The following is a 115,343-nucleotide window of genomic DNA, read 5'->3' as shown; positions in this document are numbered from 1 at the left end:
AGAATCTCTCCTTTGATGTGAATGATGAAAAAGGAGAAATAGGTATCATCAAAGATATAAGCTTTACAGTGGACGACGGTAAGTTTGTGGTCATAACAGGCCCCAACGGCGGCGGAAAGTCCACCACGGCTAAACTAATCATGGGAATTGAGCGGCCCACAGGAGGACGCATCCTCTTTGACGGGCAGGATATAACAGATATGAGTATTACAGACAGGGCCAACCTGGGAATCAGCTTTGCGTTCCAGCAGCCTGTCCGCTTTAAGGGCGTGCAGGTTATTGATTTGCTCCGCCTGGCCGCCAGGAAGAAGCTGACGGTATCGGAAGCCTGTCAATACCTGGCAGAGGTGGGGCTTTGCGCCAAGGACTACATCAACCGCGAGGTCAACGCCAGCCTGTCCGGCGGTGAGCTCAAGAGAATCGAGATTGCCACTGTTATTGCCAGGGCTTCCAAGCTTTCCGTGTTTGACGAGCCTGAGGCAGGCATTGATCTGTGGAGCTTCCAGAACCTGATTCAGGTGTTTGAGCGCATGAGGCAGAACACCAACGGTTCCATCCTGATCATATCCCATCAGGAGCGGATCCTCAACATTGCGGATGAGATTGTGGTGATTGCGGACGGAAAGGTAGTGAACCAGGGCACCAGGGATGAAATCATGCCCCAGATCATGGGCACTGCGTCCGCAGTGGACGCCTGCAGTAAATTTTATGAGACAGCGCAGTGAGGGGAGGAGTGAGCGATATGGCAGACAGCATCCAGGAGAGAATATTAGAGGAAGTGGCCGACCTTCACGGTGTTCCGGCAGGGGCCTATAATATAAGGGCCAACGGCCAGACAGCCGGCCGCAATACCACGGCCAATATAGACATTGCCACAAAGACAGACAAACCGGGAATCGACATCCGCATCAAGCCCGGCACCAGGAACGAAAGCGTACACATTCCCGTGGTGGTCAGTGCCAGCGGATTAAAGGAGATGGTCTATAACGATTTCTTTATCGGTGAGGACTCGGATGTGGTCATCGTGGCAGGCTGCGGTATTCATAACTGCGGAGACCAGGATTCGGAGCATGACGGAATCCACCGTTTCTTTGTGGGAAAGAATGCCAAAGTAAAATATGTAGAGAAGCATTACGGGGAGGGCGACGGCAACGGAAAGCGTATCCTGAATCCGGGCACGGAAGTCTACATGGAGGAAAACAGCTACATGGAGATGGAGATGGTTCAGATTGAGGGAGTGGATTCCACCAACAGGACCAACTGCGCAGAGCTGGCCGCAGGAGCCAAGCTGATAGTGAGGGAACGTCTGCTGACCCACGGCAGCCAGAATGCGGAGAGTACTTACATTGTGAATCTGAACGGAGAGGATTCCAGCGCGGATGTGGTGTCACGCTCCGTTGCCAAGGATACATCAAAGCAGACCTTCAATTCCAAGATCGTGGGCAATGCAAAGTGCAGCGGCCACACGGAATGTGACGCTATCATCATGGACGATGCCAAGATTTTTGCCATTCCGGGACTGATAGCCAACAACATTGACGCGGCCCTGATTCATGAGGCAGCCATAGGCAAGATTGCTGGAGAGCAGATCGTGAAGCTCATGACCCTGGGTCTTACAGAGGAAGAGGCGGAAGCCCAGATTGTCAACGGCTTCTTAAAATAGTATATGGAACAATTGAACAAGGATAAAGCTGCTGCGGCCCTACAGGCCGCAGCTTGCGTATGTACCGGGGGATATGATACGGGAGATACGCCAGCATTTGATACAGGGGGACAAAAACATGGGGGAAAATCGTGAGGGAAGGGCAGCGGCCCTTCTTCCTATTCTGATATTTCTGCTGATTTTTTTGGGATCCGGGTTCATTACCGGGGATTTTTACAGTATGCCGGCCATTGTGGCCTTTTTGATTGCGCTTCTGGCTGCCTTTGTGCAGAACAGGGAGCTGGGCTTTGCGGAAAAGATTAAGCTGGCCGCACAAGGCGTGGGGGATGAAAACATCATCACCATGTGTCTTATATTTCTGGCAGCAGGCGCCTTTACAGGCGCTGTGAAGGCTGCCGGAGGCGTGGATTCCACGGTCAATCTGGGGCTGTCCATCCTGCCCTCCAACGTGGCTGTGGCAGGACTGTTTCTCATTGGGTGTTTCATATCCATATCCATGGGAACCTCGGTGGGTACCATCACGGCCCTGGCGCCCATTGCGGTGGGAATCAGCCAGAAAACCGGGTTTTCCATGGCGGTCTGCGCAGGCGCCGTGGTGGGAGGCGCCATGTTCGGGGACAACCTGTCCATGATATCCGACACAACCATAGCTGCGGTAAAGACACAGGGCTGCGAGATGAAGGATAAGTTCAGAGAGAACTTTCTCATCGTATTGCCGGCAGCTATTGTCACAATCCTTTTGTTTCTGGTCCTGGGAAAGGACGCTTCGTTCCGTATACAGGGCAGCCTTGACTACAGCCTGCTGCGGGTGGTGCCTTATATGGTGGTGCTTGCAGGTGCCCTGGCAGGTGTGAACGTATTTCTGGTTCTCATGACCGGCACTGTGCTGAGCCTGATAGCCGGAGTGGCCACAGGTGCCTTTGGGGTGGGGGAAATGTTCACCCATGTGGGAGCGGGAATCACGGGGATGTATGATATCACAGTGATATCCGTGATTGTGGCCTGCATCGTTGCCCTGGTAAAGGAGTACGGAGGGATTGCCTTCATTCTTTCCTTCATCAAAAAGAGAATTAACGGGGAACGGGGAGGAGAGCTTGGAATCGCTGCCCTGGCTCTGCTGGTAGACATGTGTACGGCCAATAACACGGTGGCCATCGTCATGGCTGGTCCTATCGCAAAGGAGATCAGCGATGACTTCGGCGTGACGTCCAGGCGCTCCGCGTCCCTTTTGGACATGTTCAGCTCCATGGGACAGGGATTGATTCCCTACGGGGCCCAGCTTCTGGCGGCAGCCAGCCTGACAGGCCTGACTCCCTTTGAAATCATTCCCTACTGCTTTTATCCCATCCTCATGGGAGTCAGCGGACTGTTATTCATATTCATTAAAAAGAGACACGGAAAGGTACTGGTATGAAGACTAAGAATCAATGGGCGAGTAAACTTGGATTTATCATGGCAACCGCAGGGGCTGCCATAGGACTGGGAAACCTGTGGAAGTTTCCTTACCTCATGGGACGAAACGGCGGGGCGTCCTTCCTGGTGGTATATTTATTCTTTATCTGCATTCTGGGTGTACCGGTGATGATGCTGGAGATGTCGCTGGGCAGAAAGACACGCCACGATCCCGTACAGGCATACGGGGATATCCACCCCAATGCCAGGATTGCTGGAGTATTCGGAGTGGCGGCGGCATTCCTGATTCTGTCCTACTACAGTGTCATTGGAGGCTGGATCATCAAGTATATTGTAAGCTATGGAACCACCTTCCACGCACCGGAGGATTTTGAGGCATTTATCAGCGCGCCGGCGGAGCCGGTGTTCTGGCATTTCCTGTTCCTCTTTATGACTACGGCTGTCTGTTATCACGGTATCAGCGGTATCGAGAATGTCAGCAGGATCATGATGCCCCTGCTTTTTGTGCTGCTGATTGTAATTATCGTGAGAAGCGTGACCCTGCCGGACGCGGTTCTGGGCCTTAAATTCATCTTTATTCCCAGCAGCGCAGCCTTTAATATGAAGGCGGTCAGCGCAGCCCTGGGACAGGTATTTTATTCGCTGAGCCTCTGTATGGGAATTACCATCACCTACGGAAGTTATCTGGGAGATAAGGAAAATATACCCAGAAGCTGTGCCAGCGTGGCGGGACTGGATACCATCATTGCAGTGATGGCAGGTATCGCCATCTTTCCGGCAGTGTTTTCCTTTGGGCTGGAGCCGGGACAGGGACCGGGGCTTATATTCGGCACCCTGCCAAAGGTGTTTGCCTCCATTAAAGGAGGGTCGGTCTTTGCAATCCTGTTTTTTGCGCTGGTGCTGTTTGCTGCTGTGACCAGTGCCATTGCCCTGTTAGAGGTGGTGGTCTCCTTTGCAGTGGACAGCCTTAAGTGGACCAGGAAAAAGGCTACGGTCATCCTGGGACTCCTGATTTTCCTGACAGGAGTTCCCAGCGCCCTGTCCTTCGGCACCCTGGGGAATGTGACTATCCTCAATTACAGCGTCTTTGACTTTGTGGGAATGGTGACAGACAACATCCTCCTTCCATTTGGCGGCCTGGCCATGTGCTATTTTATCGGCTGGAAATGGAATCCCCGGTATCTGGTGGACGAGGTGGAGAAAAACGGCGTCACCTTCAGGCTTAAAAAGCTGTGGATATTCTGTATCCGTTTTCTCACCCCGATTCTGGTGGCGGCAGTTACATTGACGGGATTTGCCAGTATTTATTCTATTGTGCGGGGATAGGAATACACATATGGGTAGAGGAGGTGCGCCCATATGGATAATCAGAAACGGGAAAATCTGCTGAACCTGGCCCTGGATGCCACGGAGGAGGAACGGCTGAAATCAGTAAACCTGAATGTGGGGTATGACCCCGGGGAAAAGACCTGGGAGCTTATAGTCAGGTACAACGGATCACTCGAATCCCTTCGTGATGAAGGCATCCGGGTGGATGAGCTGGCAGCCGGATATGCGGTTCTGGTGGTGCCGGAGAGCCGGATAGAACAGGTCAGCGCCATGGAGCAAATTGTATACATCGAGAAACCAAAGAGGCTGTTCTTTGCCAGCAACATGGCAAGGGCAGCCTCCTGTCTAAGCACGATTCAAACCAGCAGCGGGGCAGGGGCCGGAGGCGCGGGTACAGGGGGAGCGGGGGCCGGCGTCATAAGCAGCCTGGAATCCGGTCTCACGGGAAAGGGCGTTCTGGTGGCTGTCATTGACTCAGGCATTGACTACTTTCATCCGGATTTCAGAAATCCCGACGGAACCACCCGCATCGGGCTGCTGGCAGACCAGGACAGGGACCGGATTTATACCAGGGAGGAGATCAACGCCGCCCTGGAAACCGGAAGCCGGACATCGGCCCTGGCCCTGGTTCCTTCCACCGACCCCAGCGGACACGGGACAGCGGTGGCTGCCATTGCAGCCGGCAACGGCAGGGAGGGAAACGGTGTTTACCGCGGTGTTGCCTATGAGAGCGAGCTTATGGTGGTAAAGCTGGGGACACCCCTGACGGACAGCTTTCCGCGTACCACCCAGCTGATGAAGGCCCTGGACCTGGTGGTCCGGCGGGCACAGGATATGAACCGGCCCCTGGCTGTGAACATAAGCTTTGGAAATACCTACGGCTCCCATGACGGGACCAGTCTGCTGGAAACCTTCATCAATGACATGTCAGGCATTGGGAGGAATGTCATCGTGGCCGGCACGGGCAACGAGGGAACCGGGGCCGGACACAGGGCAGGAAGCCTGGTCATGGGACAGGAGGAAAATGCGCAGCTGTCCATTGCGCCTTATGAGACAGGGATGGGAGTACAGCTGTGGAAGTCCTATGTGGACCAGTTTTCCATCCGCCTGGTTACGCCGTCAGGGGAGATTATCGGGCCCATCGACAGCAGGCTGGGTCCCCAGACCCTGCGATACGGGGGAACGCAGATCCTGATTTATTACGGCAAGCCCAGTCCCTTCAGCAGGGCCCAGGAGGTATATTTTGACTTTCTGCCTGTGAGGGATTATCTGGACAGCGGTATCTGGACCTTCCGTCTGACGCCGGAGCGGATTGTGACCGGCCGGTACGATATGTGGCTGCCGTCCAGGGGGATTTTAAACCCGTCCACCCGCTTTTTAAGGCCGGTTCCGGAGACCACCCTGACCATTCCCTCCACGGCTGCCAATGTGATATCCGTGGGAGCTTACGATGACTCTTACCGCGCTTACGCGGATTTTTCCGGCCGCGGTTTCACACGCCAGACAGGCCAGGTAAAACCGGATCTGGCAGCTCCCGGGGTGGATATTGTCACAGCCAGGCGGGGAGGCGGATACGAGGCAGTGACGGGAACCTCCTTTGCAGCCCCCTTTGTCACAGGCAGCGCAGCCCTGCTGATGCAGTGGGGAATATTACAGGGAAACGATCCCTTTCTTTACGGCGAGAAGGTAAAGGCGTATTTTACCAGAGGGGCCAGGCACCTGCCGGGGTATGATGTGTGGCCCAATGAGAGGCTGGGGTATGGAACCCTTTGTGTGAGGGACAGTCTGCCTCTAGGAAATAGTTAGAATTTATGATATAATGTGAGCATTAGGCAGCTGTTTACCGGCCTGATGCTCTTTTGCTTACGCAATATTTGAAATTTTTGTAGTAAAAACAGGAATCCGACAATATAATAATAGAGATAGGGAGTGGATGGATGAATATCAGGGAGTCACTGGAAGCATTGGAAGAATCGTACATGAGCCCCTATGCGTCCCTTAGCAGCAGGACCAGGGGACGGGACAAGCCGGAGCAGCTGTGCGATATGCGGCCTGAGTACCAGCGGGACAGGGACCGCATCCTTCACTCCAAGGCATTTAGACGGCTGAAGCACAAGACACAGGTGTTTCTGGCGCCTGAGGGGGACCATTACAGGACCAGGCTCACCCATACCCTGGAGGTATCCCAGATAGCCCGCACCATAGCCAAGACCCTGCGGCTCAATGAGAGCCTGACAGAGGCCATTGCGCTGGGCCATGATCTGGGGCACACGCCCTTCGGCCATTCCGGCGAATACATACTGAATAAGATATGCGAGGACGGATTCACCCACTATGAGCAGAGCGTGCGCATTGTGGAAGTGCTGGAAAAGGACGGGAGAGGATTGAACCTGACCTGGGAGGTGCGGGACGGCATACGCAACCACAGGACCTCCGGTCATCCCTCCACCCTGGAGGGCGCCATTGTCCGTCTGTCAGATAAGATAGCCTATATCAACCACGATATAGACGACGCCATCCGGGCCAGGATGTTCACGGAGCATGAGCTGCCCAGGGGTTATACCGATGTGCTGGGCCACAGTGTCCGGGAACGCCTCAACAACATGATTCACGACATCATACTAAACAGCATGGACAAACCTGCCATTACCATGTCGGAGGGGATGGAGGAGGCCATGCAGGGCCTGCGCAAATGGATGTTTGATAATGTATACAAGAACGATATACCCAAGGCGGAGGAGGGAAAGGCCCAGAACATGATTACCCAGCTCTATGAGTATTATATGGGGCATGTGGATAAGCTGCCGGTGGAGTATGTGCTTCTTATGGTCAACAAGGGGGAGAAGAAGTCCCGGGTGGTGTGCGACTACATTGCCGGCATGAGCGATATCTATGCCATTGACCAGTTTGAGGAATTATTCGTTCCAAAGCGGTGGAACGTGTACTGACAATCCGGCTGTATATAGACAGCCGGCATTAAAAGATACAGAAGGGAGATTATTGCATGTACTATCCCGATGAAGTCATAGAAGAAGTGAGAATGAAGAATGACATCGTGGACGTGATTTCAGGATATGTGAAACTGCAGAAAAAGGGGGCCAACTATTTCGGCCTGTGCCCCTTCCACAATGAGAAATCCCCGTCCTTTTCCGTATCGCCGGGGAAGCAGATGTATTATTGCTTTGGCTGCGGGGCAGGGGGTAACGTCATCACCTTTCTGATGGAATATGAAAATTATACCTTCCAGGAGGCCCTTTCATCCCTGGCTGACAGGGCCGGCGTGAACCTGCCGAAAATGGAGTACAGCCGCGAGGCCAGGGAGCAGGCGGATCTGAGGGCCAGGCTTCTGGAAGTGAACAAGCTGGCGGCCAACTATTTCTATTATCAGATGAAGCAGCCCCAGGGCAAGGCAGCCTATGATTATTTCCATCTTAAGAGGGGGCTGGCGGATGAGACCATCGTCCATTTCGGACTGGGGTATTCCAATAAGACCAGTGATGATTTGTACCGCTACCTGAAGGGAAAGGGGTATGAGGACAGCTTTCTTAAGGATACAGGCCTGGTGACGCTGGAGGAACGGGGCGGAAGGGACAAGTTCTGGAACCGCGTCATGTTCCCCATCATGGATGTGAACAACCGTGTCATTGGTTTCGGCGGCCGTGTTATGGGGGACGGGGAGCCGAAATACCTGAATTCCCCGGAAACAAAACTTTTTGACAAGAGCCGCAATCTCTACGGCCTGAATTATGCCAGGCTTTCCAGGGAAGGATATCTACTGATTTGTGAAGGGTACCTGGACGTCATATCCCTGCACCAGGCAGGTTTTACCAACGCAGTGGCGTCCTTAGGCACTGCCTTTACCAGCCAGCACGCCAATGTGCTGAAACGGTACACGGATCAGGTAATCCTTACCTATGACAGCGACGGGGCCGGGGTGAAGGCAGCGCTGAGGGCCATTCCCATTTTAAAGGAAGTGGGTATGTCCATCAAGGTACTGAACATGAAGCCCTATAAGGACCCGGACGAGTTCATCAAGAACATGGGGGCAGAGGCTTTCCGGCAGCGGATCAAGGAAGCCAAAAACAGCTTTCTCTTTGAAGTGGATGTACTGCGGCGGGGATATGAGATGGATGATCCGGAGCAGAAGACCAGGTTCTACCAGGAGACGGCCAGGAAGCTTCTCCAGTTTGGAGAGGCCCTGGAGCGTGAGAATTACCTCCAGGCAGTGGCCAGGGAGCAGATGATTCCGGCCGAGGAGCTGAGAGGCCTGGTAAACCGCATGGGCATGTCCATGGGGCTTAAGGCAGGTGAAAGCCTGAACCATTCCGGCCGTGTGGTGCCCCAGGAGACACAGGAGGAGGAATCTGGCGGCAGCGGACTTTCCGGCAGCCGTAAACCCAGGCGGCCGGATAAGGAGGATGGAATCCGCCGTTCCCAGAGACTGCTTCTCACCTGGCTCATAGAGACCCCGGCCCTGTTTGAGAAGATAGAGGGCATCATAACAGCAGATGATTTTGTGGAGAATTTGTATCATCAGGTGGCGCAGATGGTATTTGACGGACACAGGGAGGGTAATTTAAACCCAGCAGCCATACTCAGCCGGTTTATCAATGATGAGGACCAGTACAAGGAGGTGGCGGCCCTGTTTAACGCCAGTTTAAAGGAATCCCTGAACAATGAAGAACAAAAGAAGGCATTTTCGGAGACTGTGATGAAGGTCAGAAAGAACAGCCTGGATGTGGCCAGCCGCAATGCAAAGGATATAACCCAGTTACAGGAGATTATCAGGCAGCAGGCAGCCTTAAAGCAGCTGCACATCTCCCTGGATTGACAGCATTTCATAGGAAGGATGGACCAAGTTATGGAAGGGACGGACGTGTTTGAGGAGAAACTGGCAGGACTTCTGGAGGAAGCCAAGAAAAAGAAAAATGTATTGGAATACCAGGAGGTCATGAACTATTTCGGTCAGGAGCCCCCTGTCTCCAACCAGTTGGACAGGCTGTTTGAGTTCCTGGACCAGAATAAGGTGGATGTCATCCGCATGGGAACAGAGGATGAGCTGGACCCGGACCTTTTCATCGAGGAGGAAATGGAACTGGATGAAGAGGAAGAAATTGATGTGGAACACCTGGACCTGTCGGTTCCCGAAGGCGTCAGCCTGGAGGACCCTGTGCGCATGTATCTGAAGGAGATTGGAAAGATTCCTCTCCTGGGCATGGAGGACGAGGTGGAGCTGGCCAAGAAGATGGAGCTGGGCGACCCGGAAGCCAGGAAACGGCTGGCAGAGTCCAACCTGCGCCTGGTGGTCAGCATTGCCAAGCGGTATGTGGGCAGGGGGATGCAGTTTTTAGACCTGATCCAGGAAGGAAACCTGGGGCTTATCAAGGCAGTGGAGAAATTTGATTATACCAAGGGGTATAAGTTCAGCACCTATGCCACATGGTGGATCCGCCAGGCCATTACCAGGGCTATTGCGGACCAGGCCAGGACCATACGGATTCCGGTCCATATGGTGGAAACCATCAACCGCCTGGTGCGCACCTCCCGCCAGCTTTTGCAGGAGTTGGGCAGGGAGCCAACCACGGAGGAGATTGCAGCCAGGCTGGACCTGCCGGTGGAGCGGGTATCTGAAATCATGAAGATGTCCCAGGAGCCGGTGTCCCTGGAGACCCCCATCGGGGAAGAGGAGGACAGCCACCTGGGAGACTTCATACAGGACGACAATGTGCTGGTGCCCCAGGACGCGGCAGCCTTTACCCTTCTTCATGAACAGCTGATGGAAGTGCTGCTGACCCTGACAGAGCGGGAACAAAAGGTGCTGCGCCTGCGGTTCGGCCTGGACGACGGACGTCCCAGGACCCTGGAGGAAGTGGGAAAGCAGTTTAATGTGACAAGGGAGAGGATACGCCAGATTGAGGCAAAGGCCCTGCGCAAGCTGCGCCATCCCAGCAGAAGTAAAAAGTTAAAGGATTATCTGGATGAATAGTGACAAGTTAGAGACAAGAGATAAAAGAAAACAGGCGGGGACCATAAAACTGTCAGCCCGCCTTTTGACCGTAGCCGGTTTTGTAAGGCAGGGAAGCCGTATTGCCGATGTGGGTACGGACCACGGTTATATACCCGTATACCTGGCCCAGACAGGGCGTATTGCCTCTGCCCTGGCCATGGACGTAAGATCCGGCCCCCTGGAGAGGGCTCAGGCCCATGTAAGGGAATATGAGGAGCGGGAGAGGGCGCGCAGGCAGGATGTTTGGGCGGTTCCCATTCATTTAAGGCTCAGTGACGGTTTAAAGGAGCTTAAACCGGGTGAGGCGGACACGGTTATCATTGCAGGCATGGGCGGTGAGCTGATTATAAAAATCCTGGATGAGGGCCGCCATGTGTGGGACAGCGTAAAACAGTTTGTCCTGTCGCCGCAGTCGGACTTGGATAAGGTAAGGCGTTATCTGGCCGCCCATGGTTTTGCCATTGAGGATGAAGCCATGGTAAAGGACGAGGGAAAATATTATACGGTGATGAGCGTGAAAAGGGGCTTCATGGAGTATGAGAGCCAGGCCCATTACCTTTACGGAAAGATTCTGATTGATAAAAAGGATGTGATCCTGAGGGAATATCTGGGCAGGGAGATGCTCAGAATTGAGAAAATCCTGGTTAGCCTTCAGGAGAAAGATGGGATTACCGACACAGAGACCAGGGCAGAGGCCAGAATAAGCAGGCAGAAGGAACTGTCCTGGATTAAGGAGGCACAAGATGAAATGCAGTGAGATTATGGACGTATGCAGGAAACTGGCGCCGGAGGACTGCGCCTGTGACTGGGATAATCCCGGCCTTCTGGCGGGCAGAAGCGACAAGGAAGTAAAAAAGATATACATTGCCCTGGATGCCACGGACAAGGTGGTGGAGGCTGCACAGGCTTTGGGGGCGGATATGCTTTTGACCCACCATCCCCTGATATTCAAGGCCATCAAGAAGGTAAATGACCAGAACTTCATTACCAGAAGGCTGGTGAAACTGATACAGGCAGACATTTCCTATTATGCCATGCACACCAACTTTGATGCCGCCCCGGGCTGTATGGCTGATTTGGCCGCAGAACGGCTGGGCCTGGCTGGCTGCGTTCCTCTGGAGGCACTGGGGGAGATGAGCGGCCCGGAGGGTGCTGTTTCCTACGGCATCGGCAAAAGCGGATTCTTAAAGGAGGAAATGACTGTAAGGGAGCTGGCGGTCCGTGTAAAGGATGTATTCGGCCTTCCCTTTGCCCTTGTATACGGGGACGAACTTATGGATCAGAAGGTTTCCCGTATATCCGTATGCCCAGGAGCAGGGGGAAGCGAAATAGAGGGAGCTCTGGCCTGGGGGGCCCAGGTCCTTGTGACAGGGGATATCAGCCACCATCAGGGGATAGACGCGGCAGCCAGGGGCATGGCCATCATCGACGGAGGCCACTATGGCCTGGAGCATATCTTCATCCCCTATATGGCTGAGTTTCTCAGGAAGAATCTGGGAAGCCAGGTTGAGCTGGAGCAGGCGCCGCCCCAGTGGCCAGCCATGATTGTGTGACAGGAAAACCGGTTTCAGTAAAATGAGGGAGGTAAGTGGAATGGCACTGGTTAAGATACACGGCATCACAAAGGAATACCCTGAGGGCACCACATGGATGGAGGTGGCCCGTGAGCACCAGAAGGAGTATGAATATGACATTCTGTTGGTACGGGTAAATGGAAAGCTCCAGGAGCTGCATAAACAGGTAAAGGACTGCGAGCTGTCCTTTGTCACGGCAAAGGATAAGCCGGGAATGTCCGCCTATCAGAGGAGTGCGTCCCTTATGATGCTGAAGGCATTCTACAGCGTGGCGGGAGCCGGCAATGTGGAAAAGCTGATGATTGATTTTTCCATCGGCCGGGGATTCTTTGTGGAGGCCAGGGGTAATTTTGTCCTGAACCAGGAATTCCTGGACGCGGTAAAGGCTAAGATGAGGGAGTATGTGGAGCGGAAGATTCCCATTATGAAGCGCAGCGTATCCACGGACGATGCCATCGAGCTCTTTGAGAAGCTGGGGATGTATGACAAGGCCAGGCTGTTCCGGTACCGCATGGTGTCCAGGGTCAACATTTACAGCATTGACGGCTTTGAGGACTATTATTACGGGTATATGGTGCAGAATACAGGCTACATCAAGCATTTTGACCTGATTCCCTACCACTACGGGTTTGTGATGGTGATGCCTGACAGGAAAACGCCGGACGTCCTCCACCGGTTTACGCCCAGCGATAAGCTGTTCGCCACCCTGTCTGAATCCACGGAGTGGGGAAGGCGGATGGATCTGGAGACAGTGGGCGCCCTGAATGACAGGATTGCAAAGGGGGATATGTCCCACCTGATTTTGATACAGGAAGCCCTTCAGGAAAAGAAGATTGCTGAGATAGCGGCTCAGATAGCAGCCAGGAAGAACGCCCGCTTTGTCATGATCGCGGGTCCGTCCTCATCGGGCAAGACCACATTTTCCCATCGTCTGTCGGTCCAGCTGGAGGCCATCGGTTTAAAGCCCCATCCCATTGCAGTGGACAATTATTTTGTAAACCGTGTGGACAGCCCCAGGGATGAACACGGCAATTACAATTATGAGATTCTGGAATGCCTGGATGTGGAGCTGTTTAACCGTGACATGACAGGCCTTTTGGAGGGAAAGCAGGTGGAGCTTCCCTATTATAACTTTAAAAAGGGAGTCAGGGAGTACAAGGGGAATTTTCTCCAGCTGGGAGAGGGGGATATCCTGGTCATAGAGGGGATCCACTGTCTGAACGACAGGCTTTCCTACACCCTTCCGGCAGACAGCAAATTTAAAATTTACATCAGCGCCCTGACCCAGCTCAACATCGACGAGCACAACCGCATTCCCACCACGGACGGGCGGCTTCTGAGAAGAATGGTGCGGGATGCCAGGACAAGAGGCTCCTCGGCCCGGGAGACCATCCGCATGTGGCCTTCTGTGCGCAGGGGTGAGGAGGAGAATATCTTCCCCTTCCAGGAGGAGGCGGACGCCATGTTCAATTCTGCCCTGGTCTATGAGCTGGCAGTGCTGAAGCAGTACGCCCAGCCCCTGCTCTTTGCCATTCCAAAGGACAGTGAGGAGTGGCTGGAGGCCAAACGGCTCCTTAAATTCCTGGACTACTTTATCGGCGTCAGCAGCGAGGATATTCCAAAAAATTCCATTCTCAGGGAGTTTATCGGCGGGAGCTGCCTGAACGTGTGATGTCCGCGGACAAGCACTGAGATAAGACAGACCGTTTCCTTACAATCACGGTACAGGAGACGGTCTTTTTTTGCGCCTGTTTTGTGCTTATTTTAGTTTTAAGTCTGTGAGGGAAAGATTTTAAAAGAAAAAGGAATGAGAGTGAATGTACAAAACACCTGTCCCAACGATATAATAAGGGCATTAAAGACGAGGAAACATAAATCCGGCGGCCCGGCCGCGGGGAATAAGAATTCAGGAGGGGAAGTAATGAAGAAGGTACTGGCATTACTGGTAAGCTGCACATTGGCCTTATCCCTGGCAGGATGCAGCAGCCAGACGGACAGCGGTCAGACAGCAGAGGGCAGCGGTAAGAAAGTCCGCATCATGATTGGCTATGAAAACAATCCGGGGGAACCCATTGACCTGGCCTGCCATGAATGGAAGAGACTGGTGGAGGAGAAAAGCGGAGGCACCATGAGAGTGGACCTGTATCCTTCCAGCCAGCTGGGAAGCAAGGACAATATCATCGACCAGGCTGTGAACGGGGACTGCGTGGTCACCCTGGCCAACGGCCCTTTTTTCCAGGACAGGGGAATCCAGGACTTTGGCGTTCTCTTTGCCCCGTATCTGTTTGAGGGATGGGAGGACCTGGAAAAGGTGGTGGACAGCGATTGGTTTGAGGGCAAGGCAGAGGAGCTGGAACAGAATGTGGGACTGAAGATACTGACCACATGGAGATACGGAATCCGCCACACCATCACTAAAAAGCCGGTGAATGGGGTCAGCGACTTAAAGGGCAAAAAAATCCGTGTTCCCAACCAGACCATACTGATTAAAGTGTTTGAGTCCCTGGGAGCAACGCCCACACCGATGGCTATGAGCGATATCTACACGGCCCTGCAGCAGGGAACCATAGACGGGGCAGAGAACCCTCTCCCGGTTATCTTAAACGGCGCATACCAGGAGGTGGCCAAAAACCTGGTGCTGGATGCCCATACATATGATATGACCTGCTGGATTATGGGGGCGGATTACTTCCATACACTGACAGAGGAGCAGCAGAATATTCTGATGGAGTGCGGAGATCAGGCCGGCGTATTCAACAGCCAGCAGCTGGAAAAGGCGGATGAGGAAGCGCTGGAAGCTTTAAAGGATGCGGGTGTGACGGTAAGCGAACTGACGCCGGAAGATTTCAAGGCGGCAGGCCAGGCATTTTACGAGGATCCGCAGATTAAGGCCATGTGGTCCGAGGGACTTATTGAAGAGATGAAGACCATCATCGGCAGACAGGATTAAGGTACCGGGAAAGGGGTAAATATTTATGAAATCAGATAACAAGATTGGGAATCTGCTCCGCAACGCGGATGTGCTGGCAGCCTGCGGGGCCCTGGTGCTTCTGGTGGGAGTCACATTCTTCGGGGTCATCATGCGCTATTGCCTGGGAGATCCCTTTGTATGGCAGGAGGAAGTGCAGCTGGCCCTTATCATATGGGTGGTATTTCTGGGGGGCAGGTATGCATTTGTGTGCGGGAACCATGCGGCTATCGACGTGATTGTTGAGATGTTCCCGGAAAAGCTTCAGAAAATACTGAGCGTGCTGATTGCAGCTGCGGCAGTCATCATCCTCTGCTATGTGGGATATCAGGGAGTCCGGTATATCATGCAGATGGTGCGCTACGACCGTGTGACAAACATTCTTAAGATTCCCTACAGCCTTATCTACGCGCCGCTGCCCATAGGATGTCTTACCATGGCGGTACAGGTATGTCTGAATACATACAGGGATTTAACAGGAAAAGGGGAGGAAGTGTAAATAATGGAGACAAGTATTATTTTGATATCGACGGTGGTTCTTCTGGTGCTGCTGTTCCTGAAGGTTCCGGTGTTCATCTCCATTCTTTCCGGTTCCATGGCATATTTTTACCTGACAGGAGGTCCCTTTACAAAGATATTGGGCCAGAGAGTTCTGGCAGGCGTAGAGAGCATACCTCTGCTGGCGATTCCGTTTTTTATCTGTGCAGGCGTGTTTATGAATTATTCAGGCGTAACCAAGCGGGTTATGGGATTCTGTAATGTGATGACCGGGCGCATGACCGGCGGCCTGGCCCAGGTAAATGTGCTGTTGTCCACTCTGATGGGCGGTCTGTCGGGAAGCAATCTGGCTGACGCTGCCATGGAGGCAAAAATGCTGGTGCCTGAGATGGAGCGCCACGGCTATTCCAAGCAGTTCTCCACTGTGGTCACAGCCATGTCATCCATGATTACACCCCTGATACCTCCGGGGATTGCCATGATTCTTTACGGCTCCATTGCCAATATTTCCATCGGAAAGCTGTTTATAGCAGGCATCGGACCGGGCGTGCTTCTGTGCGTTGCCATGATGATACTGGTGCACTTTATCTCCAAAAAAAGAGGATATAAGCCCATGCGCACAGAGCGTCTGACCATGAAACAGGCTGCTCCTGAGATTGCCAGCGCCTTCCTTCCTCTGTGCCTTCCTGTCATCATCATCGGCGGTATCCGTTTGGGAATCTTTACCCCCACGGAGGCAGGGGCGGTGGCCATTGTCTATTCCCTGGTGCTGGGCATAGTATATAAGGAACTGAAGCTTAAGGACATCGGCACGGGTCTTAAGGAGACCGTGGCTACCACGGCATCCATCATGCTGATTGTTGGCGGCGCCTCTGCCTTTGCCTGGATTCTGACCAGGGAGCAGATTCCACAGCAGTTTACGGCGCTGGTGCTGGGAACCATCCACAATAAATACCTGTTCCTCTTTGTCATTATCCTGTTCCTCATTGTGGTGGGCATGTTCATTGAGGGAAATGCAGCCCTTATTGTTCTGGTTCCCCTTCTGGCTCCGGTGGCTGAGGCTTACGGCATCGACCCCATCCACTTTGCCATGGTATATATATTCACAATGGCCTGCGGCGGCGTGACGCCTCCCATGGGTGCCCTGATATTTGTCACCTGCGGCATCACCAGGTGTAAGATAAAGGCGTTTATCAAGGAATCCATTCCGTTCTATGTCATGCTGTTTATCTGTATGCTGCTGATGGCTTATGTTCCGTTGTTCTCCACCGGACTGGTGAACCTGTTCTATTAAAAGCAAGAGAATATGCAAAAGGAAGGCTGCCGGAGGGGTTATTCTCCGGCAGCCCTCCTTTTATCTTGTCTGTCTATTTGCGTGCTTTTCTGGTATAATAGGATTCAAAATAGGATTCAATTGAGACAGGGGCATTGACATATGAGAAAGAAAATCATTGCGGTATGCCTTGCAGTGATGCTTGCATGCCTTTTATGGCTGGTAAAGGACAGATGGTCCCTTCCGGCCGCACAGGAGACAGAGCATGAGGGACTGAGAGTGGGGTTATCCCAGGCGGAACCTCTGACGCCCTGGAAAACAGCTCAGATTAAGAGCTTTAAGGAGGCGGCCAGAAGAAGAGGGGCGCAGCTGATTTACCATGCGCCAGAGGAGGAGAGCCTGGAGTGGCAGATTGAGGATATATATGGTCTTCTGGATGCGGATATTGATTATCTTATCCTGATTCCCAGCGCCAGAAACGGCTATGACCAGGTACTTCTGGAGGCCAGGCAGAGGGGAGTGCCGGTGATACTGGCAGAACAGGATGTGGAGATGGAGCCGGAGTATGACCGGGAGGATTACATACTGGGCTATGTTGCCTCGGACTATTATGCGGAGGGAGAGCTGTGTGCGGACATCCTTGCCCGTCATTTCGGCATTGAGCCCTGCCATACCATGGTGATACAGGGGGAAAAGTCCTCGGCCATGGATTGGGAGCGGTACATGGGATTCATGCACGGCGTAAGGGAGCACTCCAACCTATATGTTTCCAAGCGTGTGGAGAGCAGCGGAAACCGGCTCACGGCCCAGAAGGTGACAGAGTCCGTGATTGCGGACCAGGATATTGATTTTAACGCGGTATTTGCCCAAAGCGACGAGGATGGGCTGGGGGTCCTCCAGGCCCTTAAGCTGGCGGGTATGGAACCGGGTGAGGATGTGGTTATTGTGTCCATAGGCGGCATACAGGATGTGTTTAAGGCCATCATTGCCCGGGAGTATCTGGCCACGGTAAAGAGCAGTCCGGAATACGGGGATGCGGTATTTGATATCATAAACAGGCACCAGAGGGGGGAAAACCCGGACCGGCAGACCATGGTGAAACATCGGGAATATACCATGGATAACGCGGAGGAGTTGTTTGAAGATGCATATTAAGGAAATCATGAAGGCGTATCTGAATAAGCGGACATGCTTTAAGGCCTGCCGGAACCTGGGTGCGCGCCTTATGCTAAAGGAAAAGATGATTCTTTCCTTTGCTGCCGCATCAACCGGCATTGTGGTGCTGACCGGCGCCCTCCACTATTATATGACCGCATCCAGAATCCTTGAGGAAGCGGAGGCCACCACCGTCCAGATGGTGGGCAATGCATGCCAGGATATCAATGAACTGTTTCTCCAGACCTTTCAGGTATGTTCCGCCATGAATGACAATATCAGCATGCAGAAGCTCATAAGACGTCAGTTTAGCTCCATAAAGGAGATGTATTCCCATGATTTGGAGGGAAGCATGGAGATGATGGTGCTTCCCTCCTATAACCGGGACATCTTTGGTGTATATGTGCTGGGGGATAATGGGGGGCGCTATAAGAGCAATTCCTCATCCTTTCTGGTGTCGGATCCCAGGGACACGGACTGGTACCGAATCATCCACGCCACGGGACAGGCCCAATGGTTTCCGCCCCATGAGAATTCCTATGTGGTCAGCACCCCCTATACCTCTTATGTATCCATGGGAATTCCTTTTATTGATAAGGCCACGGGCCGGACCAAGGGGGTGGTCCTGGCGGATATTGATTCCGATAAGCTGTCTGACATTGCGGCCAGGGCGGTCAGCGGCGCAGGGGACGTGTTTCTGATGGATGAACGGAACCGGATCATGAATCTGACAGCGGGAGAAGGACCATGGAAGGACAGGGATGGGGTTGAGAAGGCGCGCCGCATGGTAGAGGAAAATTTAAGTGAAATACCGGAATACGGCGTATCCCATGTGCTAAAGGACAAAGGACAGCTGGTGGTCTACCAGACCCTGAATCAGACGGACTGGAAAATCGTGGGCGTCATACCCAAGGCATCCATTACCCGGTCCGTGGAGTATATCAAGGTGCTCATGATTATGCTCCTGGCGCTGGCCGTGGTCATATCCATGATACTGTCCGAAATAGTGGCTGACTCCGTTACCAGGCCCTTATTTACTCTGGTAAAGGCAATGGAGCAGGTCTGCGCCGGCAATCTGGAAACATCGGTTGAAACAGAGCGCGGGGACGAAATAGGGGTGCTGTATGATTCCTTCAACCATATGACAGGAGAGATGAGAAACCTGATTGACACCATATACCGGGAACAGGAGAAGTTGCGGAGGGAGGAATTAAAAGCCCTGCAGGCCCAGATTAATCCCCATTTCCTGTACAATACCCTGGACTCCATCATCTGGTCGCTGAGAATGCGTCAGGTGGAGGAGAGCATAGAGATGCTGACAGCCCTGACAGACTTTTTCAAGATAAGTCTCAGCAAGGGACGGGATATCATCACCATAGAGGAAGAGGTAAAGCACATCAAAAGCTATCTGAGCATCCAGCACCGGCGTTACCAGGAGAAATTTGACTATGACATCCATGTGGATCCGTCCATTTTATCATGCAGGACGCCCAAACTCATATTACAGCCGGTGGTGGAGAATGCCATCTATCACGGAATCAAGCCCATGGAGGAGAAGGGATATATTTATATCCATATCTTTCCCCAGGAAGGCGATGTCATTCTGCAGGTGCAGGATACAGGCATGGGGATGGATGAGGACACATGCAGGCGCTTAAACAGGGAGCTGGATACCATATCCTCGGACCAGCAGGGCACCGGTTACGGGGTGCGCAATGTAAACGACAAGATAAAAATTGTATATGGCAGCAGGTATGGGGTGACCATAGAGTCCGCCATGGGTGAGGGGACCGTGGTGACCCTGCGGATAGGAAAAAAGGGGGAGGCATCCGATGAGAGCGATTATCTGTGATGACGATGAGATAATTTTAAAGGGGCTGTGCAGCGTCATTGACTGGGCATCCCTGGGCATAGAGCTGGTGGGAACAGCCGGAAACGGAAAGGAAGGCCTGGCGCTCTTAAAGGAACAGCGGCCGGAGCTTCTCATGACAGACATCCGTATGCCCCATGTGGATGGACTGCAGCTCATAGAGGAGGGAAAGAAGCTGAATCCGGGGCTTATGGCCATTGTGTTCAGCGGTTATGATGATTTTGAATATGCCAGAAGGGCCCTTAAGCTGGGGGTTCAGGATTATCTCACCAAACCCATTAACATGGATGAGCTGACCTATCTGGCTTCAGACTGCGTCAGGCGGTTCGACGAGGCCAGAAAGGACTCCTTTGAGGACAGGGAGGATTTGCTGCGCAAGCTTCTCATGTATGAGGTAAACGACAGCGGCCTGATAACGGAGATGGAGCATGACTACTGTATGGTCCTTATCTTTGAATCCGCTGACAGCGGCCGGCTCATGGCGGAAGCCGCCGGCCATATGAGGGAACAGGGGGCCTATGTGCTGGTGCAGAGGGAGGACCTCTGTGAGATTGCAGTCATTGCGCCCACCAGGATGACAGTGGAAATGCGCGCAAGCCTTTTTTTAAGCCATACCAGGCAGTTGTTCTCAGAACAGGGGATGAGCCTGACCTGCGCGCAGAGCAATGTGCAGTGGGGCATCCGGCTGCTGGACCAGTGTTACCAGGAGGCACATGAGGCCCTTAAATTAAAATACATCAGAGGCGACAACCAGAATCTGCGTTTCCAGGATATCAAGGGGGATGAAAAGGAGAGCGATCCGTCTCCCATACTGGATATCGACCTTATCACCCCGGTGAAAAGCGGCAATGTCCAGCTTCTCAAAAAGCGCATGGGAGAGCTGGAGAAGCTGCTTAAGCAGGCTGGGATGGATTCTTATATCTATATGCAGTTCATGGTCGGCAGCCTTTACAGCACGGTCCTTAAGGAGCTGGGAGATGCGGGAATATGCGCGGATCTGGTGTTTGAGAATCCGGTGGAAGAATATAAGAAGCTGATTGGATGCGAGACCATTGGAAAGGCCATCGGCGTGCTGGGGGAAAACCTGAAGCGTATCTGCGAGTATGTGGGCAGCCAGAAATCCGGCGTTTATTCCAGGCCGGTGGTGAAGGCACTTGCCTATATGGAGGAAAATTACAGCAGCCCTGACCTGTCCATGGAGGACACGGCTGTTGCCGCGGGACTCAGCAGTGCCAGGTTCAGCACATCCTTTAAGAGTGAGACCGGGGTGACCTTTACCGATTATCTTCTGAAGCTGCGCATGGAAAAGGCGAAGGATCTGATGCGCGATCCCAACCGTAAGATTTACGAGATTGCCATGATGACCGGTTACAGCAACATTCCTTATTTCAGTACTGCCTTTAAGAAATACACAGGCTGTCCGCCGTCGGAATACAGGGAAAAGCAGCATGGTTTGCAGGGAAAGGTGTAGGGAAAAGCAACATGGTTTCTCTGGACAAACCCATGATTCTGTGATAGACTAATACACGTTGTGAGTAGGACAGGTGGCCGCTGCCGCGATACCGCAAGGCCGCGGGAGAGGAAAGTCCGGGCTTCACAGGGCAGGGTGCCAGATAACGTCTGGCGGAGGCGACTCCAGGGACAGTGCAACAGAAATGTACCGCCTTTTTGGCTGCGGCCTTAAAGGTAAGGGTGGAAGGGCAGTGTAAGAGACTACCGCCCGTCTGGTAACAGGCGGGGCACATGTAAACCCCACTCGAAGCAAGACCGAACAGGAAGCATATGGCTGCCCGTCAGCTTCCGGGTAGGTTGCTTGAGGCTGCCGGCGACGGCAGTCCTAGATAGATGGCCATTCAACGACATAACCCGGCTTATCGTCCTGCTCACATACATTTTTTGATATGATATAAGGAAAGAGAAGATTATGGGATGAATCCTGTAATCTTTTTTGCGTTTCGGGTGCCCATGGGCCGGACTGTACCGGAAAGCGGCGTAGGCAGTTTCCGGGAGAAATAGTATTCGGAAAAACACTTAAATTGATAGTTAATTGACAAACAATATTGATAATTTTCTGATTATATTGACATTCCTCTCAGCAGGCTTTATGATTAAGGTGAAACATATTAAGAATGATTTTTGAAAAGGGGGTATTTACATGGCACAGACGGATCCTTTGCTGTTACTGGATAATGGTACGCTGGCCTATATCATCGGTAATGGGGATTACCGTTTTACGAACATCAAATTTGAGGAAGCCAGGGCAATCATCGACATGAAAGGAGAAGCAGATGTGGTGCGGGTGTACGCCAATCCTGATTTGGAGCACAGCATGTATGAATATCTGGGAATCCAACAGGGCAATTTTCAGTACGCGCCGGTAAGGTCCATGAAGATTGGGCAGGATGCCATCGCCTTTAAGCTCTACATAACCCCTACGGGAACACAGCCCATCGTGCTGGGAGACGACGGACAGCAGGCCAAAAAAATCAAGAATATGTACATATACTGCCAGCATGTGGTGCGCCTCAAATAGAGGATGGGCAGTCTGGACCACAGCGGCAGGGCCGCTGCGCAGGAGGAGACGAATCCTGATTGCGCGGCGGCTTTTTTTGATCTCTGACCATCAGAACGTGATAAAAAATACAAAAACATTCAGAAAATAATCATAAGTTTTTAAGAAATGGACGGTATAATAGACACAGCTTAAACAGAGAACAGGCAGGGAAAGGGGGCGAAAGAGATGAAACAGAAAAAGATGAACTGGAAGGAGATGTCCATTGGGCTCTGCCTGGTGGCTTTGCTGGCCTGGTTCACATTCCATGTGCTTTTGGGCAGCCATTCCGCCCAGACCCTGGGCAGTACCTTTATGAGGGCGGATATCAGGTTTGTAGCCATAGGGTTTGCCTGCATGTTTCTGTTCGTCAACTGCGAGGCGGCCAATATCAGGCTTTTGATGGGGACCTTTGGCAAAAAGGTACCCTACTGGCGCTCTCTTTCCTATGCGTTCACGGATTTTTATTTCAGCGCCATCACTCCTTCCGCCACGGGAGGGCAGCCCATGCAGCTTTATTATATGGTCAGGGACGGCTTTGGGGCAGCCCACAGTTCATTTTCCCTTCTGGCCACAGCCGCGGTGTATCAGATGACGGTGCTGGTTTACGGGTGCGTTATGGTGGGCGCCAATCTGTCCTTTGTCATGGGGCAGGGCAGAATCATACGGCTGCTCCTGGTATTCGGAGTACTGGTAAATGGATTCTGTTCCGGCCTTATCCTGTTAATCATCTTCCATGGTCTTTTGGCGGAGAAAATAATGCTGTGCATTGCAGGCGGACTGAGCAGGGCCGGAATCATAAAAAACAGGAAACGCGCCATCCGGAAGGTGGAGGGACTGATTAATGAGTACAGCAGGGGAGGAGCCTATCTGAGGCAGTATCCCCTGGCGGCGGTGAGAATCTTCATCCATAGTGCTGTTCAGCTGACTGCTCTCTATCTGGTTCCTTACTGGGCCTGCCGTGCCCTGGGCATATCCGCATCGGCAAAAGATTTCCTGGCCCTTCAGGCCATTTTGAGTCTGGCAGTCACCGCAGTACCCCTTCCCGGTTCCGTGGGAGCCTCAGAGGGAAGCTTTCTCGTGCTGTACCGCACCCTTTTAGGGGCAGGCCAGAGCTTTTCCGTGATGCTTTTAAGCAGGGGAATCAGCTTTTACGCAATGCTTTGCATAAGCGGGCTGGCAACCGCCTTCCTGCAGTTTGCGAGAAGGGGAAAACCCGCCTCCCCGGTGTGAACGTGAGGACAATAGAGGTATAGAGCAAAAAAGGGGATTGCCTAATCAGGCAGTCCCCTTGTGCTGTTTCAGTTTACTTTACTTCATCCAGCTTAAATCCAAAGTATTTCACAGAGTTATTGTAGCAGATACCCTTTACGATTTCCTCCAGTGCCTTCATATCGGCCGGATACTCGCCGTTCTCTACCCAGCCGCCAATCAGATTGCAGAGGATGCGGCGGAAGTACTCATGTCTGGTGTAGGACAGAAAGCTTCTGGAGTCTGTCAGCATGCCGATGAAGTTGCCCAGGCATCCTAAGTTGGCCAGGGATGTCATCTGCTCAGTCATGCCGGTCTTGTGGTCGTTGAACCACCATGCGGAGCCCTGCTGGATCTTACCGGGGAACTTCTCCTGGAAACAGCCGATGATGGTTCCGATGGAAGCATTATCATTTGGATTCAGGGAGTACAGGATGGTCTTTGGAATCTCGTTATTGGTGCTCAGGGCATTTAAAAAGTCAGCCATCTGCGCGCTTGGAGCATAGTTATTGATGCAGTCAAATCCGGTATCGGCACCCAGCTTCTCGAACATGTAGCCGTTGTTGTCCCTCTTGCAGCCGTAGTGAATCTGCATAATCCATCCCATGGCATTATACTCCCGGGCCACAAACAGCATGAAGGCTGTCTTGAACTTCAGCTCCTCTTCCTTGGATACCGCCTCGCCCTTTAAGCCCTTGGCAAGTATGGCATCTACCTCGGAGTCAGCAGCAGGCGCATACATTACATACTCCAGGGCATGGTCGGATACACAGCATCCCATGGATGCGAAGAATGCCATACGCTTTTTGAGCGCTTCCTTTAAGGATGCAAAATCCGTAATCTGTACACCGCTGACCTGGGAAAGCTGAGCCATATAAGCGCCGAAGGTTGGCTTTTCAACGTTCATGGCCTTGTCCGGTCTCCATGCCGGAAGTACCTGTACATCAAAGGTGTCGTCCTCTGCAATCTTCTTATGCCATTCCAGGGAGTCTACCGGGTCGTCGGTGGTGCAGATCAGTGTCACGCCTGACTGTTTAATCAGGTTGCGGACCGTCATGGAGTCCTCCTGGAGCCTCATATTACACAGGTTCCATACCTCCTCGGCGGTATCGCCGTTTAAATAGCCCTGGTATCCGAAGTACTTCCTCAGCTCCAGGTGGCTCCAGTGGTACAGCGGGTTGCCGATGAGCTTTGGCATGGTCTCTGCCCAGGCCTGGAACTTCTCCCTGTCCGTGCTGTCGCCGGTCACATACTTCTCGTCCACGCCGTTGGAACGCATCTGGCGCCACTTGTAATGGTCGCCGCCCAGCCATACCTGTGTGATGGTGTCAAACTTGCGGTCCTCATAGATTTCCTGAGGATTGATGTGGCAGTGATAGTCAAGTATCGGCATATTCTCTGCAAAATCATGATACAGCGTCTTGGCCATATCAGTTGATAATAAGAAATCCTTGTCCATAAATTGTTTCATGTGTGATATTCCTCCTTAAGAATTAAAAATTTGTGGTTTTCCTTTTTATTAAATCAGAAGCGATTGTGGTCCTGCTGGGCACATTCACGCCGCTGAAAACCCCCATTAGAGTGTTGATCGTGGTGGTGCAGAGCGCTTCCACCTTACTGTCAATGGATGTAATCTCCGGGTCCGTACACCGGGCCAGCAGGGAATTGTTATAGCCGATGATGCTCAGATCGCGGGGAATGGAGATATCCGCTATATGGGCATACTTCACAGCTCCCACGGCCAGTGAGTCGTCGGAGGTGATGACAGCGTCAAATTCCAATCCTTCCCTGTGAAGGGACAGCAGCAGCTCCCTGGCAGCCTCTATGTCCTTGGGACACTGGCGGATGAGTTCGTCGGATGGCGTGATGCCCTTTGCCTTGAGGGCGTCTTTGTATCCTTCCAGCTTATTGACCCCGCTGTAGGAATAGCTGGTGTATACATACAGGATGCGCCTGCGTCCGGAGGAGAGCAGCTGGCTGGCGGCGCCGTACACCGCCGCGTGATCGTCGCAGACAGTGCTGTATATATTCTCGCCTTCCAGGAAGCCGTTGACCAGCATGATGGGAAGGTCGGAAGCAGCCTCGATGATATAGGCATTATCCTTGGCACGCATCTCCACGAACTTGGAACCGGCCAGTATGATGGCATCCACCCGTTTGGAACGAAGCAAATCAAAATACTTCTGTTTGGCGTCCAGGTCATAGCCGGTGCAGCAGAGAATGGCGTCATAGCCGTGGGCGCGCAGTCCCCGCTCCAGATAGTAGATGGCGCCTGCCAGATACGGATCGGACGAATCGGAACACATGATTCCGATGGTTTTCATGGTATTTAACCCCAGGCCTCTGGCGAACACATTAGGAGTATAACCCAACTCGTCCATAACTTTCAAGACCTTTTCTCTGGTCTTTTCACTGACATTGGGATTTCCGTTAAGTACCCTGGATACGGTGGCGATGGACACCCCCGCATGTTCAGAAACATCATATATATTCATAAACTAACCTCACATTCTGTAAGCGCTTACAAGCTAAGTATATTATACATATTCCCAGTAAGTAATGCAATACTTTTCTATTTTTTTATTGACTTCTGACCTGATAATGAGTAGAATAATTGTAAGCACTTACAAAAATAAGTCATGAAACAGCAAACAAGGAACAGGCACACAAAATCAAAGAAAACAAGATGATAGGAGAATGAATGGCCATGCAGGATATTGTAAAAATTCATGAAAATGACAATGTGGCGGTTGCGCTGCGTCCCCTTGCAAAGGGTGAGACCCTGGATGTGGCAGGCGTAAAGGTCAGCCTTTTAGAGGACATACCCCAGGGACACAAGTTTGCCTTAAGGTTCATAAAAGCCGCAGAGGAAGTGGTGAAATACGGCTTCAGGATTGGATATGCAAAGGAGGACATAGAGGCGGGGGCGTGGGTCCATGTGCACAATGTGAGGACTGCCCTGGGCGATGTGCTTACCTATGACTATGTTCCCCAGGAAAACGATGTGGCCCCTACAGAGCATGTGTATTTTGAGGGATACCGCAGGCCGGACGGCAAGGCGGGAATCCGCAACGAGATATGGATTATCCCCACGGTAGGCTGTGTCAACTCCATTGCCAAGGCCCTTGAGAACCAGGCAAAGTCACTGGCTGTTGGAAATGTGGAGGACGTGATTGCATTTCCCCACCCTTACGGATGTTCCCAGATGGGTGATGACCAGGAGAATACCAGAAAGGTGCTGGCAGATATGATCCGCCACCCCAATGCGGGAGGTGTTCTGGTGCTGGGACTGGGGTGTGAGAACAGCAACATTCCCGTGCTCATGGACTATATCGGAGCGTACGACGAGGATCGCGTGAAGTTCCTTCAGTGCCAGGATGTGGAGGATGAGATGGAGACTGCCATGGGGCTTCTTAAGGAGCTGGCAGCTTACGCAGGCGCATTTTCCAGGGAGAAGATAGATGCCGCCGAGCTGGTCATCGGCATGAAGTGCGGCGGATCTGACGGACTGTCCGGCATCACGGCCAATCCGGTGGTGGGCGCGTTTTCCGATCTGCTGGTGAGCAAGGGCGGAACCACCATCCTTACGGAAGTGCCTGAAATGTTCGGGGCAGAGACACTTCTCATGAACCGCTGCGCCTCTCCGGAGCTGTTTGACAAGACCGTGGACCTGATCAATCATTTCAAGAACTATTTTACCAGCCACAACCAGACCATCTACGAGAACCCGTCCCCAGGCAATAAAAAGGGCGGCATTTCCACCCTGGAGGACAAGTCCTTAGGGTGTACCCAGAAATCGGGAAGCGCTCTTGTAAGGGGTGTGCTGGAATACGGCGAACCGGTGAAGGTGAAGGGTCTGAACCTGTTAAGCGCTCCCGGCAATGACCTGGTGGCCTCCACGGCCCTGGCTGTATCCGGCGCCCATATGGTGCTCTTTACAACGGGAAGAGGAACCCCGTTTGCCTCCCCGGTCCCAACGGTCAAGATATCCAGCAACTCCAGGCTGGCAGGCCATAAGGACAACTGGATAGACTTTAACGCAGGCCGCATGGTGGAGGACATGACAAAGGAAGAACTGGCAAAGGAGCTGCTGAATTACGTCCTGGCTGTTGCATCCGGCAGGAAGGTCAAGTCAGAGGAAGCAGGATTCCATGATATGGCTATCTTTAAACAGGGAGTGACCCTGTAGAAAAAACGGTTTTTATGGCAGTATTATTTATGGCAGTATTAATTGTAATTTCTTCTTGCATCTCCTGGCGGACTGAGGTATACTGAATAACAGATATCGTATATACGGATAAAAGATGTATATACGAATAATTGAGCGGGAGGTGTCCATGAAACTAAACAGAACCACGCTGCGCACCGTAGAAATATTAAAGCTGGTGTCAAAAAAAACGGACGGCATTACCCTGGATGAGATATGTGCAAAGCTGGACATGCCTAAGACCAGCGCTTACGATATCGTGACCACACTGGTGCAGACCGGTATGATTCATGTGGCAAGGGAACAGAAGCAGAGATATACCATCGGCCTGACAGCCTACCGGATTGGAATTAACTATACAAATAATCTGGACTTTATAAGCACCATTGACCCGGTGCTCAAGGCCTTTTCCAGGGAGGTGGGGAAAACCGTGTTCTTCGGGATACGCTCAGATGATTCCATTGTGTATATCTGCAAGTTTGAACCAGAGAATCCCATCATCACCACGGCCACTGTGGGAACAAAAAATCCCATTTACTGCACATCCCTCGGCAAGGCAATCATGGCCTACACGGAGGATGAGGACCGGGACGGCGTATTATCACGTATCAGCTTTAAGAAGCACACGGATAGAACCATCTGCACCAGGGAAGAATTTGAGAGGGAACTTAAATCGGTGCGTGAAAAGGGATATGCCTTTGACGCCAGGGAGCTGGAAGAGCACATGGAATGCGTAGGAGCTCCCGTATTTGGGCAGGATGGTAATGTGATGGGAGCCATCAGCGTCTCCAGCCTGTATAAACCCACCGAGGATTATGACGCCCTGGGACGCCTGGTAAGCGATAAGGGAGCCCAGCTGTCACGGCTGTTGGGTTACATCGGGTATGCATAGGAAAATAAACTTATATTTTTACCTGTTTTGCTGTTGACAAATCATGTGACAGCGATTAGAATTTAGGTATACAAATCGTAATTGTGAAAGGGATTCGCATATGCGAATTTAAAGAGAAGGAGAATGAAGATGAAGAAAGAACAAGTTTTAGCAAGAATGAAAGAAGACTGTCTGGTTGCTGTTGTTCGCGCAAAGAACTATGAGCAGGGTGAGAAGGTAGTTGACGCCATTATTGCAGGCGGCATCAATTTCATCGAGCTTACCATGACCATGGATGACGGAGATCCGGTTGGCTTCATCAAACTGATGGCTGAGAAGTATAAAGGCAATGACAAGATTGTAATTGGCGCGGGTACCGTACTGGATCCTGAGACCGCAAGGGCCTGCATCCTGGCCGGAGCTAACTACATCGTAAGCCCGGGCCTGAACGTGGACACCATCCGTCTGTGCAACCGTTACAGAGTGCCCATGCTGCCAGGCGTTATGACTCCATCCGAGGCCATTACCGCTATGGAAGCCGGCTGTGATATCATTAAGATTTTCCCAGGCAACATCGTGGGACCAGCAGCCATCAGCTCCTTCAAGGGCCCCCTTCCACAGGGCGAGTTCATGCCGTCCGGCGGCGTAGACGTGGATAATGTTGACAAGTGGATCAAGGCCGGCGCTTACGCAGTGGGAACAGGAAGCAGCCTGACAAAGGGCGCCAAGACAGGCGACTTCGCAGCCGTTACAGCTAAGGCTCAGGAGTTCGTGGCAGCTGTTGCAGCGGCAAGGGCATAGATGATACCTTACAGTAAGCATCATTCCAAATATAATTAAAAAGAGATTATAAGAAGAGATTAAAGGAGAATCATACAATGGCAAAGATTGTTACCATGGGCGAAATCATGTTAAGATTATCTACCCCAAACAATGAGAAGTTCATCCAGGCAGACGAGTTTGACATCAATTACGGCGGCGGCGAGGCAAATGTGGCAGTTTCCCTTGCAAACTACGGCCATGAAGCTGAATTCATTACTGCAGTTCCGGCTAATCCCATTGGCGAGTGCGCAGTGGCTGCACTGAGAAAGTATAATGTAGGTACAAAGCACATTGCCAGAAGCGGCGAGAGACTGGGCATCTACTTCCTGGAGACAGGCTCTGCCATGAGAGCTTCCAACGTGGTCTATGACCGTGCCCACAGCTCCATCTCCACTGCAACTGCGGATCAGTTCAACTTTGACGAGATTTTTGCAGATGCTGACTGGTTCCACTTTACCGGAATCACACCAGCTGTCAGCGATGCGGCCATCGAGCTCACCGAGGCAGCGTTAAAGGCAGCCAAGGCACACAACGTTACAGTGTCCGTTGACTTAAACTTCCGTAAGAAACTGTGGTCCTCTGAGAAGGCTCAGAAGGTCATGACCAACCTGATGCAGTACGTTGATGTCTGCATCGGCAATGAAGAAGATGCAGAGAAGGTTCTGGGCTTTAAGCCGGGCAACACCGATGTTACCTCCGGCGAGCTGGAACTGGCAGGATACGTTGACATCTTCAACCAGATGGCTGATAAGTTCGGCTTCAAGTATATCATCAGCTCCCTGCGCGAGAGCCACAGCGCTTCCGATAACGGCTGGTCTGCCTGCATCATGGATGGAAAGACACGTGAGTTCTACCACTCCAGAAAGTACCACATCACACCTATCGTTGACCGTGTAGGCGGCGGCGATTCCTTTGCAGCAGGCCTGATCTGCGGTCTGGTGGATGGCAAGGATATGAAGGCGGCCCTGGAGTATGCAGTAGCTGCATCCGCATTAAAGCACACCATTCCAGGCGACTTCAACCTGGTAACCAGGGCTGATGTTGAGAATCTGGCCGGCGGCGACGGTTCAGGCCGTGTTCAGAGATAAATCAGGATATTGACAATCAGACAATCAGAGACGGCTAATCCTTTCAGAGGTATTAGCCGTTTCTTATATGGTTTCTTATATGTTTTTATTTGAAAAGGAGATATGATATGGTAGAAACAAACGGCAGGAATTTTGACCTTCTTACATTAGGACAGGTGCTTCTTCGGCTGTCGCCCCCGGATAACGAGCGTCTGTCCAGAGGCGATACCTTTGTCAAGCAGGTGGGAGGCGCAGAGCTGAATGTGGCAGTGGGCGCGGCTCTTCTGGGTCTTCACACAGGCGTTATATCCAAGCTTCCGGCCCATGATATAGGAAGCTTCATGAAAGGCAAGATTCGTTCCTTCGGGGTCAGCGATGATTTCTTTATGTATGACCAGTCCCCCGCAGCCAGGGTCGGCATTTACTATTATGAGAACGGCGCTTATCCCAGAAAGCCGAAAGTGATTTACGACCGCAACCACAGCTCTTTTTTCTCCCTGGATATTGACGAGATACCGGAGGAGGTGTACACGGCTTCCAAATGTTTCCACACCACAGGCATCACCCTGGCCCTGAACGAGGACATCCGCGAGACCACCATAGAGATGATTAAGCGGTTCAAAGCAGCAGGTACCCTGGTATCCTTTGATGTTAACTTCAGGGGAAATCTGTGGACAGGGGACCAGGCCAGGGAGTGTATCCTGAGAATCCTTCCCTATGTGGACATTTTCTTCTGTTCCGAGGACACTGCCAGGCTCACCTTTTTAAAGACAGGCACTGCCAGGGAGATGATGAAGAGCTTTACCGAGGAATTCCCTATCTCCATTGTGGCCTCCACCCAGAGAATCGTCCACAGCCCCAAGCGGCATACCTTTGGCTCTGTGATATACGATGCAGCCAGGGATGAGTACTATGAGGAGGAGCCGTACCGGGATATTGAGGTGGTGGACCGGATCGGCAGCGGCGACGCCTATATATCCGGGGCGCTTTACGGGCTGCTCAGTACAGACGGTGACTGTGCCAGGGCCGTTGCCTTCGGCAATGCCACGGCTGCTGTCAAGAACACCATTCCCGGAGACCTGCCGTCTTCCAACCTGGAAGAAATCGAGACCATCATCCATGCCCACAATCAGGCAGGACCTCAGAGCGAGATGGCCCGGTAAAGGCAGACCGTATTTGTGTAAACATTTTGTAACATTTGTCGTAAGGTTCATTCTAAATTCAGAATTCTTAAGAAATACTTTATTGGATATGGACAGTAAATGATATATACTTCTCATACAGACATAACAAGTGCCTCCGGCAGGCCCACGGCTTCCCGGGAGGCAGATGAAAAGGAGAAGATTATATTGAGAAAATATCATTTATATGCAGTAGGAATCTGTGCAGCCATTGCCCTGGGAGCAGCAGGGTGCTCAGCCGGTGCCAACGCCGAGACAATGTCCGGCAGCTCCGTGACAGCAGAAGAGAATACAGAAGAGACCACCGTGAGTGACACCACCGTAGTGGAGTCGGTGACCGGAGCCATTGAGAGCATGGAAGAGAGCCAGCCCGAGGTTCCCAAGTCCGTCCGGATTTACGGGCCTGTGACAAAGATGGAGGACGGCAGGCTTTCCATTGACAATCAGTCGGGCATGAGCACCAGCGGTGAAATCATCCTGAATGTGGCTGACGATATGACTTATATCCTGGACGCCATGACAGGTCTCCCGGTAGCTCTGGAGGATGTGAAAGACGGGGATACCATTTATGCCTACATAGGGCCGGCCATGACCATGAGCCTTCCGCCTATGACCAATGCGGTCATGATTTTCACCAACCTTCCGGCAGACGCCAAGGCGCCTGATTATGTGGAGGTCAAGTCCATGGTTACGGATGCAGGCACATCCAAATCCGTGCTGACAGCTGCGGACGGAACCGAGTTCACACTGGCAGAGGACTGCAACATCTTCCCGTATCTCACCAGAAACATCGTGACTCTGGATGACCTGACACAGGGAAAGAAATGTGTGGTCTGGTCAGATGATGAGAACACAGCTTCCAAGATTATGTTATTTGCAGAATAATCGGAATCCTGACAAGGGATTTTGCAGGACAGGAGAAGGGCTGATATCCGGCATGAACTAAGCCGGATATCAGCCCTTTTTGGGTGCGCCCATCAACTTTATTTCCGGCAGGTCAGGAATCTTATGCCTCCGGTGCATCTTCCTTATATATGTAATATTGGTTTTTACCTCTTCGTTTGGCGTGGTACATGGCTGCGTCAGCCTTTTCATAGAGGGAGGAAAAATCCCTTCCATGATCAGGATAAAAGCTGACCCCGATGCTGAAGGTAACCGCGCTGTCTGACTCCGGTGCAGCATCTGCCTTCCCGTCCGTCTCTGCGCACCGGGACAGGGAATAGAGAATGGTTTCAAGCTTGGGCACCACATCCCCGCGGACATGTATGTGAGGCATGAATGCAATGAATTCATCACCTCCAATCCGCGCTGTGATATCATTTCTGCGGAAGGCCAAACGGAGGGCCGCGGCCAGGTCCACCAGGACCTTGTCACCGAAAAGATGGCCGTTTGTATCATTGATGGACTTGAAATTATCTATGTCAATCAGAATCAGCGCTCCCATCTCTTCCTCGGTCCTTGTGTAGGCTTCGATCCGCCGGATGCATTCCCTGCGGTTTAGAAGGCTGGTAAGGGGATCCAGCAGGGCGTCCTTTTTTGCCCGGAGTATCTCCTCCTTCTGCTCATTGATATCCGAGATGATGCCAACGATTTTGAGGAGCCGGCCCCTTAAATCCCGGATGGCCGTGGCATTCACGCTGACCCAGAGATAACGGCCGTTCCTGTGCTTTAAACGGTATTCGCACTGCATCTGGTTCTGGCCTGCCAGGATGGACTGAAAACAGCGTCGAAGAAGTATCTTGTCCTTCTCATGGATGATGTCAGTGGCAAACATAGAGTCAGGGAATCCCTTGACTGGAATCTGGTAACCGAACTTCTTCTCAAAGGTGGGAGAATAGTAGATATCCCGGGTAAGACAGTCCAATTCAAATATGATATCCTGGGTCTGGGATAATATGATGTCGTAGATCTGGCTTTCTATGGCAAGCCGTTCCTGTCTGTCCCTGGCATCTGTCACATCATGGAAGATACAGTGGAGGCAGGGAATTTCCTGTTCCGCGTTAAGGAGCTCCCCGCATACATGAATCCACCGCAGCTGTCCTTCACTGGTCACAATGTGCAGCTCAGACATGAATACACGGCTGCGGGACAGCTGGTACCGTATTTTTTCCAGGAAAATCGGGCGGTCTTCCGCGCATATCCGGTCCAGAAAGGAGATGGGAGTACCTGACTTAAGACTGCCTGCGTTCATGCCCAGCAGCCGGAACAGACTGTTGTCTGCCTGCGTCAGGGTCAGGGATTTATCATATCTGCATTCAAAGATACCCCCTGTAACGGCTTCCCGGCGCAATGTTTTCTTGGTTTCAACCATATGAATAACCCCCCCTGTATGAAAGACGTCCATAAAAGGCAGAGAAAAAGTGAATTACAATATTTCAACACTCTTTTTGATTACTTAATACCTATTACCGAACGGCTGTACTTCCTCCCTATTAGCTGTAAATAAAAGGAGTTTTTAGTATTGCATTACAAAGTATAAAATGACCAGTTTATTATAATATACTAATACAAAGATTACAATAGTCAAGTAAATAATAAGCAGAGGAAGTTGTATATACAATATGGAACTGGACTATAAGGCAATAGGAAAACGAATCAAGATACAGAGAATACAAAGAGAAATGACTCAGGAAAAACTGGCGGAGCTTACGGGATTATCCAATCCCCATATTTCCAATGTGGAAACAGGAAGTACCCAGGTGAGCCTTAAATCCCTGATTGCCATAGCCAATGCCCTGGAGATTACTCCGGATGTGCTGCTTTGTGATAACATACGATATGGAAAGCACATTTTTAAAAATGCGGTTATGGAGGCTGTGGATGACTGCGACGAGGTGGAGATTCGGATTATGGCTGATATGGTCCAGGCGCTGAAGCGGTCCATACGGTACCGGAAAAAGTATTTTAAGGAGCAGGAATAAAAGAAAACAGAAGAGGACCCGGAAACCGCTGTCCTGCGGTTTGGGGTCCTCTTTCAGTCTGCTTTTTAATTTAATTGCCGCATTCAATGCTGATTTCATTGAATTTTTCCAGAATGTCGTCAATGCAGAGCGCCTGCTTTTCCCCCGCCTCTTTGTCTACCACGGCGCGGCCCTGGTGCATCATCAGGAGACGGTCCCCATATTCTACCGCATAGCGCAGATTGTGGGTAACCATGATAGTGGTCAGATTTTTTTCCTTTACAATCTTTCCGGTCAGCTCCATGATGGTCTCGGCAGTCTTGGGGTCCAGGGCAGCTGTGTGTTCATCTAAAATCAGGAATTCAATGGGAGTCATGGTGGACATGAGAAGGGCCATGGCCTGGCGCTGGCCGCCGGAAAGGACTCCCACCTTCACATCCATCTTATCCTCCAGTCCCAGCCCCAGGGAGCGGAGGGATTCGCGGTAATACTCCAGTCTCAGCCGGTTGGTTCCCGGCCTGAGGTTAAAGGCCTTTCCCTTATTGTCTGCCAGGGACATGTTTTCCAGTATGGTCATGGTCGGACAGGTGCCCATGGCCGGATTCTGATAAACCCGCCCAATGCGGCGCTGGCGCTTGTATTCAGGAATCCGGGTGATGTCCTTTCCGCTGATTATGATTCGTCCCTCATCCAGAGGAATGCTGCCGCAGATGATGTTTAAGAGGGAGGTTTTGCCGGAGCCGTTGCTTCCCACCACGGACACAAACTGATGGTCCTTTATGGTCAGGCTGAAGTCCTCGAACAGGCACATTTCATTGACTGTACCGGCATTGTAGTATTTATTGATGTGCTTCAGTTCAAGCATGGCTTTTCACCTTCTTTCCCCTGGAGGAGCTTGCCACCAGGATAATAAGGAACAAAATGGATGTAATCAGCTTTAAGTCAGAGGCTGTCACCGGGAAGGAGACAGTAATGTTTCCAAAGGTAAGCGTCAAGTCCCCCAGAAGCAGGGCCAGGGATACACAGGCCTTGTAGATGATGGAGCCGATGATAACAGCCGTGGTGGACTTGACGAAGCCGAACCGTTTGAACAGCTGGGTGCCTATGATGACATTGGCCAGACCGATGACAATGGTTCCCGTGCCGGTGGAAATCTCAAAGAATCCCTTCTGCTGACAGTACACGCTGCCGGCCAGGGCTGCAAATCCGTTGGCAATGGCCAGGCCGATGATTTTCACCATGCCCTTATCCTTGGCCAGGGAGGTCACCAGCACATCATTGTCACCCACGGCCCTGAGAAGATAGCCGGAACGGGTTTTCAGGTAAGCGTCCAGGAGCAGCTTGCAGATAAGGACGATAACCAGAAGGATGATGGTTACTGTATAGGGCCTTAAGGCCTGGGGAATGGTGCGTTCCAGCCATGGGTTGCTGAAAATCGTGTCCTTGCTGAAGATAGGCAGGTTGGACTTTCCTGCAACCCTTAAGTTGATGGAGTAGAGGGCGGTCATGACAATGATTCCCGACAGCAGGTCCCGTACCTTTAACTTGACATGGATAAGTCCGGTGACGCAGCCCGCCATGGCTCCCAAGAGAAAGGAGAGGGGAAGGGCCGCAGCCGGATGGATGAAACCTCCGGCTATGCCGGTAGCGGTAAAAGCAGCTCCCAAAGGGAAGGTTCCGTCCACAGACAGATCCGGAAAATCCAGAATCCGGTATGTGATGTATACGCCCAGGGCCATGATGGCGTACACCAGGCCTTCTTCAAAGATACCTAAAATAATCGTTGTCATGATGTTCCTCCAGATAATAATGATAGAGCTTTACTGGGCAATCTCAGTGAACAGCTCAGCTGCATTTCCAGTCAAATCCTCCGGCAGTGTGATGCCCAGATTCCCGGCCACCTGTGTGTTGCCGTAGAAGGCGGCTTCCTTGATGGTTTCGTAATTCATTTCACTGGCTTTTTTCTCGCCGCGCAGTACCTGTGCAGCCATCTTTCCTGTCTGCTTGCCCAGTTCGATGTAGTCCAGTCCCATGGCAGCCAGGCATCCAATTTTCACCTGCTCAATTTCGCTGCCGAATACAGGGATATTCTTGGCGGCAGCCTTATCCAGGATAACGGGAAGGGAGGCAACTACCGTGTTGTCGGTCAGGTTGGTGATGCAGTCCACCTTGTTTATAAGGGTGTCGGCAGCCAGGGCAATATCAGCGGAAGAGGAGATGCCTGTGTCCACGATTTCAAAACCATACTGGGGAGCCAGCTCCTTGTACTCTGCAATGGCGGATTCAGAATTCACCTCGCTGGTGGTGTACATGATGCCGATGTTTTTTGCTTCCGGAAGAATCTGGCGGATCATCTTAAGCTGGGCTTCCACAGGGAGTTTATCGCTGGTGCCTGTAATCTCGCCTACCGGAGTGCCGTCCGCATTGGCCAGCTCTGCGGCTACGGGGTCGGTTACAGCAGTGAAAATGACAGGAATGTCTGACTTCTTAGCCACACCGTACTCTGCCTGTGCCATGGGAGTTGCGATGCCGCACATCAGGTCCACGCCCTTGCCTGCGAAATTGGTTGCAATCTGGCTGGCCGTGCCGCCGTCGGCCTGGGAATTATCATAGAGCACGGTCAGGTTCACGCCTTCCTCGATGCCTTCCTCTGCCAGGCCGGCCATGAAGCCTTCGCGGCAGTTGTCCAGGGAGCCGTGTTCCGCAAACTGTCCCACGCCGATGGTGTAGGAATCGCTGGATGATTCTGCCTTGGACTCACCGGTCTTGTCAGCGGATGATGTATCAGCGGCCGACACGCCGGAGGCTGAGCTCTCAGCGTTCTGGACAGACCCGTTTTCGGCGGAGGTTTCAGCGGACTGGGCCGCTGAAGTGCCCTGGGAAGTGGATACGCAGCCTGATAAGAGGGATGCGCTTAAAGCTGCAGTTAAAAGCATTGCGATTGTTTTTTTCATAATTTTGTTTCCTCCTGTTTTTGAACTATATTTGGATGATAAAAAATGCCGTTGGATAAGGGACTTCATGACAGGGCTGCCCTTTGGACAAAGCCGGAATAAAAAAAGTCCCAACCATAGCTTATGCTACGATTGAGACGAATGAAATCCGCGGTGCCACTCAAATTGACTAAAAAGTCCACTTTACACATACCAACATATGCGCCGCATGTATAACGGTTGCGGAATCCGTCGGTCCCTACAGATAAAACAATCCTTCAAGACCGCCCTCAAAAGTCCATTCAGCTGCCAGCCCCATACCGCAATCCCACCGCCTGCGGCTCTCTGTGTTAAAGCTTTGATAGCTTACTCCTCTTTCTCTACGGTTTAATTTATTAATCCGTATCTTAATACAATAAAGTGGATTTGTCAAGAGTGTTTTAAAAATTCATATAAAGTCACGCAATGTCACACAAAAGTATAAAAGAACTTTTATTGATTGATGAAATGTGGTAGACTGTAGGTATGGAAAGGAACACTTTGGAACCGGAATAAACGTGTTCACAAATAAAAAATGTTCACAACAAGGAGGAAAGTTCCATGAGCCGGTTACTTGTAGTGGTGGATATGCAGAAGGATTTTGTGGATGGAGCTTTGGGCAGCCCTGAGGCCCGGGCCATTGTCCCTAATGTGCTGGATAAGGTTAAGGCGTACCAGGATGCCGGGGATGAGGTGGTGTTTACCCTGGACACCCATTTTGCTGATTATATGGATACGATGGAAGGGAAGAAACTTCCGGTGGTCCACTGTGTCAAGGGAACGCCGGGGTGGGAACTGGTACCGGAGCTCAGGGGAGTTCCGGGAACCCGTTTTGAGAAGCATACCTTTGGAAGCAGGGAGCTGGCTGACTACGCAGCCAGGGGACAGTATGACTTTGTGGAGCTGGCCGGCCTGTGCACGGATATCTGTGTCATATCCAACGCCATGCTGATTAAGGCAGCAGCTCCTGACACATCCATACAGGTGGACGGGTCCTGCTGTGCGGGAGTGACTCCCCAGAGCCATCACAATGCCCTCAGCGCTATGGGAATGTGCCATATAGACATTGTATAGACATGAAAGAGACCACGGCCCTGTCACGGGCAGGGCTGTGGATTAGAAATAAGGGGGATACTCAATATGAATGACAAACATTTTGTAATTACCATTGAACGCCAGTACGGAAGCGGCGGCCGCCTGACAGGCAAACGCCTGGCTGAGGAGCTTGGCATTCATTTTTATGATGAAGAGATACTTAAGATGACATCTGAGACCAGCGCCATAGGGGAACAGTATTTCAGGCTGGCTGATGAAAGGGCTGGAAATAACATGCTATACCGTATTGTGACCAGCATGAAGCCGGAGCTGACGGAACCGGATAAGGACGGCCCCAACATTACCTCGCCGGAGAACCTGTTCCGGTTCCAGTCATCGGTCATCCGCAGGCTGGCAGCCTCCGAGACATGTATTATCGTAGGCCGCTGCGGCAATTATGTGCTCCAGGACCAGATGGATAATCTGGTGCGCATCTTTGTGTATGCGGATACGGTCACCAGAATCCGCAGGGTTATGGATGTGGATAAGGTGGATGAGGCGGAAGCGCTCCGCAGAATGAGACGGATTGACAAGGAGAGAACGGAGTATCACCGCTATTTTACCGGCAGGGAGTGGATGGATATGGAAAATTATGACCTTCCCATCAATGCCAGCCGGATTGATTACGACCAGATGATTCAACTGATAAAAGACTATCTGAAGCTCAAAGGATTCCTGTAGAAGGGAGGATTGGGGCTCAGGAAATGACAGAGGTGGATTGAGATGAGCAGTATATTTGCGGGGATCATGATTCCCTTTATCGGGACCACGGCAGGAGCAGCCTGCGTGTTCTTTCTGAAAAACGCATTAAAACCCAGTGTCCAGAAGGCATTTCTGGGATTTGCGTCAGGGGTAATGGTGGCGGCTTCTGTCTGGTCCCTTTTGATTCCGTCCATGGACATGAGCGGACATATGGGCAAGCTGGCTTTCATTCCTGCTTCCGTGGGCTTTCTTTTGGGAATTGGTTTCCTGCTCCTGTTGGATGAGATTATACCTCATCTGCATATTGATACAGAGCAGCCGGAAGGTCCAAAGAGCGACTGGAAGAAGAGTACCATGCTGGTGCTGGCAGTGACCCTCCACAATATACCGGAGGGAATGGCAGTGGGCGTTGCGTTTGCGGGACTTTTGTCCCAGAACGGGACAATCACCATGGCAGGCGCTCTGGCTTTGTCTGTGGGTATTGCCATACAGAATTTCCCGGAGGGAGCCATCATATCCCTGCCGCTTAAGGAGGCAGCCGGGAAAGGAAAAGCATTCATTTATGGTACGCTTTCGGGCGTAGTGGAGCCCATAGGCGCCTTGCTTATGCTGGTGCTGGCCGAGTTTTTAGGTCCGGTTCTTCCATACTTCCTGTCCTTTGCAGCAGGCGCCATGATATACGTGGTAGTGGAGGAACTGATTCCGGAATCAGCTGAAGGAGAGCATTCCAATGTGGCAACCATTGGATTTGCCGTTGGGTTTGTGGTCATGATGATACTGGATGTGGCGCTGGGGTAGGACGTATTGGGATTCGGCAGCGGCAAAAGAAACACCATAAAAAGAGAGAATATCACAAAAACAGAACCGCATCCATATCCGGAATAAAGCCGGAGTGGATGCGGTTTTTGCTTATCCCTGTGCCAGTTTCTTTAAATCGCTGTAAAAGCCGGGATAGGATATATTGACACAGTCAGCGTCCCTTATCTCTGTAATGCCGTCCGCACACAGGGCAGTGACGGCAAATGTCATGGCAATACGGTGGTCTTTGCGGCTGTCGATGACAGCTCCGTGGAGAGGAGCGCCTCCCCGGATAATCATTCCATCCTCTGTCTCTGTCACGTCAGCGCCCATGGCAGCCAGTCCCTGGACCATGACTGCAATCCGGTTGGACTCCTTTACCTTTAACTCTCCGGCATCCCGGATGACGGTCTCACCCTCTGCAAAGCAGGCCATGGCTGCGATGACAGGAAGCTCATCAATCAGGGTAGGTATGACGGAGCCGCCTATGACGGTTCCATGAAGGCTGCCGTGGCGTACAAGGATATCGGCGGTTGGTTCGCCTGTTCCGCCGCTTACATTCAGAAGCTCAATATGCGCTCCCATATCACGGCATACACGCAGGATACCGTCCCTGGTAGGATTGATTCCCACATTGCGTATCAGAACTTGTGAGCCGGGCACCATAAGGCCTCCGGCAATGAAATAGGCGGCAGAAGAGATATCTCCCGGCACCATGACCTGATTGCCATGGAGTTCGTTGGCAGGCTTTATGACTGCCGTGGTTCCCTCGGTGGACACCTGGGCGCCAAAAAGCCGCAGCATCAGCTCAGAGTGATTCCTGGACACATATGGTTCAGTTACGCTGGTGGGGCTGTCTGCATATAAACCAGCCAGCATAATGGCGGATTTCACCTGGGCGGAAGCTACCCTGGAGTCATAGTGGATGCCGTGGACAGGACCTCCCTTGATGAGCAGGGGAGCACAGCCATTGTCTTTTATGCTGGTGATGCGGGCTCCCATCATGGCAAGGGGCTCCATAATACGCTTCATGGGCCGCTTACAGATGGATTCGTCTCCTGTGAGCGTGACGTCAAAGTTCTGGCCACAGAGGATTCCGGATATGAGGCGCGTGGTGGTGCCGCTGTTTCCGCAGTCCAGGACTTCCCGTGGCGCGTTCAGTCCGTGCAGGCCGCGGCCATGGACCAGCACCTTCCCGCCCTTGTTTTCTATATCAATTCCCATTTTCTCAAAACATGCAATGGTAGACAGGCAGTCCGCTCCCTGGAGAAAATTGTGTATCTCTGTAAGCCCCTGTGCGATGGAGCCGAACATGACGGCCCGGTGGGAGATGGATTTATCTCCGGGAACCCTGATTTCGCCCTTTAAATGGGATGCTCTTTTAAATTCCATAATCTGTTACCTAACCTTTCTCTTGGATTACATGCGGAACATCTCGTATTTGTATTTGTCCAGCCTCTGCCATGCAGCCTCCATGGAAGCCTCGTCATAGAAGGCAATCTTAAGCGCTCCCTCACCCCGTTCGCGGTTGTTGTTGATGCCGATATTCTTAATGCTGATGCCCTTGGCAGCCAGGATAACGGATATGGTGGAGATGGCGCCCACCTCATCGCTTACATCCACAGTGAACTCATAGGATGGCTCCACGGATCCCTTGGCCTTGTCTGTAATGGAATTGCGGTAATCACGGGAGGTCTCAAACAGCCTGTAGATATCCTGTCCCTTATGTTCTTTGATTTCCTCCAGCACTTTGTTTAAAGATGCGATGTATGCTTCCAGGATGTCCGATATGGGGGCTACATTGGTCATGCATATCTGTTCCCACATCTCGGGGGAGGAAGAGGCAATCCGGGTGATATCCTTAAAACCGCCCGCGGCCACCTGCTTCATGGTGCCGTCTGCTGTGTCGTGATCCTTAATCAGATTCACAAGGCTGGAAGCCACAAGATGGGGGAGATGGCTGATGGCAGCCACCACCTTGTCGTGTTCCCTGTAATCCAGAACAAGGGGAATGGCTCCAATGGTCTTTGCAACCGCCACAATGCGTTCTGCATTGGAGCTTAAATCCTGGGGGCGGGAGCTGTTCTTTCCCTCAGGAGGCGTGACGATGTAGTAGGCATTTTCCAGGAGATGGTCTGTGGAATTCTCATAGCCGGTCTTTTCCGATCCGGCCATGGGATGGCCGCCCACAAAGCAGTATTCCAGGCCCTGGCGCCTGATTTCCTCATGGATGCCGCATTTTGTGCTGCCCACGTCTGTAATCAGTGCTCCCTGTTTCAGGTAGGGCCGTATGGCGGAAAGATAACCTGCGTTGTACTCCACCGGTGTGCAGAGGAATATCAGGTCACATTCGCGCAGGTTCTCATCAATTCCATCCAAAATCACATCCACGATTCCCTCTTTCCGGGCTTGCTCCAGGCGGGAGCGGGAACGCATATAGGCCATGATACGAATATCCGGCCGTGTTTTTCGGATGGCGCGGGCAATGGAGCCGCCTATAAGCCCCAGTCCGATGAATGCGATGGTGGAATCGGTCATGGTCGTTTTTTCCATAATTGGTATCTCCTCCTGTAAATGCGGGAACCGGATGCGCCGAAATAAATGTATGAAAAGGGATGCCGTAAGGGCAGAGGCGGCGCACCGGGCATATGTAAAAGCACTCCCTGAAGTGAGAGTGCCGTAAAGTTCTGTTACTGTGCCTTAAAGGTCCGTCCGGACAGCTCTGCATAGGGAGCCAGATCCTTCATCAGCTGTTCAAAGGCATCAAATGTCAGGGACTGGGGGCCGTCAGACAGTGCCCTTGCAGGACAGGGGTGGACTTCAATCATAAGGCCGTCCGCGCCCACTGCAATGGCTGCCTTTGCCAGGGGCTCCACATAGGCTCTTACACCTGTGGCATGGCTGGGATCCACTATGATGGGAAGGTGGCTCTTCTGGCGGATGACCGGAACAGCGCTGATATCCAGGGTGTTTCTGGTGGAAGTTTCGTATGTGCGGATGCCGCGCTCACACAGCACAATATTAGGATTGCCCTCGGAAATGATGTACTCGGCGGCATTGAGCCATTCGTCAATGGTAGCACACAATCCGCGTTTTAACAATACGGGAGTACCGGATTTGCCAGCCTCCTTTAACAGTTCAAAGTTCTGCATGTTTCTGGCGCCAATCTGCAGCATATCTACATATTTCACAGCCGACTCAATGGCATGGGCGCTGGTGACTTCGCAGATTACATTGAGGCCCGTGGCTTCCCTGGCTTCCTTCATGTATTTAAGGCCCTCCTCCTCAAGTCCCTGGAAGGAGTAGGGGGATGTGCGGGGCTTGTAGGCGCCGCCGCGCAGGAAGGTGGCTCCTGCCTTTTTTACCGCATATGCGGTCTCCATAAGCTGGTCCTGGGATTCAATGGCGCAGGGACCGGCCATCACGGTCATGGTGCCCGGACCGATGTGGGTGTTGCCAACCGGAATCACCGAGTCCTCAGGATGGAATTTTTTATTGACCAGTTTATAGGATTCCGTGACAGCCACTACCTTGTCAACGCCTTCGCTGATTTCAATGTTGGTGTCCAAAAGCTTGGTCTTGTCGCCGACCACGCCTACGATGGTAACCTGGGAGCCCTTGGACAGATGGGCTGTGAGTCCCTTGGATTCAATGAGGTTTGTTACCTTTTTGACCGCTTCATCAGAAGCATTGGGTTTCATAATGATAATCATAATTCAGTACTCCTTATGCAAATTTATAAATATACAGATTGTATGGACCATAGTATATATTCTTCAGAATGATTCATATGCAGTAATAGTGTAAGCGACTCTGTAAAAAAAGTCAATACTTTATCACTTTAAACTTTTACGCTTTTAAGTGAGGATGAAAGCAGGCATTAAGCAGCTGGGCGGCAATATAATCTGTATTCCCAATAAGATGCTTTACTTGCGGAAGCCAATAAAACGCCAATGTATTATCATCACACTTGAAATACGTATCGTCCTTATGACACAAATAGATTATTTTGCCGAGGGCGAGGGCCATTCCAAATTCTGTATGAGTTCCTCTTCCCTGAGGAGTCAATATAATGACAACATCAGCCTGCTTTACCCCATTATACTCCTGTTCGCCAATATGCCTGAGTGTTTCGATATCTGTTGTTTTCTCTGAGACATGGGATGTCCGGTCATAAAGGAGAGATGTCCAGTCATAGGTATGTGTCCAGCCGGAGTTTTTAAGCAGTTTGGCAAGACTGCGCACCTGCTCATGGTTTTGAAGTCCGGAAGCAATATAAAATTTCATTTGAACCCTCCTGTTATGTAAATACATCTGCCGCTGCAGGCCACGAAAATTCTGTTGGATTCATTCATTTTACCACATCCCCACAGTCATTTCCATATTCTGAATATACTCCTGCGCACCCGGATTTCCAAAACCGTGCAGCATGGTGTTCAGAGGGGTTTCATTCTAACAATAAAGCATGATATAAATTAGATATCCATGGTCATATAATAGATAACAAATGTTGAGACAGAACAGGAATCATAGAATATTGAAGGAGATTGGATATCAGAGGGAAGCTGTCCTGGAATACGCGAAACAATGGGCTAAGGGGAGGAATCCGCGGTATCTGGATTTTGAACATATGGGCGGGGACTGCACCAATTTTGCATCCCAGTGTATTTATGCCGGAAGCGGGGTCATGAACTACACGCCGACCATGGGATGGTATTACAGCAGCGGATCCAACAGAAGTCCCAGCTGGACCGGGGTCGTGTATCTTTATAATTTTCTCACAGGAAATAAATCCGCAGGTCCCTATGGGGTGGAAACCAACGAAAAGGGCGTGGAGCCGGGCGATATTGTACAGCTGGGAAATAAGAACGGATATTACCACAGTCCTGTGGTTGTTGATGTGGCGGGAAATAATATTTTGGTGGCTGCCCACAGTTATGATGCATATATGCGGCCCCTGGATTCCTATATCTATGAAAAGGTCCGTTTCATACACATACAGGGTGTACGCAACTGGTAACAGGGTGAAACGATATTGTGCTGTCATGAAACGGCAGTTTTATCTGTATCGTTGCAGAAAGCAGTCTGAATGAAGGCTGCTTTTTGCGGGCAGACATACTATAAAGGCAGCCTTTTGGGAGTCTAAATTTACATGGAACATACAATGTTTTTACGGCGATTTAGAGCAGGACGGGATGGATTGTGTTATCATACAGTTAAATGGAATGAATGTGAGGAGGTGAATGATATTACAAAATTGGAACTGGTGGCAGCCATCGGCCCGAATCAGCTGGAATTGGTCCAAGTGTATCTAAGGGGGCTGTTATCAGCGATAGAATTGGAAAAGCTGATAGGAAAACGGAAGGCCAAAATCGTTGATATATTCTCAACAGAATATGCGCATATGTAACGCTTGATAGTTCAATTGGCTATCAGGCATTTTTATTATAGATTAAAGTAACAGGAAAAGGGCAGTCAGAAGGACAAATGTATTTTACCATAGTGAAAATGACACTATGTATGGTATAATAGCTTTGCGGAAGCGTCTGGTTATTTGGAAACACCTGTAACTGCAGACAATGAAAAGAACAGGATTAAAAGGAAGAACACATTTAGAAAAAAGTAAATTGTATGATAGAAGTGAAAACGGAGATGAATTATCAGCAAAATTAAACGTATTGGGGTGTAAATATGGGAGAGAATATAAGTGCAAATGATTTTTGCCGCTACATTTGGAAGAGCTATCTAGAGGATCGGCGGTATGATCTTGTAAATGAGTTTGTCTCTGATAAAATTAGCGTTATAGGGACGGGAGCTCATGAGATTGAGAGAAATTTACATGAATTCATTGCCAAGTTTACAGAAGAGAGCCATGAATGGACCGGGCATTTTGTGATCCGGGATCAATGGTATCAGACAACAGAACTATCCGATTCCCATTCGCTTGTAATGGGGGAGCTGGTTGTCAGGGAGGATTCGGAAGAAGGTATTCTATACGATATGTGTTTTAGGTTTACGGTTGTGTTGGAAAAGTCAGAGAACGGGTGGAAAGTAGTACATATTCATCAGTCTGTTGCCGATCCAAATCAAATGAGTGATGAGTTTTTCCCCCATCATATGGTGGAAAAAACTCATACACAGATTGTTTATAATCTGAGGCATGACTCTTTGACCGGATTATTAAACCGTCTGTATTTTAAAGAAACTTGTGAACGTTTTCAGGCAGATGGAGATAATGGTGCATTTTTAATGATGGACATCGACTGGTTCAAAAAGATTAATGATCAGTATGGCCATCCTATTGGGGACAAGACATTAATTTCATTTTCAGAAAGCCTGAAATCGGTTATATCTCCGGCCTCCTTAGCCGCCCGTATGGGAGGAGATGAGTTTACACTATACTTATCCGGTATTAGACAAAGGGGAGAGGTTGAAGATTTCTTTTTATCACTTATGACAGACTGGGAGGAACGGCAAAAGGCACTGCATATACATGATCAGGTATCAATCAGTGCAGGGGTTGCTTTTACTTCCAATGCAGACACTTCTTATGAAGCGCTTTTAGCCCAAGCGGATCAGGCACTTTATCTGGCAAAAAAGAAAAAGAATAATGAACTTATACATTGGGAATTCAGCGGTTCCCATGCGTGAATGCGGTACATGCAATCAGCTCTTAAAAGAATGTTGTGCAAATCATATAAAATGCTTGAAAAATTCTGAAAAATTTAGTAAAATATACGCATAGGCTTAAATTTAATGAACAGGAGGGAAGTTTATGAACGTATATGGAACTGAACAAATCCGCAACGTTGTATTACTTGGACATGGAGGCGCTGGTAAGACAACCGTTGCGGAAGCATTGGCGCTGCTGACTGGTGTTACAAAACGTATGGGCAAGGTGCCGGACGGAAACACCATCAGCGATTATGACAAGGAAGAAATCAAGAGACAGTTTTCTATCTCCACTACTCTGATTCCTCTGGAATATGAGGGCGAGGACGGGCCAATTAAGATTAACCTTCTGGATACGCCGGGATTTTTTGATTTTGTAGGAGAGGTTGAGGAGGCAATCAGTGTTGCCGATGCAGCCATTATCGTTGTCAACTGTAAGGCAGGTATTGAGCCTGGTACAGAGAGGGCATGGGAGATGTGCGAGAAGTACAACCTGCCCAGGCTGATTTTCGTCACAAATATGGACGATGACCATGCCAGCTATCGTGAGCTTGTGGTTAAGCTGGAGACTAAGTTCGGACGTAAGATTGCCCCGTTCCAGCTGCCAATCCGTGAAAATGAAAAGTTCGTAGGTTTCGTCAATGTGGTAAAGATGGGCGGACGCCGTTTCACTCATTTAAGTGATTATGAGGAGTGTGAGATTCCTGATTATGTCCAGAAAAACCTGACCATTGCCAGGGACGCCCTCATTGAAGCCGTTGCCGAGACCAGTGAAGAATATATGGAGCGTTATTTCCTTGGAGAAGAGTTTACCCAGGAGGAGATTTCCACCGCGCTGAGGACCCATGTTATTGAAGGGGACATCGTTCCTGTCATGATGGGTTCCGGCATTAACTGCCAGGGCTTTAAGGTCCTGCTGCAGGCCATTGACAAATACTTCCCGTCACCTGACCATTTTGAGTGTATCGGCGTGGATGTTTCCACGGGCGAGCGCTTTACAGCCAAGTACAACGACGATGTATCCCTGTCCGCCAGGGTATTCAAGACCATTGTGGACCCATTCATCGGCAAGTACTCACTGATGAAAATTTGTACCGGTACCCTTAAGGGCGACACGGTGGTGTACAATGTGAATAAGGATACTGAGGAAAAGATCGGCAAACTCTATATCCTGCGTGGCAAGGATCAGATTGAGGTGCAGGAGCTGAAAGCAGGTGACATCGGAGCTGTTGCAAAGCTGACTGTGACCCAGACCGGCGATACCATGGCTGTGCGCACGGCACCCATTGTATACCATAAGCCCCAGACCTCCACACCATACACATACATGGCATATAAGGCTGTGAACAAGGGCGAGGATGACAAGGTATCCACGGCTCTGGCTAAGATGATGGAAGAAGATTTAACCCTTAAGGTGGTCAACGACGCTGAGAACCGTCAGGCCCTGTTATACGGCATAGGCGATCAGCAGCTGGATGTGGTAATCAGCAAGCTGCAGAGCCGCTATAAGGTGGATGTGACCTTAAGCCAGCCTAAGTTTGCATTCCGCGAGACCCTGCGCAAGAAAGTAAAGGTACAGGGCAAGCATAAGAAACAGTCCGGCGGACACGGACAGTATGGCGATGTCATCATGGAATTTGAGCCATCCGGCGATTTGGAGACACCGTATGTATTTGAGGAAAAGGTATTCGGCGGTTCCGTGCCAAGGAACTACTTCCCGGCTGTTGAGAAGGGACTGCAGGAATGCGTATTAAAGGGACCTGTGGCAGGATATCCGGTTGTGGGCTTAAAGGCCACTCTTTTGGATGGTTCTTATCACCCGGTGGATTCCTCGGAGATGGCATTTAAGATGGCCACCATCCTTGCCTTTAAGCAGGGCTTTATGGAAGCAAATCCCGTGCTCCTTGAACCCATTGCCTCCCTTAAGGTAACTGTTCCGGATAAGTTTACAGGCGATGTCATGGGCGATTTAAACCGCAGAAGAGGACGCGTGCTGGGCATGAATTCCAATCACAACGGCAAGCAGGTCATTGAGGCGGATATTCCTATGTCTGAACTTTTTGGATATAATACAGACCTTCGCTCCATGACAGGCGGTCTGGGCGATTATTCCTATGAATTCAGCCGTTATGAGCAGGCTCCCGGCGATGTACAGAAACGTGAGATAGAGGCAAGGGCTGCAGCTAAGGACGGCGAATAAAAGTAAATGCCACAGCTGCCCGGAGTAAGTTTGGGCAGCTGTTTTTCCATGCATGTTTTCCGGAATATGTGGCAAATTAAATATTATATCAAAAAATCATTTTTATGTTGCAAATGTCACAGAAAAATAGGAATGTTTATGATATAGTAATGACATCAAAGGAAATGATTCAAAACCAAGATAAATGATATAATAATTTAAGGAGGAAATGATAATGAAAAAATATGTATGTGATCCATGTGGATGGATATATGACCCTGAGGTAGGCGATCCGGACGGCGGAATCGAGCCGGGAACTGCATTTGAGGATATTCCGGATGATTGGGTATGTCCTCTCTGCGGGGTTGGAAAAGATATGTTCTCTGTTGTTGAAGAATAAGGTGTGCGCTGGCGCCTCTTTCCGGATAAAACCTGGAAGGAGGCGTCTTTTTATTTGATTTCCCCCCTTGTACATAATCTGGAAAGAGTTTACAATAAAGAGAGAGCTTTGAAATATAGTAAAGAGGATTTTTTGAGATGGAAGAACAGCAAAACTCATTTAAGGATTCATTCCTGGCAGCTGTTTTGGACCAGATGGACACCAATTTCTATATAACGGATGTAGAAACAGATGAAATCCTTTATATGAATAAAACCATGAAAGAAACCTTCGGGCTTATAAGGCCGGAAGGCTGTGTCTGTTGGCAGGTGCTGCAAAAGGACATGAAGGGCCGGTGCCCTTACTGTAAAATCAGGCAGCTGGAACAGATGGAGGACAATAAAATCTGTGTCTGGCGCGAGACCAATTCTGTGACCGGCAGAAAATACAGGAATTATGACAGCCTGATTCAGTGGAAGGGGAAGCTTTACCACATACAGAATTCTGTGGATATGACGGAATATGACCAGATTTCAGAGACAGCCCGCACCGATGAGCTGACGCGCATGCTAAACCGCAGGGGAGGCAGCGAACGCCTTATACGGGCCCTGGAGCAGGGGAGCCGTGAGAACCAGATAGTGACCGTGGTACTGTATGATATCAATGAGCTGAAATCGGTCAATGACCGGTATGGACACAGCGAGGGGGACAAGCTTCTTCAGTACGTGGCATCCATAGCCAAGGAGTGCCTTGGAAGGCTGGATTTCATGTACCGTCTCAGCGGTGATGAGTTTGTCATGGTATTTTATGGGCGTGATATGAACGCGGCAGATGAAAGCATGAAGCGGCTCTTAACCAGGGCAGGTCAGGAACGAGAACGCCTGCTCAAGGAGTATGATGTCTCTTTCAGCTACGGAATCGCAGAGGTCTATCCGGGGGAAATGGGATCGGTGGAGGACATCATATCCCGGGCGGATGAGCAGATGTATATACAGAAGAGAGGATATCATATAGATCGTGCCAAGCGCAGGCTTGAAGAGAAACCTGAGAGCGGGGATGAGACTTTTGATTATGCCGGCGGAAGCCTCTATGAAGCGCTGTCAGCCAGCACGGATGATTATATTTTTGTGGGAAATATGAAAACCGGAGTGTTCCGCTATCCCCAGGCCATGGTGGAGGAATTCGGACTGCCGGGGCAGACGGTCAGGGAGGCAGCCGCATTTTGGGGGCAGCTGATTCATCCTCATGATGAAGCCTATTTTCTGGAGAGTAATCAGAGTATAGCGGACGGAAGAGAGGATTATCATAATATAGAATACCGGGCCAGGAATGTGAGAGGGGAATGGATATGGCTGCGGTGCCGGGGGAAGATGCTCAGAGATAAGGACGGGCAGCCGGAGCTGTTTGCCGGCATGATTAGTAATCTGGGCAAAAAAAACCAGATTGACCATATGACCGGCCTGTACAACAAATACGAATTTGAGGGAAATATCAAGAAATACCTGGCAGGCCGCAAAAGTATGGATTCCATCGGCCTTATGGTGCTGGACATGGATTCCTTTAAAAATATCAATGATCTGTACGACCGTTCTTTTGGGGATGAGGTCCTGCGGATTACGGCTCAGAAGGCGGCATCCATGCTTCCGCCCAATGCCATGCTCTATCGGCTGGATGGGGATGAATTCGGCATCCTCCTCCTGGAAGGGGATGCAAAAGAAGCTGCCCGCATATATGGTAAGCTTCAGCAGAATTTCTGCAGGCAGCAGGAATACGGGGGAAGGAAATACTTCTGTACCCTGTCGGCGGGGTATGCTGGTTATCCTGAGGATGGGAGTAATTATCTGGAGCTCCTTAAGAGCGCCAACTATTCTCTGGAATACTCCAAAATGATGGGAAAGAACCGGATGACCGTGTTTTCCAGGGATATCCTGGCTGACAGGGAGCGGCGGCTGGAGCTGATGGAGCTTTTGCGGGAGAGCGTGGAGCGCGGCTTTGCAGGATTCACCATCCATTACCAGCCCCAGGTAGACACATTGTCGGGCAGGCTCTGCGGAGCTGAGGCTCTTGCCAGATGGCACTGCAGCAAATACGGGGATGTTTCTCCCGGCGAGTTTATCCCTTTGATGGAGCAGAGCGGCTTAATCATTCCTTTTGGACAGTGGATACTGAGTCATAGTATGGCCCAGTGCCTGGAATGGAGCCGGTCAAAGCCGGATTTCCAGATTAGTGTGAATCTGTCTTATATCCAGCTTACCCAGGGGAATTTTATTTCCTTCCTCAGGACGGTGCTGGAGGAAAACAGCCTGGCGCCGTCCAGACTCATTATGGAACTGACCGAGACATACCTGGCAAAGGCAGAGGAGGACACCCTGCGCCTGATTGCACAGATGAAGGAACTTGGGGTAAAAATTGCCATGGATGATTTCGGGGTGGGGTATTCGTCTTTGTTTTCACTGAAAAGTATCCCCGTGGATGTGGTGAAGATAGACAGGGGATTTGTGAAGGGGATCACCTCAGACCTCTTTAATGCTACCTTTATCCGATCCATCACCGACTTGTGCCATGATGTGGGCAGGAAGGTATGCCTGGAGGGCGTGGAGACGAAAGAGGAGTATGAGGCTGTAAGGGAATTGGGAATGGAATATATACAGGGATATTATTTCGGGCGCCCTATGAGCGCCCGGCAGTTTGAAGACAGATTAAAGGAATAGGCGGACACAGCGCTTGTCCATCTCAATCAGCCCTTCCTCCTTCATTCGTTTCAGCTCCCTTGTCATGGCGCTGCGGTCAATGGAAAGGTAATCGGCCAGGTCAACCATGGTAAAGGGAAGGCTGAAGGAAGAGGCTTTGGCCTGAGCGGCCAGCTGCATGAAGTAACATATGAGCTTTTCGCGGATGGTGCGCTGGGACAGAACCTCCACCCTGCGGCTTAAGTTTAAGGCCCGCTCCGAAATCAGGTCCAGCAGATTTTGGGTCAGCTGGTGATGGTGGGCGCAGGACCTGGTACAGGGAGAACCGATGGTGGCGTAGTGGATGAAGAGAATGTCACAGGGGCTGTCACAGACAACGCTGATACCGGCATGTTCGCTGCCCTCGTAGGAAAGCAGATGGCCGAAGATGTCCTGGGGACCCAGGCGTTCCAGGATGGTTCTGGCTCCGTTGTATTCATAGCGGACAACGGAGGCAGTGCCTTTGCCGATGATGCCGATTTCATGAAAGCCTTCATCGTAATCGCATATGGTCTCGCCAGCCTTAAACTGTTTTGTTCTTCCGTCCAGGCAGGAGAGCAGTTTTTTATACTCATCAATGGAAATGTCTTTAAATAGATTTTTCTGAAAATATTCTGTCATGTTTCTTTTACCCTGCTATCTTTTATGGTATGATATCTAATATCATAATACTTTTTTGTTGCAATTGCAACACTAAAAAAGGACTGTCTTTTGACAGTTCCCATACAGTGCGGTGTGACATACAGAACCAGAGCCGCGATGTATGATAAGTTTGATGAAGGAGACTGGATGTGGCCTATGATATACGATAATGAAAACCGGGGAAGGGCCTGGGAGCCTGCCCCGCAGATGCAGGCTTCGCAGCACAGCCCGCAGCCTGATTCGCCGCAGGACCCGCGGCAGGCAGCTGCCATGGAGAGGCGCCAGAGGAAGCAGTTCTCACATGTGGGGCTGGCTGCTGCGGCCTTCATGCTGCTTACCCTGGCAGCCCAGGTAGTGGTCATGGTCCTGGTGGAGCTGCTTAATTCTCTGCTGGGTGATTTTATTGATTTCTATGGATTTTCGGGGCGTATGCTTATGTCGTCCCTGCCCATGTACCTGGTGGCCTTTCCGGCGGTGGCAGGACTGCTCCAGCTTGTGCCAAAGTGCGGGGCGCCCCAGAAGGAGCAGTGGGGATTCTGGAAATTCGCGTCCTTCTTTGTCATTGCAGTGGGAATCGGGCTGGCAGGAAATATTCTGGGCAGGCTGGTAGGGCTTTTACAGCCATCAGGCCCTGATTCCGCTGAATTGGACCAGCTTATCAGAAATTCCAGCCTGTGGGTCAATCTGCTGACAACGGTCATTATGGCCCCTGTGGTGGAGGAGCTTTTTTTCAGGAAGCTGGTCATGGACCGGCTGCTGGGATATGGACAGAAAACGGCAATCATCATATCCGGCATTATGTTCGGCATGGCCCACGGTAATTTTTCCCAGTTCTTTTATGCCTTTGGCATAGGAATTCTCTGGGCCTACGTGTATGCAAAGACAGGGAAGGTGAGATACACCATAGGGTTTCATATGCTGTTCAACCTGTTGGGCGGCGTCATCACCGTGGAACTGTCAAAGGGGGCCCAGGGACTGGCAGAGGGACCGTGGATGATCCGGCAGATTGAATCTATTTTGGGAGTTGACATGGGGTGGCTGGTGACAGCGTTTTCCTCCATCATGATACTGGCATATCTGTTTTTCATGCTGGCCTGTCTCATTGCAGCCATTACTCTTATCATTATGTACCGGCGCCAGATTACCTTTCAGCCGGGACAGTGGCCCCTGAGAAAGGGGAGAGCTTTTCAGACAGCGTTTTTGAATGTGGGGATGATTGTCTATTTTGTCATATGCTGCGGTTTGTTTATATTAAATTGGTGATTTACACGGGTGCTTTGATGTGATAAAGTATTAGCATGTGACAGTAAAAGATATGTCAGACTTAACATGAACCACAATTTAAAAGCTGTGGTAACTACAATAAAAATACTGGACAAATCAATTTTTTTGTTTTATAGTAATAACCAACGAATGTAAGGGGGCAGGCAAAAATCCAAGCCGAGCCCTTTTTCATAAAATCAGACACCAGGAGGTAATGAAATGGTATCATTGTATGACAGCGGTATTTATCTGGTTAACGGCACTGAAATCGTACCGGAATCAGAGAGCGGAAAGGTAAAGAAACTGACCGGCAGGGATGCTGACCAGGCATCCGCCAGGAAAGGGACCATTGCCTACTCCATTCTGGAGGCCCACAACACATCCGGCGACATGGAACATCTGAAGCTGCGGTTTGACAGCATGGCATCCCATGACATCACCTTCGTGGGTATTGTACAGACAGCCAAGGCTTCGGGAATGGAGACGTTCCCGATTCCTTATGTATTGACAAATTGCCACAATACTCTGTGCGCGGTGGGAGGGACCATCAATGAGGATGACCACATGTTCGGCCTGTCTGCGGCTAAGAAATATGGGGGCATCTATGTTCCTCCGCATATTGCGGTCATTCATCAGTACATGAGGGAGATGATGGCAGGATGCGGCAGAATGATACTTGGTTCCGACAGCCATACCCGTTACGGGGCCCTGGGAACCATGGCCATAGGTGAAGGCGGCGGGGAGCTGGTGAAGCAGCTTCTTAAGGATACATATGATGTGGCATATCCGGGTGTTGTAGCCGTTTATCTGGACGGTGCGCCCCGGCCGGGAACCGGTCCCCAGGATATTGCCCTGGCTATCATCGGAGCCGTGTTTAAGAACGGATATGTAAAGAATAAGGTGATGGAGTTCGTGGGGCCGGGCGTGGCTTCCATGACAACCGATTACCGCAATGGCGTGGACGTCATGACCACAGAGACCACCTGCCTGTCATCTATATGGAAGACGGACGGTGACACCAGGGCTTATCTGGCCAAGCACCACAGGGAGGAAGATTATAAGGAACTGGCTCCCGCGGATGTGGCATACTATGACGGCTGCGTATACGTGGATCTGTCCACGGTAAAGCCCATGATTGCCCTTCCCTTCCATCCCAGCAATACATACGAGATTGACGAGTTTAAGGCCAACCTGGACGATATACTGGGCATGGTGGAAGCAGAGGCTGCCAAGGTATCGGGCGGAAAGGCATCCTTTACCCTGAGGGATAAGATTGAGGGGGGCCAGCTCATGGTTCAGCAGGCAGTTATCGCTGGCTGCGCAGGAGGCACCTATTCAAACGTAATGGAAGCTGCCCGTGTATTAAAGGGAAAGAACTGCGGCTGCGACGAGTTCTCCCTGGCAGTATACCCGTCTTCTCAGCCTGTCTTTGCGGACCTGGTGAAGAAGGGGGCTGTGTCCGACCTGATGGACGCAGGCGCCATTATACGGACTGCGTTCTGCGGCCCCTGCTTCGGCGCAGGCGATACGCCCTGCAACAATGGTCTGAGTATCCGCCATACCACCAGAAATTTCCCCAACAGGGAAGGATCCAAACCAGGCAACGGCCAGATGGCCGCGGTTGCCCTGATGGACGCGCGTTCCATTGCAGCCACGGCAGCCAACGGAGGAAGGCTTACCTCCGCATGGGAGCTTGAGGGCTGGGACAATGTGCCTGAGTATGAATTTGACGACATTTCCTATAAGAACCGGGTATACATGGGTTACAACAAAGGCGACGGGGAAAAGGAGCTGGTCTACGGACCGAATATCAAGGACTGGCCGGAGATGAGTCCTCTGGCAGACAATATTCTCCTGAAGGTATGTTCCAAAATCATGGACCCTGTGACCACCACCGATGAGCTGATTCCTTCCGGCGAGACTTCATCTTACCGGTCCAATCCCCTGGGACTGGCAGAATTCACTTTGTCCAGAAGGGACCCGGAGTATGTGGGTAGGGCCAAGGAAGTGGATAAGCTGGAAAAAGCCAGAACAAAGGAGGGCGCGGCCAAGGAAGTGGAGCTGGAGCCTGTTTTGGAGAAGCTCTTTGACGCCATCCGCGGCATTGAAGGCAATGAGAATGTGACGGTTCAGGACACGGAAGTGGGCAGCATGATTTATGCTGTAAAACCTGGCGACGGATCTGCCAGGGAACAGGCAGCCAGCTGCCAGAGAGTCATCGGAGGCCTGGCCAATATCTGTAAGGAATACGCCACCAAGCGTTACCGCTCCAATGTGATGAACTGGGGCATGGTTCCCTTCCAGATGGAGGAGGCTCCCTGCTTCGAGGTAGGAGATTATATTTATGTTCCGGGCGTAAGGAAAGCCCTGGACGGGGATTTAAAGGATATTAAGGCTTATGTGCTGGGAAAAGAGGGCAGCAGCATAAGAACCCTGGATTTGTATATTGCGGATATGACGGCAGAGGAGCGGGAAATCGTAAAGGCCGGCTGTCTGATTAACTATAACAGGGGCAGACACTGATGGGGGTATTTGAGAAAGGAGCATGGGTACATGGTTAAGGAGAGTTTTCTGGCACAGTTTTATGGGAAGTCGCAGAATTACACGGATATTCCTAATAAATGGTATAAAGAGTACAATGTAAAGAAGGGCCTCAGGAATGAGGACGGAACCGGTGTGCGGATAGGCCTTACCAGGGTGGCCGACGTAGTGGGATATGAGGAGACAGACGGAGGAATCAAGGCCATTCCCGGACGGCTTCTCTACCGGGGCGTGGATGTACTGGACCTGGTAAAGGGGAAGAAGGAGAGCCATTTCGGGTATGAGGAAACCTGTTTCCTCCTGCTGTTCGGATATCTGCCGAAGAAAGCTGAACTGGAAAAGTTCTGCAATGTGGTGAGACACTGCTACACCATTCCGGATGAGTTCGTGGAAATGAACCTGCTGCGCCTTCCCGGTAAGAATCTGATGAATAAGCTTCAGGACGCGGTCCTTACCCTGTATAATTACGATGACGATCCGGACAATATTGATGTATACCAGACCCTGGTCAAGGGCGTTAACCTTTTGGCAAAGCTGCCCTCCATTGCCTGCTATGCCTATCAGAGCAAGGTGCATTATTATGACAGGGAAAGCCTGTTCATCCATTATGCAAATCCGGAATATTCCATTGCCGAGAATTTCCTAAGCCTTCTGAGAAAGGACCAGAAATTCACCTCCAAGGAAGCGAATCTGCTGGATACCATACTGATGCTTCATGCGGATCACGGCGGCGGCAACAACTCCACCTTTACCAATGTGGTGATTGCATCCACGGGCACAGACATCTACTCCACGGTATGCGGCGGTATCGGCTCCCTTAAGGGGCCGCGCCACGGCGGCGCCAATATCAAGGTGGCAGAGATGATGGATGCGGTGCTGGCTGAAACCGGCGGCTATGATGCAGACGATAAGAAGATCCGCCAGGCAGTGGAGAAGCTGATGGCAGGGGAACTCTATGACCGTTCCGGCCTTGTATACGGCTTCGGCCACGCTGTCTACACGGTGTCCGATCCCCGTGCAGAGGTCTTAAGGGCCTGCTGCATGGAGGTGGCCAAGGAGCAGAAGCATACCAGGGAGCTGGACTTCTATATGCGCTTTGAGCGTATTGCCAAGGAAGTAATGGAGGAAATCAAGGGCAAGGCCCTTCCCACCAATGTGGATTTCTACAGCGGGTTTGCATACGGTATGCTGCGGATTCCAAGGGATTTATACACACCTCTGTTTGTGTGCAGCCGCGTTGTGGGCTGGGTGGCCCATAATATTGAGAATAAGCTGTATGACGGCCGTATTATGCGTCCGGCCACCAAGTACGTAGGCGACAACATGGATTATGTGCCTATGTCCGAGAGATAGGATGCCCGGTACTGCCATTCCGGTTTCCTGATATATGTGAATATGTGAAAAGACCTGATGCCCCATCTATGGCGTGCGTCAGGTCTTTTTGTATTGAGAGGGAAAGTACCGCGGCAAATGCCCAGTTTTTAAAATCTTACATGAAATCAAAGAGACTCAGCTGCTTCATCCCGCTGCCGGGAGTCCGGGCCTTTTCCCGGCGGCAGGCATCTTTGGGAAGCTCCTCTAAGAATGGGGAAGGTTCCTCTGAGGTGGTGAGAATTAATTCGTCCCTGGCCCTTGTCATACCCACATACATAAGGCGGCGTTCCTCCTCCGGATTCACAGCTCCCTTTCCTGTTTTAAGGGGGAGGATTCCCTGTCTTAAGCCATAGAGAAAGACCACGGGAAATTCCAGACCCTTGGAGGCATGCAGAGTCATAAGCGTCACTGCATCGGAGGGGCGGGAATCCTGACCGCTTCGTTTCAGATCGTGGGCCTGTCCAAAGGCCAGTGTGCTCAGCATATCCTCCATGGTTTTGTGGAAATAGGACATGCAGACAAAGGTGTCCATGGACTTGTCTGACCCCAGCCCCAGGCATGAAATCCAATCCGCCAGAAGTTTCCAGGGCCTGTCTCTTTTTAGTCTTGGCAGGAAGCGCTCTGCCAGGCTGCTGTAATCTGCGGAAGGGGAAATGCGTTTTCTGCAGAGTTTCGTTGTATCTTCATCTAACCCCGAAGATTTAAGCAGGGCCCCGAAAAAGGAGATGGTGCCCTGGACAGCCGGATGGTCCAGATAATCCTCCCGTCCCGCTACCACATAAGGGATTCCCTCTTTTTGCAGGCATTGTTCCAGCAGGCGGGCCTGGTGATTGGTGCGGTAGAGGACGGCGATATCGGCAAAGCTCCTGGCAGTATCCAGCAGGCCGGGGGTCTGGCTGTGGGCATCCAGCATGTCGATTCCGCCCACCATGCGGTTGATTTCTTTGGCAATGAAGATGGACTCCGACAGGCTGGTCTGTGCTGTCACCAGACGCACCGGACCGCCGTGGGGACGGGCGGCTGAGAGGCTGCGCTCACCGCCCGGATTACGGGAGATGAGAGGAAGGGAGGCGGAGAGTATCTCCGGGGTGGAGCGGTAGCCGGTGGTAAGCCGTATGGTGCTGGTTCCCGGAAAATCCTGTTCCAGCAGGTCGAAGCAGTGGCTGTCAGAACCCCGGAAGCCGTAGATGGACTGGTCCGGGTCACCGATGACAAAGAGTTCCCGCCCGCCTTTATTCCATGCCTTGATGAGCCGGTACTGGACCGGGCTGATATCCTGGAATTCATCCACCAGCAGATAAGAAAAATGCTGCTTCCTGTATTCTGCTTTCTGTTCCTGTTCAAGAAGGCGCAGCATGTTGAGAAGCAGGTCGTCGAAGTCCATAAGCTTCCTGCACTCCAGCGCCTGCTGGTACCGGTCTGCCCCTTCCTGCGTCAGGATAAAGCCGGTTTCCGCGGCGGAATCATCGGCCATATAGGCGGCAAAGCCCTGCGCGGAGGACAGCCCTGCCTTATGCAGAGAGATGGCGGTGAGAAACTGCCTGACGGTGCAGGCGAGTTCCAGGGCTTCTATGGTTTCTCCGGCGCATTCTTCCGCCTGTCCCTGGTCTGCCAGGGACAGCTCTGTTCCGGACCGGGCTAACAGCCGGTAGCAGAGGGAATGGAAGGTTCCGACCTGCATCTGGTTCAGGCTGCGCCTGCCTGGCAGTGCCTGGCGGATTCTCTGTGTCAGCTCGTCCGCTGCCTTGTTTGTAAAGGTGACGGCCGTAATCTCAGAAGGTTTTACGCCCCGCTCACCCATAAGGTGTTCGATGCGCGACACCAGAGTCTTTGTTTTGCCTGTACCCGGACCGGCTATGACGGCTGTTACCGGGAATACGGATTCCACGGCCTGCTGCTGGTCCCGGTTCAGGGCAGAGGAGGGATTGGAAACAGTCAGGATATTTGATACGGCTGTTTCATAGGAAGCTTCACGGGAAGCCGTTGAGCCGTGGGAAACGCCGGCTTTGCCGGACAATGCAGTATTTGCCGAAGGAACCGCATCTGCTGCCAGCTCCGCATCCCCCGTCACCCCCGGGGCTCCCGGGCTCCCAGGTCCCATGGTTTCGCTCAGGTCCGCGTTCGCTGTCTCAAAGGTCATGCACATCTGTCCCTCCACATTGTCAAGCTCGGCTGACTGGAACAGCCGCATGGTCCCGTACTCGCCGTCATAGCCGGGCCGCCACTGGACTTTTCCGTCTCTCAGATGGCGTATGCCCTCTGCTGTCAGGGAGCCGGCCGCATGGCTGATATCCTCCAGCGGGGCCTGGCGAAGAATATAAAATTCATTGCCCAGTTCCTCCAGCAGGTGTTCGTACTGCCTGGAAACCTTTACGCTGGACGGGGAGGAACCCACTGAGGAGGCAATGACCTCGCCCAGGGGCACCAGGTTTTCAAAGGGACGTCCCTGGGGCAGCAGGAAATCCTCGTCCCGGTCAGCCAGCTGTTCAATCCGGTGAAGTACGCCTGTGGTCAGTTTTCTGCCGCAGACAGGACATATGCCGTTGTATTTCCTGGCCTGGGAGGGACTGAGGCAGAGATGGCATTTCCGGTGGCCGTCAAAATGATATTTGCCCTCCTCAGGAAAGAATTCAATGGTGCCTTTAAGGCCCTCGCCCCTCTGTATGGCGCCGTAGAGCCCCGCATAGGACATGGGAATGTCAAACAGGCTGGCCTCCCTGCCCAGCTTGGCGGGAGAGTGGGCGTCAGAGTTGGAGATGAGCTGAAAGGAGTCAAGGGCCGACAGCCTCCCGTTCATGGCCGGATCAGAGGACAGTCCTGTCTCCAGGGCATGAATCTGGGGAGTCAGCTCCTCATAGCACTCTTCAATGGTATCAAAACCGGAAAATGCCCCGAACAGTGAAAAATGCGGGGTCCAGATGTGGGCCGGAACATAGATGGCATCCGGGCATGCCTCCAGTGTTATGGCCAAAAGATCGTGACAGTCCAATCCCAGGATGGGGCGTCCGTCCGAATGTATGTTGCCGATGGCTTCCAGCCGCCTGGAAAGCACTTCGGCTGCTTCCAGGCTGGGCAGGAGGATAAGGCTGTGTACCTTGCGCACACGGCCGTTTTTCTTGTAAATGGAGCTGATTTCCCCGCTGATAACAAAACGGGGCCTGCTCTGGCCAAGTATGGACGGGCGCTGTAAGGAATATTCCTTTTTAAGCATGTAAAGACCCGGCTCGGCGGGCTCCAGCTTTTCAGCCAGCTCCGCCCTCCAGGCCGGATGAGTAAAATCACCCGTACCTACAATGTTAATTCCTTTTTTCCCCGCCCATAAGTCCAGGTGCTCCGGCGTAAGCTCCTTGCTGGTGGCCCTGGAGTAGCGGGAATGGATATGTAAATCACCAATGTACATTGCGATGCACCTGCTTTCCTTTGATAGTATTTATTATAAAGGATTCATCCCAAAAAGAAAGCGGTTTTTTCTGCCAGCATCAGCCGGTCAGTCCCTCCACTGCATCCACGGGCAGGGAAATTGCCACTGCGTGTTCTCCGGTCTCCTTCATTACGGTCTCGCATATGGACTTCAGGATGGGCGCCCTTAAGCTGGTGGGGGTCAGAATCAGCAGTATGGCTTTTTCCTGGGAAAGGGTCATGCCGAACAGCTTTTTGCCGGCATCGCTGCCTATTTCCCTGGCCTTTATCAGGGTGCCGCCCTGACAGCCGGCCTTTCTGGCGGCCTCCATAACAGGCGCGGACAGGTCGGTGTGGATGACGGAAGCAATTAATTCATAGGAATGGGAATTTGTCATGGGAATATCCTCCTTGTGTTCTGCTGGGCGGCTGTTTGGCCCTGTTTGGTCTTCGTGCCGGCTTAAAATGTCCATGGCAGCGAAACTAATGCCTGTGAGGGAAAGGGTAAAAGCAATGCCGTGTCCGGGCTTGCAAAATTCCATTTCCCTGCCAAGGGCACGGAGCAGACGGTCGGCGCCGGCCTTGGATGAAAGTCCCAGAACCAGGTCCTTTTCAGGCTCATCCAGTCCCAGACAGTCCATGACTGCCGAGCTGGCTGTGCCGTGTCCTCTGACAGCCAGCAGTATTTCATGGTTGTATGTATGGAATATGGCAGCTGCCCTGTTCCCGGCCCCGCGGTTTACGATGGCGGCTGCCAGCTTTATACTTTTATGGCTCATAAGGTTCCTCCTCTAAATTGATGAATTCCTGTTCCATATCCACCACAGGATGTCTGGAAACAGCTTTCTCCCTGCGGGTTTTAAGCTCAAAGGACAGTCCGATGAGCTGGATGATAATGAGAGGGGTCATGGCTACCATGGCCACGATGCCAAAGGCGTCAGTCAGAATATTGCCTCCCAGGGCTTCGCAGGCCCCCATGCACAGCGGAAGGAGAAAGGTGGCTGTCATGGGACCGGAGGCAACGCCTCCTGAGTCAAAGGCAATGGAGGTAAAGACCGGGGGCACCACAAAGGAGAGACCCAGGGCAAGGGCGTAACCCGGCAGCAGGAAGGCCATGAGCGGCAGTCCCGTGATGACCCGGAATAAGGAGAATCCCAGCGACAGGGCCATGCCGATGGAAAGTCCGGTCATCATGGTCTTTTCAGATATGCTTCCGCCGGTCACATCCGCCACCTGCTTGTTGAGCACCTGTACGGCAGGCTCTGCCTTGACGATGTAATAACCGATGAGCATGGCCACTGGCACCAGAATCCAGCGATAGGGCAGGGAGGCCATCTGTTTTCCCAGATAGCTTCCGGCTGGCATAAAGCCCACATTTACGCCTGTAAGAAACAGCGTCAGCCCGATGTAGGAATACAGCATTCCCACCAGTATTTTCACCACCTGGCGTTTGCGCATCTTCAGGAAGAATATCTGGAAGAGCAGGAAAAAAGCCAGGATGGGAAACAGGGCCGTGAATACTTCCGCCGCGTAGTGGGGAAGTTCGCTCTGGAAGGCCAGCCAAAGGTCCTGGGAATTGCTGATGGATGGAATGGTCATGGGCTCATAGGCGCCGGAAGATGACTGGAACAAAAGTCCGAGTATCATGACAGAGAGAATGGGGCCAATGGAACAAAGGGATACCAGTCCAAAGCTGTCGCTGTCCGCGTTTTTCCCCTGGCCGATGGAAGACAGTCCCACGCCCAGGGCCATGATAAAGGGAACTGTAACAGGACCTGTTGTCACACCGCCGGAATCAAAGGCTACAGCCAGAAAATCACCTGGAATATAGAAGGCCAGGATGAAGAGAATGATGTAGCAGACCAGAAGAATGTGGGAAAGGCTCCAGCCGAAGAGGGAGCGAAGAAATGCAAGTGCCAGGAAGAAACCGACTCCTGCAGCTACTGCCAGGATGAGCACCATGTCCGGCACTGCCGGTGTCTGTCTGGCCAGGACCTGCAGGTCCGGTTCGGCCACTGTGACCATGGCGCCTATGATGACACATGCAATGACGATGACCGGAAGCTTTTTTGCCTTGGCCAGCTGCGCACCTACCTTTTCTCCAATGGGCATCATAGCCATATCCACTCCCAGGGTGAAGAATCCCATTCCTATAATAAGGAAGGCGGCCCCTGCCAGAAACAGCATCAGCGGGTCCAGGGGAATGGGAGTGATGGTGATCCCAAGGATTAATACAATGCAGGTAACGGGCAGCACAGATGATAAGGATTCTGTGATTTTTTCTTTTAGCTTCTGATTCAATAAATTACCTCCTGTTGTCCGTTATTTATGTTAACATATATATTTTAGCTTAACATAAGGACAAACGGAAAGGCAAGAGAAGGGGCCGTTAGAATTATGTTAAGAAACTCATTGAATCCGGGACAGCGCAGTAGTATAATAGATCCGCTGCGGGCATACACGGCAGCAGAAAATGGAAATAAATGGGGAGAATGGAAGTATGACATTGTATGACAGAAACGGGACGCCGGCAGCGTATATTGACAGTGACGGGGAACATATCTACCTGTTTGACGGAAAGCCGGCAGCGTATCTGAATGAGGATGCGGTATACGGTTTTGGGGGCACCCAGTATGGATGGTTTGAGAAGGGGTGGATCAGGGACCTGGATGGATACTGCGTCATGTTTACGGATGAGGCCAGGACCCAGGGACCGGCAAAGCCCTCACGCCATGAGACGCCGGCCAAATGGGCCAGGGCAGCCAGACCGGTGAGACGGTCCAGGGAGACAAAACGCTCCAAGACAGCCTATAAGGCGGCCTGGTCAGAGATCGCGGCAGGGGATTTTTTGTCTGGTAACAGTTGACACTGTTTGGGAAATATGTTAAATTAAGAATCAGTGCAAATACGCAGATAGGGAAGAGTAGATAACCGGATGGATGCAGAGAGCCGGCGGCTGGTGAAAGCCGGTGACGGATGGTTGTTGAACTGGCCCTGGAGTAGCCTGCCCCAACGAGGAAGGGCCGCCGGAAACGGGGGACCGGGAACCAGTAGGACAGGACGGAGACCTTACCGTTATAAGAGGATTAAGTGCATGCGTCAGACAGCATGAACCAGAGTGGTACCGCGCGGGGATTTTTAAGCCTTGCGTCTCTAGCAATAGAGGCGCAGGCTTTTTTGTTTCACAGAAAACTGCGCGCAGCAGGTATGCTGTCTGGATAAAGGGGAATCATCCCCTTAGATAACCAATGGAGGAATGAGATTATGGCAACACAGTACAACCACAGCGCCATTGAGAAAAAGTGGCGTGAGAACTGGGAAGAGAAGCCCATCAATGTGAACGATGGCAGGAAGGAAAAGTATTACTGTCTGGATATGTTCCCATACCCCTCAGGCAGCGGCCTTCACGTAGGACACTGGAGAGGATATGTGATTTCAGATGTCTGGAGCAGGTATCAGCTGTTAAAGGGAAAGTATGTCATTCATCCCATGGGATGGGATGCCTTCGGCCTTCCGGCTGAGAACTACGCTATCAAGATGGGCGTGCACCCGGCTAAGTCCACAGAGGCGAACATCAGGAATATCAAGCGCCAGATCAAACAGATTGCGGCAATTTATGACTGGGATATGGAAGTGAACACCACGGACCCGGACTTTTATAAATGGACCCAGTGGATCTTTGTCCAGATGTTTAAGAAGGGCCTGGCTTATGAGAAGGAATTCCCCATTAACTGGTGTCCTTCCTGTAAGACCGGACTGGCAAACGAGGAAGTGGTCAACGGATGCTGCGAGCGCTGCGGCACCACAGTTACCAAGAAGAATCTGCGCCAGTGGATGCTTAAAATTACTGCTTACGCAGAGCGTCTGTTAAATGACCTGGATAAGCTGGACTGGCCTGAGAAGGTTAAGAAGATGCAGACTGACTGGATCGGCAAGTCATACGGCGCAGAGGTGGATTTCCCCATTGACGGGCGGGAAGAGAAGATTACCGTGTACACCACCAGGCCGGACACCCTTTACGGAGCCACCTTCATGGTGCTGGCGCCGGAGCATGCCCTGGCCAAGAGCCTGGCCACCGATGAGACAAGGGAGGCCGTTGAAAAATATATATTCGATTCTTCCATGCGTTCCAATGTGGACCGTATGCAGGCCAAGGAAAAGACCGGTGTGTTTACCGGAAGCTATGCAGTTAATCCGTTAAACGGTGCAAAGACGCCTATCTGGCTGTCTGATTACGTACTGGCTGATTACGGTACCGGCGCCATCATGTGCGTGCCTGCCCATGACGACAGGGACTTTGAGTTTGCCAGGAAGTTCGGCCTGCCCATTGTACAGGTAATCGCAAAGGACGGCAAGGAAATTGAGAACATGACCGAGGCGTATACCGAGGCCAACGGCATCATGATTAATTCCGGTGATTGGAACGGCCTGGAGTCCGCTGTCCTTAAAAAGGAAGCGCCTCACATGATAGAGGAAAAGGGCTTTGGCCATAAGACGGTCAACTACAAGCTGAGAGACTGGGTATTCTCACGCCAGCGTTACTGGGGCGAGCCTATCCCCATCATCCATTGTCCCAAGTGCGGCTGTGTGCCTGTGCCTGAGGACCAGCTGCCCTTAAAGCTTCCTGAGGTGGAGAGCTACCAGCCCACAGGAACCGGCGAGTCACCTCTGGCTGCCATTGACGAATGGGTCAACACCACCTGCCCTGTCTGCGGCGCTCCTGCCAAGAGAGAGACAAACACCATGCCCCAGTGGGCCGGTTCCTCCTGGTACTTCCTGCGCTATGTGGACAGCCACAACAAGGAAGAGCTGGTATCCAGGGAAAAGGCGGACAAGTATCTTCCGGTGGATATGTATATCGGCGGCGTGGAACACGCGGTGCTCCATCTGCTGTACTCACGTTTCTACACCAAGTTCCTGTGTGATATCGGCGCTATTGATTTTGATGAGCCTTTCAAGAAGCTGTTTAACCAGGGTATGATTACCGGAAAGAACGGCATTAAGATGAGCAAATCCAAGGGCAATGTGGTTTCTCCCGATGATTTGGTGAGGGATTACGGTTGCGACTCCTTAAGGCTTTACGAGCTGTTCGTGGGACCGCCGGAGCTGGACGCAGAGTGGGATGACCGGGGCATTGAGGGCGTATCGCGTTTCCTGAACCGTTTCTGGAACCTGGTGATGGACAACAAGGATAAGGATGTGAAGGCGTCCAAAGAAATGATAAAGCTGCGCCATAAGCTGGTATATGACATTGAATACCGCTTCAACCAGTTCAGCCTCAATACTGTTATTTCCGGTTTCATGGAGTACAACAATAAGCTGATTGAGCTGGCCAGGAAGGAAGGCGGAATCGACAGGGAGACCCTTAAGACCTTCGTGATTCTTCTGGCACCCTTTGCACCCCATATCGGAGAGGAGCTGTGGCAGCAGTTAGGCGGTGACGACAGCGTGTTCCATGCACAGTGGCCGGAATGCGATGAGGAGGCCATGAAGGACGATGAGATCGAGGTGGCTGTCCAGATTAACGGAAAGACACGGGCCGTTATCAGCATCAGCGCAGACAGCTCCAAGGAAGATGCCATTGCCGCGGGACGGGAAGCTGTGAAGGAAAAGCTGACAGGCAATGTGGTAAAGGAGATCTACGTGCCTGGAAAGATTGTCAATATTGTATGTAAATAAATCAGATTCCCGCATATAAGCGGGAAGACAAAATGCCTGCGCAGCCTGCAGCACATGGGCTGGGCAGGCATTTTTGCGCTGGGCTTTGGGGCCGTGTCCATACCGGGAAATGTAAGAAAAAAGAAATAACATTTCCTGCTATAGCAGGTTATAATAGGAAATGGACAAAACAGGATATCGAGGTGACGGCCATGAGACATGAAAGAAGAACGATGGAAATGAATGGGAAGTGTCATAAAATAGGCAGGGCAGCGGCAGCGTTTGTTCTGTCAGGAGCCATAATGGCAGCGGGCGGTATTACGGCCATGGCTGCCGGCAGTGCAGGCGCGGGGACAGCTGCAGGGACAGCCGTGAATCCGGCAGAACAGGGGCCGGGGGTACCTGCTGCTTCAAAAGCAGAGCCTGAGGAAAAGAAGGCTGCAGTGGAGAATGGGGTCATACAGCCCCAGAATCTGGAAGGAGCAAAGGATGCGGACCAGCTGGTGGTGGTAGTGGGAACCGGCGGCTGTAGCGCAGATGTATATTATTATAAGAAGTCAGGTGAAGCCTGGGAGATGGTCTGGAAGGAAGCAGGCATCGTAGGAAGGAACGGAATTACGGACCAGAAGACAGAGGGGGACGGCAGCACGCCCTCCGGTACATATGGATTTACCATGGCTTTTGGGCTCAGGGAAAATCCGGGCAGCGTCCTGCCATACCATAAGATCACAAAAGGCGACTACTGGGTGGATGATTCAGCCAGTCCCTATTATAACAAGCTGGTCAATACATCGCAGGTTGCAAAGACCTGGAACTCCGCAGAGAATATGGCGGCAGCGTCCCCGTACTACAATTACGCCCTGGCATTGAATTACAATGAAGCATGCGAGCCCGGGAAGGGCTCTGCCATCTTTCTTCACTGCTTTACCGCTGCCAGGGATAACGGATCCGCGGGCTGTATCCGCCTGCCCCAGGAACGGGCCAAGGAGCTGGTGCAGTCAGCCACAGAGCACACTAAGATTGTGATTGCGCCGGATTTGGAGCGGTTAAACTAATTCCATAAAATAATTCTATTAAAACAATTCCATAAGGCAGAGGCAGGGGGCGCTATCAGCGCGGCCCTGCCATTTTTTTTGAAAGCATTTTTAATAAATCAATTTTCTTTTTCTCTGAGGGAGGCATCCTGGAACTGAGGATGTTGACCAGAAGGTCTGTCTCCCTGTCGTTAAACTGTACGCCCTTTTGCCGGGCTTCCATGTTGATGGCCATGAATGCCTCCATCATGTTGTTTTTGTCTGAATGTTCAATCCGCTCCGCAAATTCGGTGAGCATGGCCAGTTTATCTTTGTTCATGGCCTTGAGCCTGGGGTCTTGTTTCCAGCTGTTATCCATAATTATGTAGTCCTTTCTGTTAAGGGATTCAGTGAATGGCCGTATCAGGCCATAGCCTGCATGGCAGTGAATATCATTTCCATGGTCTCAAAACGCGATTGCTGCTCCGGTGTCAGGAACCTGCGCAGCTGGTCCATGGGAGTCTGGCCTTCCATCAGGGTTTCGGCCATGTCAATCATATCCTGCTCCATGGGATTCCCATATGGACGAATGGCCTTTAACAAATCGCGCATGGAGCCGTTTCCCTGGGGACGTTCCAGGGAGCAGATGCCCATGGATGCCACCTCTTCAGTCTCAAATAGCTCCACTGTCTTTCGCAGTTCCTGGACCTTGACAAACAGGGAGATGGCCTTTTGTTCGGGAACGCCCAGGTAGGGAAGGGAGGCCTTAATCATCTGCAGATGGTGGTCGCCTATGAGATAGTCCAGGTCGGTTAGTTTATAGTCATCAGATGGATTCATGTATTTCCACCAGCCTTTTCTTTCTTTGCTTCCAATTTATGCGGGAGGAGCCTGTTACATGCCACTTATTTTCCGGCACAATGAGCCAAAGCCTGGACACTGCATATATTATAAGTATGGAAGGAGAGTGAAATCCATGTACAGCCGTTTGATTATAGATGGAAATGCAGTATATGAAATAGATGAGGAATGCTTAAAGCAGAGACAGGGAAGAAAGGGGTATGGAGGTAAGAACCGGGGGACGAAAAGTGCTTTTTCATCCGGAGAGACAGGTGAGGCCGGCAAATAAGCCCGGCTTCCCTGCAAGAAAAAACAGGGAGTGATGAAGCACTCCCTGTTCCTTTGATTCTTTGGTGAAGGATTTCTTAGAGGTGGGAATTAGCAGCAGAAGCCACCGCCACCGCCGCCACAGCAGCACAGGATTAAGATGAGCCAAATCATATCTCCGCATCCGCCTCCACAGCTGCACCCACAGCCACAACCGCCACCGCAGTCGCTATGTCCGAAGCCACCGCCGCCTCCACAGCAGCACAGAATCAGGATAAGCCAGATGATATTACATCCGCATCCGCTGCCTCCTGTTCCACATCCGCATCCACAGTCACAACCGCAGTTTGTTGCTGCTACATCACTCATGTTAATTCCTCCATATAAAGTTTAATTACACTGTATCATATGAAGCCCTGCTTGCTCATGTTTCCACAATTTGATAAAATTTAGAAAATTTTTGTTGGTACAAGGCTGGGTTATATAGTATAATGTCGGCAGACACGATACTGCGCGGAACGTTTTCTGATAATAGAAGGAAGAATACGCTCCGGCAGATGAAAAAGAAAAGAGGCTTTAAGAATGGACAAAAGCAGATTATATTACCAGATCCCTTATGTAAAATCGTTCATGTGCACAGTGGAGCACTGTGAGGAGAGCGGGAAAGGAACCTGGCTGGTGACTCTGAACCAGACCGGTTTTTATCCTGAAGGAGGGGGACAGCCCTATGATACAGGAACCTTAAACGGGATTTCCGTGGTATCCGTCCATGAGAAGGGGGAACAGGTAATCCATGAACTGGCGCAGCCCATAGAGGAGGGGACCCTGGCGGAGGGAATCATAGACTGGCAGAGGCGGTATGACAACATGCAGCTGCACACCGGGGAGCATATACTGTCCGGTCTGGTGCACAAACACTTTGGATATGATAACGTGGGCTTTCACATGGGGGCTGAGGAAGTGACGGTGGACTTTAACGGCATCATTGAGCCGGAGGATCTGGATTGGCTGGAGGATGAGGCCAATCAGCTGGTCTATGCCAATGTCCCTGTAAAGGTGCTCTATCCCTCTGAGGATGAACTCAGGACCATGGAGTACAGAAGCAAGAAAGAACTGTCCGGTTTGGTGCGCATTGTGGAGGTGCCTGGCGCAGATGTATGCGCATGCTGCGGCACACATGTAGAAAACACCGGAGAAGTGGGCATCATTAAGATAAGAAGCATGATTCATTACAAGGGCGGCGTTCGACTGTCCATGCTGTGCGGACGCAGGGCCCTTCTGGATTACAGGGACAGGCTGAAGGATGAAGCCAGGATATCCAACCTGCTGTCAGCCAAGCTCGTCCAGGTGCCGGATGCAGTGGAAAAGCTTAAAAGTGACAGCCAGGACAAGGATTACCTGATTGGGAAGCTGGGCAGCAGCCTGCTGGCCCTGAAGGCGGGACAGTTCCCGGAGAGCACAGAGCCCCTCATTGTATTTGAGGAGGATTTAACTCCGATTCAGGTCCGCCAGTATGCGACCCTTCTCTATGAACAGAACAAGGCCGGGGTGGCTGCTGTGTGTTCCGGGAATGACAGGGACAGCGAATATCACTATGCTCTTGGCAGCAGCCGGATGGACATGCGCGCGCTCAGCAAAGCCATGAACAGCCGTCTGAGCGGAAGGGGCGGAGGCAGCAGCCTCATGGCCCAGGGCACCTTCCGGGCAGCGCGGGAAGCCATTGAGGCAGCGTTCCTGGAAGAGATAGAACTATAAAGGATGGTACGATGGAATTAAACAGCGATACAATGAAAAAAATCAGAGGACTTATCGTTTTTACCGTGGTAATTGTGGTTGCAGGAATCAATTACAGACGTCTGGTGGATGTGGCGGCCGGATTGATGCATATTGTCTGGCCCTTTATTCTGGGGGCAGCCATAGCGTTCATACTGAACGTGCCCATGCGCAATATCGAGAGGCATTTGACCGTGTTTGGGGAGGGCAGCAGGCTGAGACGGCCTGTCAGCCTGGTGGTGACCATCCTCCTGGTTACAGGCGGTCTGTTTCTGGTCATCTTTGTGGTGGCGCCTCAGCTGGTAAAGACCTTTATGAATCTTCAAAGCAGTATCCCGGTATTCTTTGCAGGGGTGCGCGATGAGGCGGAGCGTATATTTGCCAGTAATCCCCAGATATTGGAATATATGAACCAGATGGAAGTGAACTGGCAGGAAGTGTTCCAGAACATGGTTGCGTTTTTAAAGAGCGGAGCAGGAACTATGCTTAACACCACTTTCTCGGCAGCTGTCTCCATTGTCAGCGGCGTATCCTCATTCCTCATTGGATTTATCTTTGCCATCTATATACTTTTGCAGAAAGAGACACTGGGACGGCAGATAAAGAAGGTGCTGGAGGCATTTTTGCCGGAACCGGCGGTAGGGCGGATCCTGGATATCACAGCCCTTACAGAGCGTACCTTCTCCCATTTTCTCACGGGACAGTGCGCGGAGGCCGTGATTCTGGGAACCATGTTTTTTGTGGTACTGACCGTTATACGTCTGCCCTATGCACTGCTGATTGGGGTGCTGATTGCATTTACAGCCCTGATTCCTATTTTCGGAGCGTTTGTGGGACTGGCAGTGGGCGTGTTTTTGATGCTCATGGTAAATCCTATGGATGCACTGATTTTTACGATTACCTTCTTTGTACTGCAGCAGATAGAGGGAAACCTCATATATCCTTATGTGGTGGGAAATTCGGTGGGGCTTCCTTCCATATGGGTGCTGGTGGCCGTGACCGTGGGCGGAAGCATGATGGGGATTGTGGGAATGCTCATATTCATTCCGCTGTGTTCCGTGCTGTATGCCCTTTTACGGGACGGGGTCAATACCCGCCTGGGAAAGAAAGGCGGAGGAACAGCTGTCTGTGAGGATGCCTGCGGACCGGCTGGTGAGAAAGACGGGGACCAGGGGCAGCAGGAGTAAAGACCGGAAATGATACGAGAGAATCATTGGGTGAATACTACAAAACAGAGATAACAAAACAGAGATAATAAAAAAGAGATACCAAAAAAGCCCGGAACCTGTCAGATGGTTCCGGGCTTTGCCTTTGTCTGTATTCCCGGCTGTTATTCCAGGCTTTTATCTTAGGCTTATTCTCCCTGATACATATATTTGATTAAACGCTCGATGTCTTCCTTCTCATGAGCAACCAGGTCTAATTCCTTGATATATCCATTGGAGAAGATGGTGGCCATAGACAGATACTGGGCTAATTTAGATTTCAGATTGATGCGGTCGCCTTCCGGAGATACAAGCTCCACGGTTCCCCTGCACTGGTCAATGACAGAGAAAAACTTTTCTACGTCTGTGATATTCTGAATCTTCATGGCATATCCTCCTGTGTTTGTATGCATTTTCCTGAAATGGAAAAGGCTGGTTAATTTTTTAACATATATGATTATAGCAGAAGGGCAGGGGAAGGGCAATTATGAATTTTCATAAAAATACAGGGATTAAAGGGTGTTTTTTATCGCATCTAACAGCAGGGAGGAGACCCGCAGGCCGCCCCGGCCCGTCCCTATGGAAATATCTGGTTTATTGCTGCCATGAAAGTCGGAACCGCCTGTGGAGAGCAGATGGTGGCGCGCGGCCATTTCCTGGAGCTTGGCGCTTTCCAGGCGGTTGTGGGAGGAGTGATATACCTCCAGGCCTTTCATGCCCAGGCCTGCCAGATAGGCGATGAGCTCCTCCGTGGCCTTATCCCCCAGCTTGTACTGGAAAGGATGGGCCAGGGCCACAAAGGCATGGCTGTCCAAGAGGGCTTCCATGACCGCCTCGGGAGGCAAAAATTCCTTGGGCGGGCAGTATGTGCCTCCGTATTGCAGATATTTCTTAAAAATATGGTCCAAATCAGGCCCCAGACCCTTTGCCAGAAGGGCTCTTGCCACATGGGCCCTGGTGATGACCGTATCAGGGTTCCCGGCGCATAAATCTTCGGCGGTCAGGTGGATGCCGTGGGCATCAAAACGCCCCAGCATCTCCTGGTTGCGCTGGTCTCTGTGATGGCGGAATTCCTTTAACGCAGCCTGAAGGGAGGGCGAATCAGTGTCCACGAAAAGTCCCAGTATATGGATTTCGTGGTCCCTGAAACTGCTGGATACCTCGATGCCGGGCACCACCTCCAGCCCCAGTTCTGCCCCGGCCTCCGCGGCGCCGGCAACGCCGGCCGTGGTATCGTGGTCCGTAAGGGCGATGGCTGAAAGTCCGGCCTCATGGGCCAGGCGGACCACCTGCTCAGGTGACAGGGTGCCGTCGGATGCATTTGAGTGGACATGTAAATCAACGTAAGACATGATGTGACCTCCGAATCGTAAGATGTAAAGACCTTGAAAAGGCTTGTAATTGATTTTTAATAATTTAATAATACTTACTTTATATATAGTAACATGAAATTCACAATAAGTAAAATTGGCCTGAAAAAAACAAAAAAGACGGTTCCATTTTACATAAAGTATGTTATACTACAACTTGTGAATAAATCCATAGGCAGAGATGACAGGTGAATAGAATGAATCAGTTAGAGAATAATCAGAACAGAAGAAGTTCCTCAGCAGGCAGAAGCCGCGGCAGGGGTTCAGATAAAGGCACGGGACGGGGAACGTCCAGGAATACAGGCAGAAGCAGTTCGTCAGGCAGCGGTTCAAGAAGTTCTTATTCCTATCGTTCCGGCGGACAGGCCGGCAGGATGAACGCGGCCCAGACAGCCAGGCGCAACAGCCCTCACAGGAGAAAGAAGGGGCCGGATTATAAAAAGATTGCCATAGCCGGAGTTATTCTTATTATCCTCATAGCCGGCATATCGCTGGCCATGAAATGGAAAGGAGCCGGTGGAAGCGAACCGGATCATTCTGTGGAAGAGACAACCGAGACAGAGATGATGAAGGAAGTCAAGGTGGATGGGATTACCATCACCGGCATGTCCAAAAACCAGGCCAGGAATGCAATTCTTAAGGAATATCCCTGGGATATGACAGTTACCTATGACGGAGATACATATAATGTGACGAATCTTGCGGCGGAAAAGGTAGACGCGCTGCTGGATGAAATCTACAGCGGGGAACCGGCTGAGAGTTACACACTGAACATGGACGGACTGGAAGAGGCAGCTGCGGGGGAGGCGGAAAACTGCGCGGCCAAATGGAATAAAAAGGCCAAAAACGGTTCCATCGACAGCTATGACAAGGAAAAGGGCGCCTTTGTGTTCGCCGGGGAAGAGAGTGGGTTTGCCATTGACCAGGAAAAGCTGGCAGCAGACATATTAAAGGCCCTGAAAGATAAGAAGTTTGACGCTTCCATCACAGCCACGGGAAGTGAGACAGCCCCGGATATCAGCGCTGCCGCTGCCAAGGAAAAATATAAGACCATCAGCACCTTCACCACAAAGACAACAGCCAACAAGGCCCGAAATACCAATATCAGGCTGGCTTCAGAGGCTCTGAACGGAACCGTGGTGCATCCGGGAGAGGAATTCTCCTTTAACGCAGCCGTGGGACAGAGGACAGAGGCAAAGGGCTACCAGGGAGCAGCCGCCTATAACAACGGAGAGGTGGTGCAGGAGATTGGCGGAGGTGTATGCCAGGTATCCACCACCCTGTACAACGCAGTATACAGGTCCGGACTGGGAGAGGAGAGCATTACCTTCAGGCGCTCCCACACCTTTGAGCCCAACTATATCACACCGGGCCAGGACGCCACGGTGAGCTGGGAACAGCCGGATTTCCGCTTCAAGAACACATCCAGCACATCCATCGGCATCAAGGCCAGCTACGCGGACCAGAAGATGACGGTATCCATTTACGGTATTCCGATTCTGGAGGAGGGAACAAAGCTGGATTTGGTATCCGAGAAAGTGGAGGAGCTGGATCCGCCGGCACCTACATATGAAGAGGACCAGACCCTTGAGCCGGGAGTGGAGATTCAGAAGAGCGCCGGCAGCAAGGGAAGCAGATGGATCACCTACAAGGTATTATATAAGGACGGAAAAGAGGTTTCCAGGGAACAGGACCATAAGACCACATACAAAGGCCATGCCCCCGTTATCCGCCGCAACACCACGGGCGTGGTGCTGCCGCCTGAGGAGACCACCCTTTCCACAGAGACAACAACGCCAACCATTGACGGAATGCCGGACGGCTATATTCCGGGTGATGAGACAATCATCACGCCTTCCGGAAACGGCTCCCCGGAGAGCGGTCCCGGCACAGTGACCCAGCCGGCAGCGCCCACCACAGCGCCTGCAGCGGCACCGAATCCAACCCAGGCCCCGCAGCCGTCTGAGACTGAGGCAGCCGGACCTGGCGGAGATAATCCGGTGATTGCACCGCTGAAACCAGAATAAAAAAGCAGACAGGAAAAGAGAAACCGGCATCAATGGTTTCTCTTTTTTTGCGGCGCTTTTCATGTTTTCAAAAATTGACATTGTATTTTTTGGCGTAATTACGATTAAGCATTTGCAATTTGTTAAATAATTGCTATAATAGTAGACAGGTCAGTCTGCATAGGGTCGAAGCATGTTTGTACATGCCCGGGTCCGGGGCAGACTCACATGTATACCATTACATATTCACTATTTGTAGGAGGAAATCAAAATGGCAAGAAAAATGAAAACCATGGATGGCAACCATGCAGCAGCGCATGCGTCATACGCATTTACTGATGTAGCGGCTATCTATCCGATTACCCCATCCTCACCTATGGCTGAAGCCACAGACGAATGGGCAACAGACGGAAGAACCAATATCTTCGGTCGTGAAGTACAGATTACAGAGATGCAGTCTGAGGCAGGTGCAGCAGGTGCTGTACACGGTTCTCTGGCAGCAGGTGCTCTGACCACCACCTACACAGCGTCACAGGGTCTGTTACTGATGATCCCTAATCTTTATAAAATCGCGGGCGAGCAGCTTCCAGGTGTATTCAACGTATCCGCACGTGCTCTTGCTAGCCATGCATTATCTATTTTCGGTGACCATTCCGACGTTTACGCATGCCGTCAGACCGGATGCGCTATGCTGTGCGAGTCCAGTGTACAGGAAGTAATGGACCTGACAGTTGTTGCACATATGGCATCCATCAAGGGCAAGGTTCCATTCATCAACTTCTTCGACGGTTTCCGTACATCCCATGAGATTCAGAAGATTGAGACCTGGGATTATGAGGACCTTAAGGAAATGGTTGACATGGACGCTGTAGATGCTTTCCGCAAGCATGCACTGAATCCAAATCATCCATGCCAGAGAGGCTCTGCTCAGAACCCTGATATCTTCTTCCAGGCAAGAGAAGCCTGCAACCCATACTATGACGCTCTTCCTGCAATTGTTCAGGAATATATGGACAAGGTTAATGCCAAGATTGGTACTGACTATAAGCTGTTCAACTACTACGGCGCTGCTGATGCTGAGCACATCATCATCTCCATGGGCTCTGTCAATGACACCATCGAAGAGACCATCGACTACATGGTGAAGCAGGGACAGAAGGTTGGTGTTGTTAAGGTTCGTCTGTACAGGCCATTCTGCGTACAGGCCCTGATTGACGCCATTCCTGATACCGTTAAGGTTATCTCCGTATTAGACAGAACAAAAGAGCCAGGCGCTATCGGCGAGCCTCTGTACCTGGATGTTGTTGCTGCCCTTAAGGGAAGCAAGTTTGACCAGGTTAAGGTTTTAACCGGACGTTACGGCTTAGGTTCCAAGGATACCACACCTGCTCAGATCGTGGCAGTTTACGAGAATACAACCAAGTCTCCATTTACCGTAGGTATCGTGGATGACGTTACAAACCTGTCCTTAGAGATTGGCGCTCCTTTAGTTACCACTCCTGAGGGAACCACAAACTGTAAGTTCTGGGGTCTGGGCGCTGACGGTACAGTTGGTGCAAACAAGAACTCCATCAAGATCATCGGTGACAATACAGACATGTATGCACAGGCATACTTTGATTATGACTCCAAGAAATCAGGCGGCGTTACCATGTCCCACCTGCGTTTCGGACACAGCCCAATCAAGTCTACCTATTTAATCCGTACAGCTAATTTCGTTGCCTGCCACAATCCTGCATATGTACGCAAGTACAACATGGTTCAGGAGCTGGTTGATGGCGGTACATTCCTGTTAAACTGCCCATGGGATATGGAAGGACTTGAGAAGCATCTTCCTGGACAGGTTAAGAAGTTCATCGCTGACCACAACATTAACTTCTACACCATCGACGGTGTAAAGATTGGTATTGAGACAGGCATGGGCCCAACACGTATCAACACCATCCTTCAGTCCGCATTCTTTGAGCTGACCGGCATCATTCCTGCTGAGAAGGCAAACGAGTTAATGAAGGCTGCTGCAAAGGCAACCTATGGCCGTAAGGGAGAGGACGTTGTTCAGAAGAACTGGGCAGCTATCGACGCAGGCGCTAAGGGCATGCACAAGGTAGAGGTTCCGGAGAGCTGGAAGAACTGTGAAGACGAAGGCCTTGACTATGCAGTTGTAACCCAGGGAAGAAAGGATGTAGTTGACTTCGTTAACAATATCCAGACAAAGGTAAGTGCTCAGGAAGGAAACTCCCTGCCTGTATCCGCATTTACAGAGTATGCAGATGGTTCCACACCATCCGGTTCCTCCGCATATGAGAAGCGCGGTATCGCTGTTAAGGTTCCTGTATGGAATCCGGACAACTGTATCCAGTGTAACTTCTGTGCATATGTATGTCCTCACGCTGTTATCCGTCCGGTTGCCATGACTGCTGACGAGGCTGCAAAGGCACCTGCAGACATGAAGATGAAGGATATGACAGGCATGGCTGGCTATAAGTTTGCCATCTCTGTTTCCGCTCTGGATTGTACCGGATGCGGTTCCTGTGCAAATGTATGCCCAGGCATGAAGGGCAACAAGGCTCTGGTTATGGAAAGCCTTGAGGCTAACCTTGGCGAGCAGGCTATCTTTGACTTTGGTCAGTCCCTGCCTGTTAAGGAAGAGGTTCTGGCTAAGTTCAAAGAGAACACCGTTAAGGGCAGCCAGTTCAGACAGCCTCTGCTTGAATTCTCCGGCGCTTGCGCAGGATGCGGCGAGACTCCTTATGCAAAACTGATTACCCAGCTGTTTGGCGACAGAATGTACATTGCCAACGCAACAGGATGTTCCTCCATCTGGGGCAACTCCTCACCATCCACACCTTACACCGTAAATGCCAAGGGACAGGGTCCTGCATGGGACAACTCCCTGTTTGAGGATAATGCAGAGTTTGGTTACGGTATGCTGCTGGCTCAGAACGCAATCAGAGACGGCTTAAAGGCTAAGGTTGAGAGCGTAATGGCTAACGAGAAGGCTACTGACGAGATGAAGGCAGCCTGCAAGGAGTGGCTTGATACATTTGGCACCGGCGCTCTGAACGGCACTGCTACCGATAAGCTGGTTGCAGTTCTGGACGGCGTTGACTGCGATGTCTGCAGAGACATTGTTAAGAATAAAGATTTCCTGGCTAAGAAGTCACAGTGGGTATTCGGCGGTGACGGATGGGCTTACGATATCGGCTTCGGCGGTGTAGACCACGTGCTGGCATCCGGTAAGGACATCAACATCATGGTATACGATACCGAGGTTTACTCCAATACAGGCGGCCAGTCCTCCAAGGCTACCAAGACAGGTGCTGTTGCACAGTTCGCTGCAGGCGGCAAGGACGTTAAGAAGAAAGACCTTGCAAGCATTGCCATGAGCTATGGCTATGTGTATGTTGCACAGATTTGTATGGGCGCTGATATGGCTCAGACTGTTAAGGCAATTGCAGAGGCAGAGGCTTATCCGGGACCATCCCTGATTATTGCATACGCTCCATGTATCAACCATGGTATCAAGAAGGGTATGGACAAGGCTCAGACAGAGGAGAAGCTGGCTGTAGAGTGCGGTTACTGGAACAACTTCCGTTACAACCCGGCAGCTGAGAAGAAGTTCTCCCTGGATTCCAAGGCTCCTAAGCTTGAGACCTATCAGGACTTCTTAAAGGGCGAGGTTCGTTACATGTCCCTGGCTATGAAGAATCCTGAGAGAGCAGCCGAGCTGTTCGCACGTAACGAGGCAGAGGCTAAGGAGCGTTACGCTTACTTAGAGAAGCTGGTTACACTGTACGGCAACGACTAATCTTACGTCAGATTTGAATATGTTATAAATGATGGACCCCGGAGGGCTTAGGCTCTCCGGGGTTTTATGTGTGTATTTGCAACAGTTTGGACCGTGCTGCGAATATTCTATTTCCAGAAGGGGATAATACTGGAAGAAAGGATGTGTGATACCAGTATGTTAGAAGAGAAGGCAATGGTTCAATTTCTGAACCGATTTACCGATTATCCCTTTCTGGTAAAATGGAAGGATCACGAAGACCGGGTAGGTCACGGCAACCCTATGTTTGCTGTTGACATCAGGGAAACCATACCGGTGAAGAAGCTGATGGACAGCACCTCCCTGGCCTTGGGAGAAGCCTATATGAAGGGCAAGCTGGAGGTGGAGGGGAGTCTGTATGAGGCCCTGGACCATTTCCTGGGGCAGATGGACCGTTTTTCCGTCAACCGCCTGCATCTGAGAAAGCTCCTTCATCCCTCTAATTCCAGAAAAAACCAGAAGATGGAGGTGTCCTCCCACTACGATATCGGCAATGATTTTTACAGGCTTTGGCTGGACGAAACCATGAACTACTCCTGCGGTTATTTTAAGACAGAAAATGATACCCTCTATGAGGCCCAGGTGAATAAAACAGATTATATTCTGAAGAAGCTGGCGCTGGAAGAGGGCATGAGCCTTCTGGATGTGGGCTGCGGATGGGGATTTCTCTTAATCAGGGCGGCCAGGGAATACGGAGCCAGGGGAACCGGCATTACCCTCAGTACGGAGCAGTATGACGGCTTTAAAAAGCGTATAGAAGAGGAAGGGCTGGAACATCTGCTGGATGTCCGGCTCATGGACTACAGGGATTTACCCCAAAGCGGCATGAAATTTGACCGTGTGGTCAGCGTGGGCATGGTGGAGCATGTGGGAAGGGAAAATTACGGCAGGTTTATGGACTGTGTGGACAAGGTGCTGAATCCGGGCGGCGTATTCCTGCTCCATTTTATCAGCAGCCAGAAGGAGCACGCAGGGGATCCATGGATAAAGAAATATATATTTCCGGGTGGGGTCATCCCCAGTCTCAGGGAAATCATATCCCTGATGGCGGAACATGACTTTCATATTTTGGATGTGGAGAACCTGAGAAACCATTACAACAAGACATTGCTGTGCTGGGAAAAGAATTTCAAGGAACATGAAAAGGAAATAAAGGACATGTTCGACGAGGAATTTGTCCGCATGTGGGATTTGTATTTGTGCTCCTGCGCGGCAACATTCCACAATGGAGTCATTGACCTTCATCAGATACTGGTGAGCAAGGGTGTAAACAATGAACTGCCCATGGTGCGGTGGTATTAAGCAAAAAATGCGGCCTGGAGCGTGGAGACGGAGGAAACAGTCCTCCGGCACGCTCCATGGCTTTATGCAGGTATTATTTCAAACGTTATTTCGGATGCTGTCTCAGGCATGATTCCATAACATTATCTGCACATTAACCGAACTGTGTTTTACGGGATGGTTTTATGGAGTTAAATCTGGTATAATCTAGGATTATAAAGCTGGCTCCATGAGGAACTGTCTGTTTTGGGGGATGAAGCGGAGAATGGATATAACCATGGTGTGATTGATAAAGGAGTGAGGGCGGATGGAGACAAAGAGCGATTTAATTACATATTGTCTTACCTATAAAGATGTATATGAGGACTATCCCTTCAGGGACCATGAATGGACTGTCATACGCCACCGGGGCAATAAGCGGGTATTTGCCTGGATATACCGGCAGGAGGGACAGGTCTGCATTAATCTGAAATGCGCGCCTGAATGGATTGAATTTTGGCGCAAGGCCTATTCCGGTGTGCGGCCAGGGTATCATTTGAATAAAAAGCACTGGAATACGGTGGTTTTGGATGGGAGTGTCCCGGATGAGGATATCAAACGGATGATAGGTGAAAGCTATGATTTGACAGGAGATTGCAGTAAAAAGAGATAAGTCCTTGCATGAACGGGCAGCTTCCGGTATGGTATTTAATCCAAAGGGAGAACAAAATAATACAGGACAGGGGAATAAGGATGAACAGACAGAATGAACACACGGGAATCGGACCTGGCACAATTGTCAGACATTTTAAGAGGGAAACATTATCGGCAGAGGAAAAAAAGACGAACCGATATCTCTATGTGGTCAGGGACATGGCCCATCATACGGAGACAGGAGAGCTCCTGGTCATCTATCAGGCGCTGTACGGGGAGTTTGGAACCTTTGCCAGGCCGGCTGAAATGTTTTTTTCTGAGGTGGACAGGGCAAAGTATCCGGAAATCAGACAGCGTATGAGATTTGAAGCTGTGAGCAGTTAGAGAGGTGCCGGATTCAGCGGGAGCCTTGCCTGCTGATGAAATAGGGTCAGATGCAGCCGCAGCGGGGCAGAGAACGCGGGACCTGTGAGAGTCAGAAAGGCAGATAAGGGAAATACAGGGAAAACCAAAAAATGGGGGTATCGTCATCATGGCGGTACTCCCATTTGGATGATGAGGGATTCGTTATACATTAGAAGTGTCTGCATCAAAGGGCAGCAGGAATTCCGGTATGCCGCTGGAATAAGGGGCAATATCATACTGTTGGTAGTAAATGACGATCCCGCCTGGTGTCAAATAAAAATTCTCCGGATGGAAGGAATTGCGCAGGAGTTCCTGGTAGTTGTCAAAATAGGTACCGGGATTGGCTTTCAGCCTCTCTGCAATCTCAAACTGTATCCAATTCTGGATATCCTGGATATAAGACGGATTGTTTTGATAAAAGTCGCTGAGCGTCATTTTTCTGCCGGATTGGGCATCCCAGGTCTCAGATGTCCGCAGGGTGGATCCGTGAGCTCCGCCTGTAAAGGTATACTGTTCCGAAAAAAGACTGAAAATACAGTCCTGGTTATATGTCACCACATAGCTTATATTAAATTCATATGGAAAAAATGGAACATTGCGGACGCGGCTGTAATTTGCCTCCTCGGCCGCCTGGGGATATAATACGCTGCGGCAGTACCTTGCTTTTTCATTTGCCTGTGTGACATAGTATTTGTTTATGGCCTGTATCGCTTCCTGATTGCAGGAAGCGTTCAATTGTGGGTAACGAATCTGGCAGTTAAGCACAACGGTGTCCTGGTAATCCATCTGGTCTGTCAGAATATGCTGGGTTATGGTTTGCATAAAAGCCTCTTATGATATGTTTTTACAATATATGTGCATGGTTGGCCATGTATGATTGATTCATGGTTTAACTGGGACATTCCTGCAAGCGATGAGTGCTGTATTATGTCTTGACACGAACATATGTTTGTGATATCATATAATATATAAAAGAACATATGTTCTTTTTGGCGGATTCAAGAAGATAAACTCACTATACAGAGTCTGTTGAGTCTATCAGGCCGGAACTTATAAAAACCTATATATGACAGGAGGCAGCCACATGAAAATCACAAAGGACAATCTGAATGAAGTTTTATTTGAGAACCATGATGCCAGACTTTTGATTGCGGACGTTGTGACCCATACCAGCGCTAACCTCTATTATTATCATGATATAGAAATAACGGTTCAGAAGGCGCTGGATATCTGGCATAAGGCCCAGGCCGCAGACGGGGAAGAGAACGGGTTTTACAGCGTGTCCTTCCTGGATTTTTCAAAGGAATCTGCGCCGCTGCCGTCAGGATTACAGCATGCATTTACGTAGCAGTATTCTCAAAGAGGGTATTACTGAGGCGCGGATTTTGAAGGTGAATGCGCCGTAGGGCATGGCACCGCAGGCCGGCAGCTGCCGCAGGAGCCAATGAGGGTTAAGCAAATCCCCGGCATCATGATAAAACAGGCAGGAGGTATACGAATGGAGGAGTGTTGCGGAATCAACATAGAACAGGAGATGACCATTGAAAATTTATATTGTTTCATAAGGGCATCCCTGCAGGCATTGCAGAGCACCGGTGGGTATGGGGAGGCGGATTTTGTATGTCCGCTATGTGGAAAAAAGGCTCATATAAAGCGCCTGAAGGGCGAGCTTTATAATACAGGAGAGATTGGGTGCCGGTGCGGGTACTCGTTTCGCTTTTAACCATAATCAAATTTCTAAATAATTCTTACCTGTGTGCACATATCTTTTGCAAACAGGTCCTAATTGGTTTGCTTTCATCCACCAGTCCTGCTATAATGGCATAAATGATACTGAAAAAGGAGTATTGTATGACCTTAGGACAAATAAAAGAAAGGCTGCAGTCCAGTGAATATGATTTCTTAAGAACGGATGAACACCTGGGCCATCACATCATCCTATTGACATTGGGAGGAAGCCATGCCTATGGAACCAGCATGGAAACCAGCGATCTGGATATTCGCGGATGTGCCCTGAACAGCAAGAGGGAAATTCTGATTCATGAGGATTTTGGGCAGGTAACGGATCCGCACACCGATACCACTATCTATGCATTCCGCAAGCTGATTCCACTGCTGACCAATTGTAATCCAAATACCATAGAAATGCTGGGCGGCAGAGAAGACCATTATTTGCATATAGCACCAGTGGGCAGGGAGCTGTTAGACCATGCCCACTTATTCTTATCCCAGAGAGCGGTTTATTCCTTTGGAGGATATGCAAACCAGCAGCTGCGCAGACTGGATAACAAGGCGGCCCGGCTTGTGGAACAGACGGATAATGAGAGACATATACTGAAAACCATAGAACATGCTTCCTTTGACTGGAAGAACCGGTATTTTTATATGCCTGGGGACAGTGTTAAGCTGTATATTGGAAAAGCTCTTAAGGAAGAATATGATAGTGAGATATTTATGGACATTACCCTGAGGCATTATCCGCTCAGGGATTATAAATGCCTGTGGTCAGAGATGCAGAGCATTGTAAAATCATATGCCAAGGTGGGAAAGAGAAACCAGAATGCCATAGAGCATGGTAAACTGGGTAAGCATATGATGCATCTGATCCGCCTGTACATGATGTGCCTGGATATTCTGGAAAAGGAACAGATTGTGACTTACCGTGAAAAGGAACACGACCTTCTTATGGATATCAGAAATGGCCGGTATCTGGATGAGAACCGGCAGCCTGTTCCGGAATTTTTTGAGATGGTAGATGAATATGAAAAGCGTCTGGATTATGCCCGGAAGAATACATCGCTGCCGGAAGAACCGGATATCAGGAAGATCAATGACTTTGCAGCCAGTGTAAATGAGAGGGTGGTAAAAGGTGAATTGTAATCATGATATACCAATATCCGCGGCCTGCATTATAAAGGAATTGGAATTAAGAGGATGGGAGTTTACACAAGGCCAGAACCTGGAAATGGACAACTGGCAGCATATCCTGTTTACTGTGGTTCCCGAATTAAAGACCATGTGCGGGTTTCAACAGAATAATCCTTATCATGTCTACGATGTGTGGCAGCATACCGCAGCGGCCCTCAGAGCGGCAGGAGATGATCCTGTTGTGGCATTGACCATACTGTTTCATGATATCGGAAAACCGGAATGCTATACTGAGGATGAGGACGGCAGAGGGCATTTCTATGGACATGGCCCTGTAAGCGCCAGGATTACGAATCAGGTAATGAAACGGCTGAAATTCGATGAAGAAACCATTGATACGGTGGTAGAGCTGGTAAGATACCACGACTCTGACCTTCACGAAAAGAGACGAAGCATCAGGACATGGCTGGACCGTCTGGGAGAAAAACAGTTCCGGCGGCTGCTGGAGGTACGCCGGTGTGATGTAAGCGGCCAGAATCCTGCCTGTCTGGCAGAACGGCTGGCCAGAATCCACCGTTTGGAAGCCCTTCTGGATGAGGTGGTGGAGCAGACCGGGCAGTTTCGCATTAAGGATTTGGATATTAATGGAAGTGATTTGATACAGATTGGTTATACACCGGGAAGCTCCATTGGAAGCACCCTGTCTAAGCTGGCGGACCAGGTGGTAGAAGGAGTCATGGAGAACAAAAGGGATATATTATTGCGGGAAGCAGGCCGGTGGCTGATACGCGAATAGGCCGGGCCGTCACATGGTGGCGGCCTTTTTTCCATACATTACCTTAAATATGTTTGGATTGCTAATTTTGGGACAGAATATAATAGAGAACCATTACCATGGGCAGTTGGCAAGTAACCGGCTCAAGCAGTTCAAACATTTTAAGGAGTAAATATGAAACGAATCGTTATATTGGGGGCCATGGCTCTGACCTTATCACTGGCAGTGCCCATGACAGTGCAGGCAGAGGAAAACGGGACAGATATGGTACTCGCCGCCAAGAGTGTGGCGGGTGAATTCAAAACCGCTCTTCAGGAGGCAGCCCATAAGACAATTAAGTTTGCTAACCAGGATGGAATCAATATTTATAAGGAACCCAGCACAGGGGCAGTGGTTTTGGACCAGGCATTTCTGAACACATCCTTTGAGGTTTTGGGTGAATACGGTGATTGGTCCATGATAACAACAGAGGCAGGACATGCATATATAGAAACAAAATATCTCTCAGGCATTGAGATACGGCGCCCTTCTTATTCAGAAGAGGACCTTTATATTCTGGCTCATGTAATCTGCGGAGAGGCGCAGAACTGTCCGGATGATGAGCAGCTTCTGGTGGGCTCAGTGGTGTTGAACCGGGTGAATCATGGCCGGTTTCCCAACACCATCAAAGGCGTGGTATTTGCACCGGGGCAGTACTCCTGCACCAGAGACGGAAATTATTACCGCGAGCCCACAGCAAGCAATTGGGCCAATGCAAAGTGGCTTCTGGAAAATGGGAGCATCCTGCCGGGCAATGTGGTCTGGCAGTCAGGAGGCAGACAGGGCAGGGGAGAATATCTGAGGACCAGATATCACAGTTATTGTTATTGATGGCAGAAGAAACAGTACAACATCATCTTTGTATTTACAGCAGATAATTGGGGGCCGGCACGGCGTGGGCCGCGCCGGCATTTGACTTAGGTCACAATACGGGTCATGGTGAATTTTCCGGGAGCTGTCTGCAGTACGGCAAATTGACTGTAGGATGTCCCGGAAGATTCATAGGGAGTTGCTTTGGCATCCTGGCCTGGGGTGTGGACAGTAGCCGACACTTCTGTAAGAAGGCAGACCCCTCGGCTGCCGGCGGTCCAGCTCCCCCATGGAGCTATCTCATAGTTATCATCAGAACAAAAGGCAGAGGCATATTTCACCTTCCCTTTCACACTGAAATTCGTAGAGTTGACAATATGAACTTTTGGATAAGCCATATAATACACATCCTTTCCAGATTTATTTATAGAAGCTTGTCTGGCTTCTAACGTATAATATGCTGGCAGAGAAAATGTGTGAAAATGCCGTTAATAAGGGGATAAAGGGAAAAAACAGTATTCTTTGGATGTTTCAGGTGAAAGATAAGTGGCAAATGTCTGAATATGAGAGGAGCCGGCATGAAGGAACCATGCCGGCTAAGTATGAGAGAAATCTATATCAAAAGGAGTAATTCCTTGTTATGGATAAGAGTATACATGGAAATTGTGACAAAAGTTTGAGCAGGAGCTAAATTAAGAATAAAATTCCTTAAGGATTAAACGTGGGAAAGATGAGTTTTTATTTACGAATTTTCAATAAGTATGAATAATTGGAAAAATAGTACTTGATTTTCCTGCGGATTTATGGTATTATCTACGAGTGTCGGGGCATTAGCGCAGCTGGGAGCGCGCCACACTGGCAGTGTGGAGGTCACGGGTTCGAATCCCGTATGCTCCATTGAAGAGAGTACATGGAATAGAGATTTTTCTGTATATACTAATTATGAAACTTGCGAATGGCTTAGGCCATTCGCATTTGTTGTTTATGGGAAGATGTATAGATTTGCGCTCTGTGAGGCAGCACCATTGATTATTTGGCATGGGAAGTTACATCACGGCTGGGGGAGATTTACAACCATACTCCCCAGTCGCCATAGTTAAATGTGCCGCTGCCATGATGAAGTTTTCCGTCTGCTTCAAGCTGCTCAAATGCTTTTCGCATACGAAATAAGATTTCCGGCTGTATATCCAGTGAATGATGGGCAGGAAATACTTTCTTTACCGGCAGGGAAGAAAGCTTTTTTAGTGAATTAAGATATGCCTCCGGGTCGGTAGATGGATAATAGGCAAAGAGTATATCCTTGTAAACCAAATCGCCTGTAAATAAATACCCTGTATCTTTCTCCCAAAAACACAAATGTCCCGGTGAATGTCCCGGCGTATGAAACACTTCAACCTGCCTCCCGCCAAGGTCAATTATATCATGATCAGTCAGAACCTTTGACGGCACCCCCTGAAAAAACTCATAATCGTTTACATCAAAGCCGTCAGGTAAATTGCAGCGGTCAACAACCATCTCTTTAATTGTTTCTATGGATAAAGGGAACTTGCCATTCAGCCAGTCCAATTCTTCAGCATGAGCGTAAAAATCCGGAAAATATTTGTGTCCTCCAATATGATCCCAATGAATATGCGTTGCAACTGCCGTAATGGGCTTGTCCGTGAGTTTTACGACCTCATCAAATATGTTTGAAATACCAAGTCCTGTGTCAATAAGCAAGCTTCGTTCCCTTCCGTTCAGCAAATAGCAGTGCGTTTCCTCCCAATGCCGGTATTCACTGATAATGTAGGTATTTGAGTCTGTTTTATCTATTGTAAACCAGTTGTCCATTGTTTTATATCCTCCGCTTTGCCGGTTTGCTTCATTGTCTAAACCATCAGATTTAATTTTAAATAAAGGAAACTAGACCTCTAATGCCAGTTCAACGGCCTGTTTTGCGTGTATCACGGTGGTATCAAAAACAGGCAGTGAAGAATCGGTCTGATGTATAAGAAGCCCGATTTCAGTACAGCCAAGGATAACACCATGGGCTCCCTTTGCCTTTAAATTATCAATGACTACCTGGAATTCTCTGCGGGATTCTTCCCTGATATTACCTACGCAGAGTTCATGGAAGATAATATCATTCACAATATCAATATCCGCGGCATCCGGGGTGATAACGTCTATACCTCTGTCAATTAACCTCTGCTTATAAAAATCCTGTGTCATCGTATATTTTGTGCCCAACAAGCCCACTTTCCGAATCTGACATGCCAGAAGCTCTTGTGCGACGGCATCCGCTATATGTATAATCGGAATCTGTATCATGGATTCGATTTGAGGAACTACCTTGTGCATTGTATTTGTGCAGATCAGAATGAAGTCCGCACCTGCAGCTTCTAAGCTTTTAGCTGCCGTTCCCAGTATGTCACCACTCTTTTTCCAGTCACCGTCAGACTGACATTTTTCGATCTCGTCAAATTCCACACTGTAAAGAATAACCTTTGCAGAATGAAGTCCGCCAAGCCGTCTTTTAACTTCCTCATTTATAATCTGGTAGTATGAAACTGTACTTTCCCAACTCATTCCGCCAATCAGCCCAATTGTTTTCACTTTTTGACCTCCTCTGTTTCCAATTTGATTTAGTAAATTATATCACACATTCATTTGCTATGGAACGACGACTTGGGAGTGCATCAAGGAAAACAATTGTAATGCACTGACGGAAGAAGGCCGCTGAGAAGGCCGCTGAGAAGACAGCTAAGAAGGCCGCTAAGAAAACAGCTAAGAAAAATGTAATAGATTCTTCAGCATATGGTATTTGACATTCATCATACAGCATGCTATAATCAGTTCCAATAAAAGGGAGTAGCGAACCACCAGAAGGTGGATTTTAAATCGTCATCTCGGTGCCGGAGGCACCCGTATAAAATGAAATGTGCAAGACTTTTATTGTGGCAGGGAGCCAGCCACCATAAAGGTCTTTTTTTCTCTGATGCAAAGCTGGCGGTAATACCTGCCTCGCACAACAGCAAGGTATTGTTTATCGCAGAAAGGAGAAAAGAATGGAGAGAAAAAGCAGACAACAGGAAATCAGTGAGGCATTAATGGCAGCAGATATGGCTTCCATGAGCCTGCAAAAGGCGGAGGAACTGCTGCAGAAGGCAAGCAGTTGGGGAATCTGGGATATGCTGGGCGGCGGATTTTTCAGCACCATGTTTAAGCATAACCGGATGGATGAGGCCCAGGCAGCCATGAATGAGGCAAGGGGACATCTGCGCAGATTAAAGAGAGAATTGCTGGATGTAAACCTGACCGGGGATTTAAAGATGGATGTGGGAAGTTTTCTGACCTTTGCCGATTACTTTTTTGACGGTGTCATAGCTGACTGGATGGTGCAGTCTAAAATAGGGGATGCTCTGAACCAGGTCAGGGAAGCCAGACGCCAGGTGAGCGGTATCAGGAAACGTCTCCAGGAGATGAGGCAGACACTGGAAACAGAACAGGAAGGTAGGTAAGGTATATGGGATGTCTTGGAAATGTATTATGGTTTATATTCGGCGGATGTATAAGCGGCTTATCCTGGCTCCTGACAGGCTGCCTGTGGTGCATAACGATCATAGGAATACCGGTGGGACTGCAGTGTTTTAAGTTTGCGGGCCTGAGTTTCTTTCCCTTTGGAAAGGAAGTGGTCTACGGCGGGGGAGCGGCGTCCCTGCTTCTGAATATTATCTGGCTGTTGGTTTCCGGTTTGCCCCTGGCCATTGAGTCAGCCATCATCGGAGTACTGCTTTGTATTACCATCGTGGGCATACCCTTTGGGCTGCAGCAGTTCAAGCTGGCGAAACTGGCCCTGATGCCCTTCGGAAGCCAGATTGTCTGAGGTGTGGTATGAAAACAGACCGGGGTAATGAGGCACAGTGCAGTTATTTTATGATAATAGAGGACAGAACGCCGCGGTTTTGATATACTAATACACAAGAGATAACAGGGAAGCAGACGCAGCTGTCAATACCCGCTTTGCAGGGCGTACTGGGAGTCTGCGTCTGTTATGCTTCCGCTGCAATCAGTATAATCACAGCAAATGAAAGTGAAGGGATGGATATGTCATCAGGAAAGATTACCATGGATGATATTGCCAATATGGCAGGGGTTACCAAGAGTACGGTGTCCAGATATTTTAACGGAGGCAGTGTAAGAGAGTCCACCAGGGAACGGATACAGGAAATCATAAGGGAGTATAATTATGAACCCAATACATTTGCCAGGTTAAAGGCCAAGGAAAGCAATGTGATTGGAGTGGTCCTTCCCACCCTGAATTCAAAGGTGTCCAGCCGTGTGGTGACCAGCATCGGACGCTACCTGAGGGAACAGGGGTATGAAACGCTGATTAAGGATTCGGACCACAGTGTGGACCTGGAGCTTAAGAATATTCAGAGACTGATTACGCTGAAGGTGGACGGCATCATACTGAGCGCCATTACCATAACAGAGGCGCACCGTAAGCTGATACAGGGAAGCCCTGTGCCTGTGGTGGTGTTGGCACAGGACTATGACGGGGGAATTTCCATTGTCCACGATGATTACGGGGCAGGAAAGGCCATGGGAGTCCGTGTGGCAAAGGCCCGTCCGGCCCGGGTTGGGTATATGGGAGTGTCTGCCCTGGATGTGGCCGTGGGTATCAACCGCAAGCAGGGCGTGATGGACGGCCTGAAAGAATGGGGCATCAAGGATGTGGTCACGGCCGCCGGGGATTACAGCTATGCCAGCGGAATCCGTATGGCTGAGGAAATGATGGACCAGGGTCCGGTAGATGCAATCATATGTGCCACGGACCGCCTGGCTTTTGGAGCGTACCATGTTTTGGGGGAGAGAGGATTAAGGATTCCCGAGGATGTTTCTGTGGCAGGATTTGGCGGATATGATGAAAGCACTCTGTTAAAGCCGGACCTGACCACCCTGCGTTTTGATTCCTATGGTCTGGGTTATCTGGGGGCTGAAACCATACTTAAGATGATACATCGGGAACCGGTGCCAAAAAAGCAGATAGTGGATTACACAATGATAGAAGGTCACAGCGTCAAAGAACAAAGTGATTTTTAAACATGCAGGGAGAAATAGAAGAAGATATGTGAAAAGTGCACAAATTCATAGATGATTTTTTTATGCTCAAAAATGGAACCGGTGCCAATAAAACATTGACATTAAGGGCTAAATGCCCTATTATATAGTTATGGAACCGATACCAAAAAGCAAAGGGAAATCATAGTAAGAAGAGGGGAAGGAATATGATGGATTATGCAAAGACGGCAAGTCTGGTCATCAAGTACGTAGGTGGAAAAAACAATATTAAGTCAGTTACCCATTGTGCCACCAGACTTCGTTTTCAGCTCAGGGATAACGGGCTGCGAAACGAGGAGGCAATCAGTGACCTGGAAGGGGTAAAGGGAGTGTTTCTCACACAATCCCAGTTCCAGATCATATTTGGTTCCGGTATTGTGAATATGGTCTGCGATGAAGTACAGAAGCAGCTGGGAACATTGGAGGAAAAGCCGGAGGAAAAAGAAGAGGGGAAGGGAAATTTGGTCCAGCGTTTCATCAAGATGCTCAGTGACATTTTCGTGCCCATCATTCCCGCTATTGTGGCAGGCGGTCTTCTTATGGGACTTAACAACCTTCTGACGTCCCCGCTTGTAAACGGGCAGTCAATGATTGAGCTGTACCCCATGTGGCAGGGACTGGCTTCGGCCATCAACACCTTTGCAAACGCACCCTTTACCTTTCTGCCGGTACTAATTGGATTCAGCGCAACCAGAAAGTTTGGAGGAAATGCGTTTTTAGGGGCGGCCATGGGCATGATTATGGTCCATCCGGATTTACTGAACGCATACCAGATTGGTCTGGCACAGCCTCCTGTATGGGACATCTTTGGTTTTCAGATAGCTGCCATCGGATATCAGGGAACTGTTCTTCCTGTTCTGGCTGTCTCCTGGATTCTGGCCAATATCGAGAAACGGCTTCACAAGGTTACGCCGTCCTGGCTGGATAATCTGACAACCCCACTTTTATCCATCCTGGTAACTTCTTTCCTGACCTTTATCTGCGTGGGACCTGCGCTGAGGGAAGCCGGCAATCTGCTGGCCTCAGGCATCACATGGCTCTATAATACTCTGGGACCTGTGGGCGGAGCACTCTTTGGATTTGCATATGCTCCTATTACCATGACCGGCATGCACCACAGCTTTATTGCCATTGAGACACAGCTGCTGGCCGACAGCGCCCATACAGGCGGAAGCTTCATTTTCTCAACAGCCAGCATGAACAATGTGGCCCAGGGCGCCGCGGTCCTGGCAGTGCTTCTTATGACAAAGAATGACAAGATGAAGTCCATCTGCTCTGCATCCGGTATTTCTGCCTTGTTAGGCATTACGGAACCAGCCATGTTTGGTGTGACATTGAAACTGAAGTATCCATTCTATGCAGCCATGGCCGGATCGGCGGCAGGAAGCGCTTATCTGGCAGCCACCAAGACACTGGCTCAGGCATTGGGCGCGGCAGGACTTCCGGGCTTTATCTCCATGAAGCCTGACCACTATATGAATTTTGCCATTGGAATCATTTTGTCCATGGGCGTTTCCTTTGCCCTTACCATGGTGTTCTGGAAAAAGTTTGCTCTTGGCAGGGAGGACGGCCCGGAGAAAAAGGATGCAGGCAGGGCTGAGGGAACGGAAACAGCCTCGGACGTGGAAATATCCCGAAAAATCGAAATGCCACAGGTAATAGAGCAGTCCCGGGAAATCATCACTGAACTTTATGTCCCCATGAAAGGGCAGGTCCTGGATGTGGGACAGTCCGCAGATGAGGTTTTTGCATCCAAGGCCCTGGGGGACGGCGTGGCCATCAATCCGGCTGAGGGCATGGTATGTGCGCCGTGCGACGGCACCATAAGCCTGCTGTTTCCGACAAAGCATGCGGTGGGAATTACATCTGAGACAGGCGTGGAAGTGCTCATTCATATCGGAATCAATACAGTACAGCTGGATGGGCAGGGATTTGAGGCCTTTGTGGCACAGGGGGATAAGGTAAAGAAGGGCCATAAGCTTATTGCCGCTGACCTGGATTTGATTCGGGAAAAGGGAATGAATCCGCAGACTATGATGATTCTGCCTGAGGGCGGAAATCTGGATGTGACCGTATATCCTGGCGGACAGGCGGACAGCGGGGACCTGGCGGTGAAAGCGGTTAAGACAGTTAAGACGGCATAAACATGCTGCGCAGGTAGGGAGAAAGCCGCCTGAAGAAAGCAGTGGTGAGAAGAATGCCGCCTGAAGAAAGCAGTGGTGAGGAGGAAGCAGCTTGAAGAAATATGAGAAGGTCCTCAGGGAGGACTATGAAGCATGGTACCGGGACAACCAGGATTACAGGGAAAGGGTCAGGGCGGATGAAAGCCGCCTGGCCTACCACCTGATGCCGGAAACCGGCTGGCTGAACGACCCCAATGGGCTCTGCCAGTTTCAGGGACTGTACCATATTTATTATCAGTATACACCCTTTGAGCCCACAGGGGAGATTAAGCTCTGGGGTCACTATACCACACGGGATTTCATTCACTATAAACAGGAGGAGCCGGCGCTTTTTCCGGACCAGGACCTGGATGCCCATGGCGTATATTCCGGTTCTGCTTATGTGGAGGATAAGACCATCCATTATTTTTACACAGGCAATGTAAAGCTGTTTGACAGGGATGATTACGATTATATTATGAGCGGCCGGGTGAGCAATACCATTCATGTTACAAGCAGGGACGGATATCATTTTTCTGCCAAGGAACTGGTCATGAACCACAAGGATTATCCGGCTGACATGAGCTGTCACATAAGGGACCCCAAGGTCTTTAAAAAAGGGGAGTATTACTATATGGTACTGGGGGCCAGGGATGCCCTGAGCAAGGGAATGGTCCTTGTGTACCGGTCAATGGATTTAACAAATTGGGAGTATTTTAATAGAATTACGACGGAACAAACATTTGGCTATATGTGGGAATGCCCTGATTTGTTCTGTCTGGACGGCCAGCTCTGCCTGGTCTGCTGCCCCCAGGGGGTGAAGCCCATGGGAACAGAGTATCAGAATGTGCATCAGTGCACGGTCTTTTGTCTGGACTATGATTTTAGGGAAAATACCATCAGGCTGAATTCGCAGTTTCCCGGAATGGTGGACCGGGGCTTTGATTTTTATGCGCCTCAGACCTTTCTGGACGAGCAGGGGCGGCACATTCTCATAGGCTGGATGGGAATACCGGACGCAGAATATACCAATCCGACGGTAAAAGCCGGATGGCAGCATGCCCTTACCATGCCGCGCCTCCTTCATATGAGGGAAGGACGTCTTTTACAGCAGCCTCTGGAGGAAATGAAGGAGCTTCGCCGGGACAGAAGAGATTATGATTTTTGGGAGCTTGGGAAGGGTGTGGAAACAGGACTTGTGTTCGAGGCGTGTTTATCCATGGAGTCCTGCAGTGATATGTGCCTGACCATCAGGGATGATGTCACATTGTCCTATCAAAATGGCCTGCTGACCCTGGACATGGGAAACAGCGGAAGCGGCAGGACAAGACGCAGTGTTTTACTGGAACAGCTTACGGACCTGCGCATATTTTCAGACACCACTTCGCTGGAAATATTTGCAAATGATGGACTGGAGGTCTTTACCACAAGGGTGTACGGTGACCGTCCTGGTATGCGGATAAAAGGGAAGTGCTGCGGAACTGTAAGTGTCTATGAACTCAGCGGTTTTATATATGAATAAGAAAGAGTTTGTTAAATGAATTTTTAAGTCTGCCCGGGGTGCCTGCGGGCAGGCTTTTTTTGATAAGGACTTCTTTGGGCGGAAGGAGTAATTTACGAATAAAAAAATGAGGCATGTAATATAAAAATATGGTATTCTGTAGATACACAGAACGAACAGATTCATGGCTTTTAAAGGTACAAAGGCGTTAAGCTCATAAATGAGCCGAAAGTACAAACAGGTTAAAAGGAGCTGCAATATGAGAAAAAAGAAATACATTTTATATTTTGCCGCAGCCGCGGCTGCGGCAGGCCTTGGCCTTGGCGCGTGCTCGCCCGGCACAGGTGCGCAGAAGGAGACGGCGTCATCTGTGTCAGCAGGCCAGCAGACCGCGGTGAGCGGGGTCACAGAGTCCGGAACAGAGTCTGAAACAGGGGATGAGAACGGGCATGAAACAAGGCATGAGACAGAGCTTGAAACAGAGGAAGGGACTGCATCGGAGCATACCACGGAGCATATCCCGGAGCATATCCCGGAGCAGGAAGCGGCAAAAGCCCCTGTTCTGCGTCTGAAGCTGCCGGATGACGTAACGGTATGCAGCAGCCCTGTTATAATTCAGGAGGATGAGCATACCGTACAGATTCAGTTTCATGATGAAAACACACAGTCTGATGCCATGGCCTGGGCTTCCCTGGAGGCAGGAGGCGGCCCCTCGGAATACTACGTCCTTGACGAGGAGGGGACTCTGCAGCAGGAGGTTTGGGCAGGAGAGAAACTGGTGAAAATGACAATCCAAAAAACAGTGGAAAATTCCGATATCCACGGTATACTGGTTTCCTGGGAGCATGAGGGTGTGTTCTATGAACTTTGGGAGGATGATGCCAGGGACAGTATGGATGCTGTGATAGAAATGGCTTCAGCCATTGCTGTTCGCAGCGCAGCGGTCCAAGGCAATTAGGCCTGGAGCAAATCATCTCCAAAAACCGGGTAAGGAGGAAGGAAAGCATGTGTCCCTTCTAAAGAAACTGGTCACTTTCAGAACGTTGGTAGGATATGATGTCATTGATGTCGCAGTCCAGAATGCGGCAGAGGTCATTGAGCGTTGTGGTGCTTAACGGCTTGTTTTTCCGGAGTCTGTCTATGGTGGAGCTTGACAGGTTATGATTATAGATTAAGGTATAGGTGGATTCATCAGAATTCTTGAGCGTGTTCCAAAAAGGTTCATATGTAATCACGGTGTATCCTCTTTTCTTACGTGTATATTATATAGATAGAAAAATAAGGTAATTTCAGTTTACCTAAAAAAATGGCTCATATCCCGGATATGCAGAATTTGCCTACAAAAAAGGTGAAAAATTCCATTTTAGCCGTAAGGGGAGAGGGGATGGACATATGTCAGGCGGACAAAATCCATTGCCCATTGCCCTTCATTTTCCTTAGAATCTATCTAAAGAACGCTGGAATCAGGTTGTTTTCCCCTTATGGAAAAAAATTCTAATTCAGTAAAATCCATTGAAATATAGGGCTTTTAAGGAAAATGTAAGACAGTGTAAGAGGAAAAGGACTTGCTTTTTTCATAAAAGTTTGTATAATGGGATAACGGAGTGAAATTAAGCATGTAATTTTCAGTTATCAGGCTTATGAATCCAGGAGGCAGAGTAGAATGAAAGTCAGGAAGGTACTGGGCGGCTTTGCGTGGGCCATGCTTGCGGCGATGCTGATTTTGGTAAATGCAATGGCGGCTAACGGGGATGATTTGTTTGACCAGACAGAGAATTCCAATGTATCAGCGGTGATTCAGTATCAGCGGTGATTCAGTGACGATGCAGTATTTTTTGAGGTTCAGCAGTTATGAGGAGAGACCGGCGCAGATGCTGGTCTTTTTTGATGCGGTAAAACCAGGTCTCATTGTTTTTGACAAATCACGGGGGTGCTACAGCAAGTTTTGCAATGTATTGAACAAAAAGGGATATGGATTATTCACCCTCAGGGTGGTAATATTAAATCATGAAATCAACAAACACAGGAGGGAATGGTTATGCATTTATTAGACAGTGAACTGAGGAATAAGGAAGAGTGGGAAGCAGCAGAAATAGAACTTCCAAAATTTGACAGAGAAGCGATGAAGGCAGCTACCAGAGAGTGTCCGCAGTGGGTGCATTTCGGTGCAGGCAATATCTTCCGCGCATTTCCTGCAGCGTGTCAGCAGAAGCTGCTGAACGATGGTGTTGAAAAGACCGGAATCATCGTGGCAGAAGGTTATGACTATGAAATCATCAAAAAGGCATACAGGCCTCAGGATGACTTAAGCCTCCTGGTCACACTGAAAGCCAATGGAACCATTGAGAAAACTGTGATTGGAAGCCTTGCCCAGTCCCTGACCGTGGATCGCCAGGATGCGGAGGACTGGAACTGTTTAAAGGATATTTTTGCCAGTAAAACCCTGCAGATGGTCAGCTTCACCATCACAGAAAAGGGCTACAGCATCACTTCGGCAGACGGGTCCTTCTGCCCGGACGTAAAGGCTGATTTTGAGGCTGGTCCGGAACAGGCAGACAGTTATATCGGTAAGCTCTCCGCCCTGTGTTACTGGAGATATACCCATGGCGCAGCTCCGTTGGCCCTGGTCAGCATGGATAACTGTTCCCACAACGGCGATAAGCTGTATGCGGCTGTGGACGCTTATGCAAAGGCATGGACAGAGAACGGAAAGGCTGACAGCGGATTCCTGGAGTATATTGAGAATCCGGCGCATGTTTCCTTCCCGTGGAGCATGATTGACAAAATCACCCCACGTCCGGATGACAGCGTCAAGAAGATGCTGGAGGAGGCAGGCTTTACAGATACAGAGAGCATTGTCACCAGCAAGAACACATATGTGGCTCCTTTTGTCAATGCAGAGGAAGCGGAATACCTGGTGATTGAGGATGCGTTCCCCAACGGACGCCCCATGCTGGAGCATGCAGGCGTCATGTTTACTACCAGGGATACCGTAGAAAAGGTGGAGCGCATGAAGGTGTGCACCTGCCTGAATCCCCTTCACACCACCCTGGCTGTATATGGCTGTCTCCTGGGCTACACCAAGATCAGCGAGGAGATGAAGGACGCAGACCTGGTGAAGCTGGTGGAAATCATCGGTTACAAAGAAGGTCTTCCTGTGGTTACGGATCCCGGCATTCTTTCTCCTAAGAAGTTTATTGACGAGGTATTGCAGATCCGCGTGCCCAATCCTTTTATGCCTGATACGCCACAGAGAATTGCCTGCGACACATCCCAGAAGCTGTCCATCCGTTTCGGTGAGACCATTAAGGAATACATGGCAAGGCCTGAGCTGGATGTGAAGTCCCTTAAATTCATACCCATGGTTCAGGCAGGATGGTGCCGTTACCTGCTGGGGGTAGATGATGAGGGCAATACCTTTGCCGTAAGCCCGGACCCCATGTATGAGGGACTGGCTGAGAAGCTGCAGGGCGTAAAGGTAGGAGAGCCGTGCAATGTACACGAAGTGCTTCAGCCTGTTTTAAGCGATGCCAAGATATTCGGAGTGGACCTGTATGAGGCAGGGCTGGGCGAATATGTGGAGAGCATTTTCTCTGAGCTGATTGCAGGCAAGGGTGCTGTAAGGGCTGCCCTTCAGAAACATCTGGCAGAGGCTTAGACACATTTAAATCAAGAAAATACGAGAGAATATAAGAATCTATAAGAAACACGGTCCGGCCCCTGGCCGGCCCGGCACACGCCCGGACAAAGGCATACAGCCCCTGTCCGGGCGCTTTTTGATGTTGGGGAGATGTGAGTATTTACAAAAAGTGGGAGAAATTAATGAATTTGTAACAAAAAAGTCATATTTTATATACAAAACAGGGAGAATATGGTATTATAGTGGGAACGAACGGATGTTTAGGTCTGATTCACTGAACTTACAGGCATTTGCCTTTTTGATATAGATTAAGAATGGAAATGGGAATTTCCAGGAATCATAAGATAATTGGGAAAGACAGAGGTTACGTATGAAAAGGTGGATAGCAGCAGGCATATTAATCCTTGCAATGACAGGATGTTCCCGGTATGAACCGGCAAAGGAGATGACCAGAGCCCAGGAGGAGTCTGTGCAGTCTGAGGCATCAGGGGCCCAGAACGGGCAGGAGACCCAGGAGGCAGAGGCGGCTGATTCCCAGGTCATTACCATTTCCACATATCCGCCCAGAAACCCGGTAAAGGTAAAGGGCATCTATGTATCCGCCTATGTGGCCGGTACCGGTGATATGATGGATAAGATCATTGAGGAGATCGACAGGACGGAGCTCAATGCAGTGGTCATTGATGTGAAGGATGACCAGGGAAGGATCACCTATGCCATGGATTCCCCTACGGTAAATGAGATAGGGGCCTGCCAGGTTTTTATCCAGGACATGCCTGCGCTTATGGCAAAGCTTAAGGAGCATGGAATCTATACCATAGCCAGGGTGGTGGCGTTCAGGGATCCCTATCTTGCAGAACAGAAGCCGGAGTGGAGCCTGCATGTGGCTGACGGCAAGATTTACCGGGATAATAAAGGCCTTGCATGGGTAAATCCTTATAAGAAGGAAGTCTGGGATTATCTGATTGAGGTGGGGAAAAAGGCAGGCGAAGCGGGATTTGACGAGATTCAGTTCGACTATATCCGGTTTGCCGTGGACAAGACCATGAATGATGTTGTTTTTGACGACGCGGATACCCAGGGACGCAATAAGACCCAGGCTATTACGGAATTCATAGGCTATGCCCATGATGAGCTGGCAAAGGAAGGACTCTTTGTGTCGGCCGATGTATTCGGCACCATTATGCGCAGCGAGGAGGATGCGGCTGCCGTGGGCCAGGAATATGAGGACATGGCGGAGCAGCTGGATTATATATGCCCCATGATTTATCCATCCCACTACGGGCCGGGAAATTTTGGAATAGAGTATCCGGATACCCAGCCGTATGATACAATATTAAATGCATTGAATGGTTCCAGGGAGCTTCTGGCCGCATCCGCAAAGGAGGATGCGCCGCAGGCCGTGGTAAGGCCGTGGCTTCAGGACTTTACTGCGTCCTATCTGGAACATTATATTAAATATGGCGATGAACAGGTGAGGCAGCAGATACAGGCTGTCTACGATGCAGGCTATGACCAGTGGATTCTCTGGGATGCAGGGGTCAGTTATCACTACGGCGGGCTGCTTACTCCGGAGGAAGCAGAGGAAGAGGACCAGCGTATATCCCAGTCCAGGGCGGCGCTGGAGACAGAGAGGGACGCTGCAGAGAAGGTTCCGGCAGAGACAGCCCCGCCAGAGAACGCTCCGGCAGAGACTGTCCCGCCAGAGAACGTTCCTCCAGAGACTGTCCCGCCGGCAGGCGCAGCCCGGTAAAACGGCATGCCGGAAAACGAAAAAGCATCTGAATATAGGGCCATATGAAAAGGATGGTGACAGGTATTGTTTGATTTAGAGGAAGAACTGAAGAAACTCCCGGCCAGTCCGGGAGTTTATCTTATGCACAATGACAGGGATGAGATTATATATGTGGGCAAGGCCATCAGCCTTAAGAACCGGGTCAGGCAGTATTTCCAGAGCAGCAGGAATAAGACGGCCAAAATTGAACAGATGGTGTCCCATATTGCATGGTTTGAATATATCCTGACAGATTCCGAGCTGGAAGCCCTGGTGCTGGAGTGCAACCTGATTAAGGAGCACAGGCCGCGGTACAACACCATGTTAAAGGATGACAAAAGCTATCCTTATATCAAGGCAACCATGGGGGAGGATTTTCCCCGCCTTCTGTTTGCCAGGGACATGAAGAAGGACGGCAGAAGCCGTTACTTTGGTCCTTATACCAGCGCCGGGGCTGTAAAGGACACCCTGGATTTGATACACAAATTGTACCGGATCAGGACCTGCAACCGGAATCTGCCAAAGGATACGGGAAAGGAGCGGCCGTGTCTCAATTACCACATCAAGCAGTGTGACGCCCCGTGCCAGGGTTATATTTCCAGGGAGGAATACCAGTCCAACTTTAACCAGGCCCTGGACTTTTTGAACGGCAGATTCGACCCTCTCATAAAGAACCTCCAGGAAAAAATGCAGATTGCTTCGGACAATCTGGAGTTTGAGCGGGCTATTGAGTACCGGGAGCTGCTAAACAGCGTGAAGCAGGTGGCGCAGAAGCAGAAGATTACCAGCAGCGGCATGGAGGACCGGGACATCGTGGCCATGGCCAGGGATGAGAGAGACGCGGTGGTACAGGTGTTCTTCATCCGGGAGGGCAAGCTGATTGGCAGGGACCATTTTCATATATCGGCTGCCACGGCGGAAAATGAGGGCGAGATTCTGGACAGCTTTGTAAAGCAGTTCTATGCAGGCACACCATTTATTCCAAGGGAACTGTGGCTCCAGCATCCTTTGGGGGATGAGGAGGTCATCAGCCAGTGGCTGTCCGCCAAACGGGGACAGAAGGTAAGGCTGGTGGTTCCGAAAAAGGGAGAGAAGGAACGCCTGGTGGAGCTGGCAGCCAGGAATGCAGCCCTGGTGCTGTCCCAGGATAAGGAGCGGATTAAGAAAGAGGAGCTTCGCACCATCGGGGCCATCAACCAGATTGGAGAGCTTATTGGAATCGGGGGCATCCGGCGCATGGAGGCATACGATATCTCCAATACAAGCGGTGTGGAGTCCGTGGGTTCTATGGTGGTTTACGAGGACGGCAGGCCAAAGCGCAGCGATTACAGAAAATTCCGCATCAAGACAGTCCAGGGTCCCAATGACTATGCGTCTATGGAAGAGGTGCTGACGCGCAGGTTTTCCCACGGTATGAGGGAGACAGAGGAGCTGAAGGAAAAGGGCGCTGATTTAAGCATGGGAAGTTTTACCAGGTTTCCGGACCTGATCATGATGGACGGCGGCAGAGGACAGGTAAACATTGCCCTGGAGGTCCTTGATAAGCTGAGGCTTTCCATACCGGTCTGTGGTATGGTGAAGGATGATAACCACAGAACCAGGGGACTCTACTATAATAATGTGGAGATTCCCATTGACCGTCACTCCGAAGGGTTCAGGCTTATCACCAGGATTCAGGATGAAGCCCACCGTTTTGCCATTGAATACCACAGGAGCCTCAGGGGAAAGGGGCAGGTAAAATCCATACTGGACGACATTCCAGGGATTGGGCCGGCCAGGAGAAAGGCCCTTATGCGCCATTTTAAGGATATAGAGGCGGTGAGAAGCGCTTCCGTGGAAGAACTGGAACAGACGCCGCAAATGAACCGCAGGTCGGCCGAATCCGTATACCGCTTTTTCCATGGGGATAAGGAAAGTGACAGGACCGGTGGCCAGGCCGTTTTACAGACCAATGAAAAGCCCGGCACCAGCGCAGGCACGGATGACGGGGCAAAAACGAACTCCCAAATTATGGAAACACAATGATAAAAATACATGACAACCGAACTAAATTATGATAGTATGATAGAAGTTAAACGAGAAGCGAAACCAGGTCAAGGGGGTATTATCATGCATGGAGTAACCATATCGGAATTAATCAAGAAGATGAAGCTTAAAAACACCACGCCGGAGATTGACACGGACAAGATTGTGCTGACGCATCCGGATGTGAACCGTCCGGCACTGCAGCTCACGGGATTCTTTGATCATTTTGACAGGGAGCGGGTTCAAATCATCGGATACGTGGAGCAGGCATATATTAATACCATGGACCAGGAGCAGAAGCGCCGGATGTACGATAAGCTCACATCCAGCCAGATTCCATGTCTGGTGTTCAGCCGCGACCAGGAGCCGGATGAGGACCTTTTGGAATTCTGTAATTACTATGGCGTTCCCTGCCTTGTGTCTGATAAGACCACCTCTGCCCTGATGGCAGAAATCATCCGCTGGCTCAACGTAAAGCTGGCTCCCTGTATCAGTATCCACGGCGTGCTGATTGATGTATTCGGTGAAGGTGTGCTGATTATGGGAGAAAGCGGCATCGGCAAGAGCGAGGCTGCCCTGGAACTGATTAAGAGGGGACACCGTCTGGTGACGGATGACGTGGTGGAGATACGCAGGGTCAGCGATGATACCCTGATAGGAAGCGCCCCTGACATCACCAAGCATTTTATCGAACTGCGGGGCATCGGCATCATTGATGTAAAGACCCTGTTCGGTGTGGAGAGCGTTAAGGATACCCAGTCCATTGACATGGTTATCAAGCTGGAGGACTGGAGCAAGGATAAGGAATACGACAGGCTGGGCCTGGAAGACCAGTACACCGAGTTTTTAGGCAACCAGGTGGTCTGCCATACCATTCCCATCCGTCCGGGACGCAACCTGGCTATCATCGTGGAGTCCGCGGCCGTCAACTACCGCCAGAAGAAGATGGGCTACAATGCAGCCCAGGAGCTGTACAACCGGGTACAGGCCAATTTGGGAAAGGGCCAGGAAAATTAGTCGTAAGCGAGGAATGTATTTTGAATCTGGAACATATGTTGAAAGAGGTGCTTGTATCAGAAGGCGCAGTGTGCCGATTCATGGAACCCATGAGCAGCCACACCACCTTCCGCATCGGGGGGCCGGCTGAAGCCTATGTATGCCCCGGCAATGAAGATGAGCTGGGAAAGGTCATCTGCATGTGCAGGGAACATGACATTCCCTGGAACGTACTGGGGAATGGCAGCAATCTCCTGGTCAGCGACAGGGGAATCAAGGGCGTGGTCATTGCCATGGAAGGAAACTGGTGTTATGCCGGGGCAGAGGGAAGCGTTATACGTGCGGGGGCAGGTGAACTGCTGGGCCGTGTGGCCCGTGTGGCCCTGGACCACTGCCTGACCGGTATGGAATTTGCCGCAGGCATACCCGGCAGCGTAGGCGGTGCCCTGGTGATGAACGCGGGGGCCTATGGCTCTGAGATAAAGAATATCCTCAAATCAGCCAGGGTCATGACAAATGAAGGAGAGGTGCTGGAGCTTTCCGTGGATGAGCTGGAGCTGGGATACCGCACCAGCTGTATCCCACACAGGGGCTATACGGTGCTGGAGGCATCCTTTCAGCTGGAACCGGGGGACCAGGAAGCCATTGAGGCCCGGATGAAGGAACTGGCAGCCAGACGGAGGGAGAAACAGCCTCTGGAATATCCCAGCGCAGGCAGTACCTTCAAACGTCCCCAGGGATACTTTGCGGGCAAGCTCATTGAGGATGCCGGCCTCAGGGGATACGGCATGGGCGGTGCCAGGGTATCGGAGAAGCACTGCGGTTTTGTGATCAACGGCGGAAACGCTACTGCGTCCGATGTAATGGCCCTGTGCGGCCATATCAGAAAGACGGTGATGGAACAATCCGGTGTGGAGCTTGAGATGGAAGTGAAGCGCTGGGGGGAATTCTGATTTGGAATGCTAATTTTACGTAACTGAGGTGGATGGATGAAGCTTGTAATTGTAACCGGAATGTCCGGGGCAGGCAAGACAATTGCACTGAAAATGCTGGAGGATTTGGGCTTTTACTGTGTGGATAACCTGCCCATATCCCTGGTGGATAAATTTGCCCAGCTGGCAGCGGCCGGCAGCGACATCAGCCAGGCCGCCCTGGGCATAGACATCCGCAGCGGTGAGGAACTGAGCCAGCTGGATGCTGTTTTAAGGGGATGGAAGGAACTGGGGATGGATTACCAGATTCTGTTCCTGGATGCCAATGACGGGGTTCTGATTAAGCGGTATAAGGAAACACGCCGCAGCCATCCCCTGGCCGGGACAGGCAGGCTGGACAAGGGAATTGAAAAGGAGAGGGTCAAGCTGGCTTTTCTCAAAAAGGACGCGGACTTCATCATTGACACCAGCAAGCTCCTTACCAGAGAGCTGCGGCAGGAGCTGGAAAAGATATTCCTCAAACACCAGGAGTACTGCAACATGTTTGTCACGGTTCTTTCCTTTGGCTTTAAGTACGGCATTCCGGAGGATGCGGACCTGGTGTTCGACGTGCGTTTTCTGCCCAATCCCTACTATTCGGAGGACCTGCGCCTGCTGACAGGGGAGGACCAGTCTGTCCGGGATTATGTGATGCAGGGAGGCACCTGCGCCCAGTTTCTGGACAAGCTCTATGACATGATGGATTTCCTCCTGCCTAATTATATCAATGAAGGAAAGAACCAGCTGGTGGTGGCAGTTGGCTGTACCGGAGGCAAGCACCGCTCCGTGACGGTTGCCAGGGCCCTTTGCGCCCACCTGACTGCCAGGGCCGAATACGGCATTAAAATAGAACACAGGGACATCGACAAAGACAATAAAAGGAAGTAGCGGACATGTCATTTTCTTCCAGCGTAAAAGACGAGCTGTCCAGGCAGATGCCTGGGGCGCGCCACTGCCAGATAGCAGAGACAGCAGCAATCCTGAGCCTGTGCGGAAGGGTAAAGATATCAGCCTCAGACCATTTTTGGATTGAAATCCATACGGAAAATGTGGCAGTTGCAAGAAAGTACTTTACATTATTGAAAAAAACATTTAATATAAGAACTGATGTCTCGATTCGCAGTGGAATAAATCCCGGACGGAGCAGGACATACATCGTAGCAGTCAGGGAACATGAGGAAGCCCTCAAGGTCCTGCAGGCAGTGAAGCTCATCAATTCCCAGGGGGAAATTGGTGAAAATCTTTCCCTGATCCGGAATGTGGTGCTTCAGAATGCCTGCTGCAGACGGGCTTTCATACGTGGCGCCTTCCTGGCGGCCGGTTCCATCAGCGCCCCGGAGAAGTTCTACCACTTTGAAATCGTGTGTCCCACCGAGCCAAAGGCGGAGCAGCTTAAGAACATCATTGCCACCTTTGATATCGAGGCCAAAATAGTGCCCAGGAAGAAGTACTATGTGGTCTATATCAAGGAGGGCAGCCAGATTGTGGACATCCTTAATGTGATGGAGGCCCCGGTATCCCTTATGGAGCTGGAGAATATCCGCATTGTCAAGGAGATGAGGGGCAGCGTAAACCGCCAGGTCAACTGCGAGACTGCCAATATCAATAAGACTGTGTCAGCTGCGGTGAAACAGATAGAAGACATCCGTTTCATTCAGTCTGTTGCCGGTCTTTCGGGTCTGCCTGAGAGTCTTCAGGAGATGGCCCGCATACGGCTGGAACGGCCGGAGGCGACCTTGAAGGAATTGGGGGAGGCCCTGGAACCGCCTGTGGGTAAATCAGGCGTGAACCACCGTTTGAGGAAATTAAGCCTTGTGGCTGAAGAGCTGCGGCAGCAGTTTCCAGACCGTAATACATCAAGTTTGCAATAGTTTTATCAAGTACGAATCAGTACGGGCACCTGAATGGCAGTCGGGATGCGGCCAGATTGGAACATGACCATTGGAACGTATCAGGGGCTGTGAACCATTCAAAGGAATGAGGAGGATTATTATGGTAAAGAAATTGATTACAGTTGAATTGGCATCAGGACTTGAGGCGAGACCGGCAGCTATGCTTGTGCAGGTAGCCAGTCAGTACGAAAGCGCGATTTACCTGGAAGCAGAGGCAAAGCGTGTGAATGCCAAGAGCATCATGGGAATGATGACTCTCTGTCTGACCGCAGGTGAATCCATTTTGGTGGAAGCCGACGGAAAAGATGAGGAGGCAGCTGTAACTGAAATTGAGAAGTATCTGAAAAACCAGTAACTACCAGTCCGTTTGTTTGGAGAGATAGATAATGGGAATCAGGCAGGACTTGCCTGGTTCTCTTTTCTTTTATCTGTATTTATGATAAACTGTTACTCGAATGATACCGCAAGGATAAGGAGAGAATAGGGAATGGCATTTACCCATTTGCATGTCCATACGGAATACAGCCTTTTGGACGGCTCCTGTAAAATCAGGGAGCTGACAGCCAGGGCAAAGGAGCTTGGCATGGACAGCATGGCTGTCACGGACCATGGCGTGATGTATGGAGTCATTGATTTTTATAAAGCTGCCAGGGAGGCCGGCATCAAGCCCATACTGGGATGCGAGGTCTATGTGGCTCCGGGCTCCCGCTTTGACAGGGAGACGGTAAGCGGTGAGGACCGTTATTACCACCTGGTGCTGCTGGCAGAGAACAACAAAGGTTATGAAAACCTGATGAAAATTGTGTCCAAGGGGTTTGTGGACGGATTTTACTATAAACCCAGGGTGGACTATGAGGTGCTGCGAACCTACCATGAGGGAGTCATTGCCCTCAGCGCCTGTCTGGCAGGGGAGGTGCAGCGCTGCCTGACCAGGGGAATGTATGAGGAGGCAGTCAGGGCATCTGAAAAGTATGTGGATATTTTCGGAAAGGACAACTTCTTCCTGGAGCTCCAGGACCACGGCCTGCCGGACCAAAAGCTGGTAAACCAGGGCCTTATGCGCATGAGCAGGGACACGGGCCTTAAGCTGGTGGCCACCAACGATATCCACTATACCTTTGCCGAGGATGAGAAGGCCCATGATATCCTTCTGTGCATCCAGACCGGCAAGAAGGTGGCGGATGAGGACAGGATGCGCTACGAGGGAGGACAGTACTACTGTAAGTCCGAGGAAGAAATGCGGGCTCTGTTCCCCTATGCGCCTGAGGCCATTGAAAACACCCATATGATAGCGGAGCGCTGCAATGTGGAGATTGAGTTCGGGGTTACCAAGCTTCCTAAGTATGAGGTGCCTGAGGGTTTTGACTCCTGGAGCTACTTAAACCATCTGTGCCGGGAGGGCTTTAAGACCCGCTATCCGGACGATGACGGCACATTGAGCAGCCGGCTGGACTATGAGCTGGATGTTATCCGCTCCATGGGATACGTGGATTATTTCCTGATCGTGTGGGATTTTATCAACTATGCCCGATCCCAGGATATCATCGTGGGGCCTGGGCGGGGGTCTGCTGCCGGGAGCATTGTGAGCTACACACTGGGAATCACCAATATAGACCCGGTGCGCTATAATCTTCTCTTTGAGCGTTTCCTGAACCCGGAGCGCGTGTCCATGCCCGATATTGATATTGACTTTTGTTACGAGCGGCGCCAGGAGGTAATTGACTACGTGGTGCGCAAGTACGGCAAGGACCAGGTGGTGCAGATTGTCACCTTTGGTACCCTGGCTGCCAAGGGTGTTGTCCGGGATGTGGGGCGTGTGCTGGATTTGCCCTACTCCCTGTGCGACACCATTGCCAAGATGATTCCAGGGGATCTGGGGATGACGCTGGATAAGGCCCTGACCATGAATCCGGATCTTAAAAAGGCCTACAATGAAGATGAGCAGGTCCATTATCTCATCGACATGTCCAGGCGTCTGGAGGGACTGCCCAGGCATACCTCCATGCATGCAGCCGGGGTAGTGATTGGCAGCCGGTCCATAGACGAGTTTGTCCCTCTGTCCAGGGCCTCTGACGGCACCATCACCACCCAGTTTACCATGACAACCATCGAGGAGCTGGGACTTCTCAAAATGGACTTTCTGGGGCTGCGGACCCTGACGGTGATCCAGAACGCGGTACGGCTGGCTGAGAAGGATTACGGCATAACCATTGACATTGACCACATTGATTTTGACGATAAGAAGGTGCTTGAATCCATCGGAACAGGCAGGACCGAGGGCGTGTTCCAGCTGGAAAGCGCGGGGATGAAGAGCTTCATGAAGGAGCTTAAGGCGGAGAACCTGGAGGATATCATAGCAGGCATCTCCCTGTACCGTCCGGGCCCCATGGATTTTATACCCAAATATCTGAAGGGCAAGAACGACAGGGCTTCCATCACCTATGACTGCCCCCAGCTGGAGCCCATATTAAGCCCCACCTATGGATGTATCGTGTACCAGGAGCAGGTTATGCAGATTGTGCGTGATTTGGCCGGATACACCATGGGACGCAGCGATCTGGTGCGCCGCGCCATGAGTAAGAAAAAGACGTCGGTCATGGAAAAGGAGCGCCAGAACTTTGTCTACGGCAGCCAGTCGGAAGGGGTTAAGGGCTGTGTGAACAATGGGATTGACGAGAAGACCGCAAACCACATCTACGATGAGATGATTGATTTTGCTAAATATGCCTTCAACAAGTCCCACGCAGCGGCTTACGCGGTGGTGTCCTACCAGACAGCATATCTGAAATACTATTATCCCAGGGAGTTTATGGCCGCCCTCATGACATCGGTCATGGACAATGTAAGTAAATTTTCCGAGTATGTGCTGACCTGCCGCCGCATGATGGGTATTCCCGTGCTGCCGCCGGATATCAACGAGGGCGAGAGCGGCTTCTCCGTGTCAGGGGACGCTATCCGTTACGGCCTGTCCGCCATCAAGAGCGTGGGCAAACCCGTGACAGAGGTAATCCTGGCGGAGAGGGAGAGAAACGGTCCCTTCCGTTCCATGGAGGATTTTGTGGGACGCATGAGCATGAAGGAAGTAAACAAGCGAACCCTGGAAAATTTCATCAAGTCAGGCGCTCTGGATACCCTGCCCGGAACCAGGCGCCAGAAGATGGCGGTGGCGCCCACCATGCTGGAGGAAAAGGCCAGGGAGAAAAAATCCATGTTTGAGGGGCAGTTAAGCCTTTTCGACATTGCGGGTGAGGAAGACAGAAACGAATTCCAGATTACATTTCCGGATGTGGGGGAATACTCAAAGGATGAGCTTCTTGCCTTTGAGAAGGAAATACTGGGAGTCTATATCAGCGGCCATCCCCTGGACGACTATGAGGAGACGTGGAGAAGGAACATAACAGCCACCTCAGCCCAGTTTATCGTGGATGAGGAGACGGATGCGGCAGGGGTGGCGGACGGATCCAGGGCTGTCATCGGCGGACTGGTGGCAGGCAAGACCGTAAAGACCACCAGGACCAACCAGCTTATGGCTTTCATAACCCTGGAGGACCTTCTGGGACCGGTGGAGGTCATCGTGTTCCCAAGGGATTACGAGGCCAACCGGGACCTTTTTACCGAGGACTCCAAGCTGTTCATCAGGGGAAGGGTGTCCATCGGAGACGATCCGGTGGGAAAGCTGGTGTGCGAGCAGGTGATTCCCTTTGACAGTATACCCAAGGAGCTGTGGCTCCAGTTCCCGGATATGGAGACGTATCAGTCCGGGGAGCAGCGTCTGCTCACCTCTCTGCGGTCCAGCGAGGGAAAGGACCGGGTGGTCATTTATCTCCAGAAGGAGAGGGCCAAGAAAGTCCTTCCGGCCAACTGGAATGTACAGGTTACACCCGGGCTTTTGGAAGAGCTGGGGAGGGGACTTGGTGAAAAAAATGTCAAAGTCGTAGAAAAAGGTCTTGAAAAGCTGGGGAAAATGAATTAGAATAGCGTTGGATATAGATGAGAGAATGAATGATTGAGAGCGATGTCAGCACAGAAAAAATGTATGTGCTTAATACAAGGAGGTAAATTGCTATGGCAAAGGCAGTGAAAACCATTGGAGTACTTACCAGCGGAGGCGACGCGCCGGGAATGAACGCGGCCATCCGCGCGGTTGTAAGGACTGCTATCAATAAGGGCCTTAAGGTAAAGGGCATCATGCGCGGATACGCAGGCCTGCTGGAGGAGGAAATCGTGGACATGGAGTCCACCAGTGTGTCTGACATCATCAACCGGGGCGGCACCATCCTTTACACGGCAAGATGCAAGGAGTTTACCACAGCGGAAGGCCAGCAGAAGGGCGCTGATATCTGCCGCAAGCATGGCATTGACGGAATGGTGGTCATCGGAGGAGACGGTTCCTTCAGAGGCGCGGGAAAGCTGTCCTCCCTGGGGATCAACACAATCGGCCTTCCGGGAACCATTGACCTGGATATTGCCTGTACCGATTATACCATTGGTTTTGACACGGCTGTCAACACGGCCATGGAAGCAATTGATAAGATTCGTGATACATCCACATCCCATGAGCGGTGCAGTATTGTGGAGGTTATGGGGCGCAACGCCGGATACATCGCACTGTGGTGCGGCATTGGAAACGGTGCGGAGGATATTCTTCTTCCGGAGCGCTATGACGGCAACGAGCAGGCCCTGATTAACCGGATTATCGACAACCGCAGGCGGGGCAAGAAACACAACATCATTATCAATGCAGAGGGAATCGGCCATTCCGGTTCCATGGCAAAGCGCATTGAGGCTGCCACGGGCATCGAGACAAGGGCCACCATCCTGGGCCACATGCAGCGCGGCGGAACGCCTACCTGTAAGGACAGGGTATATGCCTCCATCATGGGAGCCAAGGCAGCAGAGCTTCTGGCCGCAGGCAAGAGCAACCGTCTGGTAGCCTATAAGCACGGTGAGTTTGTGGATTTCGATATCCAGGAAGCCCTGAATATGACAAAGGACATCCCAGAAGAGCAGTATGAGATTGCCAAGATGCTGATTCGCTAGTCCGGTACGTGAGAACATAAACGACGATAGAATGGAAAGTCCGCCGCCTGTCACAGGCAGCGGACTTTTGTGGAGAGATGAGATGAAGGATACAACAGTGCTTTGCGGAGCCAATTCCTATGAACAGAAATATTATTTTAACCAGGATTTCAAATCCCTGCCCCAGTCCATAAGAGACGAACTCCAGATCATGTGTGTGATGTATACAGAGGATGTGGGCGGCGTGCTTACCATGGAATTTGACGAGAAGGGAAACCTGGAATTCAGGGTGACCTCGGAGGAAACGGATTATCTCTTTGACGAGATAGGAAGCGTCCTTAAAATCAAGCAGTACCAGGAAGAGAAAAAAGAAATGCTGGAAGCGCTGGAACTGTATTACAGGACATTTTTCCTGGGCGAGGACATAGATATAGAGGATGACGGGGAAGATTAAATGAAACTTAGGATTGGAAACACAGTTCTTGAGAATAATGTAATACTGGCGCCCATGGCGGGCGTCACGGATCTGCCCTTTCGGGTGCTGTGCCGGGAACAGGGAGCTGGCTGCGTGGTGACGGAGATGGTCAGCGCAAAGGCGGTTCTGTACAACAACAAAAACACCAGGGAACTGCTGCAGATAGACCCGGCCGAGCGCCCCGCAGCCGTGCAGCTCTTTGGCTCGGAGCCGGACATTATGGCGGAGATTGCGGCCAGGCTGGAGGAAGGACCCTATGATTACATTGATGTGAACATGGGATGCCCTGTGCCGAAAATCGTCAACAACGGCGAGGGGTCCGCGCTGATGAAGAATCCTGAACGGGCAAAGGAAGTGCTGACCGCCATGGTGAAAGCGGTGAAAAAGCCCGTGACTGTGAAATTCCGCAAGGGGTTCAACGACCTCTCTGTCAATGCCGTGGAATTTGCTAAGATGGCGGAAAGCTGCGGCGTTGCAGCGGTGGCTGTCCATGGGCGCACCAGGGAGCAGTATTATTCAGGAAAGGCGGACTGGGACATCATCCGTCAGGTGAAGGAGGCGGTACGGATCCCTGTCATTGGAAACGGGGATATCTTTACGCCGGAGGACGCCGGCAGGATGCTTAAGGAGACAGGATGCGACGGCATTATGGTGGCCAGGGGAGCCAAGGGGAATCCGTGGCTGTTCGGCCGGATTAACCACTATCTGGATACAGGGGAGGTTCTTCCGGGACCTTCCATGGCTGAGATAAAGGCCATGATTCTGCGGCACGGCCGGATGCTGGTACAGTTCAAGGGAGAAGGGGTTGCCATGCGGGAAATGAGGGGCCATATGGCCTGGTATACAAAAGGAATGCCCCACTCAGCCACACTGAGGAATGAAATCAACCAGGTGGAGACATTGGAGGGGTTCGTGGAGCTTCTGGACAGGAAAATCCAATCTTGACAATGGACACATTTTCCTATATAATACTCAGAATGTGTGGACATTAAGAATGATACTCAAGTGAAATCAACATAAAGTAAGAATTAAAGGAAGGAAGCGGGTAAGATGGCAGATAAGAAACACATTTTGACATATGCCGGACTCAAACAGTACGAGGATGAACTGCAGAATCTGAAAGTTGTCAAAAGAAAAGAAGTTGCGCAGAAGATTAAGGAAGCAAGAGAGCAGGGCGATTTGTCCGAGAATGCAGAGTATGATGCAGCCAAGGATGAGCAGAGGGACATTGAGCTGCGTATCGAGGAACTGGAGAAGCTTCTTAAGAACGCCGAGGTCGTGGTAGAGGATGAAATCGACCTGGATAAAATTAATATCGGATGTAAGGTAAAGCTTCTGGATGTGGAGTATGACGAGGAGATGGAGTTCTATATCGTTGGTTCCACCGAGGCCAACAGCCTGCAGAATAAGATAAGCAACGAATCACCGGTAGGCCGCGCCCTGATAGGCAAGGTAGTGGGTGAATGCGTAGACGTGGAGACCCAGGCAGGGGATATCCAGTATAAGGTGCTGGAAATCCAGAGGGTTTCATAAATCTGACACAAAGGAGTTAAGGACGTGGGAGAACAGCAGAAGGTTAATCAGGCAGATACAGATTTAAATCATGTGCTGAAGGCGCGCAGGGATAAGCTGGCGGAGCTTCAGACAGCTGGAAAGGACCCTTTCCAGATTACAAAATATGATGTGACTGCCCACAGCATGGATATCAAGGATAGCTATGAGCAGTGGGAGGGGAAGGAAGCAGCCATTGCTGGCCGTATGATGTTCAAACGTGTCATGGGCAAGGCTTCTTTCTGTAATGTACAGGATTTAAAAGGCAGCATCCAGGTTTATGTGGCAAGGGACAGCGTGGGTGAGGAGTCTTATAAGGATTTCAAGAAAATGGACATCGGCGATATCGTGGGTGTGAAGGGAACTGCCTTTACCACCAAGACAGGCGAGATATCCATTCATGCCACAGAGGTGACCCTTCTTTCCAAGAGCCTTCAGGTGCTTCCTGAGAAGTTCCACGGCCTGACAGATACGGATATGCGTTACCGCCAGCGCTACGTGGACCTGATCATGAACGCAGAGGTGAAGGATACCTTCATCAAGCGTTCCAGGATACTGGCTGCCATCCGCAAATATCTGGGCGGAGAGGGCTTTATGGAAGTGGAGACCCCTATGCTGGTTTCCAATGCAGGCGGCGCTGCCGCAAGGCCTTTCGAGACCCATTTCAATGCCCTGGATGAGGATTTAAAGCTTCGTATATCCCTGGAGCTTTATCTGAAGAGGCTTATTGTAGGCGGACTTGAGAGGGTTTATGAGATTGGGCGTGTATTCCGCAACGAGGGTCTGGATACCAGGCACAACCCGGAGTTCACCCTGATGGAGCTGTATCAGGCTTATACGGATTACAACGGGATGATGGACCTGACCGAGAAGCTGTACCGTTTTGTGGCTCAGGAGGTGCTTGGTACCACCACCATTACTTATAAAGGCGTGGAGATGGATTTGGGCAAGCCTTTTGCCCGCATCACCATGGTGGATGCGGTAAAGAAGTATGCCGGAGTTGATTTTGACCAGATTCATACCCTGGAGGAGGCAAGAGCTGTTGCCAAGGAAAAGGGAGTGGAGTTTGAGGGGCGCCATAAGAAGGGCGATATCCTGAATCTGTTCTTTGAGGAGTTTGCAGAGGAGCACCTGGTTCAGCCTACCTTTGTTCTGGACCATCCGGTGGAGATTTCACCTCTGACCAAGAAAAAGCCAGGCAATCCCGACTATGTGGAGCGTTTTGAGTTCTTTATGAACGGCTGGGAGATGGCCAACGCCTACTCGGAGATCAATGATCCCATTGACCAGAGGGAGCGGTTTAGGGCACAGGAAGAGCTTCTGGCCCAGGGCGATGAGGAGGCCAACCACACGGACGAGGACTTCTTAAACGCGCTGGAGGTGGGCATGCCTCCGACGGGAGGAATCGGATTCGGTATTGACCGTATGGTCATGCTGCTGACGGATTCACCGGCCATCAGGGATGTGCTGCTGTTCCCCACCATGAAATCACTGGGCGGTTCGGATGGAGCGAAAAAGGTGGAAAAAGCAGCTTCGTCAGAAGTGAAAACAGAAGCAAAACCGGCAGAAAAAATTGATTTTTCCAACGTAAAAATTGAGCCTCTGTTTGAGGAAATGGTAGATTTTGAAACCTTTGCAAAGTCTGATTACCGTGCCGTAAAGATAAAAGACTGTGCCGCGGTGCCCAAGAGTAAGAAACTTTTACAATTTACCTTAGATGATGGTTCAGGCACAGACCGCACGATTTTAAGCGGAATTCATGAGTATTATGAGCCGGAAGACCTGATTGGAAAGACAGCGATTGCGATTGTGAATCTGCCGCCCAGAAAGATGATGGGCATTGATTCCTGCGGAATGCTGATCTCTGCGGTTCATGAGGAAGACGGACATGAGGGACTTCATCTCCTGATTGTAGATGACCGTATTCCGGCGGGTGCAAAGCTGTATTAAAGTCCATATTAAGTGTTCGGGTAATGGCCGGGGCGGGATTTGCGAAAATCCTGCCCCGGCTTATTGCGTTACAAAACGCACTTTTTATTAGGCTCTTTGTCAATAGTTGGGGTGGGATTTGTTAAAATCCCGCCCCAATTCTATGAAAAGGGCCCTTTTTATGTTTAGTT

General features: G+C 50.8%; 99 protein-coding genes, 1 tRNA gene, 1 other RNA gene and 2 other annotated features (1 of these 103 running past the window's edge). Of the genes, 77 read left to right on the top strand and 24 right to left on the bottom strand.

Going from position 1 to position 115,343, the window contains the following annotated elements; genetic code table 11:
- The 20 genes from LI015_RS04990 to LI015_RS04895 all read left to right on the top strand — a co-directional run.
- Nucleotides 1-725: the 3' portion of an ABC transporter ATP-binding protein gene (locus tag LI015_RS04990; protein WP_002564710.1), read on the top strand. Its footprint begins 13 nt before the window's first position; the window shows 725 of its 738 coding nt (coding positions 14-738); its start codon lies off the left edge, out of view; it ends in the stop codon at nt 723-725.
- Between the two features lie 17 nt (nt 726-742).
- Entirely contained in the window at nt 743-1,663 is a 921-nt protein-coding gene (locus tag LI015_RS04985; protein ID WP_002564709.1) for a SufB/SufD family protein, read from the top strand.
- Between the two features lie 118 nt (nt 1,664-1,781).
- Nucleotides 1,782-3,077: a Na+/H+ antiporter NhaC family protein gene (locus LI015_RS04980; RefSeq protein ID WP_227124257.1), complete on the top strand. Its 1,296-nt coding sequence runs from the start codon at nt 1,782-1,784 to the stop codon at nt 3,075-3,077.
- Entirely contained in the window at nt 3,074-4,402 is a 1,329-nt protein-coding gene (locus LI015_RS04975; protein ID WP_002564707.1) for a sodium-dependent transporter, read from the top strand. The genes LI015_RS04980 and LI015_RS04975 overlap by 4 nt, the downstream gene beginning before the upstream one ends.
- A gap of 33 nt (nt 4,403-4,435) precedes the next feature.
- Entirely contained in the window at nt 4,436-6,211 is a 1,776-nt protein-coding gene (locus LI015_RS04970; protein ID WP_002564706.1) for a S8 family peptidase, read from the top strand.
- 131 nt (nt 6,212-6,342) lie between these two features.
- Nucleotides 6,343-7,353 (top strand): deoxyguanosinetriphosphate triphosphohydrolase, encoded by a 1,011-nt coding sequence (locus tag LI015_RS04965; RefSeq protein WP_002564705.1) that lies wholly within the window; start codon nt 6,343-6,345, stop codon nt 7,351-7,353.
- A 56-nt stretch (nt 7,354-7,409) separates the two neighbouring features.
- Nucleotides 7,410-9,236: a DNA primase gene (gene dnaG, locus LI015_RS04960; protein WP_117626226.1), complete on the top strand. Its 1,827-nt coding sequence runs from the start codon at nt 7,410-7,412 to the stop codon at nt 9,234-9,236.
- A 30-nt stretch (nt 9,237-9,266) separates the two neighbouring features.
- Nucleotides 9,267-10,391: an RNA polymerase sigma factor RpoD gene (gene rpoD, locus LI015_RS04955; RefSeq protein WP_002564703.1), complete on the top strand. Its 1,125-nt coding sequence runs from the start codon at nt 9,267-9,269 to the stop codon at nt 10,389-10,391.
- Nucleotides 10,384-11,169 carry a tRNA (adenine(22)-N(1))-methyltransferase gene (locus LI015_RS04950; RefSeq protein WP_227124256.1) on the top strand — a complete coding sequence of 262 codons (786 nt, stop codon included), beginning with the start codon at nt 10,384-10,386 and terminating at the stop codon, nt 11,167-11,169. Before rpoD ends, LI015_RS04950 begins: the two co-directional genes overlap by 8 nt.
- Entirely contained in the window at nt 11,156-11,965 is an 810-nt protein-coding gene (locus tag LI015_RS04945; RefSeq protein ID WP_002572515.1) for a Nif3-like dinuclear metal center hexameric protein, read from the top strand. Before LI015_RS04950 ends, LI015_RS04945 begins: the two co-directional genes overlap by 14 nt.
- 40 nt (nt 11,966-12,005) lie before the next feature.
- Nucleotides 12,006-13,658 carry a nucleoside kinase gene (locus LI015_RS04940; protein ID WP_002564700.1) on the top strand — a complete coding sequence of 551 codons (1,653 nt, stop codon included), beginning with the start codon at nt 12,006-12,008 and terminating at the stop codon, nt 13,656-13,658.
- A gap of 249 nt (nt 13,659-13,907) precedes the next feature.
- On the top strand, nt 13,908-14,936 hold the full coding sequence (gene dctP, locus LI015_RS04935; RefSeq protein ID WP_002564699.1) for a TRAP transporter substrate-binding protein DctP: 1,029 nt from the start codon (nt 13,908-13,910) through the stop codon (nt 14,934-14,936).
- 25 nt (nt 14,937-14,961) lie between these two features.
- Entirely contained in the window at nt 14,962-15,453 is a 492-nt protein-coding gene (locus LI015_RS04930) for a TRAP transporter small permease (RefSeq protein ID WP_002564698.1), read from the top strand.
- A gap of 3 nt (nt 15,454-15,456) precedes the next feature.
- Nucleotides 15,457-16,746 carry a TRAP transporter large permease gene (locus tag LI015_RS04925; protein WP_002572513.1) on the top strand — a complete coding sequence of 430 codons (1,290 nt, stop codon included), beginning with the start codon at nt 15,457-15,459 and terminating at the stop codon, nt 16,744-16,746.
- Nucleotides 16,747-16,887: 141 nt separating this feature from the next.
- Entirely contained in the window at nt 16,888-17,880 is a 993-nt protein-coding gene (locus LI015_RS04920; protein WP_002572512.1) for an ABC transporter substrate-binding protein, read from the top strand.
- Complete coding sequence (locus LI015_RS04915; RefSeq protein WP_227124293.1) at nt 17,870-19,732, top strand: cache domain-containing sensor histidine kinase; 1,863 nt, start codon at nt 17,870-17,872, stop codon at nt 19,730-19,732. The genes LI015_RS04920 and LI015_RS04915 overlap by 11 nt, the downstream gene beginning before the upstream one ends.
- Nucleotides 19,713-21,221, top strand: coding sequence for a response regulator transcription factor (locus tag LI015_RS04910; RefSeq protein ID WP_002572510.1), 1,509 nt, complete (start codon nt 19,713-19,715; stop codon nt 21,219-21,221). Before LI015_RS04915 ends, LI015_RS04910 begins: the two co-directional genes overlap by 20 nt.
- Nucleotides 21,222-21,282: 61 nt before the next feature.
- An RNA gene (gene rnpB, locus LI015_RS04905) (RNase P RNA component class A) lies at nt 21,283-21,640 on the top strand.
- Between the two features lie 265 nt (nt 21,641-21,905).
- Entirely contained in the window at nt 21,906-22,283 is a 378-nt protein-coding gene (locus LI015_RS04900; RefSeq protein ID WP_002572509.1) for a hypothetical protein, read from the top strand.
- A 207-nt stretch (nt 22,284-22,490) separates the two neighbouring features.
- A complete protein-coding gene (locus tag LI015_RS04895) occupies nt 22,491-23,534 on the top strand; it encodes a lysylphosphatidylglycerol synthase transmembrane domain-containing protein (RefSeq protein WP_227124255.1) in 1,044 nt (347 codons plus the stop codon).
- A 73-nt stretch (nt 23,535-23,607) separates the two neighbouring features.
- On the opposite strand, the gene uxaC is transcribed toward LI015_RS04895, so the two are convergent.
- Both uxaC and LI015_RS04885 read right to left on the bottom strand, forming a co-directional pair.
- Complete coding sequence (gene uxaC / locus LI015_RS04890; protein WP_002564691.1) at nt 23,608-25,023, bottom strand: glucuronate isomerase; 1,416 nt, start codon at nt 25,021-25,023, stop codon at nt 23,608-23,610.
- A gap of 22 nt (nt 25,024-25,045) precedes the next feature.
- Nucleotides 25,046-26,047 carry a LacI family DNA-binding transcriptional regulator gene (locus LI015_RS04885; protein ID WP_002564690.1) on the bottom strand — a complete coding sequence of 334 codons (1,002 nt, stop codon included), beginning with the start codon at nt 26,045-26,047 and terminating at the stop codon, nt 25,046-25,048.
- A gap of 206 nt (nt 26,048-26,253) precedes the next feature.
- Between LI015_RS04885 and LI015_RS04880 the strand changes: the two genes are divergently transcribed.
- From LI015_RS04880 to LI015_RS04855, 6 genes are all read left to right on the top strand, one after another.
- Nucleotides 26,254-27,741, top strand: a complete 1,488-nt coding sequence (locus LI015_RS04880) for a UxaA family hydrolase (RefSeq protein WP_002564689.1) — start codon at nt 26,254-26,256, stop codon at nt 27,739-27,741.
- 148 nt (nt 27,742-27,889) lie between these two features.
- Nucleotides 27,890-28,651 (top strand): IclR family transcriptional regulator, encoded by a 762-nt coding sequence (locus LI015_RS04875; RefSeq protein WP_227124254.1) that lies wholly within the window; start codon nt 27,890-27,892, stop codon nt 28,649-28,651.
- Between the two features lie 129 nt (nt 28,652-28,780).
- Complete coding sequence (locus LI015_RS04870) at nt 28,781-29,431, top strand: bifunctional 2-keto-4-hydroxyglutarate aldolase/2-keto-3-deoxy-6-phosphogluconate aldolase (RefSeq protein ID WP_002564687.1); 651 nt, start codon at nt 28,781-28,783, stop codon at nt 29,429-29,431.
- A 77-nt stretch (nt 29,432-29,508) separates the two neighbouring features.
- On the top strand, nt 29,509-30,540 hold the full coding sequence (locus LI015_RS04865) for a sugar kinase (protein WP_002564686.1): 1,032 nt from the start codon (nt 29,509-29,511) through the stop codon (nt 30,538-30,540).
- 107 nt (nt 30,541-30,647) lie between these two features.
- On the top strand, nt 30,648-31,682 hold the full coding sequence (locus LI015_RS04860; protein WP_002564685.1) for a sugar kinase: 1,035 nt from the start codon (nt 30,648-30,650) through the stop codon (nt 31,680-31,682).
- A gap of 183 nt (nt 31,683-31,865) precedes the next feature.
- Nucleotides 31,866-32,585, top strand: a complete 720-nt coding sequence (locus LI015_RS04855; RefSeq protein ID WP_227124292.1) for a hypothetical protein — start codon at nt 31,866-31,868, stop codon at nt 32,583-32,585.
- A gap of 121 nt (nt 32,586-32,706) precedes the next feature.
- Here the strand turns inward: LI015_RS04855 and LI015_RS04850 are convergent, their stop codons facing one another.
- Nucleotides 32,707-34,011, bottom strand: a complete 1,305-nt coding sequence (locus tag LI015_RS04850) for a sensor domain-containing diguanylate cyclase (RefSeq protein WP_002572507.1) — start codon at nt 34,009-34,011, stop codon at nt 32,707-32,709.
- A gap of 250 nt (nt 34,012-34,261) precedes the next feature.
- Between LI015_RS04850 and LI015_RS04845 the strand changes: the two genes are divergently transcribed.
- A complete protein-coding gene (locus LI015_RS04845) occupies nt 34,262-34,621 on the top strand; it encodes a helix-turn-helix domain-containing protein (protein ID WP_002564682.1) in 360 nt (119 codons plus the stop codon).
- Between the two features lie 70 nt (nt 34,622-34,691).
- On the opposite strand, the gene LI015_RS04840 is transcribed toward LI015_RS04845, so the two are convergent.
- Genes LI015_RS04840 through LI015_RS04830 form a run of 3 tightly spaced genes read right to left on the bottom strand, consistent with a single transcriptional unit; the run spans nt 34,692 to nt 37,554 of the window.
- Complete coding sequence (locus LI015_RS04840; RefSeq protein WP_002572506.1) at nt 34,692-35,465, bottom strand: ABC transporter ATP-binding protein; 774 nt, start codon at nt 35,463-35,465, stop codon at nt 34,692-34,694.
- Nucleotides 35,458-36,390: an ABC transporter permease gene (locus LI015_RS04835; protein ID WP_002564680.1), complete on the bottom strand. Its 933-nt coding sequence runs from the start codon at nt 36,388-36,390 to the stop codon at nt 35,458-35,460. The genes LI015_RS04840 and LI015_RS04835 overlap by 8 nt, the downstream gene beginning before the upstream one ends.
- A gap of 30 nt (nt 36,391-36,420) precedes the next feature.
- Nucleotides 36,421-37,554: an ABC transporter substrate-binding protein gene (locus LI015_RS04830; protein WP_227124253.1), complete on the bottom strand. Its 1,134-nt coding sequence runs from the start codon at nt 37,552-37,554 to the stop codon at nt 36,421-36,423.
- Nucleotides 37,555-37,684: 130 nt separating this feature from the next.
- Nucleotides 37,685-37,925, bottom strand: a binding site (T-box leader).
- 208 nt (nt 37,926-38,133) lie between these two features.
- Here LI015_RS04830 and LI015_RS04825 point away from each other — a divergent pair.
- From LI015_RS04825 to LI015_RS04815, 3 genes are all read left to right on the top strand, one after another.
- Complete coding sequence (locus LI015_RS04825) at nt 38,134-38,646, top strand: cysteine hydrolase family protein (RefSeq protein WP_195631636.1); 513 nt, start codon at nt 38,134-38,136, stop codon at nt 38,644-38,646.
- A 66-nt stretch (nt 38,647-38,712) separates the two neighbouring features.
- Nucleotides 38,713-39,348, top strand: coding sequence for a cytidylate kinase-like family protein (locus LI015_RS04820; RefSeq protein WP_002564677.1), 636 nt, complete (start codon nt 38,713-38,715; stop codon nt 39,346-39,348).
- 42 nt (nt 39,349-39,390) lie between these two features.
- A complete protein-coding gene (locus LI015_RS04815) occupies nt 39,391-40,167 on the top strand; it encodes a ZIP family metal transporter (RefSeq protein ID WP_002564676.1) in 777 nt (258 codons plus the stop codon).
- A 111-nt stretch (nt 40,168-40,278) separates the two neighbouring features.
- On the opposite strand, the gene aroA is transcribed toward LI015_RS04815, so the two are convergent.
- The 4 genes from aroA to LI015_RS04795 all read right to left on the bottom strand — a co-directional run bounded on the left by aroA (nt 40,279) and on the right by LI015_RS04795 (nt 44,454).
- Nucleotides 40,279-41,559: a 3-phosphoshikimate 1-carboxyvinyltransferase gene (aroA, locus tag LI015_RS04810; RefSeq protein WP_227124252.1), complete on the bottom strand. Its 1,281-nt coding sequence runs from the start codon at nt 41,557-41,559 to the stop codon at nt 40,279-40,281.
- Between the two features lie 27 nt (nt 41,560-41,586).
- Nucleotides 41,587-42,720 (bottom strand): prephenate dehydrogenase, encoded by a 1,134-nt coding sequence (locus LI015_RS04805; protein WP_227124251.1) that lies wholly within the window; start codon nt 42,718-42,720, stop codon nt 41,587-41,589.
- Nucleotides 42,721-42,857: 137 nt separating this feature from the next.
- The gene (aroF, locus tag LI015_RS04800) at nt 42,858-43,880 is read right to left on the bottom strand and encodes a 3-deoxy-7-phosphoheptulonate synthase (protein ID WP_002564673.1); all 1,023 of its coding nucleotides are present in this window, start codon (nt 43,878-43,880) and stop codon (nt 42,858-42,860) included.
- Between the two features lie 136 nt (nt 43,881-44,016).
- Complete coding sequence (locus LI015_RS04795) at nt 44,017-44,454, bottom strand: nucleoside 2-deoxyribosyltransferase (protein ID WP_227124250.1); 438 nt, start codon at nt 44,452-44,454, stop codon at nt 44,017-44,019.
- A gap of 250 nt (nt 44,455-44,704) precedes the next feature.
- Here LI015_RS04795 and LI015_RS04790 point away from each other — a divergent pair, with 250 nt between their 5' ends.
- From LI015_RS04790 to LI015_RS04765, 6 genes are all read left to right on the top strand, one after another.
- Nucleotides 44,705-45,187, top strand: coding sequence for an amidase domain-containing protein (locus LI015_RS04790; RefSeq protein WP_227124249.1), 483 nt, complete (start codon nt 44,705-44,707; stop codon nt 45,185-45,187).
- 132 nt (nt 45,188-45,319) lie between these two features.
- On the top strand, nt 45,320-45,577 hold the full coding sequence (locus tag LI015_RS04785) for a hypothetical protein (RefSeq protein ID WP_227124248.1): 258 nt from the start codon (nt 45,320-45,322) through the stop codon (nt 45,575-45,577).
- A gap of 281 nt (nt 45,578-45,858) precedes the next feature.
- A complete protein-coding gene (locus LI015_RS04780) occupies nt 45,859-46,818 on the top strand; it encodes a diguanylate cyclase domain-containing protein (protein ID WP_002564670.1) in 960 nt (319 codons plus the stop codon).
- A 124-nt stretch (nt 46,819-46,942) separates the two neighbouring features.
- Nucleotides 46,943-49,039 (top strand): elongation factor G, encoded by a 2,097-nt coding sequence (locus LI015_RS04775; RefSeq protein WP_002564669.1) that lies wholly within the window; start codon nt 46,943-46,945, stop codon nt 49,037-49,039.
- 214 nt (nt 49,040-49,253) lie between these two features.
- Nucleotides 49,254-49,418, top strand: a complete 165-nt coding sequence (gene rd / locus LI015_RS04770) for a rubredoxin (protein ID WP_002564668.1) — start codon at nt 49,254-49,256, stop codon at nt 49,416-49,418.
- Nucleotides 49,419-49,555: 137 nt separating this feature from the next.
- Complete coding sequence (locus LI015_RS04765) at nt 49,556-52,108, top strand: putative bifunctional diguanylate cyclase/phosphodiesterase (RefSeq protein ID WP_002572501.1); 2,553 nt, start codon at nt 49,556-49,558, stop codon at nt 52,106-52,108.
- Here LI015_RS04765 and LI015_RS04760 read toward each other — a convergent pair.
- Complete coding sequence (locus LI015_RS04760; RefSeq protein WP_002564666.1) at nt 52,097-52,747, bottom strand: Crp/Fnr family transcriptional regulator; 651 nt, start codon at nt 52,745-52,747, stop codon at nt 52,097-52,099. The two genes, LI015_RS04765 and LI015_RS04760, sit on opposite strands and share 12 nt — an antisense overlap.
- A gap of 177 nt (nt 52,748-52,924) precedes the next feature.
- On the opposite strand from LI015_RS04760, the gene LI015_RS04755 reads away from it, so the two are divergent.
- From LI015_RS04755 to LI015_RS04745, 3 genes are all read left to right on the top strand, one after another.
- Nucleotides 52,925-54,031 carry a CPBP family intramembrane glutamic endopeptidase gene (locus LI015_RS04755; RefSeq protein WP_227124247.1) on the top strand — a complete coding sequence of 369 codons (1,107 nt, stop codon included), beginning with the start codon at nt 52,925-52,927 and terminating at the stop codon, nt 54,029-54,031.
- Between the two features lie 219 nt (nt 54,032-54,250).
- Complete coding sequence (locus LI015_RS04750; RefSeq protein WP_227124246.1) at nt 54,251-56,554, top strand: hydratase; 2,304 nt, start codon at nt 54,251-54,253, stop codon at nt 56,552-56,554.
- 30 nt (nt 56,555-56,584) lie between these two features.
- Complete coding sequence (locus LI015_RS04745; protein ID WP_002564663.1) at nt 56,585-57,925, top strand: citrate synthase; 1,341 nt, start codon at nt 56,585-56,587, stop codon at nt 57,923-57,925.
- A gap of 136 nt (nt 57,926-58,061) precedes the next feature.
- Here the strand turns inward: LI015_RS04745 and LI015_RS04740 are convergent, their stop codons facing one another.
- The 3 genes from LI015_RS04740 to LI015_RS04730 all read right to left on the bottom strand — a co-directional run bounded on the left by LI015_RS04740 (nt 58,062) and on the right by LI015_RS04730 (nt 63,646).
- Nucleotides 58,062-61,346, bottom strand: coding sequence for a UvrD-helicase domain-containing protein (locus LI015_RS04740; protein ID WP_227124245.1), 3,285 nt, complete (start codon nt 61,344-61,346; stop codon nt 58,062-58,064).
- A gap of 79 nt (nt 61,347-61,425) precedes the next feature.
- Nucleotides 61,426-62,124 (bottom strand): hypothetical protein, encoded by a 699-nt coding sequence (locus LI015_RS04735; protein WP_227124244.1) that lies wholly within the window; start codon nt 62,122-62,124, stop codon nt 61,426-61,428.
- Entirely contained in the window at nt 62,114-63,646 is a 1,533-nt protein-coding gene (locus tag LI015_RS04730) for a DUF1538 domain-containing protein (RefSeq protein ID WP_117627429.1), read from the bottom strand. The genes LI015_RS04735 and LI015_RS04730 overlap by 11 nt, the downstream gene beginning before the upstream one ends.
- Before the next feature lie 199 nt (nt 63,647-63,845).
- Here LI015_RS04730 and LI015_RS04725 point away from each other — a divergent pair, with 199 nt between their 5' ends.
- From LI015_RS04725 to LI015_RS04715, 3 genes are all read left to right on the top strand, one after another.
- Nucleotides 63,846-64,211, top strand: a complete 366-nt coding sequence (locus tag LI015_RS04725) for a 4-fold beta flower protein (protein WP_002564659.1) — start codon at nt 63,846-63,848, stop codon at nt 64,209-64,211.
- 35 nt (nt 64,212-64,246) lie between these two features.
- Nucleotides 64,247-64,503 (top strand) — a binding site (T-box leader).
- A gap of 106 nt (nt 64,504-64,609) precedes the next feature.
- On the top strand, nt 64,610-67,024 hold the full coding sequence (gene leuS / locus LI015_RS04720; RefSeq protein ID WP_002564658.1) for a leucine--tRNA ligase: 2,415 nt from the start codon (nt 64,610-64,612) through the stop codon (nt 67,022-67,024).
- Between the two features lie 191 nt (nt 67,025-67,215).
- Complete coding sequence (locus LI015_RS04715) at nt 67,216-68,058, top strand: L,D-transpeptidase family protein (protein WP_002564657.1); 843 nt, start codon at nt 67,216-67,218, stop codon at nt 68,056-68,058.
- Between the two features lie 55 nt (nt 68,059-68,113).
- On the opposite strand, the gene LI015_RS04710 is transcribed toward LI015_RS04715, so the two are convergent.
- Complete coding sequence (locus LI015_RS04710; RefSeq protein ID WP_002564656.1) at nt 68,114-68,395, bottom strand: hypothetical protein; 282 nt, start codon at nt 68,393-68,395, stop codon at nt 68,114-68,116.
- Nucleotides 68,396-68,439: 44 nt separating this feature from the next.
- Nucleotides 68,440-68,856 carry a hypothetical protein gene (locus tag LI015_RS04705; RefSeq protein ID WP_002564655.1) on the bottom strand — a complete coding sequence of 139 codons (417 nt, stop codon included), beginning with the start codon at nt 68,854-68,856 and terminating at the stop codon, nt 68,440-68,442.
- Between the two features lie 136 nt (nt 68,857-68,992).
- Here LI015_RS04705 and LI015_RS04700 point away from each other — a divergent pair, with 136 nt between their 5' ends.
- Nucleotides 68,993-69,145, top strand: a complete 153-nt coding sequence (locus tag LI015_RS04700) for a hypothetical protein (RefSeq protein WP_002564654.1) — start codon at nt 68,993-68,995, stop codon at nt 69,143-69,145.
- Nucleotides 69,146-69,234: 89 nt separating this feature from the next.
- On the opposite strand, the gene LI015_RS04695 is transcribed toward LI015_RS04700, so the two are convergent.
- Nucleotides 69,235-69,492 carry a hypothetical protein gene (locus LI015_RS04695; RefSeq protein ID WP_007036402.1) on the bottom strand — a complete coding sequence of 86 codons (258 nt, stop codon included), beginning with the start codon at nt 69,490-69,492 and terminating at the stop codon, nt 69,235-69,237.
- A gap of 213 nt (nt 69,493-69,705) precedes the next feature.
- On the opposite strand from LI015_RS04695, the gene LI015_RS04690 reads away from it, so the two are divergent.
- Together LI015_RS04690 and LI015_RS04685 are read left to right on the top strand one after the other, a co-directional pair.
- Nucleotides 69,706-70,878 carry an alanyl-tRNA editing protein gene (locus tag LI015_RS04690; RefSeq protein WP_227124243.1) on the top strand — a complete coding sequence of 391 codons (1,173 nt, stop codon included), beginning with the start codon at nt 69,706-69,708 and terminating at the stop codon, nt 70,876-70,878.
- 11 nt (nt 70,879-70,889) lie between these two features.
- A complete protein-coding gene (locus LI015_RS04685) occupies nt 70,890-72,083 on the top strand; it encodes an AI-2E family transporter (RefSeq protein ID WP_117627431.1) in 1,194 nt (397 codons plus the stop codon).
- A gap of 167 nt (nt 72,084-72,250) precedes the next feature.
- Here the strand turns inward: LI015_RS04685 and LI015_RS04680 are convergent, their stop codons facing one another.
- Both LI015_RS04680 and LI015_RS04675 read right to left on the bottom strand, forming a co-directional pair.
- Nucleotides 72,251-72,487, bottom strand: coding sequence for a hypothetical protein (locus tag LI015_RS04680; RefSeq protein WP_002564651.1), 237 nt, complete (start codon nt 72,485-72,487; stop codon nt 72,251-72,253).
- A gap of 126 nt (nt 72,488-72,613) precedes the next feature.
- Complete coding sequence (locus LI015_RS04675; RefSeq protein ID WP_002564650.1) at nt 72,614-73,453, bottom strand: PHP domain-containing protein; 840 nt, start codon at nt 73,451-73,453, stop codon at nt 72,614-72,616.
- Nucleotides 73,454-73,668: 215 nt separating this feature from the next.
- Between LI015_RS04675 and LI015_RS04670 the strand changes: the two genes are divergently transcribed.
- The 5 genes from LI015_RS04670 (at nt 73,669) to LI015_RS04650 (ending at nt 81,601) form a co-directional block, all read left to right on the top strand.
- A complete protein-coding gene (locus LI015_RS04670; RefSeq protein ID WP_119204584.1) occupies nt 73,669-75,498 on the top strand; it encodes a VanW family protein in 1,830 nt (609 codons plus the stop codon).
- A 250-nt stretch (nt 75,499-75,748) separates the two neighbouring features.
- On the top strand, nt 75,749-79,285 hold the full coding sequence (nifJ, locus tag LI015_RS04665; RefSeq protein ID WP_002564648.1) for a pyruvate:ferredoxin (flavodoxin) oxidoreductase: 3,537 nt from the start codon (nt 75,749-75,751) through the stop codon (nt 79,283-79,285).
- A gap of 156 nt (nt 79,286-79,441) precedes the next feature.
- Nucleotides 79,442-80,605 (top strand): SAM-dependent methyltransferase, encoded by a 1,164-nt coding sequence (locus tag LI015_RS04660; RefSeq protein ID WP_002564647.1) that lies wholly within the window; start codon nt 79,442-79,444, stop codon nt 80,603-80,605.
- A 286-nt stretch (nt 80,606-80,891) separates the two neighbouring features.
- Nucleotides 80,892-81,236, top strand: coding sequence for an MmcQ/YjbR family DNA-binding protein (locus LI015_RS04655; protein ID WP_227124242.1), 345 nt, complete (start codon nt 80,892-80,894; stop codon nt 81,234-81,236).
- A gap of 80 nt (nt 81,237-81,316) precedes the next feature.
- The gene (locus LI015_RS04650; RefSeq protein WP_227124241.1) at nt 81,317-81,601 is read left to right on the top strand and encodes a DUF1653 domain-containing protein; all 285 of its coding nucleotides are present in this window, start codon (nt 81,317-81,319) and stop codon (nt 81,599-81,601) included.
- Between the two features lie 183 nt (nt 81,602-81,784).
- Here the strand turns inward: LI015_RS04650 and LI015_RS04645 are convergent, their stop codons facing one another.
- Complete coding sequence (locus LI015_RS04645; RefSeq protein ID WP_227124240.1) at nt 81,785-82,444, bottom strand: DUF3298 and DUF4163 domain-containing protein; 660 nt, start codon at nt 82,442-82,444, stop codon at nt 81,785-81,787.
- Between the two features lie 262 nt (nt 82,445-82,706).
- On the opposite strand from LI015_RS04645, the gene LI015_RS04640 reads away from it, so the two are divergent.
- From LI015_RS04640 to LI015_RS04620, 5 genes are all read left to right on the top strand, one after another.
- Nucleotides 82,707-82,970, top strand: a complete 264-nt coding sequence (locus LI015_RS04640) for a hypothetical protein (RefSeq protein ID WP_002564643.1) — start codon at nt 82,707-82,709, stop codon at nt 82,968-82,970.
- 150 nt (nt 82,971-83,120) lie between these two features.
- Complete coding sequence (locus tag LI015_RS04635; RefSeq protein WP_002564642.1) at nt 83,121-83,345, top strand: hypothetical protein; 225 nt, start codon at nt 83,121-83,123, stop codon at nt 83,343-83,345.
- 128 nt (nt 83,346-83,473) lie between these two features.
- Entirely contained in the window at nt 83,474-84,502 is a 1,029-nt protein-coding gene (locus LI015_RS04630; protein WP_002564641.1) for a DNA polymerase beta superfamily protein, read from the top strand.
- Complete coding sequence (locus LI015_RS04625; RefSeq protein ID WP_227124239.1) at nt 84,492-85,286, top strand: HD domain-containing protein; 795 nt, start codon at nt 84,492-84,494, stop codon at nt 85,284-85,286. The genes LI015_RS04630 and LI015_RS04625 overlap by 11 nt, the downstream gene beginning before the upstream one ends.
- Nucleotides 85,287-85,439: 153 nt before the next feature.
- Nucleotides 85,440-86,135, top strand: a complete 696-nt coding sequence (locus LI015_RS04620) for a cell wall hydrolase (RefSeq protein WP_002572479.1) — start codon at nt 85,440-85,442, stop codon at nt 86,133-86,135.
- Nucleotides 86,136-86,221: 86 nt separating this feature from the next.
- Here LI015_RS04620 and LI015_RS04615 read toward each other — a convergent pair whose 3' ends face one another.
- Nucleotides 86,222-86,512: a hypothetical protein gene (locus LI015_RS04615; protein ID WP_002564638.1), complete on the bottom strand. Its 291-nt coding sequence runs from the start codon at nt 86,510-86,512 to the stop codon at nt 86,222-86,224.
- A gap of 426 nt (nt 86,513-86,938) precedes the next feature.
- Here LI015_RS04615 and LI015_RS04610 point away from each other — a divergent pair.
- A tRNA-Ala gene (locus tag LI015_RS04610) sits at nt 86,939-87,011 on the top strand.
- A gap of 171 nt (nt 87,012-87,182) precedes the next feature.
- Here LI015_RS04610 and LI015_RS04605 read toward each other — a convergent pair.
- Nucleotides 87,183-87,944, bottom strand: coding sequence for an MBL fold metallo-hydrolase (locus LI015_RS04605; protein ID WP_002573384.1), 762 nt, complete (start codon nt 87,942-87,944; stop codon nt 87,183-87,185).
- Nucleotides 87,945-88,016: 72 nt separating this feature from the next.
- A complete protein-coding gene (locus LI015_RS04600) occupies nt 88,017-88,709 on the bottom strand; it encodes an aspartate/glutamate racemase family protein (RefSeq protein WP_227124238.1) in 693 nt (230 codons plus the stop codon).
- Between the two features lie 452 nt (nt 88,710-89,161).
- Here LI015_RS04600 and LI015_RS04595 point away from each other — a divergent pair, with 452 nt between their 5' ends.
- The 6 genes from LI015_RS04595 (at nt 89,162) to LI015_RS04570 (ending at nt 95,838) form a co-directional block, all read left to right on the top strand.
- A complete protein-coding gene (locus LI015_RS04595) occupies nt 89,162-89,614 on the top strand; it encodes a hypothetical protein (RefSeq protein ID WP_002564635.1) in 453 nt (150 codons plus the stop codon).
- Nucleotides 89,615-89,619: 5 nt separating this feature from the next.
- Entirely contained in the window at nt 89,620-89,979 is a 360-nt protein-coding gene (locus LI015_RS04590; RefSeq protein WP_002564634.1) for a YccF domain-containing protein, read from the top strand.
- Nucleotides 89,980-90,200: 221 nt separating this feature from the next.
- Complete coding sequence (locus LI015_RS04585; RefSeq protein ID WP_002564633.1) at nt 90,201-91,199, top strand: LacI family DNA-binding transcriptional regulator; 999 nt, start codon at nt 90,201-90,203, stop codon at nt 91,197-91,199.
- A 185-nt stretch (nt 91,200-91,384) separates the two neighbouring features.
- Nucleotides 91,385-93,361 (top strand): sucrose-specific PTS transporter subunit IIBC, encoded by a 1,977-nt coding sequence (locus tag LI015_RS04580; protein WP_227124237.1) that lies wholly within the window; start codon nt 91,385-91,387, stop codon nt 93,359-93,361.
- A 91-nt stretch (nt 93,362-93,452) separates the two neighbouring features.
- Nucleotides 93,453-94,901 (top strand): glycoside hydrolase family 32 protein, encoded by a 1,449-nt coding sequence (locus LI015_RS04575; RefSeq protein WP_227124236.1) that lies wholly within the window; start codon nt 93,453-93,455, stop codon nt 94,899-94,901.
- Nucleotides 94,902-95,139: 238 nt separating this feature from the next.
- Nucleotides 95,140-95,838 (top strand): hypothetical protein, encoded by a 699-nt coding sequence (locus tag LI015_RS04570; protein WP_227124235.1) that lies wholly within the window; start codon nt 95,140-95,142, stop codon nt 95,836-95,838.
- A gap of 58 nt (nt 95,839-95,896) precedes the next feature.
- Here the strand turns inward: LI015_RS04570 and LI015_RS04565 are convergent, their stop codons facing one another.
- Nucleotides 95,897-96,115, bottom strand: a complete 219-nt coding sequence (locus tag LI015_RS04565) for a helix-turn-helix domain-containing protein (protein WP_002564629.1) — start codon at nt 96,113-96,115, stop codon at nt 95,897-95,899.
- A gap of 428 nt (nt 96,116-96,543) precedes the next feature.
- Between LI015_RS04565 and LI015_RS04560 the strand changes: the two genes are divergently transcribed.
- The 15 genes from LI015_RS04560 (at nt 96,544) to lysS (ending at nt 115,173) form a co-directional block, all read left to right on the top strand.
- Entirely contained in the window at nt 96,544-96,693 is a 150-nt protein-coding gene (locus tag LI015_RS04560) for a hypothetical protein (protein WP_002564628.1), read from the top strand.
- Between the two features lie 225 nt (nt 96,694-96,918).
- A complete protein-coding gene (locus tag LI015_RS04555) occupies nt 96,919-98,538 on the top strand; it encodes a mannitol dehydrogenase family protein (protein WP_227124234.1) in 1,620 nt (539 codons plus the stop codon).
- Nucleotides 98,539-98,890: 352 nt separating this feature from the next.
- Nucleotides 98,891-100,273: a putative glycoside hydrolase gene (locus tag LI015_RS04550; protein ID WP_227124233.1), complete on the top strand. Its 1,383-nt coding sequence runs from the start codon at nt 98,891-98,893 to the stop codon at nt 100,271-100,273.
- 66 nt (nt 100,274-100,339) lie between these two features.
- Entirely contained in the window at nt 100,340-102,319 is a 1,980-nt protein-coding gene (uvrC, locus tag LI015_RS04545; protein WP_227124232.1) for an excinuclease ABC subunit UvrC, read from the top strand.
- 84 nt (nt 102,320-102,403) lie between these two features.
- On the top strand, nt 102,404-103,336 hold the full coding sequence (gene hprK / locus LI015_RS04540) for an HPr(Ser) kinase/phosphatase (protein ID WP_002564623.1): 933 nt from the start codon (nt 102,404-102,406) through the stop codon (nt 103,334-103,336).
- Nucleotides 103,337-103,356: 20 nt separating this feature from the next.
- Nucleotides 103,357-104,268: a UDP-N-acetylmuramate dehydrogenase gene (murB, locus tag LI015_RS04535; RefSeq protein WP_002573377.1), complete on the top strand. Its 912-nt coding sequence runs from the start codon at nt 103,357-103,359 to the stop codon at nt 104,266-104,268.
- A 36-nt stretch (nt 104,269-104,304) separates the two neighbouring features.
- Nucleotides 104,305-105,174 (top strand): RNase adapter RapZ, encoded by an 870-nt coding sequence (gene rapZ / locus LI015_RS04530; protein WP_002573376.1) that lies wholly within the window; start codon nt 104,305-104,307, stop codon nt 105,172-105,174.
- 5 nt (nt 105,175-105,179) lie between these two features.
- Nucleotides 105,180-106,157 (top strand): DNA-binding protein WhiA, encoded by a 978-nt coding sequence (whiA, locus tag LI015_RS04525; protein ID WP_002564620.1) that lies wholly within the window; start codon nt 105,180-105,182, stop codon nt 106,155-106,157.
- Between the two features lie 121 nt (nt 106,158-106,278).
- Nucleotides 106,279-106,533 (top strand): HPr family phosphocarrier protein, encoded by a 255-nt coding sequence (locus LI015_RS04520; RefSeq protein ID WP_002564619.1) that lies wholly within the window; start codon nt 106,279-106,281, stop codon nt 106,531-106,533.
- 132 nt (nt 106,534-106,665) lie between these two features.
- Nucleotides 106,666-110,151 (top strand): DNA polymerase III subunit alpha, encoded by a 3,486-nt coding sequence (locus LI015_RS04515; RefSeq protein ID WP_002573375.1) that lies wholly within the window; start codon nt 106,666-106,668, stop codon nt 110,149-110,151.
- Nucleotides 110,152-110,243: 92 nt separating this feature from the next.
- Nucleotides 110,244-111,218 (top strand): 6-phosphofructokinase, encoded by a 975-nt coding sequence (gene pfkA / locus LI015_RS04510; protein WP_002564617.1) that lies wholly within the window; start codon nt 110,244-110,246, stop codon nt 111,216-111,218.
- Between the two features lie 82 nt (nt 111,219-111,300).
- Nucleotides 111,301-111,651, top strand: coding sequence for a DUF6145 family protein (locus tag LI015_RS04505; protein ID WP_002564616.1), 351 nt, complete (start codon nt 111,301-111,303; stop codon nt 111,649-111,651).
- Nucleotides 111,652-112,617: a tRNA dihydrouridine synthase DusB gene (gene dusB / locus LI015_RS04500; RefSeq protein WP_002564615.1), complete on the top strand. Its 966-nt coding sequence runs from the start codon at nt 111,652-111,654 to the stop codon at nt 112,615-112,617.
- A 105-nt stretch (nt 112,618-112,722) separates the two neighbouring features.
- Nucleotides 112,723-113,205, top strand: a complete 483-nt coding sequence (gene greA / locus LI015_RS04495) for a transcription elongation factor GreA (protein WP_002564614.1) — start codon at nt 112,723-112,725, stop codon at nt 113,203-113,205.
- A 24-nt stretch (nt 113,206-113,229) separates the two neighbouring features.
- The gene (lysS, locus tag LI015_RS04490) at nt 113,230-115,173 is read left to right on the top strand and encodes a lysine--tRNA ligase (RefSeq protein ID WP_227124231.1); all 1,944 of its coding nucleotides are present in this window, start codon (nt 113,230-113,232) and stop codon (nt 115,171-115,173) included.
- Nucleotides 115,174-115,343 lie beyond the last annotated feature (170 nt).

The sequence above is a fragment of the Enterocloster sp. 210928-DFI.2.20 genome (genome assembly GCF_020554465.1).
GTDB classification, from domain to species: Bacteria; Bacillota; Clostridia; order Lachnospirales; family Lachnospiraceae; genus Enterocloster; species Enterocloster bolteae.
This window is presented reverse-complemented; position numbering and strand designations above follow the sequence as displayed.

Excerpts from the sequence above, each read along its gene's own strand:
- LI015_RS04985 (WP_002564709.1), top strand. The coding sequence starts at position 743 with ATGGCAGACAGCATCCAGGAGAGAATATTAGAGGAAGTGGCCGACCTT.
- LI015_RS04980 (WP_227124257.1), top strand. The coding sequence starts at position 1,782 with ATGGGGGAAAATCGTGAGGGAAGGGCAGCGGCCCTTCTTCCTATTCTG.
- LI015_RS04975 (WP_002564707.1), top strand. The coding sequence starts at position 3,074 with ATGAAGACTAAGAATCAATGGGCGAGTAAACTTGGATTTATCATGGCA.
- LI015_RS04970 (WP_002564706.1), top strand. The coding sequence starts at position 4,436 with ATGGATAATCAGAAACGGGAAAATCTGCTGAACCTGGCCCTGGATGCC.
- LI015_RS04965 (WP_002564705.1), top strand. The coding sequence starts at position 6,343 with ATGAATATCAGGGAGTCACTGGAAGCATTGGAAGAATCGTACATGAGC.
- dnaG (WP_117626226.1), top strand. The coding sequence starts at position 7,410 with ATGTACTATCCCGATGAAGTCATAGAAGAAGTGAGAATGAAGAATGAC.
- rpoD (WP_002564703.1), top strand. The coding sequence starts at position 9,267 with ATGGAAGGGACGGACGTGTTTGAGGAGAAACTGGCAGGACTTCTGGAG.
- LI015_RS04950 (WP_227124256.1), top strand. The coding sequence starts at position 10,384 with ATGAATAGTGACAAGTTAGAGACAAGAGATAAAAGAAAACAGGCGGGG.
- LI015_RS04945 (WP_002572515.1), top strand. The coding sequence starts at position 11,156 with ATGAAATGCAGTGAGATTATGGACGTATGCAGGAAACTGGCGCCGGAG.
- LI015_RS04940 (WP_002564700.1), top strand. The coding sequence starts at position 12,006 with ATGGCACTGGTTAAGATACACGGCATCACAAAGGAATACCCTGAGGGC.
- dctP (WP_002564699.1), top strand. The coding sequence starts at position 13,908 with ATGAAGAAGGTACTGGCATTACTGGTAAGCTGCACATTGGCCTTATCC.
- LI015_RS04930 (WP_002564698.1), top strand. The coding sequence starts at position 14,962 with ATGAAATCAGATAACAAGATTGGGAATCTGCTCCGCAACGCGGATGTG.
- LI015_RS04925 (WP_002572513.1), top strand. The coding sequence starts at position 15,457 with ATGGAGACAAGTATTATTTTGATATCGACGGTGGTTCTTCTGGTGCTG.
- LI015_RS04920 (WP_002572512.1), top strand. The coding sequence starts at position 16,888 with ATGAGAAAGAAAATCATTGCGGTATGCCTTGCAGTGATGCTTGCATGC.
- LI015_RS04915 (WP_227124293.1), top strand. The coding sequence starts at position 17,870 with ATGCATATTAAGGAAATCATGAAGGCGTATCTGAATAAGCGGACATGC.
- LI015_RS04910 (WP_002572510.1), top strand. The coding sequence starts at position 19,713 with ATGAGAGCGATTATCTGTGATGACGATGAGATAATTTTAAAGGGGCTG.
- LI015_RS04900 (WP_002572509.1), top strand. The coding sequence starts at position 21,906 with ATGGCACAGACGGATCCTTTGCTGTTACTGGATAATGGTACGCTGGCC.
- LI015_RS04895 (WP_227124255.1), top strand. The coding sequence starts at position 22,491 with ATGAAACAGAAAAAGATGAACTGGAAGGAGATGTCCATTGGGCTCTGC.
- uxaC (WP_002564691.1), bottom strand. The coding sequence starts at position 25,023 with ATGAAACAATTTATGGACAAGGATTTCTTATTATCAACTGATATGGCC.
- LI015_RS04885 (WP_002564690.1), bottom strand. The coding sequence starts at position 26,047 with ATGAATATATATGATGTTTCTGAACATGCGGGGGTGTCCATCGCCACC.
- LI015_RS04880 (WP_002564689.1), top strand. The coding sequence starts at position 26,254 with ATGGCCATGCAGGATATTGTAAAAATTCATGAAAATGACAATGTGGCG.
- LI015_RS04875 (WP_227124254.1), top strand. The coding sequence starts at position 27,890 with ATGAAACTAAACAGAACCACGCTGCGCACCGTAGAAATATTAAAGCTG.
- LI015_RS04870 (WP_002564687.1), top strand. The coding sequence starts at position 28,781 with ATGAAGAAAGAACAAGTTTTAGCAAGAATGAAAGAAGACTGTCTGGTT.
- LI015_RS04865 (WP_002564686.1), top strand. The coding sequence starts at position 29,509 with ATGGCAAAGATTGTTACCATGGGCGAAATCATGTTAAGATTATCTACC.
- LI015_RS04860 (WP_002564685.1), top strand. The coding sequence starts at position 30,648 with ATGGTAGAAACAAACGGCAGGAATTTTGACCTTCTTACATTAGGACAG.
- LI015_RS04850 (WP_002572507.1), bottom strand. The coding sequence starts at position 34,011 with ATGGTTGAAACCAAGAAAACATTGCGCCGGGAAGCCGTTACAGGGGGT.
- LI015_RS04845 (WP_002564682.1), top strand. The coding sequence starts at position 34,262 with ATGGAACTGGACTATAAGGCAATAGGAAAACGAATCAAGATACAGAGA.
- LI015_RS04840 (WP_002572506.1), bottom strand. The coding sequence starts at position 35,465 with ATGCTTGAACTGAAGCACATCAATAAATACTACAATGCCGGTACAGTC.
- LI015_RS04835 (WP_002564680.1), bottom strand. The coding sequence starts at position 36,390 with ATGACAACGATTATTTTAGGTATCTTTGAAGAAGGCCTGGTGTACGCC.
- LI015_RS04830 (WP_227124253.1), bottom strand. The coding sequence starts at position 37,554 with ATGAAAAAAACAATCGCAATGCTTTTAACTGCAGCTTTAAGCGCATCC.
- LI015_RS04825 (WP_195631636.1), top strand. The coding sequence starts at position 38,134 with ATGAGCCGGTTACTTGTAGTGGTGGATATGCAGAAGGATTTTGTGGAT.
- LI015_RS04820 (WP_002564677.1), top strand. The coding sequence starts at position 38,713 with ATGAATGACAAACATTTTGTAATTACCATTGAACGCCAGTACGGAAGC.
- LI015_RS04815 (WP_002564676.1), top strand. The coding sequence starts at position 39,391 with ATGAGCAGTATATTTGCGGGGATCATGATTCCCTTTATCGGGACCACG.
- aroA (WP_227124252.1), bottom strand. The coding sequence starts at position 41,559 with ATGGAATTTAAAAGAGCATCCCATTTAAAGGGCGAAATCAGGGTTCCC.
- LI015_RS04805 (WP_227124251.1), bottom strand. The coding sequence starts at position 42,720 with ATGGAAAAAACGACCATGACCGATTCCACCATCGCATTCATCGGACTG.
- aroF (WP_002564673.1), bottom strand. The coding sequence starts at position 43,880 with ATGATTATCATTATGAAACCCAATGCTTCTGATGAAGCGGTCAAAAAG.
- LI015_RS04795 (WP_227124250.1), bottom strand. The coding sequence starts at position 44,454 with ATGAAATTTTATATTGCTTCCGGACTTCAAAACCATGAGCAGGTGCGC.
- LI015_RS04785 (WP_227124248.1), top strand. The coding sequence starts at position 45,320 with ATGGAACATACAATGTTTTTACGGCGATTTAGAGCAGGACGGGATGGA.
- LI015_RS04780 (WP_002564670.1), top strand. The coding sequence starts at position 45,859 with ATGGGAGAGAATATAAGTGCAAATGATTTTTGCCGCTACATTTGGAAG.
- LI015_RS04775 (WP_002564669.1), top strand. The coding sequence starts at position 46,943 with ATGAACGTATATGGAACTGAACAAATCCGCAACGTTGTATTACTTGGA.
- rd (WP_002564668.1), top strand. The coding sequence starts at position 49,254 with ATGAAAAAATATGTATGTGATCCATGTGGATGGATATATGACCCTGAG.
- LI015_RS04765 (WP_002572501.1), top strand. The coding sequence starts at position 49,556 with ATGGAAGAACAGCAAAACTCATTTAAGGATTCATTCCTGGCAGCTGTT.
- LI015_RS04760 (WP_002564666.1), bottom strand. The coding sequence starts at position 52,747 with ATGACAGAATATTTTCAGAAAAATCTATTTAAAGACATTTCCATTGAT.
- LI015_RS04755 (WP_227124247.1), top strand. The coding sequence starts at position 52,925 with ATGATATACGATAATGAAAACCGGGGAAGGGCCTGGGAGCCTGCCCCG.
- LI015_RS04750 (WP_227124246.1), top strand. The coding sequence starts at position 54,251 with ATGGTATCATTGTATGACAGCGGTATTTATCTGGTTAACGGCACTGAA.
- LI015_RS04745 (WP_002564663.1), top strand. The coding sequence starts at position 56,585 with ATGGTTAAGGAGAGTTTTCTGGCACAGTTTTATGGGAAGTCGCAGAAT.
- LI015_RS04740 (WP_227124245.1), bottom strand. The coding sequence starts at position 61,346 with ATGTACATTGGTGATTTACATATCCATTCCCGCTACTCCAGGGCCACC.
- LI015_RS04735 (WP_227124244.1), bottom strand. The coding sequence starts at position 62,124 with ATGAGCCATAAAAGTATAAAGCTGGCAGCCGCCATCGTAAACCGCGGG.
- LI015_RS04725 (WP_002564659.1), top strand. The coding sequence starts at position 63,846 with ATGACATTGTATGACAGAAACGGGACGCCGGCAGCGTATATTGACAGT.
- leuS (WP_002564658.1), top strand. The coding sequence starts at position 64,610 with ATGGCAACACAGTACAACCACAGCGCCATTGAGAAAAAGTGGCGTGAG.
- LI015_RS04715 (WP_002564657.1), top strand. The coding sequence starts at position 67,216 with ATGAGACATGAAAGAAGAACGATGGAAATGAATGGGAAGTGTCATAAA.
- LI015_RS04710 (WP_002564656.1), bottom strand. The coding sequence starts at position 68,395 with ATGGATAACAGCTGGAAACAAGACCCCAGGCTCAAGGCCATGAACAAA.
- LI015_RS04705 (WP_002564655.1), bottom strand. The coding sequence starts at position 68,856 with ATGAATCCATCTGATGACTATAAACTAACCGACCTGGACTATCTCATA.
- LI015_RS04700 (WP_002564654.1), top strand. The coding sequence starts at position 68,993 with ATGTACAGCCGTTTGATTATAGATGGAAATGCAGTATATGAAATAGAT.
- LI015_RS04695 (WP_007036402.1), bottom strand. The coding sequence starts at position 69,492 with ATGAGTGATGTAGCAGCAACAAACTGCGGTTGTGACTGTGGATGCGGA.
- LI015_RS04690 (WP_227124243.1), top strand. The coding sequence starts at position 69,706 with ATGGACAAAAGCAGATTATATTACCAGATCCCTTATGTAAAATCGTTC.
- LI015_RS04685 (WP_117627431.1), top strand. The coding sequence starts at position 70,890 with ATGGAATTAAACAGCGATACAATGAAAAAAATCAGAGGACTTATCGTT.
- LI015_RS04680 (WP_002564651.1), bottom strand. The coding sequence starts at position 72,487 with ATGAAGATTCAGAATATCACAGACGTAGAAAAGTTTTTCTCTGTCATT.
- LI015_RS04675 (WP_002564650.1), bottom strand. The coding sequence starts at position 73,453 with ATGTCTTACGTTGATTTACATGTCCACTCAAATGCATCCGACGGCACC.
- LI015_RS04670 (WP_119204584.1), top strand. The coding sequence starts at position 73,669 with ATGAATCAGTTAGAGAATAATCAGAACAGAAGAAGTTCCTCAGCAGGC.
- nifJ (WP_002564648.1), top strand. The coding sequence starts at position 75,749 with ATGGCAAGAAAAATGAAAACCATGGATGGCAACCATGCAGCAGCGCAT.
- LI015_RS04660 (WP_002564647.1), top strand. The coding sequence starts at position 79,442 with ATGTTAGAAGAGAAGGCAATGGTTCAATTTCTGAACCGATTTACCGAT.
- LI015_RS04655 (WP_227124242.1), top strand. The coding sequence starts at position 80,892 with ATGGAGACAAAGAGCGATTTAATTACATATTGTCTTACCTATAAAGAT.
- LI015_RS04650 (WP_227124241.1), top strand. The coding sequence starts at position 81,317 with ATGAACAGACAGAATGAACACACGGGAATCGGACCTGGCACAATTGTC.
- LI015_RS04645 (WP_227124240.1), bottom strand. The coding sequence starts at position 82,444 with ATGCAAACCATAACCCAGCATATTCTGACAGACCAGATGGATTACCAG.
- LI015_RS04640 (WP_002564643.1), top strand. The coding sequence starts at position 82,707 with ATGAAAATCACAAAGGACAATCTGAATGAAGTTTTATTTGAGAACCAT.
- LI015_RS04635 (WP_002564642.1), top strand. The coding sequence starts at position 83,121 with ATGGAGGAGTGTTGCGGAATCAACATAGAACAGGAGATGACCATTGAA.
- LI015_RS04630 (WP_002564641.1), top strand. The coding sequence starts at position 83,474 with ATGACCTTAGGACAAATAAAAGAAAGGCTGCAGTCCAGTGAATATGAT.
- LI015_RS04620 (WP_002572479.1), top strand. The coding sequence starts at position 85,440 with ATGAAACGAATCGTTATATTGGGGGCCATGGCTCTGACCTTATCACTG.
- LI015_RS04615 (WP_002564638.1), bottom strand. The coding sequence starts at position 86,512 with ATGGCTTATCCAAAAGTTCATATTGTCAACTCTACGAATTTCAGTGTG.
- LI015_RS04605 (WP_002573384.1), bottom strand. The coding sequence starts at position 87,944 with ATGGACAACTGGTTTACAATAGATAAAACAGACTCAAATACCTACATT.
- LI015_RS04595 (WP_002564635.1), top strand. The coding sequence starts at position 89,162 with ATGGAGAGAAAAAGCAGACAACAGGAAATCAGTGAGGCATTAATGGCA.
- LI015_RS04590 (WP_002564634.1), top strand. The coding sequence starts at position 89,620 with ATGGGATGTCTTGGAAATGTATTATGGTTTATATTCGGCGGATGTATA.
- LI015_RS04585 (WP_002564633.1), top strand. The coding sequence starts at position 90,201 with ATGTCATCAGGAAAGATTACCATGGATGATATTGCCAATATGGCAGGG.
- LI015_RS04580 (WP_227124237.1), top strand. The coding sequence starts at position 91,385 with ATGATGGATTATGCAAAGACGGCAAGTCTGGTCATCAAGTACGTAGGT.
- LI015_RS04570 (WP_227124235.1), top strand. The coding sequence starts at position 95,140 with ATGAGAAAAAAGAAATACATTTTATATTTTGCCGCAGCCGCGGCTGCG.
- LI015_RS04560 (WP_002564628.1), top strand. The coding sequence starts at position 96,544 with ATGAAAGTCAGGAAGGTACTGGGCGGCTTTGCGTGGGCCATGCTTGCG.
- LI015_RS04555 (WP_227124234.1), top strand. The coding sequence starts at position 96,919 with ATGCATTTATTAGACAGTGAACTGAGGAATAAGGAAGAGTGGGAAGCA.
- LI015_RS04550 (WP_227124233.1), top strand. The coding sequence starts at position 98,891 with ATGAAAAGGTGGATAGCAGCAGGCATATTAATCCTTGCAATGACAGGA.
- hprK (WP_002564623.1), top strand. The coding sequence starts at position 102,404 with ATGCATGGAGTAACCATATCGGAATTAATCAAGAAGATGAAGCTTAAA.
- rapZ (WP_002573376.1), top strand. The coding sequence starts at position 104,305 with ATGAAGCTTGTAATTGTAACCGGAATGTCCGGGGCAGGCAAGACAATT.
- whiA (WP_002564620.1), top strand. The coding sequence starts at position 105,180 with ATGTCATTTTCTTCCAGCGTAAAAGACGAGCTGTCCAGGCAGATGCCT.
- LI015_RS04520 (WP_002564619.1), top strand. The coding sequence starts at position 106,279 with ATGGTAAAGAAATTGATTACAGTTGAATTGGCATCAGGACTTGAGGCG.
- LI015_RS04515 (WP_002573375.1), top strand. The coding sequence starts at position 106,666 with ATGGCATTTACCCATTTGCATGTCCATACGGAATACAGCCTTTTGGAC.
- pfkA (WP_002564617.1), top strand. The coding sequence starts at position 110,244 with ATGGCAAAGGCAGTGAAAACCATTGGAGTACTTACCAGCGGAGGCGAC.
- LI015_RS04505 (WP_002564616.1), top strand. The coding sequence starts at position 111,301 with ATGAAGGATACAACAGTGCTTTGCGGAGCCAATTCCTATGAACAGAAA.
- dusB (WP_002564615.1), top strand. The coding sequence starts at position 111,652 with ATGAAACTTAGGATTGGAAACACAGTTCTTGAGAATAATGTAATACTG.
- greA (WP_002564614.1), top strand. The coding sequence starts at position 112,723 with ATGGCAGATAAGAAACACATTTTGACATATGCCGGACTCAAACAGTAC.